At 64.2% G+C, this 113,878-nt stretch carries 108 protein-coding genes (1 of these 108 only partly in view); 55 read left to right on the top strand and 53 right to left on the bottom strand.

Annotated elements, in window-relative coordinates; genetic code table 11:
* From BHE75_RS18720 to BHE75_RS18700, 5 genes are all read right to left on the bottom strand, one after another.
* Positions 1-1,921: the 5' portion of a heavy metal translocating P-type ATPase gene (locus BHE75_RS18720; RefSeq protein WP_217494743.1), read on the bottom strand. Its footprint begins 449 nt before the window's first position; the window shows 1,921 of its 2,370 coding nt (coding positions 1-1,921); it begins with the start codon at positions 1,919-1,921; its stop codon lies beyond the left edge, outside the window.
* Between the two features lie 78 nt (positions 1,922-1,999).
* The gene (locus BHE75_RS18715; RefSeq protein WP_084653545.1) at positions 2,000-2,650 is read right to left on the bottom strand and encodes a methyltransferase family protein; all 651 of its coding nucleotides are present in this window, start codon (positions 2,648-2,650) and stop codon (positions 2,000-2,002) included.
* An 11-nt stretch (positions 2,651-2,661) separates the two neighbouring features.
* Positions 2,662-2,910 carry a DUF2933 domain-containing protein gene (locus BHE75_RS18710; RefSeq protein ID WP_070934784.1) on the bottom strand — a complete coding sequence of 83 codons (249 nt, stop codon included), beginning with the start codon at positions 2,908-2,910 and terminating at the stop codon, positions 2,662-2,664.
* On the bottom strand, positions 2,897-3,883 hold the full coding sequence (locus BHE75_RS18705) for a CopD family protein (protein ID WP_084653348.1): 987 nt from the start codon (positions 3,881-3,883) through the stop codon (positions 2,897-2,899). Before BHE75_RS18705 ends, BHE75_RS18710 begins: the two co-directional genes overlap by 14 nt.
* A 5-nt stretch (positions 3,884-3,888) precedes the next feature.
* Complete coding sequence (locus BHE75_RS18700) at positions 3,889-4,293, bottom strand: copper resistance protein CopC (RefSeq protein WP_070936121.1); 405 nt, start codon at positions 4,291-4,293, stop codon at positions 3,889-3,891.
* Between the two features lie 129 nt (positions 4,294-4,422).
* On the opposite strand from BHE75_RS18700, the gene BHE75_RS18695 reads away from it, so the two are divergent.
* From BHE75_RS18695 to BHE75_RS18675, 5 genes are read left to right on the top strand one after another with little or no spacing between them, the layout of a single operon-like run.
* A complete protein-coding gene (locus BHE75_RS18695) occupies positions 4,423-4,701 on the top strand; it encodes a hypothetical protein (protein ID WP_070934783.1) in 279 nt (92 codons plus the stop codon).
* A complete protein-coding gene (locus BHE75_RS18690) occupies positions 4,698-5,138 on the top strand; it encodes a periplasmic heavy metal sensor (RefSeq protein ID WP_070934782.1) in 441 nt (146 codons plus the stop codon). The genes BHE75_RS18695 and BHE75_RS18690 overlap by 4 nt, the downstream gene beginning before the upstream one ends.
* Positions 5,135-5,698, top strand: a complete 564-nt coding sequence (locus BHE75_RS18685) for an RNA polymerase sigma factor (RefSeq protein ID WP_070934781.1) — start codon at positions 5,135-5,137, stop codon at positions 5,696-5,698. The genes BHE75_RS18690 and BHE75_RS18685 overlap by 4 nt, the downstream gene beginning before the upstream one ends.
* A 52-nt stretch (positions 5,699-5,750) precedes the next feature.
* Positions 5,751-7,574 carry a copper resistance system multicopper oxidase gene (locus BHE75_RS18680; protein WP_070934780.1) on the top strand — a complete coding sequence of 608 codons (1,824 nt, stop codon included), beginning with the start codon at positions 5,751-5,753 and terminating at the stop codon, positions 7,572-7,574.
* Complete coding sequence (locus BHE75_RS18675) at positions 7,571-8,563, top strand: copper resistance protein B (RefSeq protein ID WP_070934779.1); 993 nt, start codon at positions 7,571-7,573, stop codon at positions 8,561-8,563. Before BHE75_RS18680 ends, BHE75_RS18675 begins: the two co-directional genes overlap by 4 nt.
* Positions 8,564-8,565: 2 nt before the next feature.
* Here BHE75_RS18675 and BHE75_RS18670 read toward each other — a convergent pair whose 3' ends face one another.
* Positions 8,566-9,162, bottom strand: a complete 597-nt coding sequence (locus BHE75_RS18670) for an HdeD family acid-resistance protein (protein ID WP_084653343.1) — start codon at positions 9,160-9,162, stop codon at positions 8,566-8,568.
* A 572-nt stretch (positions 9,163-9,734) separates the two neighbouring features.
* Entirely contained in the window at positions 9,735-10,385 is a 651-nt protein-coding gene (locus tag BHE75_RS18665; protein ID WP_070936118.1) for a BON domain-containing protein, read from the bottom strand.
* Positions 10,386-10,912: 527 nt separating this feature from the next.
* On the opposite strand from BHE75_RS18665, the gene BHE75_RS18660 reads away from it, so the two are divergent.
* The 6 genes from BHE75_RS18660 (at position 10,913) to BHE75_RS18640 (ending at position 16,502) form a co-directional block, all read left to right on the top strand.
* Positions 10,913-11,950: a zinc-dependent alcohol dehydrogenase family protein gene (locus BHE75_RS18660; RefSeq protein ID WP_070934778.1), complete on the top strand. Its 1,038-nt coding sequence runs from the start codon at positions 10,913-10,915 to the stop codon at positions 11,948-11,950.
* Positions 11,947-13,071, top strand: coding sequence for a VIT1/CCC1 transporter family protein (locus BHE75_RS18655; protein WP_191225224.1), 1,125 nt, complete (start codon positions 11,947-11,949; stop codon positions 13,069-13,071). Before BHE75_RS18660 ends, BHE75_RS18655 begins: the two co-directional genes overlap by 4 nt.
* Positions 13,072-13,353: 282 nt before the next feature.
* Positions 13,354-13,974: an ATP-binding protein gene (locus BHE75_RS18650; protein ID WP_191225223.1), complete on the top strand. Its 621-nt coding sequence runs from the start codon at positions 13,354-13,356 to the stop codon at positions 13,972-13,974.
* Positions 13,946-14,596, top strand: coding sequence for a BON domain-containing protein (locus tag BHE75_RS18645; RefSeq protein ID WP_070934776.1), 651 nt, complete (start codon positions 13,946-13,948; stop codon positions 14,594-14,596). The genes BHE75_RS18650 and BHE75_RS18645 overlap by 29 nt, the downstream gene beginning before the upstream one ends.
* 14 nt (positions 14,597-14,610) lie before the next feature.
* A complete protein-coding gene (locus tag BHE75_RS24770; RefSeq protein WP_217494742.1) occupies positions 14,611-14,889 on the top strand; it encodes a hypothetical protein in 279 nt (92 codons plus the stop codon).
* 11 nt (positions 14,890-14,900) lie between these two features.
* Positions 14,901-16,502, top strand: coding sequence for an MBL fold metallo-hydrolase (locus BHE75_RS18640; RefSeq protein ID WP_070934775.1), 1,602 nt, complete (start codon positions 14,901-14,903; stop codon positions 16,500-16,502).
* Positions 16,503-16,532: 30 nt separating this feature from the next.
* On the opposite strand, the gene BHE75_RS18635 is transcribed toward BHE75_RS18640, so the two are convergent.
* From BHE75_RS18635 to BHE75_RS18625, 3 genes are all read right to left on the bottom strand, one after another.
* Positions 16,533-18,047: an acetyl-CoA hydrolase/transferase family protein gene (locus BHE75_RS18635; RefSeq protein WP_254684505.1), complete on the bottom strand. Its 1,515-nt coding sequence runs from the start codon at positions 18,045-18,047 to the stop codon at positions 16,533-16,535.
* A gap of 193 nt (positions 18,048-18,240) precedes the next feature.
* On the bottom strand, positions 18,241-20,772 hold the full coding sequence (gene mgtA / locus BHE75_RS18630; RefSeq protein WP_070936114.1) for a magnesium-translocating P-type ATPase: 2,532 nt from the start codon (positions 20,770-20,772) through the stop codon (positions 18,241-18,243).
* Positions 20,769-21,416 (bottom strand): Bax inhibitor-1/YccA family protein, encoded by a 648-nt coding sequence (locus tag BHE75_RS18625; protein WP_254684504.1) that lies wholly within the window; start codon positions 21,414-21,416, stop codon positions 20,769-20,771. The genes mgtA and BHE75_RS18625 overlap by 4 nt, the downstream gene beginning before the upstream one ends.
* A 218-nt stretch (positions 21,417-21,634) precedes the next feature.
* On the opposite strand from BHE75_RS18625, the gene BHE75_RS18620 reads away from it, so the two are divergent.
* From BHE75_RS18620 to BHE75_RS18610, 3 genes are all read left to right on the top strand, one after another.
* Entirely contained in the window at positions 21,635-23,446 is a 1,812-nt protein-coding gene (locus tag BHE75_RS18620) for a PHA/PHB synthase family protein (protein WP_084653337.1), read from the top strand.
* A complete protein-coding gene (locus BHE75_RS18615; RefSeq protein ID WP_084653335.1) occupies positions 23,430-24,485 on the top strand; it encodes a lysylphosphatidylglycerol synthase transmembrane domain-containing protein in 1,056 nt (351 codons plus the stop codon). The genes BHE75_RS18620 and BHE75_RS18615 overlap by 17 nt, the downstream gene beginning before the upstream one ends.
* A 132-nt stretch (positions 24,486-24,617) precedes the next feature.
* A complete protein-coding gene (locus BHE75_RS18610; protein ID WP_084653333.1) occupies positions 24,618-25,172 on the top strand; it encodes a murein L,D-transpeptidase catalytic domain family protein in 555 nt (184 codons plus the stop codon).
* 137 nt (positions 25,173-25,309) lie between these two features.
* Here BHE75_RS18610 and BHE75_RS18605 read toward each other — a convergent pair whose 3' ends face one another.
* The 7 genes from BHE75_RS18605 to BHE75_RS18575 form a co-directional block, all read right to left on the bottom strand.
* Positions 25,310-26,554 carry a TolC family protein gene (locus BHE75_RS18605; protein ID WP_070934770.1) on the bottom strand — a complete coding sequence of 415 codons (1,245 nt, stop codon included), beginning with the start codon at positions 26,552-26,554 and terminating at the stop codon, positions 25,310-25,312.
* Positions 26,551-26,850 (bottom strand): DUF3240 family protein, encoded by a 300-nt coding sequence (locus BHE75_RS18600; protein WP_070934769.1) that lies wholly within the window; start codon positions 26,848-26,850, stop codon positions 26,551-26,553. The genes BHE75_RS18605 and BHE75_RS18600 overlap by 4 nt, the downstream gene beginning before the upstream one ends.
* Positions 26,843-29,914 (bottom strand): efflux RND transporter permease subunit, encoded by a 3,072-nt coding sequence (locus BHE75_RS18595; RefSeq protein WP_070934768.1) that lies wholly within the window; start codon positions 29,912-29,914, stop codon positions 26,843-26,845. The genes BHE75_RS18600 and BHE75_RS18595 overlap by 8 nt, the downstream gene beginning before the upstream one ends.
* A gap of 7 nt (positions 29,915-29,921) precedes the next feature.
* Complete coding sequence (locus tag BHE75_RS18590) at positions 29,922-31,046, bottom strand: efflux RND transporter periplasmic adaptor subunit (protein ID WP_070934767.1); 1,125 nt, start codon at positions 31,044-31,046, stop codon at positions 29,922-29,924.
* Between the two features lie 50 nt (positions 31,047-31,096).
* Positions 31,097-32,113 carry a sensor histidine kinase gene (locus BHE75_RS18585; RefSeq protein WP_070934766.1) on the bottom strand — a complete coding sequence of 339 codons (1,017 nt, stop codon included), beginning with the start codon at positions 32,111-32,113 and terminating at the stop codon, positions 31,097-31,099.
* Positions 32,110-32,787, bottom strand: a complete 678-nt coding sequence (locus tag BHE75_RS18580) for a response regulator transcription factor (protein WP_070934765.1) — start codon at positions 32,785-32,787, stop codon at positions 32,110-32,112. The genes BHE75_RS18585 and BHE75_RS18580 overlap by 4 nt, the downstream gene beginning before the upstream one ends.
* A 119-nt stretch (positions 32,788-32,906) precedes the next feature.
* Positions 32,907-33,638, bottom strand: coding sequence for a cytochrome b/b6 domain-containing protein (locus tag BHE75_RS18575; protein ID WP_070936110.1), 732 nt, complete (start codon positions 33,636-33,638; stop codon positions 32,907-32,909).
* 457 nt (positions 33,639-34,095) lie between these two features.
* On the opposite strand from BHE75_RS18575, the gene BHE75_RS18570 reads away from it, so the two are divergent.
* Positions 34,096-34,857, top strand: a complete 762-nt coding sequence (locus BHE75_RS18570; protein WP_070934764.1) for an NRDE family protein — start codon at positions 34,096-34,098, stop codon at positions 34,855-34,857.
* Positions 34,858-35,015: 158 nt separating this feature from the next.
* On the opposite strand, the gene BHE75_RS18565 is transcribed toward BHE75_RS18570, so the two are convergent.
* On the bottom strand, positions 35,016-35,198 hold the full coding sequence (locus BHE75_RS18565) for a hypothetical protein (RefSeq protein ID WP_048576639.1): 183 nt from the start codon (positions 35,196-35,198) through the stop codon (positions 35,016-35,018).
* 361 nt (positions 35,199-35,559) lie between these two features.
* Between BHE75_RS18565 and BHE75_RS18560 the strand changes: the two genes are divergently transcribed.
* From BHE75_RS18560 to BHE75_RS18540, 5 genes are all read left to right on the top strand, one after another.
* Entirely contained in the window at positions 35,560-35,931 is a 372-nt protein-coding gene (locus BHE75_RS18560) for a hypothetical protein (protein ID WP_070934763.1), read from the top strand.
* A 183-nt stretch (positions 35,932-36,114) separates the two neighbouring features.
* Complete coding sequence (locus BHE75_RS18555; protein ID WP_070936108.1) at positions 36,115-37,749, top strand: NAD(P)-binding protein; 1,635 nt, start codon at positions 36,115-36,117, stop codon at positions 37,747-37,749.
* Positions 37,680-41,396 (top strand): pyruvate:ferredoxin (flavodoxin) oxidoreductase, encoded by a 3,717-nt coding sequence (gene nifJ / locus BHE75_RS18550; RefSeq protein ID WP_254684562.1) that lies wholly within the window; start codon positions 37,680-37,682, stop codon positions 41,394-41,396. The genes BHE75_RS18555 and nifJ overlap by 70 nt, the downstream gene beginning before the upstream one ends.
* A gap of 151 nt (positions 41,397-41,547) precedes the next feature.
* Entirely contained in the window at positions 41,548-42,552 is a 1,005-nt protein-coding gene (locus BHE75_RS18545; protein WP_070936103.1) for a dihydroorotate dehydrogenase-like protein, read from the top strand.
* A 143-nt stretch (positions 42,553-42,695) separates the two neighbouring features.
* Positions 42,696-43,853: an MFS transporter gene (locus tag BHE75_RS18540; RefSeq protein WP_084653329.1), complete on the top strand. Its 1,158-nt coding sequence runs from the start codon at positions 42,696-42,698 to the stop codon at positions 43,851-43,853.
* Positions 43,854-43,856: 3 nt separating this feature from the next.
* Here the strand turns inward: BHE75_RS18540 and BHE75_RS18535 are convergent, their stop codons facing one another.
* Positions 43,857-46,154 carry an FAD-dependent oxidoreductase gene (locus BHE75_RS18535; protein ID WP_070936101.1) on the bottom strand — a complete coding sequence of 766 codons (2,298 nt, stop codon included), beginning with the start codon at positions 46,152-46,154 and terminating at the stop codon, positions 43,857-43,859.
* A 644-nt stretch (positions 46,155-46,798) separates the two neighbouring features.
* Here BHE75_RS18535 and BHE75_RS23545 point away from each other — a divergent pair.
* Positions 46,799-47,392, top strand: a complete 594-nt coding sequence (locus tag BHE75_RS23545; protein WP_084653325.1) for a sigma-70 family RNA polymerase sigma factor — start codon at positions 46,799-46,801, stop codon at positions 47,390-47,392.
* Between the two features lie 307 nt (positions 47,393-47,699).
* On the opposite strand, the gene BHE75_RS18525 is transcribed toward BHE75_RS23545, so the two are convergent.
* From BHE75_RS18525 to BHE75_RS18500, 6 genes are all read right to left on the bottom strand, one after another.
* Positions 47,700-47,933 carry a hypothetical protein gene (locus BHE75_RS18525; protein ID WP_070934760.1) on the bottom strand — a complete coding sequence of 78 codons (234 nt, stop codon included), beginning with the start codon at positions 47,931-47,933 and terminating at the stop codon, positions 47,700-47,702.
* 21 nt (positions 47,934-47,954) lie between these two features.
* Positions 47,955-48,350: a hypothetical protein gene (locus BHE75_RS18520; RefSeq protein WP_070934759.1), complete on the bottom strand. Its 396-nt coding sequence runs from the start codon at positions 48,348-48,350 to the stop codon at positions 47,955-47,957.
* Positions 48,351-48,665: 315 nt separating this feature from the next.
* Positions 48,666-49,280 (bottom strand): DUF2059 domain-containing protein, encoded by a 615-nt coding sequence (locus tag BHE75_RS18515; RefSeq protein ID WP_070934758.1) that lies wholly within the window; start codon positions 49,278-49,280, stop codon positions 48,666-48,668.
* Positions 49,281-49,349: 69 nt separating this feature from the next.
* Positions 49,350-49,916 carry a glycine zipper 2TM domain-containing protein gene (locus BHE75_RS18510; RefSeq protein WP_084653323.1) on the bottom strand — a complete coding sequence of 189 codons (567 nt, stop codon included), beginning with the start codon at positions 49,914-49,916 and terminating at the stop codon, positions 49,350-49,352.
* 421 nt (positions 49,917-50,337) lie between these two features.
* Complete coding sequence (locus tag BHE75_RS18505) at positions 50,338-50,793, bottom strand: VOC family protein (RefSeq protein WP_084653321.1); 456 nt, start codon at positions 50,791-50,793, stop codon at positions 50,338-50,340.
* A gap of 234 nt (positions 50,794-51,027) precedes the next feature.
* Positions 51,028-51,930 (bottom strand): LysR family transcriptional regulator, encoded by a 903-nt coding sequence (locus BHE75_RS18500; RefSeq protein ID WP_070934757.1) that lies wholly within the window; start codon positions 51,928-51,930, stop codon positions 51,028-51,030.
* Between the two features lie 96 nt (positions 51,931-52,026).
* On the opposite strand from BHE75_RS18500, the gene BHE75_RS18495 reads away from it, so the two are divergent.
* The 4 genes from BHE75_RS18495 (at position 52,027) to BHE75_RS18485 (ending at position 54,118) form a co-directional block, all read left to right on the top strand.
* On the top strand, positions 52,027-52,836 hold the full coding sequence (locus BHE75_RS18495) for an SDR family oxidoreductase (RefSeq protein ID WP_254684503.1): 810 nt from the start codon (positions 52,027-52,029) through the stop codon (positions 52,834-52,836).
* Between the two features lie 205 nt (positions 52,837-53,041).
* Positions 53,042-53,524: a hypothetical protein gene (locus tag BHE75_RS25380; protein WP_254684502.1), complete on the top strand. Its 483-nt coding sequence runs from the start codon at positions 53,042-53,044 to the stop codon at positions 53,522-53,524.
* 79 nt (positions 53,525-53,603) lie between these two features.
* Positions 53,604-53,843, top strand: coding sequence for a type II toxin-antitoxin system ParD family antitoxin (locus BHE75_RS18490; protein ID WP_070934756.1), 240 nt, complete (start codon positions 53,604-53,606; stop codon positions 53,841-53,843).
* Positions 53,840-54,118 carry a type II toxin-antitoxin system RelE/ParE family toxin gene (locus BHE75_RS18485; RefSeq protein ID WP_084653319.1) on the top strand — a complete coding sequence of 93 codons (279 nt, stop codon included), beginning with the start codon at positions 53,840-53,842 and terminating at the stop codon, positions 54,116-54,118. The genes BHE75_RS18490 and BHE75_RS18485 overlap by 4 nt, the downstream gene beginning before the upstream one ends.
* Before the next feature lie 216 nt (positions 54,119-54,334).
* Here BHE75_RS18485 and adhP read toward each other — a convergent pair whose 3' ends face one another.
* The 9 genes from adhP to BHE75_RS18440 all read right to left on the bottom strand — a co-directional run bounded on the left by adhP (position 54,335) and on the right by BHE75_RS18440 (position 64,575).
* A complete protein-coding gene (gene adhP, locus BHE75_RS18480; RefSeq protein WP_070934755.1) occupies positions 54,335-55,411 on the bottom strand; it encodes an alcohol dehydrogenase AdhP in 1,077 nt (358 codons plus the stop codon).
* A gap of 38 nt (positions 55,412-55,449) precedes the next feature.
* Positions 55,450-56,841: an NAD-dependent succinate-semialdehyde dehydrogenase gene (locus BHE75_RS18475; RefSeq protein WP_070934754.1), complete on the bottom strand. Its 1,392-nt coding sequence runs from the start codon at positions 56,839-56,841 to the stop codon at positions 55,450-55,452.
* 359 nt (positions 56,842-57,200) lie between these two features.
* Complete coding sequence (locus tag BHE75_RS18470) at positions 57,201-59,480, bottom strand: NADP-dependent malic enzyme (RefSeq protein WP_070934753.1); 2,280 nt, start codon at positions 59,478-59,480, stop codon at positions 57,201-57,203.
* A gap of 292 nt (positions 59,481-59,772) precedes the next feature.
* Positions 59,773-60,348, bottom strand: a complete 576-nt coding sequence (locus tag BHE75_RS18465) for an NUDIX domain-containing protein (protein WP_254684501.1) — start codon at positions 60,346-60,348, stop codon at positions 59,773-59,775.
* Positions 60,290-60,709 carry a secondary thiamine-phosphate synthase enzyme YjbQ gene (locus BHE75_RS18460; protein ID WP_043151056.1) on the bottom strand — a complete coding sequence of 140 codons (420 nt, stop codon included), beginning with the start codon at positions 60,707-60,709 and terminating at the stop codon, positions 60,290-60,292. Before BHE75_RS18460 ends, BHE75_RS18465 begins: the two co-directional genes overlap by 59 nt.
* A gap of 713 nt (positions 60,710-61,422) precedes the next feature.
* Positions 61,423-61,779, bottom strand: a complete 357-nt coding sequence (locus BHE75_RS18455) for a carboxymuconolactone decarboxylase family protein (protein ID WP_070934751.1) — start codon at positions 61,777-61,779, stop codon at positions 61,423-61,425.
* A 17-nt stretch (positions 61,780-61,796) separates the two neighbouring features.
* Complete coding sequence (locus BHE75_RS18450; RefSeq protein ID WP_070934750.1) at positions 61,797-63,068, bottom strand: TolC family protein; 1,272 nt, start codon at positions 63,066-63,068, stop codon at positions 61,797-61,799.
* On the bottom strand, positions 63,065-63,268 hold the full coding sequence (locus BHE75_RS18445) for a YgaP family membrane protein (RefSeq protein WP_070934749.1): 204 nt from the start codon (positions 63,266-63,268) through the stop codon (positions 63,065-63,067). Before BHE75_RS18445 ends, BHE75_RS18450 begins: the two co-directional genes overlap by 4 nt.
* A 26-nt stretch (positions 63,269-63,294) precedes the next feature.
* On the bottom strand, positions 63,295-64,575 hold the full coding sequence (locus BHE75_RS18440) for an NAD(P)/FAD-dependent oxidoreductase (protein ID WP_070934748.1): 1,281 nt from the start codon (positions 64,573-64,575) through the stop codon (positions 63,295-63,297).
* 87 nt (positions 64,576-64,662) lie between these two features.
* On the opposite strand from BHE75_RS18440, the gene BHE75_RS18435 reads away from it, so the two are divergent.
* The 6 genes from BHE75_RS18435 to BHE75_RS18410 all read left to right on the top strand — a co-directional run bounded on the left by BHE75_RS18435 (position 64,663) and on the right by BHE75_RS18410 (position 71,790).
* On the top strand, positions 64,663-65,004 hold the full coding sequence (locus tag BHE75_RS18435; RefSeq protein WP_070934747.1) for a rhodanese-like domain-containing protein: 342 nt from the start codon (positions 64,663-64,665) through the stop codon (positions 65,002-65,004).
* A 26-nt stretch (positions 65,005-65,030) separates the two neighbouring features.
* Positions 65,031-66,053, top strand: a complete 1,023-nt coding sequence (locus BHE75_RS18430; protein ID WP_070936094.1) for an efflux RND transporter periplasmic adaptor subunit — start codon at positions 65,031-65,033, stop codon at positions 66,051-66,053.
* A complete protein-coding gene (locus BHE75_RS18425; RefSeq protein ID WP_070934746.1) occupies positions 66,050-69,268 on the top strand; it encodes an efflux RND transporter permease subunit in 3,219 nt (1,072 codons plus the stop codon). The genes BHE75_RS18430 and BHE75_RS18425 overlap by 4 nt, the downstream gene beginning before the upstream one ends.
* Positions 69,265-69,588, top strand: a complete 324-nt coding sequence (locus tag BHE75_RS18420) for an ArsR/SmtB family transcription factor (RefSeq protein ID WP_043151046.1) — start codon at positions 69,265-69,267, stop codon at positions 69,586-69,588. The genes BHE75_RS18425 and BHE75_RS18420 overlap by 4 nt, the downstream gene beginning before the upstream one ends.
* 350 nt (positions 69,589-69,938) lie before the next feature.
* Positions 69,939-71,432, top strand: coding sequence for a catalase (locus BHE75_RS18415; protein ID WP_070934745.1), 1,494 nt, complete (start codon positions 69,939-69,941; stop codon positions 71,430-71,432).
* A 40-nt stretch (positions 71,433-71,472) separates the two neighbouring features.
* The gene (locus BHE75_RS18410) at positions 71,473-71,790 is read left to right on the top strand and encodes a hypothetical protein (RefSeq protein ID WP_217494740.1); all 318 of its coding nucleotides are present in this window, start codon (positions 71,473-71,475) and stop codon (positions 71,788-71,790) included.
* A 307-nt stretch (positions 71,791-72,097) separates the two neighbouring features.
* On the opposite strand, the gene BHE75_RS18405 is transcribed toward BHE75_RS18410, so the two are convergent.
* The 4 genes from BHE75_RS18405 to BHE75_RS18390 are packed head-to-tail and all read right to left on the bottom strand — an operon-like array spanning position 72,098 to position 75,486.
* Entirely contained in the window at positions 72,098-72,571 is a 474-nt protein-coding gene (locus BHE75_RS18405) for a Dps family protein (protein ID WP_070934743.1), read from the bottom strand.
* A 52-nt stretch (positions 72,572-72,623) separates the two neighbouring features.
* Positions 72,624-72,734, bottom strand: coding sequence for a cytochrome bd-I oxidase subunit CydX (cydX, locus tag BHE75_RS18400; protein ID WP_043151041.1), 111 nt, complete (start codon positions 72,732-72,734; stop codon positions 72,624-72,626).
* A gap of 17 nt (positions 72,735-72,751) precedes the next feature.
* On the bottom strand, positions 72,752-73,900 hold the full coding sequence (gene cydB, locus BHE75_RS18395; protein ID WP_070934742.1) for a cytochrome d ubiquinol oxidase subunit II: 1,149 nt from the start codon (positions 73,898-73,900) through the stop codon (positions 72,752-72,754).
* A gap of 11 nt (positions 73,901-73,911) precedes the next feature.
* Complete coding sequence (locus BHE75_RS18390; RefSeq protein WP_139181855.1) at positions 73,912-75,486, bottom strand: cytochrome ubiquinol oxidase subunit I; 1,575 nt, start codon at positions 75,484-75,486, stop codon at positions 73,912-73,914.
* Positions 75,487-75,604: 118 nt separating this feature from the next.
* On the opposite strand from BHE75_RS18390, the gene cydD reads away from it, so the two are divergent.
* On the top strand, positions 75,605-77,176 hold the full coding sequence (gene cydD, locus BHE75_RS18385; protein WP_070934740.1) for a thiol reductant ABC exporter subunit CydD: 1,572 nt from the start codon (positions 75,605-75,607) through the stop codon (positions 77,174-77,176).
* A complete protein-coding gene (locus BHE75_RS18380) occupies positions 77,173-78,765 on the top strand; it encodes an ATP-binding cassette domain-containing protein (protein WP_070934739.1) in 1,593 nt (530 codons plus the stop codon). Before cydD ends, BHE75_RS18380 begins: the two co-directional genes overlap by 4 nt.
* On the opposite strand, the gene BHE75_RS18375 is transcribed toward BHE75_RS18380, so the two are convergent.
* Together BHE75_RS18375 and BHE75_RS18370 are read right to left on the bottom strand one after the other, a co-directional pair.
* Positions 78,762-79,133: an ArsR/SmtB family transcription factor gene (locus tag BHE75_RS18375; RefSeq protein WP_254684500.1), complete on the bottom strand. Its 372-nt coding sequence runs from the start codon at positions 79,131-79,133 to the stop codon at positions 78,762-78,764. The two genes, BHE75_RS18380 and BHE75_RS18375, sit on opposite strands and share 4 nt — an antisense overlap.
* Positions 79,130-79,792 (bottom strand): peroxiredoxin, encoded by a 663-nt coding sequence (locus BHE75_RS18370; protein ID WP_070934738.1) that lies wholly within the window; start codon positions 79,790-79,792, stop codon positions 79,130-79,132. The genes BHE75_RS18375 and BHE75_RS18370 overlap by 4 nt, the downstream gene beginning before the upstream one ends.
* 90 nt (positions 79,793-79,882) lie before the next feature.
* Between BHE75_RS18370 and trxC the strand changes: the two genes are divergently transcribed.
* On the top strand, positions 79,883-80,338 hold the full coding sequence (gene trxC, locus BHE75_RS18365; RefSeq protein ID WP_070934737.1) for a thioredoxin TrxC: 456 nt from the start codon (positions 79,883-79,885) through the stop codon (positions 80,336-80,338).
* A gap of 362 nt (positions 80,339-80,700) precedes the next feature.
* On the opposite strand, the gene BHE75_RS18360 is transcribed toward trxC, so the two are convergent.
* From BHE75_RS18360 to BHE75_RS18345, 4 genes are read right to left on the bottom strand one after another with little or no spacing between them, the layout of a single operon-like run.
* Entirely contained in the window at positions 80,701-81,624 is a 924-nt protein-coding gene (locus tag BHE75_RS18360) for an alpha/beta hydrolase family protein (RefSeq protein WP_070934736.1), read from the bottom strand.
* Between the two features lie 10 nt (positions 81,625-81,634).
* Complete coding sequence (locus BHE75_RS18355) at positions 81,635-82,444, bottom strand: sterol desaturase family protein (protein WP_070934735.1); 810 nt, start codon at positions 82,442-82,444, stop codon at positions 81,635-81,637.
* Between the two features lies 1 nt (position 82,445).
* Positions 82,446-82,883 (bottom strand): EF-hand domain-containing protein, encoded by a 438-nt coding sequence (locus tag BHE75_RS18350; protein ID WP_070934734.1) that lies wholly within the window; start codon positions 82,881-82,883, stop codon positions 82,446-82,448.
* A gap of 56 nt (positions 82,884-82,939) precedes the next feature.
* Positions 82,940-83,350, bottom strand: a complete 411-nt coding sequence (locus tag BHE75_RS18345) for a hypothetical protein (RefSeq protein ID WP_043151028.1) — start codon at positions 83,348-83,350, stop codon at positions 82,940-82,942.
* 158 nt (positions 83,351-83,508) lie between these two features.
* Here BHE75_RS18345 and BHE75_RS18340 point away from each other — a divergent pair, with 158 nt between their 5' ends.
* Together BHE75_RS18340 and BHE75_RS18335 are read left to right on the top strand one after the other, a co-directional pair.
* Positions 83,509-84,225, top strand: coding sequence for a response regulator (locus BHE75_RS18340; protein ID WP_070934733.1), 717 nt, complete (start codon positions 83,509-83,511; stop codon positions 84,223-84,225).
* A 4-nt stretch (positions 84,226-84,229) separates the two neighbouring features.
* Positions 84,230-85,621, top strand: a complete 1,392-nt coding sequence (locus BHE75_RS18335) for an ATP-binding protein (protein WP_070934732.1) — start codon at positions 84,230-84,232, stop codon at positions 85,619-85,621.
* A 285-nt stretch (positions 85,622-85,906) separates the two neighbouring features.
* Here BHE75_RS18335 and BHE75_RS18330 read toward each other — a convergent pair whose 3' ends face one another.
* Positions 85,907-86,632, bottom strand: a complete 726-nt coding sequence (locus BHE75_RS18330; protein ID WP_070934731.1) for a DUF6629 family protein — start codon at positions 86,630-86,632, stop codon at positions 85,907-85,909.
* Between the two features lie 260 nt (positions 86,633-86,892).
* Positions 86,893-89,310, bottom strand: coding sequence for a phosphoenolpyruvate synthase (gene ppsA, locus BHE75_RS18325; protein ID WP_070934730.1), 2,418 nt, complete (start codon positions 89,308-89,310; stop codon positions 86,893-86,895).
* A 142-nt stretch (positions 89,311-89,452) separates the two neighbouring features.
* On the opposite strand from ppsA, the gene BHE75_RS18320 reads away from it, so the two are divergent.
* The 4 genes from BHE75_RS18320 to BHE75_RS23540 all read left to right on the top strand — a co-directional run bounded on the left by BHE75_RS18320 (position 89,453) and on the right by BHE75_RS23540 (position 92,208).
* Entirely contained in the window at positions 89,453-90,460 is a 1,008-nt protein-coding gene (locus tag BHE75_RS18320; protein ID WP_070934729.1) for a 2-hydroxyacid dehydrogenase, read from the top strand.
* Positions 90,461-90,578: 118 nt separating this feature from the next.
* On the top strand, positions 90,579-90,911 hold the full coding sequence (locus BHE75_RS18315; protein ID WP_070934728.1) for a hypothetical protein: 333 nt from the start codon (positions 90,579-90,581) through the stop codon (positions 90,909-90,911).
* Positions 90,912-91,060: 149 nt separating this feature from the next.
* Entirely contained in the window at positions 91,061-91,975 is a 915-nt protein-coding gene (locus tag BHE75_RS18310) for a class I fructose-bisphosphate aldolase (RefSeq protein ID WP_070934727.1), read from the top strand.
* Complete coding sequence (locus BHE75_RS23540) at positions 91,975-92,208, top strand: hypothetical protein (RefSeq protein WP_084653315.1); 234 nt, start codon at positions 91,975-91,977, stop codon at positions 92,206-92,208. Before BHE75_RS18310 ends, BHE75_RS23540 begins: the two co-directional genes overlap by 1 nt.
* Positions 92,209-92,363: 155 nt before the next feature.
* Here BHE75_RS23540 and BHE75_RS18305 read toward each other — a convergent pair whose 3' ends face one another.
* Positions 92,364-92,780 (bottom strand): CBS domain-containing protein, encoded by a 417-nt coding sequence (locus tag BHE75_RS18305; protein WP_084653313.1) that lies wholly within the window; start codon positions 92,778-92,780, stop codon positions 92,364-92,366.
* A gap of 61 nt (positions 92,781-92,841) precedes the next feature.
* Positions 92,842-93,840: a 1-phosphofructokinase family hexose kinase gene (locus BHE75_RS18300; RefSeq protein WP_084653311.1), complete on the bottom strand. Its 999-nt coding sequence runs from the start codon at positions 93,838-93,840 to the stop codon at positions 92,842-92,844.
* A 206-nt stretch (positions 93,841-94,046) separates the two neighbouring features.
* Between BHE75_RS18300 and BHE75_RS18295 the strand changes: the two genes are divergently transcribed.
* The 3 genes from BHE75_RS18295 (at position 94,047) to BHE75_RS18285 (ending at position 97,352) form a co-directional block, all read left to right on the top strand.
* Positions 94,047-95,189 (top strand): L,D-transpeptidase family protein, encoded by a 1,143-nt coding sequence (locus tag BHE75_RS18295; RefSeq protein ID WP_084653309.1) that lies wholly within the window; start codon positions 94,047-94,049, stop codon positions 95,187-95,189.
* Positions 95,190-95,311: 122 nt separating this feature from the next.
* Positions 95,312-96,769, top strand: a complete 1,458-nt coding sequence (locus BHE75_RS18290) for a CYTH and CHAD domain-containing protein (RefSeq protein ID WP_070934724.1) — start codon at positions 95,312-95,314, stop codon at positions 96,767-96,769.
* Between the two features lie 130 nt (positions 96,770-96,899).
* On the top strand, positions 96,900-97,352 hold the full coding sequence (locus tag BHE75_RS18285; RefSeq protein WP_048577527.1) for a potassium channel family protein: 453 nt from the start codon (positions 96,900-96,902) through the stop codon (positions 97,350-97,352).
* Positions 97,353-97,602: 250 nt separating this feature from the next.
* Here the strand turns inward: BHE75_RS18285 and BHE75_RS24190 are convergent, their stop codons facing one another.
* The 3 genes from BHE75_RS24190 to BHE75_RS18265 all read right to left on the bottom strand — a co-directional run bounded on the left by BHE75_RS24190 (position 97,603) and on the right by BHE75_RS18265 (position 99,121).
* Positions 97,603-97,785 carry a hypothetical protein gene (locus BHE75_RS24190; protein ID WP_048577525.1) on the bottom strand — a complete coding sequence of 61 codons (183 nt, stop codon included), beginning with the start codon at positions 97,783-97,785 and terminating at the stop codon, positions 97,603-97,605.
* A gap of 162 nt (positions 97,786-97,947) precedes the next feature.
* Positions 97,948-98,730, bottom strand: coding sequence for a Crp/Fnr family transcriptional regulator (locus BHE75_RS18270; RefSeq protein WP_139181770.1), 783 nt, complete (start codon positions 98,728-98,730; stop codon positions 97,948-97,950).
* Positions 98,663-99,121 carry a response regulator gene (locus BHE75_RS18265; RefSeq protein ID WP_070934721.1) on the bottom strand — a complete coding sequence of 153 codons (459 nt, stop codon included), beginning with the start codon at positions 99,119-99,121 and terminating at the stop codon, positions 98,663-98,665. The genes BHE75_RS18270 and BHE75_RS18265 overlap by 68 nt, the downstream gene beginning before the upstream one ends.
* 512 nt (positions 99,122-99,633) lie before the next feature.
* Here BHE75_RS18265 and BHE75_RS25250 point away from each other — a divergent pair.
* Positions 99,634-102,426: a cation-translocating P-type ATPase gene (locus tag BHE75_RS25250; protein WP_070934720.1), complete on the top strand. Its 2,793-nt coding sequence runs from the start codon at positions 99,634-99,636 to the stop codon at positions 102,424-102,426.
* Here the strand turns inward: BHE75_RS25250 and BHE75_RS18255 are convergent.
* Both BHE75_RS18255 and BHE75_RS18250 read right to left on the bottom strand, forming a co-directional pair.
* A complete protein-coding gene (locus BHE75_RS18255) occupies positions 102,375-102,875 on the bottom strand; it encodes a hypothetical protein (RefSeq protein WP_139181769.1) in 501 nt (166 codons plus the stop codon). The two genes, BHE75_RS25250 and BHE75_RS18255, sit on opposite strands and share 52 nt — an antisense overlap.
* Entirely contained in the window at positions 102,853-103,233 is a 381-nt protein-coding gene (locus BHE75_RS18250; RefSeq protein WP_084653305.1) for a DUF5132 domain-containing protein, read from the bottom strand. Before BHE75_RS18250 ends, BHE75_RS18255 begins: the two co-directional genes overlap by 23 nt.
* Positions 103,234-103,718: 485 nt before the next feature.
* Between BHE75_RS18250 and BHE75_RS18245 the strand changes: the two genes are divergently transcribed.
* From BHE75_RS18245 to BHE75_RS18195, 11 genes are all read left to right on the top strand, one after another.
* Positions 103,719-104,297 (top strand): hypothetical protein, encoded by a 579-nt coding sequence (locus tag BHE75_RS18245; RefSeq protein ID WP_254684499.1) that lies wholly within the window; start codon positions 103,719-103,721, stop codon positions 104,295-104,297.
* A 246-nt stretch (positions 104,298-104,543) separates the two neighbouring features.
* The gene (locus BHE75_RS18240) at positions 104,544-104,876 is read left to right on the top strand and encodes an ArsR/SmtB family transcription factor (protein WP_070934717.1); all 333 of its coding nucleotides are present in this window, start codon (positions 104,544-104,546) and stop codon (positions 104,874-104,876) included.
* 11 nt (positions 104,877-104,887) lie between these two features.
* Positions 104,888-105,415 (top strand): arsenate reductase ArsC, encoded by a 528-nt coding sequence (locus BHE75_RS18235; RefSeq protein WP_043152291.1) that lies wholly within the window; start codon positions 104,888-104,890, stop codon positions 105,413-105,415.
* Positions 105,415-105,846: an arsenate reductase (glutaredoxin) gene (gene arsC, locus BHE75_RS18230; RefSeq protein WP_070934716.1), complete on the top strand. Its 432-nt coding sequence runs from the start codon at positions 105,415-105,417 to the stop codon at positions 105,844-105,846. Before BHE75_RS18235 ends, arsC begins: the two co-directional genes overlap by 1 nt.
* On the top strand, positions 105,843-106,916 hold the full coding sequence (gene arsB / locus BHE75_RS18225; protein WP_070934715.1) for an ACR3 family arsenite efflux transporter: 1,074 nt from the start codon (positions 105,843-105,845) through the stop codon (positions 106,914-106,916). Before arsC ends, arsB begins: the two co-directional genes overlap by 4 nt.
* Positions 106,916-107,656: an arsenical resistance protein ArsH gene (arsH, locus tag BHE75_RS18220; RefSeq protein WP_070934714.1), complete on the top strand. Its 741-nt coding sequence runs from the start codon at positions 106,916-106,918 to the stop codon at positions 107,654-107,656. Before arsB ends, arsH begins: the two co-directional genes overlap by 1 nt.
* A 577-nt stretch (positions 107,657-108,233) precedes the next feature.
* Complete coding sequence (gene clpB / locus BHE75_RS18215) at positions 108,234-110,813, top strand: ATP-dependent chaperone ClpB (RefSeq protein ID WP_070934713.1); 2,580 nt, start codon at positions 108,234-108,236, stop codon at positions 110,811-110,813.
* A gap of 93 nt (positions 110,814-110,906) precedes the next feature.
* The gene (locus BHE75_RS18210) at positions 110,907-111,473 is read left to right on the top strand and encodes an HdeD family acid-resistance protein (RefSeq protein WP_070934712.1); all 567 of its coding nucleotides are present in this window, start codon (positions 110,907-110,909) and stop codon (positions 111,471-111,473) included.
* 97 nt (positions 111,474-111,570) lie between these two features.
* On the top strand, positions 111,571-112,470 hold the full coding sequence (locus BHE75_RS18205; protein WP_070934711.1) for a DnaJ C-terminal domain-containing protein: 900 nt from the start codon (positions 111,571-111,573) through the stop codon (positions 112,468-112,470).
* Positions 112,467-112,808 carry a chaperone modulator CbpM gene (locus BHE75_RS18200; RefSeq protein ID WP_070934710.1) on the top strand — a complete coding sequence of 114 codons (342 nt, stop codon included), beginning with the start codon at positions 112,467-112,469 and terminating at the stop codon, positions 112,806-112,808. Before BHE75_RS18205 ends, BHE75_RS18200 begins: the two co-directional genes overlap by 4 nt.
* 151 nt (positions 112,809-112,959) lie before the next feature.
* Positions 112,960-113,544, top strand: coding sequence for an RNA polymerase sigma factor (locus tag BHE75_RS18195; RefSeq protein WP_070934709.1), 585 nt, complete (start codon positions 112,960-112,962; stop codon positions 113,542-113,544).
* Positions 113,545-113,878: the final 334 nt, after the last annotated feature.

Below are 113,878 nucleotides of genomic sequence, written 5' to 3'. Positions count from 1 at the left end.
CGACGGCAAGAGCGGTGGTTCGATTGTCCCCGGTCATCATGACGATACGGATGCCGTCAGCCTTTAGCTCGCGGACGGCTTGAGCCGAAGTTTCCTTGATAGGATCGGCTATGCCAAGAAGTCCGGCAAGCTTGCCATCGACGCTGGCAAAGATCGCCGTCGCGCCCTCGGCGCGCATCGCCTCGGCCGCTTCGTTGAGCGCAGCCGTATCGATCTTCTGCTCCCCCATGAACCGCAGGCCACCAAGCAGGATATGCTTGCCCGACACTGTGCCGGTCACGCCGCGCCCGACAGGCGAGTCGAAATCGCTCGCCTGTTCGAGCGCCAGCTTGCGGTCCTGCGCGGCGCGCAGAATGGCGTCAGCCAGCGGATGTTCGCTGCCCCGTTCGAGACTGGCCGCAAGGCGCAGGATCTCGTTCTCGTCCCATCCGCTGACGGTGCGGATACCTGTCACAGCGGGTCGACCTTCGGTCAGCGTTCCGGTCTTGTCGACCACCAGCGTGTCGATCTTCTCGAACCGTTCCAGCGCCTCGGCATTCTTGATGAGTACGCCAGCCTGTGCGCCGCGCCCGACGCCAACCATGATCGACATCGGCGTGGCGAGACCAAGGGCACAGGGACAGGCGATGATTAGCACCGAAACGGCGGCAACAAGGGCATAAGTCAGGCGCGGGTCGGGACCGAACACCGCCCATGCGGCGGCCGCGATCAGCGCGACCGCGATCACTACGGGCACGAACCAGCCAGAGACCTGATCGGCCATGCGTTGGATCGGCGCACGGCTGCGCTGCGCCTCGGCCACCATCTGGACGATCCGCGAAAGCAGCGTCTCGCTCCCGACCTTCTCGGCGACCATGACGAAGCTGCCCGTCTTGTTGAGCGAGCCGGCGATGACCTTGGCGCCCGCTTCCTTGGTCACCGGCATGGATTCGCCGGTCACCAGTGATTCATCGATCGATACTCGTCCTTCGGCGATGACGCCGTCCACCGGCACCTTCTCGCCGGGCCGAACCCGTAGATGATCGCCGACAACCACGAGGTCGAGCGTGACTTCCTCGTCTTGTCCGCCGGCGGTAACCCTGCGGGCGGTCTTAGGCGCCAGATCAAGCAGCGCCTTGATTGCGCCGGAGGTGCGCTCACGCGCGCGCAATTCCAACACTTGGCCGAGCAGGACCAGGACAGTGATGACGGCGGCCGCCTCGAAATAGACCGGCACCGTGCCCATCGAATCCCGGAAGGCGGGCGGAAACAGCGATGGCGCGAAATGGGCAACGAGGCTGTAGACATAGGCGACGCCTACCCCCATGGCGACCAGCGTGAACATGTTGAGATGGCGAGATTTGAGCGAGGACCAGCCGCGCGTGAAGAACGGCCAGCCCGCCCACAGCACGACCGGCGTTGCGAGGAAAAACTGGATCCAGTTCGATGTCTGCTTGCCCACGAACATCATAAGGCCGGTCAGATGCCCGCCCATCTCCAGAGCAAAGACCGGAATGGTCAAGATAAGCGCCACCCAGAAACGGCGCGTCATGTCGGCGAGCTCGGGGTTGGGGGCGCTGTCGGCCGATACCATTGCCGGCTCGAGGGTCATGCCGCAGATCGGGCAGGAGCCTGGTCCGATCTGCCGCACCTCGGGATGCATCGGGCAAGTGTAGATGACACCGTTTGCGACCGCACGGGCCGGTGGCACGTCTTTCTTGTCCAGATACTGGCCCGGGTTTGCGACGAACGTCGACAGGCATCCTGCACCACAGAAGTGGTAGCCTTGACCCGCATGGGTCGCATGATGCTCGGTCGCTGCCGGATCGACCTTCATACCGCACACCGGATCAACGGCAGTGGCCGTACCGCTCACTTTCTTCGTGTCGCCGCCACAGCAGCCCGCACCATGATGATGCGCCTCGTGATCAGTCGATGTCATATCGATTCTCCTTCAACGCAGCGTCATGTGGGATCTGACATCATGTCAGGGTCAAGCCCTCATTTGCCGGAACGCGGTTCATCTGGGGCTTGGGGTTCGCCATTTCGGAAAGAAGCCGCCGGTGCGCGCCATATATTGGCGATAGGCATCGCCAAATTCTGCGATCGCAACCTTCTCTTCATGGTGGGCAAGGCGGACGTACATGACGACGAGAACCGGATACATGGCCAGCGTCAGCAGCGTCGGCCATTGCAACAGGAACCCGGTCAGAATGAGGATGAAGCCGACATATTGCGGGTGCCGGAGCCGTGCATAAATGCCGGTGATCGCCATTGCGTGGTGTTGCTGCGCCGCATGGAGCACGGCCCAGCCGACCGAGATCATCCAGAAACCACCGCCGATCAGGACAAAACTGGCGATGTGGAATGGACCGAAATGCGGGTTGAGCCGCCATCCGAACATCATCTCGAGCAGATGGCCAGCATCATGCGAGAACCAGTTGACGCTGGGATAATGCGACTGGAACCAGCCCGCGAACAGGTAGATGGTGAGCGGGAAGCCGTACATTTCGGCGAAGAGCGCGACGAGAAAGGCGCTGAACGCGCTGAAACTGCGCCAGTCCCTTGCCGATTGCGGTTTGAAGAAACTCAGAGCGAACAGAATGAACACCATCGAGTTGACGAAGGCGAGGCCCCAGAGGCCGAAGCCCTGCATTTGATGCGCGCCCATGGTGCCCTCCATCATTGCACACCGGCGTCGCCGGTCCCCTGTGATTTGCTTGAAGGAGTCCCGCCGCCATGTTTGTGACCATGGTGCATGAAGAGGTGCATGACCGGGCAGGACAAGAAGAGCAGGAATGGCAGCGCGTTCAGCACATGCGCGGTATGCTCGGTGAAGAGATAATAGCCCGCGACGATGGCGAACCCGACGAAGATGAGTTTGGCGCGGCCCGACATCTTGCCGCCGTAATGGGCCTCATGATCCGACATGGGGTGTTCCTTCGGGAAGAGGGGAGGCTTGGTGGCACGCATTGCCGTGCGAAGGGGCGCTGAAGCCGGTCACCAGCCTGGCTCCAGGATTCCGAGCCACGCAACCTGTCCAAGGATCAGGACTGCGGCGGCGAACTCCACAGCGATGGTAGCCCCGATCCGCCCCAGCGCCGTTCTCGAGGCCGGAAGCACGCTCGATCGCAGGAACAAGCCGAAACCGGTGGAGCGCAGCCAGAGCCAGCATGAGGCTGAACAGCGCAAGCTTGCCGCCCATCAGAACCATATAGGTCGAGCCGAAGGGAGGGCTAAAAGGTTGTGCGCCCAGGACGGTCAAACCGTTGACCATGCCGGTCGCGATCAGCAGCGCGACGACAATCGACCCCACGATGCCGAAACCGTTGAGGGATCGCTGCGCGACCGCCAAGTCAAAGAGCGAGGCCGTTGGGCGACCCACAATGAAGAGAAGGCAGGCAATGGCGCCAATCCATGCGCCTGCGGCCATAAGATGCGCGATGTCGGAAACGAGATGTGGCCATGCCAATGCGCCTTCGGTGGCGACACCCTGCCCGTTCAAGACCAGCGATGCGAGGGCGATACCGCTGAGCGCCGCCACGCCTGCCATCGTGTCTGTTCGACGCGCCGGTGCGAGCAGGGCAAGGCACAAGGCCAGCATGGTTGCGGCAAGCCGCAGCGCGAAGGCCCAGCCAACCGGAGTGTTCAGCAGGATCGAACGGGCAAGTTCGAGGTCGAGGCCGTCGATCGACGTGCCCGACATGCTGGCCAGCAACAGGGCAAAGCCGACGATGTTCAGGCCTGCGGCACATAGGCTGAGCGGAACCAGCCATGCTCGGAACGGGATCAGGCCCCGTTGCGGCGCACGCAGGGCGTAGAGGCCGAATAGCGGGACGCCGAACAGGAGCCCCTCGATCGCAAAGAGGCGGAAGCGGACAGCAATGATCGGCCCCTCGGACATGGCCTTCAGCTGACCGTGAAGGCGAACTGGTTTTCGACCCGGTGGGTGTCTGCGGCTACCGCATGCCAGGTCACGACATAGCTACCGCGCGGCAATGCACTCGCGAAAGTCGCGATGAGGGTCTTGCCATCCGAGGAGAGTGTCGTTTTCACTGCCGGCACAGACGTCATGGCCATGTGCGCCATATGATCCGAGTGCGACATGCCAGCCATGCCGGCAAGCGTGATCTCAAGACCGGTCAACTGGGGCAATAGCCGTTCGGTGAAGCGCAGCATGACATGCCGGGTCGACGCGACGGATGCCTGGGCGGCAGGAATCGACGCAACCAGCCTCGGGTGCGCCAGCGCGGGCATGGTCGTCGTCATTGCGGTGGCAGCGAGGGCAGTGGCGATGATTTTGATGGCCTTCATGAAGCGCTCCTCGGATATCCCGCTGTCCATACGCAGGCCGAGCGCTCACCCCTCGGATCGTGCGGCTATTAATTTGAGGGGTCGGAGTATTCCTTGCGTATGACGAAGCGCGCAGTTCGGAGAAACAGAATGACAGATATAGAAAACGCGCTCGCGCGCCTGCGAGCGTTGCCGGTGGATCCCCGGCTCAACGCGATCGATGCAGCGGTGCTCGATGGCTTGAATCAGCAATTGGCTGGCGATCGCTCGTCCGGGCGGCTGTTCGTCACGGCCGCCGCCGTCGCGCTTGTGACCGGCATCCTGGGATCGAGCTTTCCGGGTGAACCCGCAACTGCGGCAACCACCGCCTTTCCGTTCGGCGCTCCAGCAGCGCTCGCACCGTCAACATTGCTGGCGGGCGTGCAATGACCGATCGGTCCCGCTTCCTGTTCGTTATATTGATCGCATTCGGCGCGGCATTGGCGGGCGTCTTTGTCGGCCGCAGCTATATCGTGGCGCCGCCCCCGGTCGAAAGCGAGCTCCATCAACTGCTCCACGAGCAGCTCGATCTTGATCCCACTCAGGAAACCAGGATCGAGGCAATCGAAGCCCGGTTCGCCATCCAGAAACAGGCGCTCGAACTGGAATTGCGCGCCGACAATGCCCGTCTTGCCCAGGCCATCCAGACCGAACATGGCTACGGCCCGCAGGTCAGCGCTGCCATCGACCGCTCACACAAGGCGATGGGTGAACTGCAGAAGGTGACGCTCGAGCATATCTTCGCGATGCGTGGCGTGCTCCGGCCCGAGCAGGCCACGCGTTTTGACGACGCAGTGGTCAAGGCGCTGACCGTCGAGGCAAAATGAGCCTCGATCTCGCCGAATGTTCGGACGGCGAACTGGCGGCGCTGGCGATCGGGGGGCGGCAAAGCGCTTATACCGAATTGATGCGCCGGCATCGCGAAGCCATTTTCCGCTTCGCCCGCGCGCACACCGCCGATGACGATGCGGCGCTCGATATCACACAGCAGACCTTTATCGCCGGCTTTGCGGCGCTGAAGCGCTACGATCGGTCGCGACCGATGAAGCATTGGCTGACCCGCATTGCGCTCAACAAATGCCGGGATTGGGGACGGCGCCGGAAGGTGCGTGCGCTCTTCGCCTTTGCTGCGCCCTTGGAAGGCGCGCCCGATCCGGTTGACCCGTCCGCCGACGTCGAGCGCGAAGCCAGTGACCGCCAGGAACTGGCCGAAGTGATGCACGCAATGGTCAAACTGCCCGCCAAGCTCAAGGAGGTGCTGGTGCTGCGCGCCGTTGAGGGTGCATCGCAAGCAGAAGCTGCCGCGATCCTGGGCATCACCGAGAAAGCCGTCGAAACGCGGCTTCATCGCGCGCGGAACAAATTGCAGGAAGTTTTGAGGGCCTGAAGCGCGATTTGCGTATTGGCGCACAACAGATCCCGACACAGGCAACCCTTCCATGACGACCTCTCCCGCCTCGCTCCCGGCCCTTGATCGCCGCGCGCTTTTGCGCGGCGCGGGCCTTGCCGGTGCCGGACTTGGGCTGGCCGCGTGGATGCCCGCCTGGGCGCAGCCGGTATCGCGCGGCATCGCCAAACCCTTGCCCGAGCTTTCGGGCGACAGCATCTCCTTGCGGGTCGCGCACGAGACGGTGAAGGTCGACGGCCGGCAGGCACATGTGATCGCCATGAACGGCACCGTTCCTGCCCCATTGCTGCGCCTGCGCGAAGGGCAGACCGTTCGAATCACCGTCGATAACGGGCTGGATGAGGAGACGTCGCTGCACTGGCATGGCCTGCTGGTGCCCTTCCAGATGGACGGCGTCCCGGGCCTGAGCTTCCCCGGCATCCCCGCGCGCTCATCCTTCACCTATGAGTTTCCGATTCAGCAGTCCGGCACCTACTGGTATCACAGCCATTCGGGTTTGCAGGAAGCGATGGGGCACTACGGCCCGATCGTGATCGACCCCAGGGGCGCCGATCCAATCGCCTGTGATCGCGAACATGTCGTGATGTTCTCCGACCACAGCTTCGTGCATCCGCACACGCTGTTCACCAAGCTCAAGCAGGAGCCGGGCTACTATAACCGACAGAAGCAGACGCTGGTGGGGCTGCTCGGAGGAAAGGACCAGAAGCACGCCGATCGCCTGGAATGGGCGCGGATGCGGATGGACCCGACCGACATCCTCGATGTGACGGGTGCGGCCTATACCTATGTCGTCAACGGCTATGGTCCGCAGGACAATTGGACCGCGCTGTTCAAGCCAGGCGAGCGGGTGAGGCTGCGGCTGATCAACGCCGCCGCCATGACGATCTTCAATGTTCGCATCCCGGGCCTGACGCTGACAGTGGTCGCCGCCGACGGGCAACCGATCCGCCCGGTCGCCGTCGATGAGCTGCAGATGACGATCGCGGAGACTTATGACGTCATCGTCACGCCGACCAAGGATCGCGCCTACACCATCGTCGGCGAGGCGATCGACCGTTCAGGCATGGCCCGCGCCACACTCGCGCCACGCGAGGGCATGGCCGGCGGAGTCCCGCCGCTGCGCCAGCGGTCGCTCCTGACGATGGCGGACATGGGCATGGGCGCAATGGACGCACCCGGCGGCCACGCGGGACACGACATGGCAGGCATGGATATGCCGGGGGTGGACATGCCCGCTATGGATCATGACGCAGGCGCCGCCGCACCGACGGAGCACGGTTCCGCTGGCGGTTCGGGGCATTCGATGAAGATGCGCGATGGCGCCAATGCACCGCAGGTCGTGCTGGGGCCGGGCGTGCAGACGATAGCGCCGATGCCGATGGATCGCACCGGCGAGCCCGGAGTCGGCCTTGAGAAGGTTGGCCACAAGGTCCTGGTCTATCGCGACCTCGTCGCACTCGACCGCAATCCCGACGTGCGCGGTGCGGCCCGCGAGATCGAACTGCACCTTACGGGCAATATGGAACGCTATATGTGGTCCCTCGACGGCCAGACGCTGTCGGAAGCGCGAACGCCGATCCCGGTCCGTACCGGCGAGCGGGTGCGCATGACGCTCATCAACGACACGATGATGAACCACCCGATCCACCTGCACGGCCACTTCTTCGAGCTGGTGACGGGGCAGGGTGATCATTCACCCCGCAAGCACACTGTCAACGTGCCGCCAGGCGGCAAGGTCAGCTTCGACGTGACCGGTATCTATGGCGACTGGGCTTTCCATTGCCACATGTTCCTTCACATGCATGCGGGAATGATCCGCGTCGTGCAAGTCCGCGATGCGGGAGATCCCGCGTGAACGCGTTCAGGTTCCTGGGGCTCTCGCCGTTCCTGTTCGCAGCGTCGGTATCGGCCCAGACGATGGATCATTCAGGCCATCAGGGCCAAGATATGTCCGGCATGGCGATGCCGACACAGTCCGATCCGCACCCTGGGCATGCAATGCCTACTCCGATTGAGCCTCCGAACGGCCAGGACATGCCCAACATGGCTATGCCTGCCGCCGTACCAGCCGAACCGGCCGGCCCAGCGGGCACAGACCTCGAACCTGGCAACCTGCCGCCACCGCCGGTGGCGACTGACCGCCCAGCCGATCGCTATTTCGATCCACGCGCGATGGCCGCCGCCCAAGCCAACCTGCTCGGCGAACATGGGGGGATGACCTTCCACAAGGTCCTGTTCAATATCGCGGAATATCAGGCGCGCGAGGCTCGCGATGGCTATCGCTGGGACGCCAGCGCCTGGTTTGGCGGCGACATCGACCGGCTGGCGCTCAAGTCGGAGGGGGAGGGCAGTTTCGGCGAGGCGATCGACCATGGCGAAGTTCAGGCGCTATGGTCGCATGCGATCGATCCCTATTGGAATGTCCAGGGCGGCATCCGGCAGGATGTCGGCAGGGGGCCGGACCGCACCTATGCCAGTATCGGGATAGAGGGTCTCGCGCCCTACTGGTTCGATCTGGGGGCTTCAGCGTTTGTGTCCACCAGGGGTGACCTGCTCGCGCGAGTCGAGGGCGACATCGACCAGCGCATCACCCAGCGGCTGATTCTCCAGCCCCGCGTCGAAGCCAATTTCGCCGCACAGGATATTCCCGAAAACGGCATCGGCGCCGGCCTCTCGACTCTCGAGCTCGGATTACGGCTTCGCTACGAGGTCGCCAGGGAATTCGCGCCCTATATCGGCGTTTCCTGGGACCGCAGTTTCGGTGACACTAAGCGGATGGCGCGCGCGGCGGGCGAACAAGCGTCATCAACGAGCCTCGTGGCTGGGATTAGGTTCTGGTTCTAGCCCTACCGCCAGCCCGAAGCGCGCGGTCCGAACGTGGCGCTACGTAGGGACAGACCGATCAGCAAGAGGGCGACCCCCTGGAACAGCAGGTCGATCGACAGAATCAGTCCGAGTACCCAGATCGAATTGACCGGCCAGCCGAGTGCTATCACCAGCGCGGCCGCAATGCTCGCGACGGCCGAGACGGTCATCCATCCCCATCCGGACGGCGTGCGCGTTGTCAGTGCTATGAAGAGGCGCAGCGCGCCGGAGAGCCCGAGCGAGACGGCGAGGAACAGGGTGAGCAGGGTGGCCGCGAACAGGGGATCGAGGAACATCGCGACGGCGGCCGCAAGATAAAGCAGGCCGCTCAGGAGCCAGAATGCGAACCGCGCCCATTTTTTGACGCCGAAGGCATGTATGATCTGGAACGCGCCGGCGGCGAGCATGACGGCGCCGACGTAAAAAGTCGCTGCAACGGTCGTGATGAACAGATTCGCGGAGGCGATGGCTCCCAGCAGGATAAGTGCGATGCCGAGCACCGTGAACCAGCACCATGCGCCGCGTTGCTCCAGCGAAGCCGGACTGTCGCCGAAGCGCGATCCTTGCGTGTTGATCATGATGTTCGTCTCCTCTGGGTGTGCGGTCCAACGCCCAACGACTGCTTGCTAGGCTCCGGCAATGTCCAGCACACTCCGTTTATCTACGGATTGGCGCCCCGAGGGTCAGTTCGGCGCATCATCCAGACAATGTCGGCGCGAATGCCGACGCCGTCGCAGGAGTTGCCAGATGTCGCCGCCGATGTGGAAATCCCGACCCATGGCTTGTGACCATATGTAGCCAGCCAGAGTCTACCTTGGCGGCGGCGCGATCGTGTTCCTTGCGACGGCGGTTTTCCTGATCCGTGATGCGAATGTCCGGGACTCGATATCACCATTTTCGAGTAGCTTCACCGCCTGGTGGCAGGGGTCGCCCGGGCGATGAGCTGCTGCATGGCGACCGGATGCTCGAAAGCAAATCTGTGCACCTACGACCTGTTATCCGAGATTTTGACGCTCGACGAAAGCCGGACGGTCACCTCGAAAATATTCGAGGGCGCGGCCGTCTTGATGCCGTGAACGGCGATGCACGCCATATCGACCAGCGCATCTCGCAACGATATCGTCGCCTGTCAGAGTCCAATACCGCGCATTCACGCGATGATGATGTCGTTCCGCACATCGGTCACGCCCGGTGCGGCCCATGCCGTCGCCGCGGCGACTTGCCTGTCATGCGGCGAGTGAACCGTTCCGGCGAGCACGACATTCCCCTCCTGCGCGCTGACCGTGATGGTCTTCGGGTCGAAGAACCAGGAGCGATGGAGTGCGTGCATGATCTCGTCGCTGATATTCGAGACATCGACCTTGCGCTTGATCGTGATCTGGTCGGACATGCCGATCACGCCGAGCAGCCGCCGGATATCCTGTTCGGCGCTGTCCCTCTGATAGTGCCAGTCGACCTCGCCGGTCAGGGTGATCCACCCTTTTTCAACCTGTACCTTGATGGCGTCGCGTGGAACGGACACATCCCAGGCGAGTCGATCGATCGCGGCAGCCGCGATGTCATCGTCGTCACGCTGGTCATCGAAAGGGAGCCGGATCTCGATCTCCTCGGCCACTGCCTTGACGCCCTTCACCCTGCGGGCCGCAGCCTCGGCTGCCTGCTTTTCCGCGAAACTCTCGACATGGCCCGTGAGCGTCACGACGCCAGCGTTCGCAGTGACACCGATATGGGCGGCGGTCACGCTCGGTTCCCAGTTCAGCTCGGCGAGCACAGACTGTTGAAGATGACTATCCTGGGACATGATATTCTCCAAAGCGATCGACAAAGGGAAACTGCGCGTCTTGATCGACGACCTTCCTTACGGGTGTCATGTGACAGACAGGCGCAAACTACCTTCGCTGCGACGGAATTTGACTCCTGTCGAAGCAACTCGTCGCGCACCGGCCTTCTAAACCGGGCTTGCAGGGCCGGCATTCCGGAGTTTTACTGGCGGGTCGTCCACGCATAAGCATCTGGGATCGGCTTTCGCATCGCCGAGATCCATCGCGCCCGTTTTGATGCGCAAGCACGGCGTTACGAGTCTCTCGGTGTTCCTGGACGTCGCGTTCCAGTATGCGACATGCCGGTGTGAGAGAATCATCTCTAGCCAGCCTCACGGGAAAGCCGAAACCCGTCGGAGGTCACGAGACATCGACAGGATTCGCCCCCTCCGTTGATTTACGGATAGGTTCGGCGCGAGTCCGGGTTCAAATCGCTGGTCTTGATCATCGGCCCTGGAGGGATGCGCCCAAGGCGCACGCCGACATTTCACCTTAGAGAGGTTTGTTCATGAAAGCGCTCGTTTATCAGGGTCCCGGCGCCAAGGCGCTCGAAGACCGGCCCAAGCCCGAAATCCGTGACGCCGGCGACGCGGTCGTCCGCATCACGCGGACGACGATCTGCGGGACGGACCTGCATATCCTGAAGGGCGACGTCGCGACCTGCGCGCCGGGCCGCATCCTCGGTCATGAAGGCGTGGGCGTGGTCGAGGCGATCGGCGCGGGCGTCACCGTCTTCAAGCCGGGCGACCGCGTGCTCATCTCGTGCGTCACCGCCTGCGGCCGGTGCGACTATTGCCGTCGCGGCATGTATTCGCATTGCACGACGGGAGGCTGGATCCTCGGCAACACAATCGACGGCACCCAGGCCGAATATGTCCGCATCCCCCATGCCGACACCAGCCTCTACCCGGTCCCCGAGGGCGCCGACGAGGAGGCTCTGGTGATGCTGAGCGACATCTTGCCAACCGGCTTCGAATGCGGCGTGCTCAACGGCAAGGTCGCGCCCGGGAGCAGCGTCGCCATCGTCGGCGCGGGTCCGATCGGGCTTGCGACATTGCTGACCGCCCAATTCTATTCGCCCGCCCAGATCATCATGATCGACCTCGACGACAACCGGCTCGAGGTCGCCCGCCGTTTCGGCGCGACGCACACCGTCAACAGCGCCGACGGCAAGGCGGCAGATGCGGTGAAGGGGCTAACCGAAGGGCGCGGCGTCGACGCCGCGATCGAGGCGGTCGGCATCCCCGCCACCTTCTTGCTGTGCCAGGATATCGTCGCGCCGGGCGGCGTGATCGCCAATATCGGCGTCCACGGCTCCAAGGTCGATCTCCATCTGGAGCGGCTCTGGTCGCACAACATCTCGATCACGACGCGGCTGGTCGACACCGCGACGACGCCGATGCTGCTCAAGACGGTCCAATCGAAGAAAATCGATCCCAAGCTGCTGATCACGCATCGTTTCGCGCTGGCGGACATTCTTGATGCCTATGACACCTTCGGCCGCGCCGCGGCGACCCAGGCGCTGAAAGTGATCATAGAAGCTTGACGACCGGGACCGATCCTGACCCTCTGCCGCGCTATCGCTCCAATCTCCAGGGCGAGGTCGACGGCGCGGCGGTCTATGCGGCTTTGGCCGAGAGCGAGGCCGACCCGAAACTGGCCGAGGTGTTCCACCGGCTCGCCGCGGTCGAGCAGGCCCATGGCGAGTTCTGGCGCAAGCGGATCGAAGCGGGCGGCGGCCATTTCTCGCCCACCCCTTCTGCAAGTGCGCGCGTGCTCGCCTGGCTCGCCCAGCGGTTCGGGCCAGCCTTCGTCCTGCCCGCGCTCGCGGCCAGCGAGGAGCGCGGCAGCACAGCCTATGACGCACAGCCCGAGGCGAAGGCCGCCGGGCTTCCCGCCGATGAGCGATCGCATGCCGTGCTGATGCGGGCCGCCGCCGGCAAAGGAGGTCTTTCAGGACCGACGATCGCGCTCCTCGAGGGACGCCACCGCGGCGGTGGCAACACATTGCGCGCCGCCGTGCTCGGAGCCAATGACGGCCTCGTCTCCAATTTCAGCCTGGTGATGGGTGTGGCCGGCGCCGCCGCGGCGGACAATACGCTGTTGCTCACGGGGCTTGCCGGTCTTGTCGCGGGCGCCTGCTCGATGGCGATGGGCGAATGGCTGTCGGTCACAAGCTCGCGCGAACTCTACCAGAGCCAGATCGCGACCGAAGCCGAAGAGTTGCGCGAGGTTCCCGAGGAAGAGGAGGAGGAGCTTGTCCTGATCTATCAGGCCAAAGGCATCGCCGAACCACAGGCGCGCGCGCTGGCGGAGCGGCTGCTGGGCAATGAAGGAACCGCGCTCGACACGCTGGCGCGCGAGGAGCTCGGGATCGATCCGGATCAGCTCGGCGGGTCCGCCTGGACGGCCGCGACATGGTCGTTCCTGCTCTTTGCGACCGGCGCGATCATCCCGGTCGCGCCGTTCCTGCTGCTCTCGGGGCGACCGGCGCTGATCGCCAGCCTGGCCGCCAGCGGCCTTGCCCTCGCGCTGATCGGCGCCGGCACGAGCCTTTTCACCGGCCGTTCCGCGCTGTTCTCGGCGGCGCGCCAACTCGTCATCGGGATTGCCGCTGCCGCAGTCACCTATGGTGCCGGGGCAATCGTCGGCGTGTCGCTCGGCTGACGGCCACGATGAAGCCGTCGCCAAGAGCCCGCGGCGTGAAACATCAATATGGAAGGACGCGAGCATGGGGGATCGACCCCTAAGTAACATTCCCGATTCTCCGGGCGCTTCCTGAGAGGGACAAGAATTGCGTCAACGGAGGGCGCCATGCACAGTGTCTCACTTCACCGGGATCCGGATATATCCACGCGTGAGACTATTCACGATCTGCGCAACCTCTTCGGCGTCGTGGCCTCCGCGCGGCACATGCTGGACGACAGGCCGACGGGCGATCGGCGGACATTGCTGCTCGACGCGATCGAGGACGCCGCGTTGCGCGGGGGACGACTTACCAGCGCGATGCTCGGGCAAGGCCGATCGGGAGGCGCCGCGACGCGCTTCGACCTCAACGAGCATCTCGCCGGCCTCGGATCGCTGATGCGCGCGCGCGCCGGTCGGCACGTCGAAATCCGGTTCGAACCGGCCGCCGGCCCGCTTCCGGTGAAGCTCGATCCCGCCGATCTGGACGCCGTGATCCTGGAGCTGGTCTCCAACGCCTGCGCGGCGTTCGTGAAGCCGGGCGTCATCCGGATCCAGACCAGGCGGCTCGGAGGCCGTGTCCGGCTCATCGTCGCCGATAATGGCCGCGGCGTGAGCGCCGCCGAACTCCACGCGGCGCTGCATGGATTCGAACAGTCCTCCGTAAACGGCTCCGGCCTCGTCCGCGTCCGGCATTTCGTCGAGACCGCCCATGGCCGCCTGCGTTTTCGAAGCCGCGAGAACCGCGGCTCCATCGCTTCCCTGAACTTACCGCTGGTCCTCAAGGTCGCCGGCGCTGAGACCGCCGCGACGGCCCCCACCCGGTGGAATAGAAAGACCCGCAAGGAGATCGGACATGAAAAGCGACAGTCAATTACAGCATGACGTCCTCGATGAGCTGGAATGGGAGCCGAGCATCGACCAGGCCGATATCGGCGTGGCCGTGACCGACGGGGTCGTCACCCTTTCCGGATTCGTCAAATGCTATCCGCAGAAGATGGCGGCGGAGAAGGCAACCCGGCGCGTGGCGGGCGTCAAGGCGCTCGCCGAGGAGATCAAGGTGCGCTTCGCCTCCGATCCGAAGACCGCCGATCATGAAATCGCCAGGCGCATCCTCGACATGTTCTCCTGGAACGTCTCGATCCCCGACGACAAGATTGCGGTGAAGGTCGAGCATGGCTGGGTGACGCTCAGCGGCACGGTCGACTGGTACTATCAGAGCGACGAGGCCCGGAAGGTTGCCGGCAAGGTCAACGGCGTCGTCGGCGTCAGCAACCTGATCGAACTGCACAAGCTGCCGACCTCCGGCGACGTCAAGGACCGGATCGTGGCGGCGATCAAGCGCAACGCCGATCTCGATGCGGCTTCGGTCACCGTGTTCACCGATGGCGGCAAGGTCACGCTGGGCGGCAAGGTCAGGGCGTGGAACGAGCGGCAGATCGCCGAGAGCGCCGCATGGGCCGCTCCCGGCGTGACCAGGGTCGAGGATAATATCGTCGTCGTCTGACCTTCGTCTGGCGAATGGCGGAGCGGCTGCCGGCGATTTCCGGCGGCCGCATCCGCGCCATCTCTTCTGAATTTGAAGCTTCGTCGATCGCGCCGCCATCCGCGCCGATAGGCTGCTCAGCCAACGTCCGGATGAATGCCACCCAGAATATCGTCCCAAATACTGATTGCGTGGCGGCAAGTCCTGCTTGGGTTGCCTTCGCTTGCAATACGTCGGACACTCTCGGGCGAAACAATGACATGGGCAGTTCGAGTGGGAAAAACGACTTTTCCTCAGCCGATCCGGGACAATGATCTGATACTTCATGACTGACGACCTCACACTCGCCTTCCACGGAGCAGCCCGTACTGTCACTGGCTCCTGCATGGAATTCTGCCGTGACGGGAAACGGTTGCTCGTCGATTGCGGGCTCTTCCAGGGCTCCCGTACGCTGGAAGCGCTCAACCGGAGTGCCTTCCCGTTCGACGCGGAGGAGGTCGACGCGGTCATCCTGACCCACGCCCATATCGATCATAGCGGACTATTGCCCAGGCTCGTGGCCGAAGGCTTCACGGGCGAGATCTGGTGCACGGCGCCAACGGCGGATCTGCTCGAGTTCATGCTGGCCGACGCCGGGCGCATCCAGGAGAGCGACGCAACCCGACGCAATCGACGCAAGGATCGTGCGGACCAGCCGGAGATCCTACCGATCTACACCGAGCAGGACGCAGTCGCCGCGTGGCGGCAGGCCCGGTCCGTTGACCTCGAGACATGGTTTGAGCCTGTCCCTGGGTTCAGGGCGCGCCTTTGGAACGCCGGGCACATCCTGGGCTCGGCGTCGGTTGAGCTCGATGTCGGTGGGACGCATGTCCTGTGTTCCGGTGACCTTGGTCCCGAGCATAAGGCGTTTCAACGCGATCCCGAGGGTCCCTCGGGATTCGATCATGTCATCTGCGAATCCACCTACGGCGACCGCAAGCGCGACCATCTCGCCATCGGCGAGCGCCGAAGCTTGCTGGAAGCCGAGATCAAGGAGGCGCTGGCCCGCGGTGGCAATCTCATCATTCCGGTGTTCGCGCTCGAGCGCACGCAGGAACTGCTGCTGGATATCGCCGCGCTGATCGACGCCAACCGCATTCCATCCACCCCCGTCTTCGTCGATTCCCCTTTGGCCAATCGCGCGACCAGCGTGTTCGCCAAATATGCCGGGTCGCTCGAGGACATGGAGGGCGAGAATGTCTTTGGTCACGCGGCTTTTCATTTCGTCGATGATGTCGCGGAATCGATCCGGCTGAACAGCTTGTCGGGCGCCATTATCATGGCGGCATCGGGCATGTGTGAAGGCGGCCGCATCCGGCACCATCTCAAGCACAATCTCTTCCGACGCGAATCCACGCTACTGTTCGTCGGCTTCCAGGCGGAGGGTTCGCTGGGCCGGATCATTCTTGACGGCGCCGAGCGTGTGCGCATTTCGGGTGAGGACATCGTCGTGCGCGCCCAGATTCGGCACATCGATACCTATTCGGCGCACGCCGATCAGGACGATCTGCTGGCGTGGATGGAGGCGCGGCGTCCTCTTGGGGGCAGTCTTTTCCTCTCGCATGGGGAAGCGACGGCGATCGAGACGTTGCGTCGCATCACCCAGGCCCGCGAATTGAGCGCTTCCATCATCGTGCCGGAGATGGGCGAAGTGTTCCGGCTGCCCGTCGGCACGCCCGCAGCCCGGATCAAGACCGGAGACCCGGAGCTTCAGCAGGCCGTGGGTCGCGACTGGCAGAACAGCTACGCTGATTTCGCCGCCGGCCTGAAACGCGAACTGGCGGAAATACAGGATGCCAGGATCCGTCAGCAGGCGCTCGACGATATGCGGGCGATCCTGGAGAGCTACAAGAAGGTCCGGGACAAGCGCGCCGCCCGGCGGCACTGAGAGACGATGATACCAGGGCCTCGCGCTGGCTCAGGCCATCATCGTGCCTGTCTCCACGAAGCGCTGGTGCCATGACAGGGCTTCGGCCAACAGGGACGGCGAGTGCTTGCCGTAAGATGACCGCAAGGCCCGCTCGAAATAGTCCGACAGCGCCGGCCGGTAGAGCGGATGTGCGCATTTCTCGATGATCAGTCGCGCGCGCTGCTTGGGCGAGAGACCGCGCAGGTCGGCCAGGCCCTGCTCGGTCACGAGTATCTGGACGTCCTGGTTGATGTGGTCGACATGGCTCACCTGCGGCACGATGGCGGAAATCGCCCCGCCCTTGGCGAGCGAGGGCGTCATGAAGATCGACACATAGGCGTTGCGCGCGAAATCGCCCGATCCGCCGATGCCGTTCTGGATGCGCGAGCCCATGACATGGGTGGAATTGACGTTCCCGTAGATATCGGCTTCGATCAGCCCGTTCATCGCAATGCAGCCCAGCCGCCGGATCAGCTCGGGATGATTGCTGATCTCCTGCGGACGCAGCACCATCTTGTCCCGAAAACGCTCCATGTCGGCATTGAGACCCGCGGCCGCCTCGGGGCTGAGCGAGAAGGCCGTCGCGGATGCCATCCGCAGCTTGCCGGCGGCAAGCAGGTCGAGCATCCCGTCCTGGATGACCTCGGTATAGGCGGTCATGTCCTCGAAGGGGCTGTCGACAAGGCCGGTTAGCACGGCGTTGGCGATGTTGCCCACGCCCGACTGGATCGGCAGCAGGGACGCGGGCAATCGGCCTCGCGCGACCTCATGGCGGAAGAACTCCAGCAGGTGACCGGCTATGGTCCTGGCGTCCTCGTCGGGCGCCTTGAACGGCAGATTGCGGTCGGGCGCGTCCGTTTCGACGATGGCGATGATCTTTGCTGGATCGCACCGGAATCCGGTCTCGCCGATCCTGTCGTCCGGCCGCACGAGCGGGATCGGCACGCGGTGCGGGGGCAGGGCGGTGCCGTAATAGATGTCGTGCATGCCCTCCAGGGCGGGGTTCTGCCAGCTGTTCACCTCGAGGATGACCTGGCTTGCCCTGTCCAGCCACGTCTTGTTGTTGCCGACCGAGGAGGACGGGATCAGCGAGCCGTCCGGCCGGATGCCGCTGATCTCTACCAATGCCGTGTCCAGCGGACCCAGGAAGCCCTGCCATGCCATCGGCGCGACCTGGCTCAGATGCATGTCGAAATATTCCATCTCGCCGCGGTTGATCTTGTCGCGGGCAATGGGGTCGGAGTTGTAGGGCAGGCGGAATTCGATGCCGTCTGCCTTGGCCAGCGCCCCGTCGAGTTCCGGACCTGTCGATGCACCGGTCCAGACGCGGAGCGAGAAGGGGTTGCCTGCCGCGTGCTTGGCCTCAATTCGCTCGGCAAGGGCGAGCGGGACCGCCTTGGGATAGCCCGAGCCAGTAAAGCCGCTCATGCCCACCGTGGTGCCGGGTGCGATCAACCGGGCCGCATCCTGCGCGCTCATCAGCTTCGACCGCAGCGCTTCGTAACCAATACGTCGTTCCTTCACCGTCCCGAATCTCCGATCGTGTTCAAACTGCCTGCAAGCATTCATGATACCGGGCCTGTGCGCCAGCGCCGTGCGTCCGCATGGGGCGCGTACGGCCCCGGCCTATCGCTCCGCCGCGATGCCAATTGCCGGCATTTCAAACCATCCCGATAAGATCGAGGGACGCGGTCATGCAGCCACGGCGGCCTCGTCATCAACGCGCCGACCCCGCCGGCCGCAATGCGAACCGCTTGAGGAACTCCGCGCTTGCCAGATAACCGACCACCAGCAGCGCGATGGCGCCGAATATGGTTGCACCCGGTATCGCGAAGCCGAGCAGATCGGCTGAGGGCAGCAGCGGCAGCAGCAGCGCCGCCGCCAGGCCGGCCAGGGCTGTGACGGTCAGCACGATGTGCGGCCGGCTCGACCAGGCCGGGCGGGATGTGCGGATCACGAACACCACGAGGATCTGCGTCAGCATCGATTCCATGAACCAGGCCGTGCGAAACTCCGGGATGCCGACGTGGAAGACGCCGAGCAGAAGCGCGAAGGTGGCGAAGTCGAAGAGCGATGAAAGCGGCCCCATGATCGCGGTGAAGCGTACCAGCCCCCTTATGTCCCATCCCTGTGGGCGCGCCAGATCGCCGCTATCCGCGGTGTCGAACGGGATGCCGATCTCGGAAAGGTCGTAGAGAAGGTTGTTCAGCAGCACCTGCACCGGCGTGAGCGGCAGGAACGGCAGGAACAGCGACGCGATCGCCATGGTCAGCATGTTGCCGAAGTTGGAGCTCGTTCCCATCCGGACATATTTCATGATGTTGGCATAGGTTCGCCGTCCCTCGGCGACGCCATCGGCGAGCACGCAGAGATCGGGCGCGAGCAGGATCATGTCGGCCGCCTCGCGCGCCACGTCGGTGGCGCCGTCGACAGACAGGCCGACGTCGGCGGCGCGGATCGCCGGCGCGTCGTTGATGCCGTCGCCGATGAAGCCCACCGTGTGGCCCCGCGCACGGAGCGCCCGCACGATCCGCGTCTTCTGATCGGGCGTGACCCGCGCGAACAGATCGACCTGTTCCACTCGCGCCGCGAGCGCTTGGTCGTTGAGCTTCGCGATCTCGTCACCGGTCAATATGCCTTCGACCGGCAAAGCCAGCGCTGCAACAAGATGCTGGATCACTGGCGCGGCGTCGCCGGAAATCACCTTGATGCGAATGCCCGCTGCTTCGAGCCGGGCGACTGCGGATGTGGCGCTCGGCTTGGGCGGATCGACGAACACGCAATAGCCTGCGAAAACGAGCTCGTCCTCGCCCCGTGCGTCGATTCGGTCCTGCCCGGCAGCCGGCTTCCATGCGATCGCGAGCAATCGCAGTCCCTGCGCTGCGCGATCCTCGCGCAGCGCGCACAGGCGGGCGCGTAGCGCATCATCGAGCGGCACGAACTCTCCCGATCGGTCCTGCGCTCTTGTGCACAAGGCGAGCAGCGTCTCGGGCGCGCCTTTGACGATCTCGATCCGCTCGCTTCCCTGCTCGGCCAGCACCGCGACGCGCCGCCGCTCGAAATCGAACGGCCGTTCGTCCAGCTTGCGCCAGCCCTCGAGCGAGCGGCCGGTCATGTGGAGCAGCAGCGCCTGGTCGAGCGGACTTTTCAGGCCGGTCTCGAAGCGGGCGTTGACCGCCGCCAGCTCCGCCACCCGCTCGTCATCGTCGCCGTCGATGCCTGGTTGGCCGACGAGCGTGATCCGCGCCTCGGTGAGCGTGCCGGTCTTGTCGGTGCACAATATGTCCATCTGGCCGAGGTCGTGGATCGCGGACAGCCGCTTCACCACGACTTTGGCTTTCGCCATCCGCTGAGCGCCGCGCCCGAGCGCGACGGTCATGATCATCGGCAAAAGCTCGGGCGTCAGGCCCACCGCGAGCGCCATCGCGAACAGGAACGACTGCAGCGGCGGGCGCCCGAGCGCGAGATGGGCGAGCAGCACGAACAGCACGAGGAAGATCGTGAGCCTGACGATCAGCACGCCGAGCTTGTGGATGCCATGCTCGAAAGCAGTCGTCGGCTGCTTGCCGGCGAGCGAACGCGCGATCGCGCCGAAGCGCGTGCGCGGCCCCGTCTGGACGACGAGCAGCGTCGCCGTGCCGCCGATGAGCGAAGTCCCTTGGAACAGGGCATTGTGTGCTTCGGCCGGCGTTTCGGCGGCCGTGGCGGGCTCGACCTGCTTCTCGACCGGATAGGGCTCGCCCGTCAGCAGCGCCTCGTTCACCTGCGCGCCGTTCGCCGCCAGGACGATGCCGTCGGCGGGAACGAGATCGCCCGCCGCGAGCATGACGATATCGCCGGCCACCAGTTCGCGCACGGGCAACTCGATCGGCTTGCCGTCGCGCAGCACGGTCGCATGGAGCGCGATCGCCCGCCTCAGCGCTTCCGCCGTCGCTTCGGCTCTATGCTCCTGGACGAGATCGAGGGTGGTCGACAGCACGACGACGATGAAAATGATCGCAAAGCTCGCCAGGTCGCCGGTGGCTCCGGCAATGCCGGCGGCTACGAGCAGGATGGCGATCAGCGGATTGCCGAGGCGGCGAAGAAGGTCGAGCAGGAAGTGCCGCCGCTTCGCCGCGGAGACCTCGTTCGGCCCGTCACGATCGAGGCGTGCGGCAGCCTCATCCGACGGCAGCCCGTCGCGGGTCGCAGCGAGCGTGTGGAGAGAATCGTCGGGCGTGGCTTGCCAGAATGCGTGCGGCTCGGTCACCACCGCTCCCGTCCGGTGAACCGCAGCAACGACAGGAACAGGTTCAGGAAATCGAGGTAGAGCGTCAGCGCGCCCAGCACCGCAGCGCCATTGCGTCCATCCGCGGCGCCCTCCTCATATTGACGCTTCAGCCGCTGGGCATCGAATGCGGTGAGCCCCGCGAACAGCAGGATGCCGACGCCCGAGGTGAGCAGATCGAGAGTGCCTGAGCGCATGAACAGATTAAGCAGCATCGTCACGATGAGCCCGACGAGCGCGATCGTGAAGAAGGCGCTCAGGCCGGACAGGTCGCGTCGGGTGGATGTGCCCATCAGGGCGAGCACGGCAAACCCGGCAGCCGCGGAAACGAAGGTGTAGCCGACGCTGCCGCTGCTGTAGGTGAGCAGCACGCTGCCAAGCGACAGGCCGACGAGCGCGGCGTAGAGGATGAAGATCGCCCTGGCCGTCGAGGCAGGCAGCCGGTCGATCCCGGCGCCGAGCAGGATCACGAGCCCCAGGGGCGCCAGCGTCACGATCCATCCGACCGTGGTGAGCCCGCCAGCTGTGAACAGGGCGCCGGCGAGTGATCGGCTGTAGGCGACCAGAAGGGCGAACGCTGCCGATATGATCACGCCGCCGGCCATGTGGAGATAGACCGCGCTCATATAGGCGCCAAGCCCACGATACCCGCCGTTCGCATTGCCGGATGCCGGCCACTCAAATTCATTGCTTCGATGGAGCATGCGACGGTCCTCGCCTTGGGTAAATGCTACATTTCTACCCTGTGCCGGCACATCGCTGCGACCAATCCGCAAAGCTACGTAAGCTGACGGGCGGCCCGGGTCCGTAGGCTTACCTAATTCGTGACGCTGCCGAAGTCCCTATGAGCCAAGTGACAGGCAACGAGGAGCAGGCAGTGGTTTCGCTATCGACGCCCGACGGAACGGCAACAAAATGTGCTGGTGGTCCATATGACGGCTGGGCCGAACTGTTCCTTCGCCCCACGAGAGCGGCCGTTGCAACCCTTACAGGCGGGCTGGCGCCGTCGTCGCTCGGTGAGGCCTTCGCAGACTGGGCGACGCATCTCGCCTTATTTCCAGGCAGCCAAATGCATATTGTTGCCGAGACCGTCCGCGAATTTATGTCGCTCGCCGGTGGTGAGTGGCGGACTGCCGCGTCCGCAGGCGCACCCGAGCCCCAAGCCGGCCCTCCAACGCGGGATCACCGCTTCGACGATCCTTCCTGGGAGGCATGGCCTTTCAATCTGATACGTCAGTCCTTCTTGCAGAGCGAGCGGTGGTGGGATGATGCAGCGTGCAATATCCTCGGGGTTACAGCGCAGCATCGGGCAATCATGCGCTTTTCGATCCACCGGATACTCGACATGCTGGCGCCCTCGAACTTTGTCGCCACCAATCCGGTCCTCCAGCACCGCATCATCGAAACCCAGGGCAAATGCCTGGTCGATGGTGTGGCAACCCTGATCGAGGACTGGCTCCGCTCGCTTGCGGGAGAGCGGCCGGCCGGCGCCGAATGCTATCGTCCTGGCGCCGACGTGGCGATCACGCCGGGCAAGGTAGTTTATCGGAACGATCTGATCGAGCTCATCCAATATGCGCCGATAACGCAGGCCGTCCGTCCGGAACCGTTGCTGATCGTTCCGGCATGGATCCTCAAATATTATGTTCTCGACCTGTCGCTTGAGAATTCGCTGGTGCGCTGGCTCGTGGGGCAGGGGCATACGGTGTTCATGATTTCGTGGCGCAATGTCGGCGAAGGCGGTCGCGCGCTCGACCTGGAGGATTATCGTCGGCTGGGTATCATGGCGTCGCTTGACGCGATCACCGCGATCACCGGCGGGAACAGAGTTCACGGTACGGGTTACTGTCTCGGGGGAACCTTGCTCGCGATCGCGGCGGCGGCGATGGCGCGCGATGGCGATGATCGTCTTGCGTCGATGACGCTGTTCGCCGCGCAAGCCGATTTCAGCGAACCGGGCGAGGTCGGCCTGTTCATCGACGCGGCGCATCTCGATTTTCTCGAGACGATGGCTCGCGCACGGGGTTATCTCGACAGCGCGCAAATGAGCGGCGCTTTCCAGGCGCTGCGCTCGAACGAACTTGTCTGGCCCTATTTTGTCCGCGACTATCTCATGGGCGCACGCGGCCCAATGAGCGACCTGCAAGCCTGGCACAGCGACGCCACGCGCCTGCCATTTGCAGCGCATAGCCAGTATCTTCACTCCCTGGCTCTTGGTAACGATTTGGCCGCGGGACGGTACCAGGTCGACGGTCGACCGATCCCCCTCGAAAATATCCATGTGCCGGTTTTCGCGGTCGGCGCCGAAAGCGACTATGTCGCGCCCTGGCGCTCCGTCTACAAGATCCATCGGCTTATCGACGCGGAGGTGACATTCCTGCTCACCACCGGCGGCCATGACGACGGAATTGTATCCGAACCCGGCCATCCGGATCGATCCTATCGGTTGCTCGCACGGCCGGCAGACGCGGACGGCATCGATCCTGAAACCTGGCTGGCCCGGACATCGTCAGAAGCTGGTTCGTGGTGGCCGGCATGGGCCGCCTGGCTCGATCTGCATTCAAGCCCTCCAGGCGTACCGCCGCCGCTCGGCGGTTCCGGCGTGAACGCTGGAACGCTCGGGAACGCGCCGGGCAGCTATGTCCTCGAAAGCTGACGAGGCGACCGCCACAAAGCCGTCGGGCGCATGGCGGTCCTGGTTTCTCGGCATCATCCTTGTGGCGGCGCTGGTCGGAGCGGTGCTGCATTTCGGCGAGATCGAGAATTTCGGCCGGCTGGTCGCTCGCGCCAATCTCTTCTGGTTGGCTCTTGCCGTCCTGTTCCAGCTTTCGACCTATGCCAGCGTGGCGGCTGGCTGGGCGGCGGTGCTGCGCAGCGCCGGCGCCTCGCGGCCGCTTTCCTGGTTGATGCGCATCGCGCTCACCAAATTGTTCGCGGACCAGGCGGTGCCAAGCGCGGGAATGGGGGGCAATGTCCTCCTCGTCGACCAACTCGTGCGGTTGCGCGTGCCGCGCGGGACGGCCGTGGCGGCGCTGCTTGTCTCGATGACAGGATATTACGCCGCCTTCGCCTTCTTCGCGGTCGCCATGCTGGTCCTGTTATGGCTCCACGACAAGGCGACGCCGCTGATGGCCGGTATGGTCACCACATTTCTGCTGGTGGCGCTCGCCATTCCGTCGCTCGCGCTCTGGCTCAGACATCGCGGCAGCCAGCCCTTGTCGCCCCGGCTCGAACGGGTGGGCGTGGTCCGTAACCTGTTGGAGATCGTCGGTCAGGCCCCGGCCCATCTGATCGGTGATCGCCCGCTTTTGCTTCGCGTCACGGGCTTCAACGCATTGGTCTTCCTTGCCGACGCCGCGACGCTCTGGGCCTGTCTTGACGCGCTGGGAGGACCCGCCGGTTTCGGAACTGCGTTCATTGCGCTGATCATGGCGTCGATCGTCGTGACGCTGGGCCCGATCCCGCTGGGTCTCGGCAGCTTCGAGGCGACGTCGACCGCAACGCTCGGTCTCCTGGGTGTGCCGATCGAGAATGCCTTTGCCGCCACCATGCTGCTGAGGATCCTGACATTGTGGCTGCCGCTGCTGCCCGGCCTGGCCATGATGCGCTCGGTGCTCAGGCGGCGTCCGCATCGGTCTCGGCGATCGTTTCGAACCAGCCCGCGCGGGAATCTTCCCGATTCTCGTAAGGTTTAGTACTTATCTGTGAAGTGGCGCATATCATGCTTATCATGGTCTTGATCAGCAAACAGATAGTGGTTCAAGACAAGCGTGACATTCATTTCCAGGCGCCACCTGCTTCTGGGTGGCGGTGCCGTCGCTTTGGGCATGTTACAACAGACGAACGGGCTTGCCGCCCCGCCAGGACCAACTCTTCCGCGCCCGGCCTTGCTTCAAGGCGCATTGAGTGCGCTGGACCGCCACCGCGCGACGATAAAGCATCGCGACGTGATCGGTATCGTGGATTTCAGCCAGGCGTCGCGCATTCCCCGGTTCCACATCGTCGATGTGATGAGCGGGCGAAGCCAAAGTCTGCTGGTCGCGCACGGGCGCGGATCCGATCCGGATCATAGCGGCTGGGTCGAGCGCTTCTCGAATTCACCGGGCTCGGCGGCGTCTTCAGCGGGCGCTTATCTGGTCGGCAGCGGCTATTCAGGCAAGCATGGTCGCTCGCAGCGCCTGATCGGCCTTGACCCTGAGAACAGCAACGCCGAGGCGCGCGCCATCGTCGTCCATGCGGCGTCGTACGTATCGGATGACATCGTTCGCGCCACCGGCAAGCTCGGGCGAAGCCTGGGGTGCTTTGCTGTTGCGCAGGCCGATATAACCCAAGTTCTCGGCCGGCTCGGCCCAGGCCGAATGATCTACGCGGCCAAGATCTAGTCAAGCGACCCAAGGCGTTCGCGGTACGTCGCCGTCGGTGAGGCCCGGAATTAGCTTCCCTGCACATTTCATCTCTCAAGTGCCGTCAAGAAGCTGAACCAGAGGGCCTGGCTTCGCGCCCGTGCACAAAGCCGTTCTCAATCATGGTCGCCATCGGGCACCCAGATGCTATGGGAATCGATCCGCAATTTCAGCAGCGCCCGCGAAGCTTCCGATCGCGCATCGATCTCGGATCGGCGGGCGTCGTTCGCCTGGCGGCGGGCATAGAGCAGGTCGACCAGATCGATCTGGCCCAGTTGATAGCCACGCTCCGTCCGCCCGGCGGCGTCGGATGCGCTCTGCGCCGATGCCCGCGCGCTTCGCCACGCTTCCAGCCGGGTGCGCGCATTCGACAGGTCGGCGTCGGCGATGGCCGCGACCGATCGCTGGATATTGGCGAGTTCAAGACGGGCGGCGTTCGCCTCGGCTGAAGCCTGATCGGCGGCCGCCCGGCGGTAGCCGCCGCCCAGCGGGATAGACGCCACCACCCCCGCGCCCCGCTCCATACCGCTACGCTCGCTGAACAGGCGGACACCGAAAGAGGGATCGGCGATCCGATCCGCTCGAACCCGTCGCGCAACGACGGCTAACCGCTGCGCCTCGCGATCGGCGGCGCGGATCTCGTGACTGCGCTCGATCACCAGCGTCCGCATGATTTCGAGTTTCTGTGGCGGCAGTTCGGGCAAGGCGAGTTCGGTCGGCTCGGGAGGAAGCGGTGTCTCTGGAAAAGTCGCGACCAGGATCACGCGCGCCTGCTCGCGTGCAGAGAGCGATGCAGCGGCCTGGGCTTGAGCCTGCGCCAGCGCAGCGGAAGCCTGGTCAAGATCGAGCGCCGAGGCATCTCGTAGCTGGACGCGGCGACGCAAGGCGGTCAGGGCCGCTTCCAGCGAGCGCACCGTGTCGAGGTCGTTGCGATAATGGCTGCCGGCGGTCAGCCAGTCATACCAGAGTCCGGACAGGACCAACGCCGCCTGATGGCGGGCATCCTCCATCTGGTTCTCCGCAACTTCGACGCCCAGCGCGCCGGATTCGCGGTCGAGCGCCAACTTGCCGGGAAGGCGGAACGGGCGGGATAGGGTCGCGTCGAACTCGTCATAGCCGCCTTCGCGGTCGACGCTGCGGCGAATATAACTGCCCGCGATCGTCGCTTCATGGGTGCCCTTGCGCAACATATCCCCGCGCGCGCGGGCGGCTTCGACCCGGGCGGCAGCGGCCATGACGGTCGGATGGTTATCGAGCGCTTCGTTGACCTTCTCGACCGGCGGGAGGTCTGTGCGCTGGGCATGGAGCATGCCGGGCGCCAGCAGCGAGAGCATGGCGAGGACGAGAATGGACGGCCTCATGCGAGCCTGCCCCGCGCCACGACCGCAACGGCGCGCCAGCGAACCGGCAGGTCGCGCCTGGATTCGGCCACGGCTCGAACCAGTTCGGTCATCGCGTCGTCCGCTACGATCAGCTCGATCGCACTTCGGTCAAGATTGCCCGTCACGCGCTCGGCGGTGCGTGCGTCGCTGAAATCGCGGCCGCGCACCGCGACATTTTGGATGTGGATCGGCGCCTGTGACGCGGCGCGGATCGCCGCCACGACGGTTTCGACATCGCGGGACGCGCAATGGAAGGTCAGGAGCAGGTCAGGCATTTTCGGTTCCCCCGGCGCCTTCGCCGAAGCGCTCGAACAGGATGGGCAGGAGGACCAGCGTCAGCAGCGTCGAGGTGATGAGGCCGCCGATGACGACGATCGCGAGCGGGCGCTGGATTTCCGAGCCTGGGCCGCTGGCGAACAGCAGCGGGACAAGGCCGAAGGCGGTGATGCTCGCCGTCATCAGCACCGGGCGCAACCTGCGCTCCGCGCCAAGCCGGACGGATTCTGTCATGCTGCGCCCTTCGGTGCGAAGCTGGCGGAAATAGGCGACCAGCACGAGACCGTTGAGTACCGCTATCCCCAGCAGCGCGATGAACCCGACCGAGGCCGGCACCGAGAGATATTCCCGCGACGCCCAGAGCGAGACGATGCCGCCCACCATCGCGAACGGGATGTTGAGCAGGATGAGGATCGAGGCGCGCAGCGACCGGAGCGTCGCCAGCAGCACGAAGAAGATCAGCAGCAGCGCCACGGGAATGACCAGCATCAGCCGGGTCGAGGCGCGCTGCTGGTTCTCGAACTGCCCGCCCCAGACGATGCGGTATCCGGCCGGAAGCTTGACCTTTACCGCCACCGCCGCCCTGGCTTCGTCGACATAACCCACCAGGTCGCGGCCCGAGACGAACGCCTGCACCAGCGCGAAGCGTGAGCCGTTCTCATGGTCGAGCTTCACCGGCCCCTGGGTCCGCTCGACCCGCGCCATGTCGCTGACGCGGGCGAGAATGCCCCCGGGCGTGCGCAATTGCAGGTCGGCGAAGCGCGTTGGGTCCGAGCGCAGGCTTTCGTCGCCGCGGATGATGATCGGAATGCGCTTCTGGCCTTCCGCGACAATGCCCGCGTGGATGCCCTCGACCTGGGCGCGCAGCGCATCCTGTATCCGGTCCACCGGCATGCCGAAGCGCCCGGCCGCCGCGCGATCGATGTCGAGCTGCAGATAATCGACACTGTCATTGGCGACGGTCAGCACTTCCGACGCCCCGCTTATGCCGGAAAGGGTGCGCTGGACCTGACCGGCGAGGTCAGCGAGCGTCGCGAGATCCGGCCCGAAGATCTTGACCGCGAGATCGCCGCGCGCGCCGGTCAGCATCTCGGACACGCGCATCTCGATCGGCTGGGTGAAGCTGGGCTGGATGCCGGGCAGGCCTTCCATAGCCTTGCGCATCTCGCCGACCACGAAGTCCTTGTCGCCGCGCCATTCCGACTGTGGTTTCAAGCGCACGAAGCTGTCGGTCTCGTTCGGCCCCATCGGATCGAGGCCGATCTCGTCGGCGCCGACGCGGGCGATCACGTCGCCGACCTCGGGCACCGTCAGCAACGCGCGCTGCGCCGCCATGTCGCCCTTGACCGATTGGTCGAGGCTGATCGACGGGAGCTTGGTGAGCTGCACGATCACCGAGCCCTCGTCCATGGTCGGCATGAAGGTCTTGCCGACCGCGCCATAAGCGATACCGGCGATCACCAGCCCCGCCGCCGCCAGACCATAGACCAGTCGCTTGCGGGCGAATGCCGCGTCCAGCAGCGTGCGGTAACGCGGCGAGATCCGGCGCATGATCCAGGGATCGCCGTGGTGGCCGCTCTTCAGGCCGAAGGAGGACAGCACCGGAACCAATGTCAGCGCCAGCAGCAGCGAGCCCGCCAGCGCGAAGACGATGGTCAGCGCGACGGGTGCGAACAGCTTGCCCTCCAATCCCTGGAGCGCGAGCAAGGGCAGGAAGACGAGCGCGATGATGACGATGCCCGCCGACACAGGAACGACCACCTCGTTGGTCGCCTGGAAGACATGATTGAGGCGCGGATGGTCGTCATCGTGAGCCCGACCGAGCCGCTCGACGATATTCTCGACCACGACCACCGCGCCGTCGACCAGCATGCCGATGGCGATGGCGAGGCCGCCCAGGCTCATCAGGTTCGCCGACAACCCCATGCCGCGCATGAACAGGAAGGTGATGAGGGCCGCCATCGGCAGGGTCGCGGCGACGATCGCCGCCGCCCGCCAGTCGCCCAGGAACAGGATGAGCAGCACGACCACGAGGATCGTCGCCTCAAGCAGGGCTTCCTCGACCGTGCCGACGGCGCGTTCGATCAGATCGGAACGGTCGTAGAAGACGTCGACATGCGTGCCGGCGGGCAGCGTTTTTTCGACCTCGGCGAGCCTGGCGCGCACGCCGTCGACCACTTGCCGCGCATCGGCGCCACGCAAGGCGATTACCAGCCCCTCGACCGCCTCGGCCTCGCCGTTCTTGCTGACGGCGCCGTAACGGGTGAGGCTGCCGATCCCGATCGTCGCGACATCGCCCAGCCGGACGATGCGGCCGTCGCGGCTGGCGATCACCAGCGATTGGAGATCCTCCGCCGTGCGGATTGCGCCGACCGCGCGGACGATCAGCGATTCCTCTCCGCTTGTCAGGCGGCCGGCGCCGTCGTTGCGGTTGCCGCTTTCGATCGCAGTGCTGATGTCTGCGGTCGACAGTCCCGTGCCGGCCAACGCCACCGGATCGGGCCTGACCTCGAACGTCCGCACGAAACCGCCCAAAGCGTTCACGTCAGCCACGCCGGGCACCGTCCTGAGCGCGGGCCGGATCGTCCAGTCGAGCAGTTCGCGTTTCTGCTGGAGTGAGAGCGGCCCTTCGATCGTGAACATGTAGACGTCGGACAGCGGCGTCGAGATCGGGGCGAGGCCGCCACTCACCGACGCCGGAAGATCGGCCATCACGCCCGACAGGCGCTCGGCAACCTGCTGGCGGGCCCAGTAGATGTCGGCGCCGTCGGTGAAGTCGATGGTGATGTCGGCGATCGCATATTTGGCGGTGGAGCGCAGGATCGCCTGGTTGGGGATGCCCAGCATCTCCATCTCGATCGGCGTGATGACGCGGCTCTCCACCTCCTCGGGCGTCATCCCTGGCGCCTTCAGGATCATCTTGACCTGCGTCTGAGCGATATTGGGATAGGCATCGACCGGCAGGTTCACGAAGGCCCATGCACCGAGGCCCGCAACCGTCAAGGCGAGAGCCAGCACGAGCACGCGATAGGATAGAGCCGCGGCGACCAGTGAGCGCAGCATTGGCCGGTTACCGCGACAAGGCGAGCGCTTTGAGCGCGCTCGTGCCGGCGATGACGACTTGCTCGCCGGTCTTCACGCCAGACAGCAGGATGGCCTGGCTTCCATTCGCCCCGCCGCTCTTCACGTCGCGCACCGCAAAGCCGCCCTTGGTGGCGACGAAGACGACAGTCCTGCCGTTCATCGTTGCGACGGCGGCAGCAGGCACGCTGACCGCGCCCGCGGGAGTCGGGCCGGAAATCAGCAGATTGGTCGCGCGCCCCGCCACGATGCCTGGACCGGCGGCGATCTCGGCCTTCACGCTGGCCGAGCGTGTTGCAGGATCGATGGTCGACCCCACCGCCGTGACGCGGCCCTGTATGTCCGGATCGATCCGCACCAACATGCCCGGATGGACCAGCCCAACCAGCCGCTCGGGCAGCTGGCCAAGCACTTCGTAGCGGTTCGCTGCGTCGATCACATAAGGCGCACTCGTCCCGTCCACGGAATTTCCGGTCTGGATCCTGGCCGTGGTGATGCGGCCGGCGATCGGCGCCGTCAGCGTGTAGCTGCCGCTTGCACCATGGCCGTTGACCATGTGCAGGATACGCGCCTTCTCCGAAACATCGGCGCTCGTTTCCACGGCGATCGCACTGGCCTCGTCGGCACGGGCGCCGGCAATGATGCCCTCACGACTGAGTTGCGAGAGACGAGCGGCATTCGATCGAGCGACCCCCAGCCGTGCGTTCGCGCGCGTCAGGTCCGCGCCCATCATCAGCACCTCGCGGCTCGAAATCACCGCAAGTGGCTGTCCGCGCCGCACCGTGTCGCCTTCGACGACCAGGGTGCGCATTACCACGCCCGGGAAGGTCGCGGCCACAGCCACGCGCGCATTGGCGGGCGGCTGGATCAGGGCGGGCACGATCGCGAACGGCGCTTCGCTCGCCGCAACGGCGGGTGCAAGGCGGATACCGAGTTGCGCCGCCGGCCTGGCCTCGACGCGTAGATGGCCCGGCGCCGCGCTCGCAGAGTCCACAGGGGGGCTGGACTGAGCGGCGGGCGGCGCCGTGCCGGCACGGGTGGTCAACCACCACAGTCCGGCAAGCGTCAGCGCGATTACGGCGACGCCGGCAAGGATGAAGCTGCGGTTCAACATGGCTTTCGCCTAGCGGACGAAGCTGACGACTCCCTGACGGGAGCGGAACGTCAGGCGCCGGGAAAGCGCAGCGACAACTCGCGCCTGTCCGAATCGGTCGCGAGCATCCCGCCGTGCGCCGCCATGATCCGGTCGACGATCGCGAGGCCCAGCCCCGCGCCGTCCTTGCTCGCATGGTCGGCGCGGCTGTGGCGCCGCACAAGATCGCGCAGGCGATCGGGCGAAAGGCCCGGCCCATCGTCTCGAACACCGATCGCCGCTCCGGGACCGACGCTGACATGGACAGCCCCGCCGGCGGGCGTCACGCGCACAGCATTCTCGATGAGATTGCGCAGGGCCGCCGCGATCGCCTCGCGCCGTCCACGCACGGTATGCGATTGCTCTCCAGTTTCGAGGGCGATGGTCTTGCCCGTCGCGATGATCCCCGGGGCCATGAAACTGACGACGTCGGTCGCCACATCCGTCAGCGAAACGGCTTCCGGCGCCAGTTGGGCCGCCGTGGCGGCGTCGATCTGGGCGAGCAGCATGAGTTGGTCGATCAGCCGGCGCATGGCCGCGACATCGCCCTTGAGACGGCCTGCCTCGGCGTGATCGAGCCGGTCGAGTTCAAGCGACAGCACGGCGAGCGGCGTGCGCAGTTCGTGCGCGACGTCGGCGGCGAAGGCCTCCTGACGCACTGCCGCATCGTCGAGCCGGGTGAGCAGATCGTTGACCGCATCGGTGAACGGCAACGCCTCGGAGGGCATTCGCGAGGTATCGATCCGGAAGCCGCGCTCATGCCCGCGTGCCGCCTCGATCTCCGCCGCCGCCTCTGCCAGCGGGGTGAAGGCCTGTCTGATGACCCGGAGACCGACGAACGCGACCGGCGCCATCAGGATAACCACCGGCAGGGCGACATGATCCAGCATCTCGTTGAGCGCGCGGGACGTCGCTTCGCCTGCGGCAAGGTCTGCGAACGACAGCCGATAGAAGAAGGCGACGGCCGCGAGCAGCAGGACCGTGCCGACCAGCCCGACCAAGCCTAGGCCACGCACCAGCCGTCGGGAAACGGACCGCCGATAGGTCATGCGCCATTGTCCCGCAACATATAGCCCACGCCCCGGATGGTATGGAGGTTTCCACCCGCGCCGGCATCTTCGAGCTTGCGCCGCAGCCGCGATATCGCCGCTTCCACCGCATTGGGCGTGACGGGTTCGTTGAAATTATAGAGCGCGTCCTCGATGGCCTCCCGGCGAACGACCGCGCCCGCGCGCCGCATCAGCAGTTCCAGCAGGTCGGCCTCGCGGCGGGACAGGTCAATCTCCCTGCCGTCATGGCGCGCCGTCCGCCCAGCGGTGTCGAACAGTAGCGGCCCGACTTGCAGCACGGTCTGGGTGCGCGGGCCAGGGCGGCGAAGCAATGCGCGAAGGCGTGCGGCCAGTTCGTCGATCTCCACGGGCTTGACGACATAATCGTCGGCGCCGGCGTCAAGTCCCGTTACGCGGTCCTCCAGCGCGCCGCGCGCGGTCTGGACGATCGCGGGCGGGACCTGCCGATATCGCCGCCGCGCGGCCAGCCAGTCGATCCCGTCACCGTCGGGCAGGCCCAGGTCGAGGACGATGGCGTCATAGGCCGCGCCGTCCATCGCGCTGTCCGCGCTCGCCAGACAGCTGGCGACGTCGCACGAAAAGCCCCGGCGCTGGAGGCCGTCTGCGACCAGCTTCGCCAGCCGGTCATTGTCTTCGACTACAAGGACACGCATAAAAATGGACCTCTCCAATATAGCCCGTTCCAGGGCTTCTGCCCCTGTTCTTTGCGTATATTGGCACGAGCGACATGGAGGTTGCGGCAGTCCGGGTCAAACCGCGCCGGGAGCTACGCTCAATCCCCGTCAGGATTTTCGCCGTGCCCGGCGGCTGTGTACTCGCCGCCCTGGCCTTCTCCCGCCTCGCCATGCGCCTGCGGGCTGAAGGCGGCGGGATCGAACCGCGTGATGCCGAACACCGCCGCGATGACGACCACGCCGCCCAGCACGACCGCCATGAAACCCGGGACCCGCGCATCCCGCGCGCCCGGGTAGAGTGCGGTGCGCTTGCGACCCGTGACCATCGCTCTGGCGAGGTTGTCGCGAGTGACCAGCGACATCATGAGAACGGCGGCGACATGGATGCCGACCAGCGCCAGCATGCCGTAGGCGAGCGCTTCGTGGATGTCCTCATCCGCCTTGCCAGTATCGACCTGGATGCCGGTCCACAGGACTGCGCCGACCGCCGCGAACAGGGCAAGCACAGCAAGCGCGCCAAGCGGATTATGCCCGACCGTGCGCTCCGGATGGCCGGTCACGAGGCCACGGATATGCGCCACGATACCCGAAGGCCGGATGAAATTCACGAACCGCGCATGCTCGCCTCCGACAAATCCCCAGATCAGACGAAACGCAAGGAGCACGGCCGCGACCCAGCCGGCCGCCATGTGCCAGGCGGCGATCGGACTGTCACCTTCCGAAGATAGGAAGGCCGCTGTTATCGCAGCGACGAGCAGCCAGTGAAACAGCCTGAGCGGCGCGTCCCAGACCTTAAATGTATTGCCACCAGCGGGGTTTGCCACGAGCATCGACATCTCCTTTGCCCAATCGCATAGGGTCGCTTACTGACGACAGCCTGACGGCCGCGACAATGATCCCTTAGTGGGCGTCCGCTGCACGTGCGCGAAGACACTCGCGGCGGCTGAAGCTATCAGCGATGGTGCTGAGCGGCCGTTCTGACGGTCCCTGAGCACGATACGCTTCGTTTGGGCAAGCAATGACGCGTTGCCCGGCGAGCAGATCTATTCGCCGCACATCGGCGCGCGCATTGTGGGCGGCACACGCGTGGCAGCCCTGCGAAACGGCTATGGCGACAAACGGGAGGAAACAGAAGATGATAGGTGTTGCCGGGCCTGATCAGGTTGTCGGCCGAAACGGCGAGCGGCAACTTAAAGTCCCGAGACCGCCCGCTCTTGCGTGTCGGAAACGGAACGCCATCTCGTTGGACAGCGTTTCGATTGATCCGGCAGCCGTCGGCGAGCGGATATGTGCGTCTTAGCATTGGCGTGGTGCGCGCACCCGAATTGGCGCCTCGTCGTTGCCGGCAACCGTGACGAGTTTCACGCGCGCCCTGCAGAACCGTTACGACGATGGGACGAGCCCGATCATGTGCTTGCGGGCAGGGATCTGCTATCGGGCGGCACATGGCTCGGCGCCTCGGAGCAGGGACGGTTTGCCGTGGTCACGAACCTGCGAGGCTTCGGGCCGTCGGAGCCAGGCCGACTGTCCCGCGGCCTTCTATTGAAGGATCTGTTGGCGGGGGAGGGGCGATATGCCGAACCAGCCGACGCGGACCTCGTGGATTTCAATCCGTTCAACCTCATCGTGGTCCAGCCCGGCCAGGCCGAGTTCTGGTCCAACAGGCCCGGTCCCACGCGGCACATCCTGCCGCCGCAGGTCTATGGTCTGTCCAACGGCGCGCTGGACGAGCCCTGGCCCAAGACCATTCGCCTCAAGGCAGCCCTTCGCGACTGGATTGGCGCTGGCGCCCAGCACCCCGAGAGTCTTCTCGACGGACTAGCGGAAGAGACCCTTCCGGAGCCGCCCGGTCGGCCGGTCGGCCCATCTGACGTGGTGCAGGAGCCACCTCTTTCGCCGATCTTCATCCGCGATCCGGTCTACGGGACGCGGTGCAGCACCGTCGTCGCGATTGATGGTGTCGGGCGCGGCATCATCTTCGAGCGTCGTTTCGGCGGGAATGGAGACAGGGAGGGTGAAACGGCCATCCCGTTCTCGTGGCCACGTTGAGGCTCTGACGTGTGCCGCGCCTAGATGGAGGATCGCATCAGCCCCGGAGGCTCGCGCAGGACATTCGCGGACATGCTCCAACCATCGCCGGTCCAGCGGCCGCGCCCCCAGTCGCCCCACACGCCGCACCTCGCGGGAGGTGAAGCTTTCGATAGGATTCAGACTACGGGGACCGCCGGTATCACTCGAATGTCTCCCGGCTCGCTCCGCCGGGCCGCGACAGCCTTCGCCTTTTCGACTGCCAGCAGTCCGCGAAGAGTCGTCGCTTTGCAGGCGTCAGTTTCGCTCGCGAGCAGATTCTCGAACCGCTCGATATTGGTCTGGTTAACAAATTCCTTCATGGCCGCTGTTCCTTCGGAACGCTGCCCGGACCTGTCCGAGTCGTCTGACAGATCATAGCATGGCCCGACCCAATGGGCGCTCACATATGCCGAGAGTTCGCATTTCGGACTCCATTTCCGCGCACTTTGACAACCACATCGGTGCAAAATCCCAACGGGCGTTGCTTTGTGCGGAGATTTGCTCTCGCGCGTTCGGCGTTCACGCAGGCAGCCGATAGTGTTACCGCCGCGCCTCCCGCAGCCTGTGCCCCTGTCGGCAAACTTCCCAAGCCGGTCTACGTAGCATTCCCAATGCATGTCGATCCTGCGTTTCGCCACAACGCATGCTTCCCCTTGAATTCGCACCGCAGGAGAAGACCCGATGACCTATCCACTCGATCAACTGACCGCGACTTCCGAGGCCAATGTCCGCCTCGCGACAAGCCTGGCCGAGACAGCCCGCCAGGCCGGAGAAGATTGGATGGATCTTGCGGGGAAGGCGTTCACGCATGTCGGCAAGCCGGCTGAGACCAATGGCAAGGCCGGATTTTTGCCTTTTTCGCTGATCGCTCCGGGCAATCTCGGCGAAGGCGTTCTTGCCTCCGTGAATGAGAGCCGGGAGCGGACGACGCGGACGCTCGCCAGCGCGTGGGAAGCCTGGCAGCGCTCCATCGCTGATGCCTGGAATCCCGCGAAGCTGCTCGCCGGCGCGGCCAGGAACGCGGCGTCGGCCAAGCCCCAGCCTGCCGCCTGACGGCGTGGCTCCCGCCGGTCGTCAGGCAGCAGATTCACGCTCACATGATGCGATGTGCACCATGTGTCTGCCCAGCTGTCCGGCGGCCGGTATCGTGTCATCGTCCAATGAGCGTCTTCTCGGGCAAAGGAGCCACCGCGCGAAGCTGATGGCTCGGCCGATATGCCCGGCAGGATCGCGATGATGAGCAGAACGCCGGATTTCACACCCCGCATCGATCTGGTTGCCCAGCCGGGCACTGGTCCAGTGCGCGTGCGCCGTCCGCTCTATTTCGATCTCCTGCCGCCCTGTAATCATGCGTGCCCCGCGGGCGAGGACATCCAGGCCTGGCTCGCCCATGCCCGGGTGGGTCGCTACCGTGAGGCCTGGCTGACGCTGGTGCACGACAATCCCTTGCCGGCCATTCACGGGCGGGTCTGCTATCACCCGTGCGAAGCCAGCTGTAATCGCGAGGAAATCGACAGCGCTGTCTCGATTCACGCGGTCGAGCGCTTCCTCGGCGACGAGGCGGCCCGCGAAGGCTGGCGTCTGCCTGTCGAGGCAACTCCCTCGGGCAAGCGCGTGCTGATCGTCGGGGCGGGACCGAGCGGTCTTTCCGCCGCCTATCATCTGGCGCGGCTGGGTCACACGGTGGAAATCCGGGATGCTGGCCCGTTGCCGGGCGGGATGATGCATTTCGGCATCCCGGCCTACCGGCTACCGCGCGAGGAGCTGATGCGCGAGGTGCAGCGGATCGAGGCGATGGGCGTCAGCATCGTCCTTAATCACAAGGTCGAGGATCTCCTCGCGGAGAAGGATGCCGGCGGCTTCGATGCCGCGTTCGTCGCGATTGGAGCGCATGCCTCCAGGCATATCGACATTCCCGCGCGCGACGCCGCGCATGTCCTCGACGCGGTCAGCCTGCTGCGCGGGGTCGGGGCCGGCGAACACCCGAAACTGGGGCGGCGAGTGGCCATCTATGGCGGCGGCAACACGGCGATGGATGCCGCCCGGACCGCCACGCGCCTGGGCGCCGACGAAGCCCTGATCATCTATCATCGCGACCAGGCGCATATGGCGGCCCACGCCTTCGAGGTCGAGGAGGCACTCGAGGAGGGCGTAAGAATCCGGTGGCTGACCAGCATCAGGGACATTGCCGGCCCAAGCTTGACGGTGGAAGTCATGGAATTGGATGCTGACGGCCGTCCACGCGGCACGGGCGAAATCGAGACCCTTGCGGCCGATACGCTCGTGCTGGCGCTGGGACAGCAGGCCGAAAGCGGCTTCCTCGCGAAGATCCCCGATATCAAGGTCGCGGCGGACGGCACCGTCGTCGTCGCCCCGAACATGATGACCGGCCATCCCGGCATTTTCGCGGGCGGCGACATGGTGCCGAGCGAGCGCACCGTCACCGCCGCCGTCGGGCACGGCAAGAAGGCGGCGCGCGCCATCGACGGCTGGCTGCGCGGCGAGGACGCACGGCCCGCACAGCCGCGCCCCGTCATCGGCTTCGAGATGCTGCATCTGCCGATCTACAGCGACGCCGAGCAGCGCGCGCAGGCCGTATTGCCGGCCGCGACGCGGTCCGCCGGATTTGAGGAGGTGGTGGCCGGGCTGGGCGAAGCGGACGCCCGCTACGAAGCGCAGCGTTGCCTGTCCTGTGGCAACTGTTTCGAATGCGACCAATGCTATGCGGCCTGCCCCGAGCAGGCGATCGAGAAACTTGGTCCCGGGCTGCGCTACCAGTTTCTCTACGATCGCTGCACCGGATGCGGCGTCTGTTACGAGGCCTGCCCCTGCCATGCGATCGAGATGATCCCCGAAACGGCAGCGAGCTGAAGGACGGCATGATGCAGCCCGACATGCCCCGCTCCGAGATCATGGATGGCAACACCGCGGTTGCCCATGTCGCCTACCGGATCAACGAGGTGTGCGCGATCTACCCGATCACGCCTTCCTCGACGATGGCCGAACTGGCCGATGAATGGTCCGCCGGGGGCCTGACCAACATCTGGGGCAACGTCCCCATCGTGCAGGAAATGCAGAGCGAGGGCGGCGCCGCCGGTGCCGTCCATGGAGCGCTGCAGTCCGGTGCGCTCACGACGACCTTCACGGCATCGCAGGGGCTGCTGCTGATGCTGCCCAACATGTTCAAGATCGCCGGCGAGCTGACCTCGACCGTGTTCCATGTCGCCGCACGGGCGATCGCGACCCAGGCCCTTTCGATCTTCGGCGATCATTCCGATGTCATGGCAGTCCGCACGACCGGCTTTGCGCTGCTGTCGTCCGCCTCGGTGCAGGAAGCCCATGACGCAGCGCTGATCGCGCAGGCGGCGACGCTCGAGGCCCGCATTCCGTTCCTGCATTTCTTCGACGGCTTTCGAACCTCGCACGAGCTCAACAAGATCAGCCTGCTCTCCGATGTTCTGATCCGGGCTATGATCGACCAGGATCTGGTTCGCGCGCACCGGGCCCGGGCGCTGACACCCGAGCATCCCGTCGTGCGCGGCACGGCGCATAATCCGGACACCTTCTTCCAGGCGCGCGAGACGGTGAACCCCTATTACGCCCGCCTGCCCGCGATCGTGCAGGCGACGATGGACCGCTTCGCCGCGCTGACCGGCCGGGCCTACCATCTGTTCGAATATATCGGGCCGAGCGACGCGGATCGCGTGATCGTGCTGATGGGCTCGGGTGTGGCGACCGCATGCGAGACGGCGGCGTCCCTTGAAGCTCGGGGAGAGTCCGTCGGTGTGTTGCAGGTGCGGCTATACCGCCCGTTCGCGACCGAGCAGTTCCTGCGGGCCCTGCCCGAGACCTGCTGTGCGATTGCGGTGATCGAGCAGACCAAGGAACTGGGCGCATCGGGCGAGCCGCTCTACCAGGACGTCGTCGCGACGCTGGCTCAGGCGGTGGCAAGCGGTACGCGCGCGGCCATGCCGCGGGTGATCGGCGGACGCTATGGTCTGGGATCGAAGAACTTCAGCCCGGCGCAAGCGAAGGCGGTGTTCGACGAACTGAAAAGCGCCAACCCCAAGCACGGCTTCACCGTCGGCATCGAGGACGACGTCGCGCAGACCAGTCTTCCGGTCGATCAGGATTTCTCGCTCGAGCGCGAGGATGTCGTGCGGGCCCTGTTCTTCGGGCTCGGCGCCGATGGCACGGTCGGCGCCAACAAGGACAGCGTCAAGATCCTCGCCGAGGATGCCAACAGCTATGCTCAGGGCTATTTCGTCTATGACTCGCACAAGTCGGGCGCGCAGACGATCTCGCACCTGCGGTTCGGAAAGCATCCGATCGGATCGAGCTATCTGATCGAATCGGCCAACTTCATAGCCTGTCACCAGTCCGGCCTTCTCGACCGCCTCGATGTGCTGCGGCTGGCGGTCGATGGCGGGACATTCCTGCTCAACACGCCGCATGGGCAGGAGGCCGTCTGGCATCATCTGCCGCGCTCGCTCCAACACCAGATCGTGGACAAGAAGCTGCGCTTCTTCGTGATCGACGCCTCCCGGGTCGCGCGCGAGGCGGGCCTGGACGAGCGGATCAACACCGTGCTGCAGACCTGCTTCTTCGCCATTTCGGGCGTGCTGCCGCGCGGCGAGGCGATCGGGCGGATCAAGCACGCGATCGAGGCGAGCTACGGGATCAAGGGCGCGGGCGTGGTGCGCGCGAATTTCGCGGCAGTCGACCATGCGCTGGCCAATCTGTTCGAGGTGGCGGTGCCGTCCACCGTGACGAGCCTGTTCGAACGACCGCCAACGGTACCGTCGCGCGCGCCGGCGTTCGTCCAGGAAGTGACTGCCAGCATGATGCGTGGTCGCGGCGACGATCTCCGGGTGAGCCAGCTGCCGGTCGATGGGACCTATCCTTCGGGAACCGCGGCGTTCGAGAAGCGGAACGTCTCGGAGAGCGTCGCGCTCTGGGATCCGGACGTCTGCATCCAGTGCGGCCAATGTGGTTTTGCCTGCCCGCATAGCGTCATCCGTTCGAAATATTTCACGCAGGATGCCTGCGACGGCGCGCCGGAAGGGTTCAAGCACGCGCCGGTCAACTCCCGCGGGAACCCGGAGGTGCGCTTCGCGCTGGAGGTCTATCTGGAGGACTGCACCGGTTGCGGCATCTGTGTCGAGGTCTGTCCCGCGCACAGTTCGCGCGAACCGGGCAGGAAGGCGATCAACCTCGCCGACAAGGCGCCGATCCTTGAGACGGGGAAGGCCAGCATCGCCTTCTTCGAAACGCTGCCGGTCAACGATCGCGCGCGCGTCGATTTCGCCAATGTGCGCGGCGTGCAGTTCCTTGAGCCGCTGTTCGAATTCCCGGGCGCCTGCGCCGGCTGCGGCGAGACCCCCTATCTCAAACTCCTGTCGCAGCTGTTTGGCGATCGGTTGCAGATCGCCAACGCGACCGGCTGCTCGTCGATCTACGGCGGCAATCTTCCCGTCACGCCCTGGACGAAGGATGCCTCCGGCCGCGGCCCCGCCTGGTCGAACTCCCTCTTCGAGGACAATGCCGAGTTCGGATTGGGCTTTCGCCTTGCGGCGGACAAGCATCTCGATCTGGCACGGACGCTGTTAAGCGATCTGGCGACGATGCTGGGCGGGGATGTCACTCGCGCAATCCTCGACGCGCCACAGGATCGCGAGTCTGACCTGCGCGCCCAGCGCGCCCGTGTCGATGCCCTGAAGCAAAAGCTCGCCGCGCTGGATGACGAGCGTGCCCGTGATCTTCTTTCGGTCGTCGACCATCTCGTTAGGCGCAGCATCTGGATCGTCGGCGGTGACGGCTGGGCTTACGACATCGGCTATGGCGGCCTTGACCACGTCCTGGCGAGCGGACGCGACGTCAATATTCTCGTGCTCGACACCGAAGTCTACTCCAACACCGGCGGCCAGGCCTCCAAGGCAACCCCGCTCGGCGCCGTCGCCAAATTCGCGTCGGCGGGCAAGCGCGCGGCGCGCAAGGATCTCGCCCTGCAGGCGATCGCCTATGGCGACGTCTATGTCGCCCAGGTCGCGATGGGCGCGAACCCCCAGCACACATTGCTCGCGATGCGGGAAGCCGAGGCTTATCCGGGCCCGTCGCTGATCATCGCCTACAGCCATTGCATCGCGCACGGCTTCGATCTGCGCCATGGCATGAAGCAGCAGGATCTGGCGACCGCCAGCGGCTACTGGCCACTGTTCCGTTTCAACCCGGCGATGCGCGCGATCGGTGAAAGGCCGTTCCTGCTCGATTCACCGCGGCCGACGATAGCGTTCAAGGACTATGCCTATAACGAGTTGCGCTATCGCGCGCTCGCCCAGAGCGATCCGGCCGTAGCCGCGGCGCTGCTCGCCCAGGCACAGCAGGTCGCCGACGAAAAATATCGCCAATACGAGGCGCTTGCGAGCCGCGGTGGCGATGGCTTCCATCCCGAAACACGCGAAGCCAGGCGACCGGCTGTCGCGCCAGCCAGGCGCGACCATTCGGGCGAGGCGGGATGACGCGGCCCGTCGCCTGCAACCGTTCGTTCGCGCGCACGCGTCTCGCGCGCGCCAAGGGGCAACATCGCTCTGGCGTGGCCGCATGGGGCCGGTCGTGGAACGGTTCGTGCCGGGCAGGCTCGCATCTCGCGCCTTTGACCGGGAGCGGCGCATGGACCTGACCACCCACTATATGGGATTGCGCCTGAACAACCCGCTGATCGCCTCGGCAGCGCCGCAGAACGGGGAAATCAAGACGCTGCGGGCGCTGGAGGACCATGGCGCGGGTGCCGTGGTGCTTCCCTCGATCTTCGAGGAGGAGATCGACGCCGAGCGCCACGCGCTCGAGCGGCAGGGCCAACTTGCAGCGACCGGTTCGGCCGAGGCCCAGAGCTATTTCCCGCTCTATGGCGGGTACGGCTTTGGACCAGAGCGCTATCTCGATATCGTCCGACGCGCGAAGCAGGCCGTCGCAATACCGGTGATCGCCAGCCTGAACTGCGTGTCCGGCGAAGTCTGGGCCGAATACGCCCGCGATCTTGAACAGGCCGGAGCCGATGCGATCGAACTCAATATCTACTTTATCGCGGCCGACCCGACAGCGGACGGCCGCGCGGTCGAGCAGCGCTATATCGACACCCTGAAAGCCGTGAAGGCTGTCGTCGCCATTCCCGTCGCGGTCAAGCTCAGCCCCTATTTCAGCGGCATGGCGGCGATGGCGCACGCCCTCGCCGGCGAGGGCGCGGACGCTCTGGTGCTGTTCAACCGCTTCTACCAGCCCGACATCGATCTTGTTACGCTTGAACTGAAACTGGACCTCGAGCTCAGCACGCCGGCGGAGATGCGGTTGCCGCTGCTGTGGATCGCGGTGCTAGACGGGCGGGTAGGGGCCTCGCTTGGCGCAAGCACCGGCGTCGAGGCGCCGGGCGATGTGCTGAAATATCTGCTGGCGGGCGCCGATACCGTGATGACGACCTCGGCGCTGCTGCGGCATGGCATCCCGCACATGAAGACATTGATCGAGGGACTGACCACGCTGCTTGCCGCGCGAGGTGTCGCCTCGCTGGCCGATGTGCGCGGCAGAATGAGCCAGCGGCACCTCACGGATCCAGCGGCGTTCGAGCGCGCCAACTATATCCACATCCTTCATGGTCACCCGGTCCGCCGCGATGGTTGAAACGCGCACCGGAATGAGCGCGGGACGCCTCGTGGCCCAGGCGGCGCGATCACTCCCAACCGGTTTTGCCGGCGTCCCTCCCCATCGTGGCTGAATCGCCTCCCGCCCGCGCCCTGTCACGCGCGATGCCGTCGGGTGTCTGGATGCTGGGTTTCGTCAGCATGTTCATGGATATTTCTTCGGAGATGATCCACGCGTTGCTGCCGGTCTTTCTTGTGACCACGCTTGGTGCGTCCGCGCTGACCCTCGGCTTGATCGAGGGCATCGCGGAAGCCATCGCCAATGTGACCAAGCTTTTTTCAGGCGGGCTGTCGGACTGGCTCGGCCGGCGCAAGCTGCTGACGACGGTGGGTTACGGTCTCGCCGCCCTGACCAAGCCCGTTTTCCCGCTCGCCGCGACGATCGGCTGGGTGGTCGCGGCGCGCTTTATCGACCGGATCGGCAAGGGCGTGCGCGACGCGCCCCGCGACGCCCTCATCGCCGACATTGCACCGCCTGACCTGCGCGGCGCGAGCTTTGGCCTGCGCCAGTCGCTCGACACGGTGGGCGCCGTCGTCGGCCCGCTTGCCGCAATCGCGCTCATGGCGCTCAGCTCCGACAATATCCGCCTGGTATTCTGGATCGCCGTAGTCCCGGCTCTCGTCTCGCTCGGGATCATGATCTTCGGCGTGAGCGAGCCGCCGCAGCACCATACCGAGGGGAAGGAGAGACTGCGGCTGTCGGATGCCGGACTCCTGCCGGTCGCCTTCTGGATGGCGACGGGCATCGCGATCATCTTCACCTTCGCACGGTTTTCCGAGGCCTTTCTCATCCTGCGCGCCCAGCATACGGGCCTGCCGCTTGCCTTTGTCCCGAGCGTGATGGTGGTGATGAACATCGTCTACGCCGGCTCGGCCTATCCGGCTGGCATGCTGTCCGACCGCATCGGCCGGACAGGTCTTCTCGCTATAGGCATCGCCTGCCTGATTGGCGCCGATCTCATTCTCGCCTTCGGCACGACGGTCGCCAGCGTCATGCTGGGCGTGCTGTTCTGGGGCCTGCACATGGGGCTGACCCAGGGGCTCTTCGCCAGCCTCGTGGCCGATACGGCGCCTGCGCGGTTGCGCGGGACGGGCTTCGGCATCTTCAGCTTTGCTCAGGGGATCGCCATGCTGGTCGCGAGCGTCGTCGCGGGTGGCCTCTGGGACGGATGCGGGCCGAAACTAACATTTACCGCCGGCTCCTGTTTCGCTGCGATCGCGCTGATCACACTCCTCCTGTGGCGCTGGCGGATCGGCAAGAACGCGGTGGGGTCCATGTAGCCATCATGGCCGTGCGGGATCCGCGGAAGGCGCGCGCGCCTGGCCGAGTATTCCTTTTGCGACCGCATAGCCTTCGGACCGGCTGGCCTCGATCGCCACATCCGAAAAATCATAGTCGCCCGAGGAATGCTCGTCCGATTGGCCGGTCCGCACGAACCGGGTGATCCTCGTCGGCGCGCCGTCCCCCATGAGCTGGATATAATCGGGCAGATGCTTGACCCGGGCCGCGCTGGCAGGATCGACATAGCTGAGAACATGGTCAATGAGCCTGCGATAGCTGTCGACCGTCTCCCGGTAGTGCAGATCGCTCCGCACCCGCTCGGAATAAACGATCTCATCGCGCCGGGCCAGAACCTCGATCATGTTGGAGGGAAGCGCCCGCTGTCCCGAATAAAGGTCGACGATGAAGACCCGCTTGCCGTCCGGGCCGCAGCGGTCGACGACGAGATCGAGCGGCGAGTTGCTGATAATGCCGCCATCCCAATAGGCCTTGCCGTCGATCACCGTCCACGGGAAGCCTGGCGGTAAGCTGCCGCTCGCCACGATATGGTCCGGCGTGAGGTCATCGACATAGCTGTCGAAGACCTCGAGTTCTGCGGTCGCCACGTTGACGGCGCTGATCAGCAGGCGCACCGGGCTCGTCTTGAGCGCGGCGAAGTCGACATGTTTCGCGATCAGCTGGCGCATGGGCGTCGTGTCATAATAGCTTGTCCAGGCCACGGGCCATTCCAGCGGGGTGAACGGCGGCAGCCACCTTGCCCTGAAGAAATTCGGCACGCCGCACGTCAGGATCTGGGCCGCGGCCACCGTCTGCCGGAAAATAGCGGGCGAGAGCGTCGGGGTCAGCACGGCCAGTTCGTTCCAGAAGGCTTCCAGGGCCTGCGTCGCCTGCCGGGGATTGCTGGCAATGACGGCGCCATTGAACGCGCCGATCGAAACACCTGCGACTATGTCCGGGAAAAGCTGCTCTTCCTCCAAGGCCTTCACGACCCCGCATTCGAACGCGCCCAGCGCGCCGCCGCCCTGCAGGATCAGCGCGGTCTGCGTCGGGATCTGTTCGAGCGCGAAGTCGGCCTCCCGCAGGCGCTCCTTCACCGAGCCAAGGTTGACCCGATAACGGATGAGCCCTTCGGCAACACGTGTCTCGTCGGCGGGTCGTCCGGTCGAGAACAGCGCGCGCGGCACATCGCCCTTGAGATAGAACATCGCGAATGAGCCGTCGTCCAGCGAGCCCCGGGTAATCCATTCGTCGGCTTCCTCGGTCGCGCCCAGCACGTTGAAGCCGATGTCGCCGACCTCGCAGAAGAAATAGGAGACTTCGTCATATCTCAGGCGTCGGCCCAGCATGTTTCGCGCGGCGAGGCGCGCCTGCTTTATGGCATTGTCCCAATGCTCGATATGGCGCCGGCGCGCGAAGACCGGATCGTAGAAGCTCGTGACGTCTCCTGCCGCGAAGACATTGGGCACGCTCGCGCGCAGCAGCGCGTCGATGGCGACATAGCCGTCTTCCAGCGCGATCCCGCTGCCTTCCAAAAAGCCGCTGGCGGGCGAAACGCCGATACTGACCACGACCAGATCACACGCTATCCGTCGACCGGCGCTCGTTTCGATTTCCGCGACCGTCGTGCTCCCGTGGAACGCGACCGCGGTGTCGTTCAGCAGCACCGTAGCGCCCTGGCTCTGCGCACGGCGTTCGAAATGGGCCGAAAGGTCCGACGCCTCAAGATGGGGAAGGAACACGCTTCCGCGCTCGAGGACGGTGACGTCGAGCCCGCGAGCCACCAGCGACATGGCAATCTCCATACCGAGAAAGCTGGCGCCGATGACGACCGCGCGCTTTGCCGTCCCGGCGGCTTCGCGGATAACATCGGTGTCGGCCTTGGTCCGTAGCGTGTGAACGCCCGCGAGCGCCTCTCCCGGAACACCGAGAGACTTCGGCGTCGCTCCCGTGGCGATCAGAAGCTTGCCATAGGCGATTCTTTCACCTGCCGCGGTCCGCACGATCTGGCTGACGGTGTCCACGCCGACCACCGGGCTGTTGAGCCGCAGTTCGATATCACGCTCGTCGTAGAAACCTTTCGGATGGACGAAGATCCGTTCCTCGTCTTCACGTTCGGGCAGCAACTGCTTGGACAAAGGCGGGCGATGATAGGGTGGCAAATCTTCCGCCGACAGCAGAAGAACAGAGCCGCTCGCACCCTCGGCGCGCAGCGTCTCGGCTGCGATCGCGCTCGCGACGCCACCGCCGACGATGAGAAAGTCAATGTGTCGGGGTACGCTGCCGGCGGTGTTGTCGGCCATCGCGGTCTCTGTCTTCACAGCTGCTCCCAGTTTCGAGTCGGTTCATGTGCGGACATCGCCGGCCGGTTCTTTGCGGCAGCCCAGGAGCGTAAGAAGGAGATCGAAGGTCTGCGGGCAATGCGCAAAAGTCCTTAGATTTCCGGCGAGGGGCGGTTGGAAGCGTTGGGGGAACGGATGGTCATGCGTGAATCATTGTCATCTGCGGCAACCACCAAGGGCCGAGCCGCCGTCGCGGTTTCGTAAACTTACGTATGCCCGCACCATCATGCCCGGGCTAACTTCTTGTTCGAAATCGCGGATCACCTGCCCTGTGCCGGTGCCCACCTTCAACAATAGCCCGGATATAGTGTCTTGGTGGATGATGTCAGGATGGAAATATGGCTTGGGCTGCGAGGTTATTGCTGATCATACCCGCGCTAATCGCGGGCTGGTTCGTGTCGAAAGAAGATCCCCGTTTCTGGGTCGTGGCCATGGCCATAGCCCTCGTGTTCCTGGCGTTGACCTGCCTCGTCGCCTTTTATGTGCCGCCAGTGCGCCTGTGGCCGCGTCGTCGTGGACGGTGAGGTCGTCAATCGGCCGTCGATAACCAATGTCGTCGGCACAACCGATGATGTCGCAAGCAGCTCCAAAGGTAGAGCGAATCCATGACCCCAGGCGAATTCGACTGTGCGACACGGGCGTCATTACTGGCGCTGAACCGCTATGCGCGACGGCTCACCAATGGCGCCGACGGAGCCGAGGATCTGGTGCAGGAGACATTGTCGCGAGCATGGAAAGCGCGCGAGCGCTTCGAAACCGGAAGCAACTTCAAGGCATGGACCTTCACGATCCTGCGCAACCTCTTCCTTTCACATGTGCGGCGCGAGCGTCGGAAGGTCGATTGGAACGATCTCGCGATGCATAGCTTGCTGGTTTCGCCACCAGATCAGGAGACTGGCCTTCTGCGCGAGGAGTTCGGCCAGGCTCTGGCAGCGCTCTCCGAATCCAATCGGCAGGCGCTGCTTGCCGTGGTCGAGGACCAACTCGCCTATGAGGTGGCTGCAGAACAATGCGGCGTATCACTGGCGGTTCTGAAAAGCCGGGTTCACAGGGCGCGGACTGCCATGCTCGCCTATCTTGGCGGGACGCATCGATCCCAACTCCAGAAATCTCCACGCCCCTATATTCATCGCGGCTTTGTCAGCCCTACCGATGCGAGGCGATTGCCGGACAAGATATCGTTCTGCCGGGCAGCTTGAGCATGCGGGCGCCTAGTCACCAGGCCGCCTTCGCGATGGATGTAAAAGTGCGCGGCGACGGGCCTGGTTATCCGTTCAAGCCCTGAATCGCCCTTCGCAAATCGGGTCGACGCTGGCGTAACCGGGCGGCAGACGGCATTATCCGGGACGTCTATCGCGGCACGTGTTTTTCTCTCGCTCGCTGCCTCCATCTCCGCGCAGTGCCGGGCGAGGGCATGCTGATAGAGCTTCTCCTCAATCCGTGATCTCGTCACGGCCTCCTCATAATTGCGCTGAATGGTATCCGCGCGCTGTTTCGCCGCAGCGATCAGCGCCGCACCCTATCGGTTGAGCTGCGCACCTGACGGCGTTCAATCTTCTCCGCGTCGGTCACGCCATCGGCCGAAACACTCGGGTCGATCTCCACTGTCCGGATGGCAGCGTTCGCTCCGGCAGGTTCCTTCGGAAAAGCCATCCCGGGCGTCTGGGCGACAACGTCAGCGCCGCTGGTCCCTGCGACCAGCATGGCCGCGAAGAGTCGAGCGGGTTTCTTCTCAGGCATCGCCAACTGATCTTGTCTGACCTATATCAGCTTGGTCCGTAAGGGCAACGGGCCAGGACATAAGACCATCGAAGCGGATGGGAGCAGCGACTCACTCGTCGCCCCATTGAGCCAGGCCCGCCGCCAGTCCTCGCAGGCCGTCCTGCTCCGCTCCATCGTCTCCAGCCGCCATTCCTCCACATCGGCGACGATATCATCCCATTGACCGCCGCGAACATCCGTCTGACTTTCGGCATTGGGCTGGAAAAGCCGCTGCATCACCGCATCCGATTCCGTGGAACATTCGATGCTAATCTTTTCGCTGATCTGGACGAAGCGTTCCCAGGCAGCACGCGCGATATCCGCCAGGACAAGGCCAAGCTGGAAGTTCAGCTGGCCAACACGGACGAACTCATCGACTGGCGAGGCCATCTCCATCTCCCGCTCGATCTCAACATCGATACGATCTCGCCCAGCCGCGGACGGCAGGCGAACCCCTGGATCCCGAATCGTGCCTGGCGCATTTCCACCGCCGCGTCACTGACCATCCGAGGGTCTGCACAAACTGTGCGATCCGGATCTTCATCATCGCTTCTGATCGATCCTTGGCTAGCAAGCTTTACACATTCAGGTCTCTACGTGCTTTTCCGCAGGGCTCGGTCTCTTCAGGGTGGTTCGGACCCGATTCGGCACGCCACCATTCGACATCCGGCCGGTTTCGCGAGACGCTCCCAACGGGATCGCCGAACATTCTCACGATGTCGGACGGGCAGTGGATGCCGCCGGCTCCTTCTTGCACCCACCCACGCGGGCGCAGAATCGTCTTTGCGCATCGACGATGATCTCGGGAGTGACATCGCTCACCGCCTTCTCAAGCGCCGGAACCATGAGCGTGCGGCCCTTTTCGAGCCAGGCGCGACCGGCGCTGCTCTCATAGAAGGCGTTAATTCCCGTCAACTCTTCCACCGAGAAGGCCGCCGCGCAACTCTCGCGAAGCCTTGAGAGGACAGGGGCCTTCGCGGCCGCCATCGCCTCTCCCAGCGAGTCGCGATAGGCGGAGATTGTATCCGTGTCGTCGGGGAAGGCGGCGGACAGCGTCCGGAAGGAGTCTTCGACTGCTTCGCGGATGTTGGTGTCCATGACCTGATCGAGGCCGGACAGCGCAATCGAGCGGGTGCACAATGCCCGGCGCTGTGAAATGTCGTTCTCCGCAGCAGCGGCCCGGGCCGGAGCAACCGCCGAAGTGACGGAAGCAGCGAGTATCAGCGCGGAGCCAAGCCAAAAGCGGCAATAGGCGGAACATCCGGAACGAGCGCGAGTGTTGTGGGTCACGATGATGTCCTCGAACTTGCCATTCTGGACCGGCATCAGGTTTGCGAGATAGTCGATGCGGCTTGTCCACGGTCACGACTTCATGGCTTCCCGTGGACCGAGCGTTTATCGGCAGCGGATGTCATTTTGCTCGATCGATCGGCCGGCAAGTGCGCCCAGCGCGCCACCGATGAGCGTACCGGCGCCACGATGGCGACCGCCGTCGATGATGTTGCCGAGAATACCGCCGCTCGCGGCTCCGATGATGAGACCGGTCGTCCCGTCGCTCCGCTTGCAGTAATAGCGTCCATCGGATCCACGATAGACCTCGTCCCGGTCGGACAGGCGACGCTCCTCATAACGGGGATCGTCCCGGTAGTGACGGGAGGCGTCATACTCCGTCACATAGGGATCGCTGCCGCGCTGGACGGTCGTGTCGGAATGGTCGGCGCGCACGACGGCTTCGTAGCGGTCCCGTTCCGCCTCGTAGCGGGCGACCTCCGCGCGATAGCGTTCCTGAGCGTCCGTCCATCGCCGTTGGTCGACAGCGCTTTGTCCGAGCGCAGGTCCGCAAACCAGGGGGAGCGCGGTGAGTGCAAGCGCACAGAATGTGATTTTCCATCCGCGCGTCCTTGAACCGCTTCCCGGACAATTGATTATTCCGGCGTCGGATCGGGTGATGCTCTCGTTCATGAGAGGAACCGGGGACATGACATTCTCCTCGTTCGGGCAAGATCTTCACCGAACGGTTACAGGGCACCATGCCGCCCCAGTATACGCAACATTACCGAACGAGCATGACTCGGCAGGTTTGACCGAAGCGGAAGCCAGCCAGTCGTCGCGCCACAGAACGCGCCAGCCCAACAGCGTCGCACGAAGTTTGCCGGCAGAGATTGGACCATTGTGGCCTATGGCGATGTCGTCGGCCCGGCCTTGGCGCGCAGCCCGCATCGTCGTAACCAATCGATCAGCTTTCGTGACGATGCATGGGGTCACAGCACGAAAGTGAAGTTTGCGTCGCTAAGACCGAACGGATGCCGAACGGCCAAAAAATTGGCAATTGTATCGATTGCAAACGCGGTCGCGAAGTCCGCTCAGGGAATCGGCGGTTCCGTTAACGCCGACGTTTGAGCATATCGTTGATCTCAATCCAGTAACCATCGGGGTCCTGGATGAATATCTGTTTGATGCCATCCGGCCGGACCTGAGGCTCGTGTCCGCCATTCATATTGCTCCAGACAATATGATGAGCGTCGAGCCGCTTTATCATCTCGTCCATATCGTCGCAGGACAATGCGATATGATCCCAGCGACTGTGGTCGGATGGCGCGGTGCGATTGCCGACCAGATGGAGCATCACGCCGTTGCCCAATGCGAGCCAGCGTGCGCCGGCGAAAGGAGCAGGCTGTTCCTTGAGGCCGAACAACTCCTCGTAGAAATCAACGCTACGCTGGAGATCGGACACCTGGATCGCCACATGGTCGAGCGTGGCTTGCGTCACAACGGACTGCGAAGAGGCGGGGGCAACCCACAGCCAGAGCAGAATTCCGGTGGCAATCGCTCGTGACATGGTAATTCACCCTAGGACACTCGGCGTCCTTCATAACACAGGACGATAATGCCGCCAGGGGGACGGCAGCCATCGACCAAAGGCGTATTTGCAAGCAGAACAATCGCCAAAAATTGGCGAAATACGGTCGAGCAGCATTGAGCTGCGGGATCGTAAAAGTGGCCGGTCCCAGTTTGGCGAGGTCTGGTCGATTTGTCCTAGTGGCTTTCCGGTGAGATAGACGAAATGTGACAATCAGCGCAGCACCTCGTGCGCCAGCAGGTCAGCGAGCCAGTCCACGAAGACCTGCAATCGCCGCGACAGATGCTGTCTGTGGGGATAGAGCAGAGTCATCGGCATGGATTCCGCGCGATGATCCGGCATCACCTCAACCATCTCGCCGGCAACGAGGTGCGCCTTTACGTCATAGGCTGGGATCTGGATGAGACCCAGGCCTGCCAGGCAGCAGGCGATATAGGCTTCGGCGCTGTTGACGGTCACGGATCCGGACATGGCCTTGGTCCTCATCGTGCCGTCTTCGATCCATTCCCAGTTCTCGACCCGGCCGCTCGATGGCGACGCATAGCGGACCGCCCGATGGGCATGGAGGTCCGTCGGCGCCATCGGAACGCCATAGCGCGCGATATAATCCGGACTGGCGACGTTGATCAGCGGTAGTTCACCGATCGAACGGGCGATCATGCCGGAGTCGGCCAGCGGTCCTACGCGCAACACACAGTCGATGCTGTCCTCGACCAGATTGACCGCGCGATCGGTGACGCCGAGGCCGATCTCGATATCGGGATAGCGCGCGAAGAAATCGGGCAGGGCGGGTGCGATGATGAGCCGCCCGATCCGTCCCGGCACATCGATCCGTAGCATACCGCTGGGACCGGCCGAGGTTTGGCGGAACAGGCCTTCGGTCTCTTCGACATCGGCGATCAGTCGCAGGCAGCGGTCGTAGAAGGCGACGCCATCCTGCGTCGGCGTGACCCGGCGGGTCGTGCGATGCAGCAGGCGCGCACCTACGCGCACCTCCAGATCCTGGATCGCGGCCGATACCGAGGATCGCGGCATCCCCAGCATGTCAGCCGCGCGCGTGAAACTCGCGCATTCGACGACGCGGATGAATGTCCTGAAAAGGTCGATACGATCCACTCTTGCCGCCCATTGTTCGCCTATCCTGACATATCATGTCAGAATGATCGGCTTTATGGCAACAATCGAGAGTGTAGGTTCGTCTCCAACGGGGTCGTGGACGACTCCGGCAACCAAGCAGGAGACACGCGCATGGCCGATCACAGTATCAAGGGTAAGACCGTTCTCATCGCCGGCGGCGCGAAGAATCTGGGTGGGCTGCTTGCCGCCGACCTCGCGCTGCACGGGGCGAAGGCTGTCGCAATTCACTATAACAGTGCGTCGACTGCTCCCGATGCCGAGCAGACTGTCGCTGCGATCAAGTTGGCTGGGGCAAAGGCCGTCGCCTTCCAGGCCGACCTCACCACAGCGGGCGCGGTCGAGAAACTGTTCGCCGACACCATCGCCGCCATCGGCAACCCCGACATCGCGATCAACACGGTCGGCAAGGTGCTCAAGAAGCCGTTCGTCGAGATCAGCGAGGCAGAATATGACGAGATGACGGCGGTCAATTCCAAGTCCGCCTTCTTCTTCCTGAAGGAAGCGGGGCGCCATGTGAATGACAATGGCAAGATCGTCACTCTGGTGACGTCGCTGCTGGGCGCCTTCACGCCCTTCTACGCCGCCTATGCTGGCACCAAGGCGCCGGTCGAACATTTTACGCGCGCCGCATCGAAGGAGTTCGGCGAACGCGGCATCTCGGTGACGGCGATCGGGCCGGGGCCGATGGATACGCCGTTCTTCTACCCAGCCGAAGGTGCGGACGCCCAAGCCTATCACAAGACCGCCGCTGCGCTCTCCGCTTTCACCAAGACCGGGCTTACCGACATTGATGACATCGTGCCTTTCATCCGCTTTCTCGTCTCGGACGGCTGGTGGATGACCGGGCAGACCATCCTCGTCAACGGCGGCTACACAACCAAATAATCGGCGAGGCGGCCGGAGCCGGCACCCGGCCGCCTCCGTTTCTCAACGCATGTTTCGATGGAGCCGACGTCGCATCGCCGCTCCGGGAGTCTCGCCAGGACCAACCCGTCCAGCCTCCATTCAACGCCCAGAAGGGGCATTTCCTGAGCGACGCGACAAGAGCCATGACGGGCGGATCGACCAGTTCGACCGCATGGAGCGCATGATGGTCGATAACAAGGATACGCTTTGCGCCGCACTCCATCAGGATTTCGGCACGCCGCCTTTCAAGCATCTCTTCGAGATCACCATGCCGAGCGGGGTGATCAAATACTGTCGCGAGAATCTGAAGCCGCTGATAGCGCCGCAGGCCACGCCGATCCCGCCTAGGCTGGAAGCGACCGGAAACAGGGGGCGTTATCTACAAGGTTCCCTAAGGCGTGACGCTGGTGATCGGCCCATTCAACGCGCCGATCCTGCTGCTGCTCGATGGGGCGATCACAGCACTCCCCGCCAGAAACCCCTTGATCCCCAAGCCCGCCAATACGACACGCGCAACGGCGGCGCTGTTTGCCAAGCCGATCCCGCGATATGTCGACCGGAGGACGTCGCCGTCGTCACCACCGCGCGCCAGGAGATCGGCGATCTCCTAGCATCGCCTTTCGACTCATCTTCTTCACCGTTTCCTCGGCGGTCGGCAAGACAATGATGCGCGCGCCAGCCGAGAGCTTGATGCCCGTCATCCGCGGGTAGAACCCGACCATCGTCGATGCGATCGCGAATCTTCGGTGAGCTTGATCGGGAGGTCGCCCAATGCCAGCGAAGTGCTGCGCGACGGCCTTCGACTGGGCGAGGAGCGCGAGGAACGCAAGGCCGCGAAACTCGAAGCGTTCCGCGACGCGGCTCGCAAAGGGTTCGATGCAATCGATGGCGGCGAATATCACGATTTCGACTCTGCGGATGAACTAGACCGCTATCTCGTGGATCTGAGCGAAGCTGCAATCAAAAGTGACGCCGCTCCCGCATGATTTCCGCGCCGTGGCGGATTCGTCTCGGCCGGATTGCCGAACAGGACATCCGGCAGATCTTCCTTTGGACGCACGACCGCTTCGGCGTCGAACAGGCGCGGCGCTACCGTGGGCTCATCCTGGGCGTCATTCGCGCGTTGACGGACGGTCCCGACGTTCTGGGAAGTCGTGAAGTTCCCGAAGTCCTTCCCGGCGCCAAAATCCTGCATATCGCTCGCGGCGGCCAGCGTGGTCGTCACCTGCTGCTCTACAAGGTTGAAAGCGAAAACTGGTGATTGGCCGCATTCTGCACGATGCAATGGATTTTGAGCGCCATGTGCCTGATGACGACGATTGGACCTGAACCGCCGCATCCGCGCCACCGGCCGCTTCAACAAAGATCAACGACTGAATACACTGTTCGGCGGTCATGTCGGGCCGTCGCGCGAGCATCGCGGCTGGATCTCCCAATGCGCCTTGAGCATCACTCGATCGCGCCATTGCGCCAGAAGTCACTGATGGGCCAGCTCCGATACGCCAAGGGGCTTCGAAGCAACTGGCGCATTCTCGAAATCGAGCACGATCCGCCCTTCGATCTCGCCATGGTGCATGCGGGCAAACACGTCGTTGATATTCTCAAGCGTGTCGGTCGTCACCGTCGCCTGAACCTTGCCGTCAGCTGCGAAATCCAGCGACTCCTGAAGGTCGAGCCGCGTGCCGACGATGGATCCCCGCACGGTGATGCCGTTCAGGACGGTGTCGAAGATCGACAGCGGGAAATCACCCGGCGGCAGGCCGTTGAGCGAAACCGTGCCGCCGCGGCGGACCATCCCCATCGCCTGCTGGAATGCCGTGGGTGAGACCGCGGTAACGAGTACGCCCTGGGCGCCGCCGATCTCCTTCTTGATGAAAGCGGCGGGATCCTCGTTGAGCGCGTTCACGGTCAGTGCGGCGCCGAGCTTTTCGGCCAGTTTCAGCTTCCCGTCGTCGATATCGACGGCAACGACGTTCAGGCCCATCGCCCTGGCATATTGCACGGCCATATGGCCAAGCCCGCCGATACCGGAGATCGCGACCCAGTCGCCAGGCTTCGTGTCCGTGACCTTCAGGCCCTTGTAGACCGTGACGCCCGCGCACAGGATGGGCGATATCTCGACGAACCCGACATTGTCGGGCAGATGGCCGACATAGTTGGGATCGGCGAGCACATATTCCGCGAAGCTGCCATTGACCGAATAGCCGGTGTTCTGTTGCTCCTCGCACAGCGTCTCCCAGCCACCCAGACAATGCACGCAGTGCCCGCAAGCGGTGTACAGCCACGGCACGCCGACGCGATCACCCTCCTTCACATGCGTGACGCCACCACCGACCGCGACGACATGGCCGACGCCTTCATGGCCGGGAATGAACGGCGGGCTGGGCTTGACCGGCCAGTCGCCTTCCGCCGCGTGGAGGTCGGTATGGNAGACCCCGGTTGCGGCGATCTTGACGAGGATCTGGCCTGGGCCTGGCATCGGCACGCTGACTTCCTCGATGACGAGCGGCTTGCCGAACTGGCGGACGACCGCCGCCTTCATGGTCTTCTGCATGATACAACTCCAGGGATAGTCGGGCAGGATCGCCGCCGTCAGAACGGTGCGTCGATGTCGACGACGTCGATGAGCTTGTGGTTGACGAACTCCTTGATGCCGAGCCCGAGCAACTCGCGGCCATACCCGGACCGGCGAACGCCGCCGAAGGGGAGGTCTGCCTTGACCATCGTGGGATGGTTCACGAACACCATGCCGGTCGAGATCTTCTTCGCGACCTCCGCGCCGTGCCTGGTGTCGGACGTGAACACCGATCCGCCCAGCCCGAACGGTGAATCGTTGGCGATGCGGATCGCATCCTCCTCGTCCTTCGCGCGGAACAGCATCGATACAGGCCCGAAGAACTCCCAGTAACGGGCCGGGTTGTCCTCACCCACGCCGGTCAGGATTGTCGGCTGCACGAATGCACCCTGGTTGGGAACGCTCGGCCCAACCTCAACCGCCGTCGCGCCATGCTCGACGGCCTTGCGGATCATGTCCTTCAGGTCGTCGGCGGCCTTTTGTGATGAGAGCGGCGCCAGGCTGGTTGCCGGCTCGAAGGGATCGCCCGCGCGGAGGTCAGCCACGCCCGCGGTGTAGCGTTCGAGGAACCTATCATAAACCTCGTCGACGATGATCATCCGCTTGGACGACACGCAAACCTGTCCGCCATTCCAATGGCGACCGAACACGGCCCATTTGGCGGTCTTTGCCAAGTCGGCATCAGCCAGCACCACGAACGCATCGGCACCGCCAAGCTCCATGGTGGATTTCTTGAGCGCCTTGCCCGCCTGAGCGGCGACGACCGCGCCGGCCGCCTCGGAGCCCGTCAGGGCGACACCCTGGACACGCGGGTCACTGATGATGAGGTCGACCTGGTCGTGGGTGGCATACAGGTTGGTGAACGCGCCCTCCGGCAAGCCGGCTTTCAGCATCAGATCTTCAAATGCAGCAGCGCTCTGGGGAACATTGGCGGCGTGCTTGAGCAACATCGTGTTGCCGGCCGAAAGCTGCGGCGCGATGATCCGGGCGATCTGGTAATAGGGAAAGTTCCACGGTTCAATGGCGAGCAGGACGCCCAACGGCTCGCGGATGAGCATGGCTTCCCCTTCGGCCGGATCGGCCACCGGCAGCGCCTGCGGCGCGAGGAGGGTTTCGGCCTTGTCGGCATAATATTCGAAGATCGCCGCCGAGAGCTCGACCTCGGCTTCCGCCTCGGACACAAGCTTGCCCATCTCGAGGGTGAGCAACCGCGCGTAGGAAGCACTGTCCCTGCGAAGGATGTCGGCGGCGCTCTGCATGATCCGCGCCCGCTCGGCAAAGGAGGTTTCCTTCCACGCCTGGAATAGGCGGTGGGCGTTTTCGATCGCTTGGCGCACTTCGGCGTCGGTCGCATCGGGAAAGCTCTTCAGAACCTCTCCGGTATAAGGATTTGTGGTTTCGTAGGCCATTGGCGTTTTCCTTTGCCGCAGGATCCCGCTGCCATCGCAGCCCCGCGGCCAGTTTGAGATCCGATCCGTTGCCGCGCGCCGTTGCGGCGCGATGCTTCGTGGGACGTTGGACCTGTGCGGCATGTGCCTTCCGCTCGTCCAACCGCGCCTCAGACAGTTATGCCTCGGCAACCGCTGACCATATCGGGGTTGTTACGTAGGAGCTGACAAACCGCACTCCATGTCGGCTAGACCACGCGCGTCTCGCGCGTAAGTGTCGCCAAACCCAGCGATTGTGCGTAGCTGCTTCTTCAGCTTCGATCACCCGCCATGGCAGGAAGGCGGACTGACCCGCCATGTCTAACCCCGACCTCCGAACCTCAGCCCCTGCCTTGCAGTGCGGCGGCTTCTGCGACGGAAATCGCTGTGAGATTGACGATCGCGCGAGCCGTCACGGTGGGAACAAGAACCTGGACGGGCTTCGACATCCCGAGCAGGATCGGGCCCACGGTCAGCGCCTCCGACGAGGCCGCCAGGAGGGTGACGGCGATATTCGCTGCATCGAGCGATGGCATGATCAACAGGTTGGCCGATCCCTTGAGCCGGCTGCTGGTCACGAACCGGTTCCGCAGTGCTTCGCTCAGCGCGGCATCTGCGTGCATCTCGCCGTCGATCTCCAGATCGGGCGTATCCTTGCGGATCAGCGCCAGTGCCTGCCGCATCTTGCGGGCGCTTGGCGAGGCCGAAGCTCCGAAATTGGAATGCGAGAGGAGCGCCGCCCTTATCGGTTCCCCGAATCTGCGTACCGCATCTGCCGCAAGCCGGGTCATCTCCGCCACCTGCTCGGCGGTCGGATCGACATTCATATGCGTATCGCAGAAGAACAGCGTCCCATTCTTCAGGATGAGGCCGGTTATCGCATAGGCGCGGCTCACGCCCGGCTGGCGTGGGATGATCGGCAGCACCCAACCCATCTGCTGCCACCAGTCGGCGGTGCCGCCACACAGCGCGGCATCCACCTCTCCCGCCTCCAACAGCATCGCGGCCGCGACCGCCGGGCGCCGTTTGACCGCGTGTGCCGCAGCCGCCGGATTGAGCCCCCTCCGGTCTACGAGCCGTTGATAGCGCTCGACCAGCGGCGCGAACAGCGCATCGTCGGTCTCGGGATCAAGCACCGTCACATCACCACCGATGTCCAGCCTTAGCCCCAATAGCCGGATACGCGCCGCGATCGAGTCGCGCCGGCCGATGAGCACCGGCTCGGCCAGGCGTTCGTCGACGATCGTCTGCACCGCGCGCAGCACGCGCTCGTCCTCGCCTTCAGCATAGGCGACCCGCTTGCCCTTGTCGCGCGCCTGATTGAAGACGCCGCGCATCAACTGGCCCGAACGATAGACGAGCTTCTCCAGCTCGGTCTGATATGCGTCGAAATTCACGATAGGGCGGCGGGCGACGCCGCTTTCCATGGCCGCGCGGGCGACGGCGGGCGCGATCTTCAGGATCAGCCGGGGATCGAAGGGCTTTGGAATGATGTGCTCCGGGCCGAACAGGAGCGCCGCATCGCCATAGGCCTGCGCCACCTGTTCGGTCGCTTCGGCGCGCGCCAGACTTGCCAGCGCCTCCGCCGCGGCGAGTTTCATCGCCTCGTTGATCTCGGTGGCGCCGACGTCGAGGGCGCCGCGGAAGATGAAGGGGAAGCACAGGACGTTGTTGACCTGGTTAGGATAGTCCGACCGGCCGGTCGCGACGATGGCGTCGGGACGCGCGGCTGCGACGAGTTCGGGGAGGATTTCAGGATCGGGGTTCGCAAGCGCCAGGATCAGCGGCTTTTCGGCAAATAGGGGCAACCATTCCGGCTTGAGCACGCGCGGCGCGGACAAGCCGAGGAAGACGTCCGCACCCTTCAGCACCTCCGGCAAGGTCCGCGCATTGGTGACGCGCGCATAGCGGGCCATGTTCGCGGCCATGCCCGGCCGGCCCGCGTCGATCACGCCTTCGATGTCCGTCATCGTGACGTTTTCGATCTTCAGGCCCATGGCCACCAGCAGGTCAACGCAGGCGAGCGCCGCGGCGCCAGCGCCGGAGGTCACGAGGCGTACGTCCTCAAGCCGCTTGCCCTGCAGGGTGAGACCATTGCGGATCGCAGCGGCGCATACGATCGCGGTGCCGTGCTGGTCGTCGTGAAAGACGGGTATGTTCATGCGTTCGCGCAGTGCCGCCTCGATCACGAAGCATTCCGGCGCCTTGATGTCTTCCAGGTTGATGCCGCCGAAGGTGGGCTCCAGCGCCGCTACGACCTCGATGAAGCGATCCGGATCGAGCGCATCGACTTCGATGTCAAAGACATCGATCCCGGCGAACTTCTTGAAGAGAACGGCTTTGCCTTCCATCACCGGCTTGCTGGCCAACGGTCCGATATTGCCCAATCCCAGCACGGCTGTTCCATTGGAGATCACAGCGACCAGATTGCCCCGGGCCGTCAGATCGCGCGCGGTCTCGGGATCGGTGACGATGGCTTCGCACGCTGCGGCGACGCCCGGCGAGTAGGCCAGCGCCAGATCGCGCTGGTTCGACATACGCTTGGTCGATTCGACGCTCAGCTTTCCCGGCTTGGGGAAGCGATGATAATCGAGCGCTGCCCGGCGGAAGTCATCGTCCATAATTCTCGTGCTCCCGTCGATTTTTGGGCAGGCAGTATGCCGCGCCGACGCGCGGGCATCGATGTCAAGTGGCTGGAATCCCTCTATAGATCATTCCGGATCGGATACCATCGTCTCCCCCCGCTTCCCGCCTCAATGCAGTCCCTCCCACGCGAGCGCGCGGCCGCCATCTCCAGTTTCTCTTGCTGGCGTATCATCCATACGAGTGACAGCTTATCGGTAGAGTTACTGAGCCACGGGAACGGTTCTCGTTCGATTTCCCGATGTCGCCGGCTCTTCCTGCCGGTGCTGGTCATTGTTCCAGCGGCGAGCTCGAATCATCGTCGATCCGCAGATAATCAGCGAACCAATCGAGTAGCGGACGCTGGCTTGTGAGAATATTGGGAAGCGCGCTGGAGAGAGAGAACCAGCGCGCTTCATCGATCTCCGGGAACGACTGCATCTTGCCGGATCGCGGCGGCCATTCCATTTCGAATAGATTGCTCTCCACAGCGTCGATATCGACCTGCTGCTCAAGAGCGAATGCCTCGACAAGCTTGCCTCCCGCCTGCCTCAGCTGTCCAAGCCGATGGAACTCGCCGGTAAGGCGGATGCCGAGCTCCTCCTCGACCTCGCGCCGGGCCGCAGCGGATGCGTCCTCGCCCGGCTCGATCAGGCCCTTGGGAATCTGCCATGATCCAGCGTCCTTGTTACGCCAGAAAGGCCCACCTGGATGGACAAGCAGGACATCAACCTCCGCACCGCGGCGCCTGTACAGCAGAACTCCCGCGCTCATCGGCGCCATGACGCTGCCTGTCGGACGACCGCGCTCATGCGCCGAGCAGATGCGCCGCGACGGTGCGGCGATGCGGCCGTCGCCGGTGCTCAAACAGATAGATGCCCTGCCATGTGCCGAGCGCCAGGCGCCCATCGATCAGCGGGATGGAAAGCTGCACTTGCGTCAACGCAGTCCGCAGGTGCGCCGGCATGTCGTCCAGACCTTCATCGTCATGCGCATATACTGACGGGTCTTCCGGTGCGATCCGCGCGAAATAGGCCTCGAGATCGGCGCGTACCTCGGGCGCCGCATTTTCCTGGATCAGTAGCGATGCCGAGGTGTGGCGGCAGAACAGGGTGAGCAGCCCCTGCCGAAATCCCGCTTCAGCGACCCAGTCGGTTACGTGCCGTGTGATCTCGACGAGCCCCTGCCGCCGCGTCGAGAATTCGAGAATGGTCGCGACCTGCTTCACGGGCCAACATTGGCGCCGCAGCCGTGCGTGCGCACCTCTTAATGCGGCTGGAGGGAAAATTCGACAGACCGGCGGTGCTTGCTCGTCTTCCCCAGCCACGCACGGGACGATCCACCCTGCGCGTCGGTTAGGTGGGCGGCGATCGATAGGTTCAGCAACAGGTGGTCGATCCGAGCCCGCCGCGTTCGCGCATTGGTGTTCCCAAAACAGTCCGTAAGCTGTGAGACGTCTCGCCAGGGTGGATCATGCGCGAGCATTGATCCGGGCTTGCTCCAGCAGGTCAAAGTGGCCGCACCTGTCGCAGGCACAAACACGGCATGGTCCTGGGTTCCGGCTTGCAGACATATCGGCGGGTTGGCGTGGCGTTGAAGTCGCCAGCGGGAATGACCCGGAAGCCGGGGCTGGGCATGCCCCGATGGAGCAAGCTCGGCCTGATATAGTGGATGCTGAGGCAGGATCGCGGGGAAGCCCGCGCCGAAGCCTGTGGATCGATAGGTCTGGCATGAACCGATCGGTCGCGGATCGAATTGGATCGAAGAACAGGTGCTGTTGGTCCAGCTCGATAAGGCGACTGGCGCGCGCCCCCGTTGATGCATTGCTCCGAAGAATCGACCGAAGGCGCAGCTTCGTTCGCAGTATGATCTCCAAGCGGCCAGATGGCGGCAGCTGACCTCCAAAGCGTAAGGAGGGACGGGAAGGTCGTCCGATGGGCACTATGAGCCCGTCGCCTTATCCGCGAACTGGTCGAAGGCCTCCACCGCTTGCGCCGCGTACATCAGGCTCGGACCTGCACCCATGTAGAGCGCCATGCCCATCACCTCCATGATCTCCTGGCGCGTGGCGCCATTCTTGACGGCCGCCTGCGAGTGAAAGGCGACGCATCCGTCGCAGCGGATCGCAACCGAGATGGCGAGCGCGATCAATTCCTTGGTCTTGGTGTCGAGAGCACCCGCTTCGGTCGCGGCGCGCGCCATCGCCGAGAAGGCCTTCATTACCTCTGGAGTGCCCAGGCGCACTTCCTTGATCGCTCCGGTCAATTCCGAGGCCATGGCTGGCCAGTCCTTGTGCATTTTCTTTCCTCCAGGCTTCAAAGGCGTCCGAGCAGCGCTGCAACCCGATAGGCTGCGACGATTCGGTCGGTGCGAGCGCGGGTGGCCCCCGCTTCGGCGGCAATCGCTTCGCGCTCGGCGTCGAGCAGATCGAGTTGCGGCTTCATACCCACCCGCACCTCGTGACGGACGCTCTCGAGCGCCTGCGCGGCCGAGGCCGCCTGATCGGTCGCTGCCTGCTCGACGAGCTGCGCCGTCCGTACTTCCTGGAAGGCCGATATGACCTCTTCCTCGACCTGCATGCTGGCGGCGCGCATCCGCGCGTCGGCGGCGCGGACTTCGCTGCTCGCTTCGGCAACCTTGCCCGACATCCGACCGCCGCTGAAAAATTCCCAGCGAGCCCGGACACCCACGGTCGCGCTGTCCGCGCGATAATCGGGGAAAAACTGGTCGCGCACCGTTCCGGCTTCGGCAAAGGCGCCGACGGTCGGCAGTCGCTCGGCGCGCGCGCCCCGCGCTGCCGCCTGCGCCGCGCGCAAGCCGGCCTGGGCCTGGACGAGCAGCGGGTTGCTGCGCATCGCTTCCTCCATGGCTTCGTCGAGCGTCCCCGGCAGTGGCGGATTGGCCGGCAAGGGCTGCAAATCTATGGGCTCAAGTCCCGTCAGATTGGTGAAATGGGCATGCGCCGAGACCTGCATGCCCTGCGCCCGAGCGAGCCCCGCACGGGCTTCGGCCAGGCGCGCGCTGGCCTGCGCGACATCGGTGCTCGGACTCTCCCCTGCCCGGTAGCGCAGCCGTGCCTGGCGCTCGATCTCGGTGGTTTCGATGAGCAGTCGTTCGTAGAGTGTCAGCATGCGCGCCGCTGTCAGCACGTCGCCATAAGCCTGTGTCACCGCCATGGCGAGCTGGGCACGCGCGCCGCTTTGCCCGGCCTCCGCGCCCGCAATACCTGCGCGCGCCCGATCGATGCCCGAACCGACCCGCCCACCGGTGAAGAGCGGCTGCTCGACCGTCACCTGCGCCGCGCGCGGGGTTACATTGGCGGCGCCCAGCCCGAAAAAGTTCTGCGGATCAAGGCGCCCATAGCCGATCGTCCCGACAAGCGTTGCAGTTGGAAGCTGTCCCGACCGCGCCTGCGCAAGCCGGGCCTTGGCCGCGTCGGTATCCGCATCCGCGACCACGATCTCGGGCGCATGGCGCATCGCCGCCGCAATCGCTGCCTCAAGCGTTGTGGCGTTGGCCGCCGTGTTCGCCAGCAGTGAAGCGGCAAACCCGAGCATCAGGCGAGCGACCCGACGGGATCGGTTCATTTGAAGGCGGTCCCCGGTCGGACGCCCATCGCCTTGAAGACGGTCGCGGCGGGGCAGAAACCAGTGAAGCCAGCCTGGATCATGTTGAGGCCGGCAAAAGCGGTCAGCGCGATCCACCAGGGATGAACCAGATAGGCCAGAACGATGCCCAGAAGGACGACACAGCCAGCAAATATGATGACGGCGCGATCGAGAGTCATTGTCGGATTCCCTTCCTGAAGTGAGATCACATCCGTAGCTTGCGGATGCCCATGACGTGGAGCGCCAACTTCTCGTAAAAGGGCTCGCTCTCGCCCTTGCGCACCTTGCGCAGGAAATATTTCTCGAAGCCGATCTTGGCGAGATGGACCCATTTGCCGCTCGCCGCCCAGTTGACGTTGCGTGGCGGGATCTGCGGCTGCGCGACGAAGGCGACGCCGCCATCGCCGAAATCGGCGAGGCAGACAGCGTTCCAGGTCGCTTCCGCAGTGGGTTCCTTGCCGTCCAGGATCATATCGAGGTTCGCGGCGATGGCGGTCCCCATGCTTTCGATCATGAAGCCGGTCTTGGGCACACCGACCGGCACCGGCGTCGGGCCGGTCGCCGGAATGGCGACGCAGACGCCCAGCGCGAAGATTTCCGGAAAGGCCGGGTTGCGCTGATGCTTGTCGACCAGGATGAACCCGCGCGGATTGGTGAGCCCGGCGATGTCGCGAACGGCCGGAACGCCACGGAACGCGGGGAGCATCATCGAGAAAGCGAACGGCAGATCGTGGGTCCTGGCGACCGCGCCGCCCTCGGCGATCTCCTCGAGGTGCATCATGCCGGCCTCGACCTTCGCGACGCGCGCATTGGTGATCCATTTGATGTGCCGCTCGCGCAATACGCTTTCGAGCAGGGACTTGGTGTCGCCGACGCCATCGAGGCCGAGATGGCCGATATAGGGCTCGGCGGTCACGAAGGTCATCGGCACCTTGTCGCGGATCTTGCGGCGGCGCAGTTCAGTGTCGAGGATCAGGGCGAACTCATAAGCCGGACCGTAGCAGGACGCGCCCTGCGCCGCGCCAACCACGATCGGTCCCGGATTTTCGACGAAGCGGTCGAACGCCTCTGCCGCAGCGGACGCATGCGCGGTCTGGCAGATTGAAACGGTATGACCTCCGTGCGGCCCCAGCCCTTCGATTTCATCGAACGCTAAATCAGGCCCCGTAGAAATTACAAGATAATCGTAATTGATGGACGTGCCGTCGTTGAGCTCCAACCGCTTTTCCGAAGCATGGAGACGCTTCGCGCCGACCCCCGTGAAGCCGATCTTCTTCTTCGCGAAGATGGGCGGAAGGTGTACCTGAATCGCCTCGGGCTCGCGCCAACGCACCGCGACCCAGGGGTTGGAAGGCACGAAGGAGTAGGTTTCCGAGTCGGAGACCATCATCACTTCGGCGCGCGCCTTTGCTGCCGCGTTGATTTCATAGGCGGCGATAGTGCCACCCAGCCCGGCGCCCAGCACCACGATCTTCGGCTTGTCCATGACTTCCTCTCGCACCTCTCAAGAACTGGCTTGACGGAATATAATGATTACACGATATATGCAATAAGCAAATTGAAGGAGAGTCTCATGTTTGGTTTGGGAAAGTCAAAATCGCATCGTGAGTTGCAGCCCCTGGAGCTCAAGAGCATGCTCGCGGACGGTTCCGCGCTGCTCATCGATGTGCGGGAGCCGGACGAATTCGCGGCGGGCCACATCGCTGGCGCAGTGAACATCCCTTTGTCGATCTTTTCACCGCGTAATGTTCCGGATGCAGCCGGACGAACGGTCGTGCTTCAATGCGCGGGTGGCAAACGCTCCGGCATGGCGCTGGACCGTTGCGCGCAGGCGCAGGCGGCGATCGACACGCATCTGGGCGGCGGCATCGGCGCATGGAAAAACGCCGGTCTGCCGATCGTCAGCGGCAAATAAGCGCGAAGGGGTCGGGGATGCGCAGGATGACAAAATGGGTCTGGCTTGCGAGCGCATCGCTCGCCCTGGCTTCCTGCGGCGGCAAGGAAGAGGCCGAACGGGCCTCCGCGACGCTCCCCGCCGGTGAATCGCTGAAGCTCGCGGCAAGCGACATCGCCGACATGAAGGCAGTCGGCGCCGAGATCACCACGCGCGATTCCGCAGAGGCGCTCGCCCGGATACCGGGCACGCTTGTCAGTCTTTCGGTCCGCGAAGGCGATATGGTCGAAAAAGGCCAGCGCATCGGCATGATCGTCGATGCCCGCCTGGGCTATGAGACTAGCGCTTATGGCGCGCAGATCGCCGCCGCGCAGGCCGAGGCGGTGCGCGCGCGCGGCGACCTCGCCCGCGTCCAGGATCTCTACAACAACAAGGTTTATGCCAAGGCGCGCCTTGACCAGGCGGTCGCCCTATCGCGCGCCGCTGACGCCCAGGTCGCAGCCGCACGCGCGCAGCAAGGCGCAAGCGCCAGCGTCGCCGGGCAAGGCGCGATCCTTGCACCGGCCACCGGCCGGGTGCTGCGTGCCGACATCCCGGCCGGATCGGTCGTCGCGCCGGGCATGTCGGTGGCGACGATCACCGCCGGTCCGCCGCTGCTGCGGCTCGAGCTGCCGGAATCGCTTGCCGGGCAGGTGCGCAACGGCGCGCAAATCCTGGTGGCTGAAGGCGATCTGCCCGAGGGGTCGCGTCAGGGCCGAGTGACGCAGGTTTATCCCGCTGTCACCGGGGGTCGGGTACGGGTCGATGCGACCGTGCCCGGCCTTTCGACGCAGCTCGTGGGACGCCGCGTCGGCGTATCGATCGAAGTGGGCCGCCGCCGTGCCCTGGTCGTGCCGCGCCGCTTCGTCTCGACCCGCTACGGTATCGACCAGGTCGATGTCGTGACGGCCGACCGCCGGGTGAGCGCCGTGCCCGTGCAGGTTGCGCCCACCGCCGACCCCGACCGGATCGAGATACTGAGCGGCGCCGCGGCTGGGGACACGCTCTTCCTGGCGGGCGCGCGCAAATGAACCTCGGCATCTCCGGTCGCCTGACCCGCGCCACCATCATGTCGCCGCTGACGCCGCTATTTCTGATGGCGGCGATCGCGGTCGGGCTGCTCGCCATCTTCTCGATTCCCCGCGAGGAGGAGCCGCAGATCAGCGTGCCGATGGTCGACATCCAGGTGATGGCGCCTGGCCTCGCCGCTGCCGACGCCGTCGAACTGGTCGGCATCCCGCTCGAGACCATCGTCAAGAGCGTAGATGGCGTTGAGCATGTCTATACCCAGGCCGAAGATGACGGCGTCATGGTGACGGCGCGCTTCCTGGTAGGATCGGACCCAGAGGACGCCGCGACCCGCATCGACGAGAAGCTGCGCGCCAATTGGGATCGAATCCCGGTGGGCATTCCCGACCCCAAGGTCACGGTGCGCGGGATCAACGACGTCCCCGCGATCGTCCTGACCCTCTCGCCCAAGCCCGCCGCTGCGGGTCAATGGAGCGATCAGGCGCTCTACGATCTCGCCACCAAGCTGCGCACCGAAATCGCGAAGGTCGATAATGTCGGCCTGACCTTCCTGACCGGCGGTCGCCCGGACGAGATCCGGATCGCGCCGGATCCGGCCAGGCTCAACCAATATGGCGTGCCGCTTGGCGGCATCATCGAAGCGGCCGGCCAGGCCAATCGCAGTTTTCCAGCCGGCAGCATTCGCGAGGGCGGCAAGGCGGTTTCCGTCACCGCCGGCCGCACTTTGTCCTCCGCGCAGGAAGTGGGTATGCTCACCGTCCGCTCGGCGCGCGGCGCGCCGGTCTATCTGCGCGACGTTGCCGCCGTCACCCAGGGACCACGCGAGGACCAGTCCCGCGCCTGGCGCTGGGCGCGAATGGGCAACCAATGGTCGAGCGCGCCTGCTGTCAGCATCGCCATCGCCAAGCGGTCGGGCGCCAATGCGGTTGTCGTCTCTGACGCCGTGCTGTCCAGGATCGAAAGCCTCAAGGGCAAGCTCATCCCCGCCGGGGTCGATGTCGCGGTCACGCGCAACTATGGGGCGACGGCGGACGAGAAAGCCAATGAGCTGCTGTTCCATCTGGCGCTCGCGACCGTCTCCATCGTCGTCCTGATCGGCTTTGCCATCGGCTGGCGCGAGGCTGGCGTGACCGCTGTCGTCATCCCCACGACGATCCTGCTCACCATGTTCGCCTCGAACCTCATGGGCTACACGATCAACCGCGTCAGCCTGTTCGCGCTGATCTTCTCAATCGGCATCCTGGTCGACGATGCCATCGTCATGATCGAGAATATCGCCCGCCATTGGGCGATGCCGGACGATCGAACCCGGACGCAGGCTGCGATCGAGGCTGTGGCCGAGGTTGGCAATCCGACCGTGGTGGCAACCCTCACCGTGGTCGCCGCCTTGCTGCCGATGCTGTTCGTCTCCGGCCTCATGGGCCCCTACATGGCGCCGATCCCGGTCAACGCCTCGGCGGCGATGGTCTTTTCCTTTTTTGTTGCGGTCGTGATCGCGCCCTGGCTGATGATCCGCTTCGCCCGCAAGGCGCTGGCGGACGGAACGGCACATGTCGGCCATGCGCATGACGATAGCGGCGGAAAGCTCGGTAGGCTCTATGCCCGCGTTGCCCACCGCGTGATCGACAGCCGTGCCTCGGCGCGCAATTTCCTGATCGCGGTCGGCATCGCCACGCTGATCGCCTGCTCGATGTTCTATTTCAAGGCCGTCACCGTGAAGCTGCTGCCCTTCGACAACAAGTCGGAATTGCAGGTGGTGGTCGACATGCCCGAAGGTACGAGCCTTGAGGCGACCGGCCGCACACTTGAGGATGTGGCGACCGTGGCGCGTCGTCTTCCCGAGGCGACTGCGATGGAAGCCTATGTCGGAACCTCCGCGCCGTTCAACTTCAACGGCTTGGTCCGCCACTATTTCCTGCGCAACAGGCCGGAGATGGGCGATGTGATGGTCGCCTTGTTGCCCAAGGGCGAGCGCGACCGGTCAAGCCACCAGATCGCCCTTGTTCTGCGCCAGAAGCTCAAGGCGCTGAAACTGCCCGACGGGGCGTCGGTCAAGGTTGTCGAGACGCCGCCAGGGCCGCCCGTGCTCGCGACCCTGCTGGCTGAGATCTATGGCCCCGATGCACAGACCCGGCAGCGCACCGCGACCGAACTGGAAAGGATCTTCCGCTCTGTCCCCTATGTCGTCGATGTGGATAACAGCTTCGGCCAGCCTCGGCCCAAATTGCGCCTGATCCCGCAGCGCGACCGCATCGATTATTATGGGCTCTCCGAGCGCCAGGTCGCCGATAGCATCGGCGCCCTGATGGGCAGCCAGACGATCGGCTATGCGCCGCGCGGACAAGGCCGCACGCCTTTGCCGATCACCATCGCCCTGCCGCAGTCGACACGGGCATGGTCGCAGACGCTGGCCAGCACGCCGGTCGCGGCAGCACCCAACGGTGCGCTGATCGAGCTGGGCACGGTCGTGGACGCGCGCAACGAACAGGGCAGCCGCGCGATCTTCCGGCGCGATGGCCGCTTCGCCGACATGGTCACGGCCGAGCTCGCCGGCGAATATGAGGCGCCGATTTACGGCATGCTCGCTGTCAACAAGGCGGTCGACGCCTATGACTGGGCGGCTAAGGGCCTCGCCAAACCGATCATACGCCTCAACGGCCAGCCCGAGGATGAATCCGTGACTTCGCTGCTGTGGGACGGCGAGTGGGAAATCACCTGGGTCACTTTCCGTGACATGGGGGCAGCGTTCATGGTTGCGCTGCTCGGCATCTACATCCTGATCGTGGCGCAGTTCCGCAATTTCAAGCTGCCCCTGGTGATCCTGACGCCGGTCCCGCTGACATTGGTCGGCATCGTCATCGGGCATATGCTGTTCGCGGCGCCCTTCACCGCTACGTCGATGATCGGCTTCATCGCGCTCGCCGGCATCATCGTGCGCAACTCGATCCTGCTGGTCGATTTCATCCGCCACACCGCGACACCCGGCAAGCCGCTGCGCGACGTGCTGATCGAGGCGGGCGCGATCCGGTTCAAGCCGATCGTGCTGACGGCCGGGGCGGCGATGATCGGCGCGGCCGTGATCCTCACCGACCCAATCTTCCAGGGTCTTGCAATCTCGTTGCTTTTCGGCCTTGCTTCATCGACCCTGCTCACCGTTCTCGTCATCCCGGCGATCTATGTCGTGCTGCGGGATGATGGGAAAAGCGCGACACGATGATGGCCTGGAGTGCTGCCGCCGAAATGCTCTGCGAGCGTGCGACGGAAGTCGCCGACCTGCTCAAGCTGGTGGCCAATGAGCAAAGGCTGCTGCTGCTGTGCCGCCTGCGCGAGGGCGAAGCTTCGGTGGGCGAACTGGTGGGATTGTGCGACCTGTCCCAATCCAGCGTTTCCCAGCATCTCAGCAAGATGCGTGAGGGCGGCCTGGTGCAAACCCGCCGTGAAGCGACCACGATCTACTATAGCATGGCAAACCCCCATGTGGATGCGCTGATGGAATTCCTGTGCAGCCGTTTCGGGCGAACGGAAGAGCATATATGAGAAATGGATAGGCGGCCGCCGTGGTGTTCCTGAAAGTGCTACCCATGGAATCCGGCACCGACCTGTCCCGCGCCGTCGCGATGCAATTGGAACCGAGCTATTGCATGCTATCGATGTCGTCATGCACGAAGTGACTCGCCCAACGTCATGATCATACAGAATTCACGCGAGCATCAGCACATGTCCGTGTAGCACTATCCTGCTCCACTCGACGTAGCGAAACGCGCCTATTTCTAGACGAGTTCTGGCTGCCAGTGACCGCCGCTTCTTCAGCATAAGGGCCTCTACGGATATCAGCAAAGGAGGATAGCGCCGAGACAGGAAACACCGATTTCTGCTGGAGAAGTGCAATGACCGACCGGAAAGATGAACGCGGGTCCACGATGAGCACTGGCGCCCCGGCGCTGAGCGATCGCAACTCGCTGACGGTTGGTCCGGACGGCCCGATCCTGCTTCAGGACGTTCATTTTCTCGAGCAAATGGCGCACTTCAACCGCGAAAAGGTCCCCGAACGGCAACCGCATGCCAAAGGTTCGGGCGCTTTCGGCATATTCCAAACGACCAAGGACGTTTCCGCCTATACCAAGGCTGCCCTGTTCCAGCCGGGCACGACTACTGACATGCTCGCGCGCTTTTCTACCGTTGCCGGCGAGGCCGGCAGTCCCGACACCTGGCGCGACGTGCGTGGCTTCTCGCTTAAATTCTACACCGACGAAGGCAATTACGATCTGGTCGGCAACAACACGCCGATATTCTTCATTCGCGATGCAATGAAATTTCCGCACTTCATCCGCAGTCAGAAGCGTTTGCCGGATTCGGGTCTGCGAGACAATCATATGCAGTGGGACTTCTGGACCAGTAATCCGGAATCCGCCCATCAGGTGACCTATCTCATGGGCGAACGCGGTCTGCCCCGCACCTGGCGCAACATGAACGGCTACGGCTCCCACACTTATATGTGGATCAACGCCGCAGGCGAGAGATTCTGGGTGAAATATCACTTTCACACCAATCAGGGCATGGCCTTCTTTACCAATGCCGAAGCCGCGACGATGGCGGGCGCCGATGCGGATTTCCATCGCCGCGACCTGTTTGAAGCTATCGCGCGCGGCGAGCATCCCAGTTGGTCGCTCTCGGTCCAGGTCATGCCCTATGCAGATGCCAGCGCCTACCGGATCAACCCGTTCGATCTGACCAAGACCTGGTCGCATGCGGATTATCCGCTAATCCCGGTGGGCACGATGACGCTCAATCGCAATCCGGAGAATTTCTTCGCCCAGATCGAGCAGGCGGCGTTCTCACCAGGAAACACGGTGCCGGGCATCGGCCTGTCGCCCGACAAGATGCTGCTCGGCCGGGCGTTCGCCTACAACGACGCGCAGCGTAACCGCATCGGCACCAACTTTCACCAGCTGCCGGTCAACCGGCCGAAGGTAGCGGTTAACACCTACATGTTCGACGGCCACATGGCCTATCATCACAGCGGTAGCGCTCCGGTGTACGCGCCCAACAGCGGGGGCAGAAGCTGGGCGGACGAAACAGGGCCCGTCGTGGACGGCTGGGAGGCCGATGGCCCCATGGTTCGCAGCGCCTATACGCTGCGCGCCGAGGACGATGACTTCACGCAACCCGGGATCATGGTTCGCGACGTGTTCAATGACGGGCAGCGGACGAAGCTGGTCGATCAGGTCGCAGGCAGTCTGCTCGGCGGCGTTCGCTCGCCGGTTCTCGAGCGGGCGTTCGAATATTGGAAGAGCATAGATGCCGATGTCGGCCGCCGGATCGAGGAAACTGTCCGCGGCGGCGGTGCGCCGAAGCCAGCGGAAGGCATGGGCGAAGGCTGATCGCAGCTATCAGCGCAACACCGGGCAGGGAGGCAATATCATGGTGAGCACGACAGGACCCGCGTCTGTGGATATGGCCCAGGCGCTCCTTGATCCGGGATCGATCTTTGCGGACCCCGAAGAACTTCTCTTGCATGAGGGTCTTTCTCGGGAAGAGAAGATCGAACTGCTCAAGCGGTGGGAATATGACGCGAGCGAAAATAGCGTCGCCCTGGAAGAAGGGATGCCCGGTGACGAGAGTGACCTGTTGCGGCGTATTCTGCTGGCGCTCGATCATCTCATGGCCGGCATCGACGTGGAGCATGTCGGTCCGACCAAGCAACATGGCTTCGCCAGTTCGGTCATCACATCCACATAGAAGTGGGGGCAATCCTCGAAAGCCGTTCGCGGGCATCGCGGAGCGCAATGTCGAGCGCTGCAGGACACGCCGCGCTCACATGTAGCCCGAACCTGCGTTGCTCACCCTGCGCCGTCGTCGCGGTCGCTCACCGCTAGTTCCTTTTCCGAGACCTGCCATATTCGCCCCGGAATTTCTCCGTGACGAGATCAAATGAAGCATGTCGATCAGCCGATGGGACGGAGCCCGTCGGAATTTGGATCGCGGCGGCCAGCTTGCTGCTGACTCTGGGATAGGCAGATGCAGGATCTGTTACGAGACCCTACCCTCAATCTTCGAGCAGGGCGCGCAACATCCAGGCCGCCTGCTCATGCACGCCGATCCGCTGGGTCAGGAGGTCGCCCGTCGGTTCGTCGCTGGCAGCCTCGACGACAGGATAGAGGCTCCGCGCGGTTCGCGCCGTCGCTTCATGGCCTTGCGCCAGGATGGCAACCATCTCGAGCGCCTTGGGGGGCGTCGCCGGAGCGTCGGGAAGCGAACTCAGCTTGGCATATTGGCCGTAGGAGCCCGGGGCGGGATGACCCAGTGACCGGATGCGCTCGGCGATCGGGTCCACCGCGTTCCACAATTCGGTATATTGCGCCATGAACATCGCGTGCAGGCTGTTGAACATCGGCCCAGTGACGTTCCAGTGGAAATTATGCGTGGTCAGGTACAGCGTATAGGTGTCCGCGAGCAGGTGGCTGAGGCCGTCGCTGATCGCTGCACGATCCGTATCACTGATGCCGATGTTGAGGCTCATGACTATCTTCCGATGTTCGCTGGAAATGCTGTTCGTGTTTCTTGCTCGCGCGTTACGCCGTCATGTCTTCGTCGGGGTCGGTATGAAATTCATGCCAGAGCCCGTTCAGGACGCCGAAGGCGACGGCCAGGCCGAGACCCAATATCCAGCTGAAATACCACATGGTCCATGTCCTTCAGATCAATAGAAGTCCGGGTTGGTGCCAACGTCCTTGAGCGTGATCCGCCCGAACAGTATCTTGTAGACCCAAGCGGTGTAGAGCAGCACGATCGGCAGGAAGACCAGCGTCACCAGCAGCATGATGAACAGGGTCACATGGCTGGAGGACGCGTTCCAGACGGTCAGGCTGGAGGCCGGGTCGATCGAGCTGGGCAGGATGAAGGGGAACATCGACAAGCCGACCGTCGCGATGATGCCAAGCGTGCCGAGCGACGAGCCGCCGAAAGCCAGGACTTCGCGGCCGGTCCGGATTCCAGCCAGGGCAATCAGCGGCCCGGCAAATCCGAACACCGGCGCCACCAGCATCCAGGGATGAAGCGCATAATTGCTCATCCATGCGCCGGGCGCGGCAATCATCGCCATCAAATGCGGATTGGACGGCCCCATCGGATCGACTGCGCCTGTCACGCGGAACCCCATGCCACCGCGTGCCACCATCAGGCCGCCGATGGCGAAGAGCAGGACGGAAAGAATAGCCGCGATCTGCCCGAAACGCTTTGCGCGATCGTGCACCGCACCCCGTTCGATCTTGATGGCGAGCCAGCTTGCGCCGTGAAGGACCAACATCGCGACCGACAGGAGGCCGGCCAGCAGTGAGAAGGGATGGAACAGGCCGAGCAGGCTGCCTTCATAGAAGGATCGCAGGTCGCCATCCAGACGGAAGGGAATGCCGGTCAGCACATTGCCGACGGCCACACCGAAGACCAAAGCCGGCACGGACCCGCCGACGAACAGCGCCCAGTCCCACCGGCTGCGCCATGCTGCGTCGGGCTTCTTGGAGCGATATTTGAAGCCGACGGGACGCAGGATCAGCGCGGCGAGCACCAGGAACATGGCGAGGTAGAAGCCGGAGAAGCTCACCGCATAGACGAACGGCCAAGCCGCGAAGATCGCGCCGCCGCCCAGGATGAACCAGACCTGGTTGCCCTCCCAGGTCGCGCCGATGGAATTGATGACCATGCGCCGCTCGGCGTCGGTCTTCGCGACGAAAGGCAGCAAGGCGGCGACACCGAGATCGAACCCGTCGGTCAGCGCGAACCCGATGAGCAATATGCCCATCAGGCCCCACCAGATCAGGCGAAGCGTCTCATAGTCAATGGGAGGTGCCATGATCGCTCTCCTTATTCGGCGGGCAGCGGCGTGTAGCCGTGCCCCGCTACAGCAGCATCCGACGGCTCATCGATGTGTTCCAGCGGCCCCTTGCGAATCGCCGCCAGCATCAGCCGGACCTCGATCACCGCCAGCGTGCCATAGAGCAATGTGAAGCCGATGATCGTCGTCCAGAGCTGGGCGACCGTGAGGCTGGAGGCGCCCAGGAACGTCGGCAGCACGCCCTCGATCGCCCAGGGCTGTCGCCCGATCTCGGCGAGCACCCAGCCGAACTCCGCGGCGAGCCAGGGGAGCGGGATGATCCAGACGGCGGCGCGCAGGAACCAGCGCGCATCGAAACGGCGGACGGTCGAGAAGTAGAAGGCCAACAGGAAAAAGCCGATGAAGAAGAAGCCAAGGCCCGCCATCACCCGGAACACCCAGAACATGACCGGCACGTTGGGGACCGTGGACCATGCAGCCTGGACGATCTGGTCAGGCGTGGCAGTCCGTGGATCAGCAACGAAGCGCTTGAGCAGCATGGCATAGCCCAGATCGAGCTTGTGCCGCTCGAACTGCTCGCGCGCCGCCATGTCGGTGCGATTGACCTTCAGCTTCTCCACCGCGTCATAAGCCTGGACACCATTTTCGATCCGAACCTGCGCCTTGGCGACAAGTTCGGTGATGCCCGCGACCTCGCCGGTCAGGCTGCGCGTCGAGATCAGGCCCAGCACATAGGGGATCTTGATCTCATAGCGTGTCTCTCGTCCTTCGAGACTGGGGATGCCGAAGACGGCGATGCCGGCAGGCGCGGGCTCGGTGTGCCACATGGCCTCAAGCGACGCCAATTTCATTTTCTGGTTGTCCGTAAGGGCATAGCCGGATTCATCGCCCAGCACGACGACCGAGAGCGAAGAAGCAAGCCCGAACGCAGCGGCGACGGTGAAGGAGCGCCTAGCGACCGCCACCCATTTGCCCTTGAGCAGATACCAGGACGAGACGCCGAGGATGAAGACCGAGGCGGTAACATAACCAGCGCTCACGGTATGGACGAACTTGGCCTGGGCGACGGGATTGAACAGTACCGCCATGAAGTCGGTCACTTCCATCCGCATCGTGTCCGAGTTGAAGCGCGAGCCGACAGGATGCTGCATCCAGCCATTGGCAACCAGAATCCACAGCGCCGACAGGTTCGATCCGAGCGCGACCATGAAGGTGGTGAAGAGATGCTGGCGCTTCGACAACTTGTCCCAGCCAAAGAACATGAGGCCCACGAACGTTGCTTCAAGGAAGAAAGCCATCAAGCCTTCGATCGCAAGCGGCGCGCCGAAGATGTCCCCGACATAATGCGAGAAATAGGACCAGTTGGTGCCGAACTCGAATTCCATGGTGAGGCCCGTGGCGACGCCGAGCACGAAGTTGATCCCGAACAGCTTGGCCCAGAAACGCGTGACCGTCCGCCAGATTGGCCGGCCGGTCATCACATAGATGCTCTCCATGATCACCAGCATGAAGGACAAGCCGAGCGTCAGCGGCACGAACAGGAAATGATAGAGCGCGGTCAGCGCAAACTGCAGGCGCGAAAGCTCGATTACTGCCATATCCACCATTGGCGGAACTCCTGTGCGGTCGGTTGCGGCATCCTGCCCATCGAGTCAGTCGCGATATTGATTAGTCATTAGGCGTAATTATGTATATGAACAAGCACCCTTTGGTGCGAAACTGATGCGGATGAGGCGCGCTTCCCTGTTATGGCTGGTGGACGGAGTGTTGGCCGTCTGTGTGGCCGCAGCAGTCGCTATCGCCATTTCGACGCGGGCCGGGAATCGTGAACAATACGTAGTCGCGCTCCTCCTGCTCGCTGCCGCTGCCGCAACGCGCGCAGCTCTCCAGACAACGGCCTTCTCTCAGGGGCATCGGAACGCGGCTCGTGCAAAGCGCGCATGGCGATCACCCGCATTCGGCGCGGTGCTGCGCGCTGCTGCCGGCTCGCGACGGATGCTCGGGGAGCAGGTCGCCGATGCGATCGACCGGATAGAGGACATTGACGGCTATCATGCGCGCTTCATACCGTTGCGTTTTGCAGCGATGGCGACGCCCTTGCTGATCGCGGCATCTGCAGCGCTGGCGAGTTGGATTGCAGCGGCGATACTCCTGGCGACGCTGATCCCCTTTGCCCTGGGCATGGCGCTGGCGGGATCCGTGGCGAGCCGGGCTGCCGCTCGGCAGCTCGACGTCCTGGCGCGGCTCTCGGGACTGTTTATCGATCGTATCAGGGCGCTCCCCTTGATCCTTGGCTTTGACGCGCAGGATCGGGTCACGCGCCAGCTTGACGGGGCGACACAGGAGGTCGCCCGGCGTACCGTCGCGGTTCTGCGCATCGCCTTTCTCTCCGGGGCGATCATCGAGTTCTTCGCCGCGCTGTCCGTTGCAATGGTCGCGGTCTATTGCGGTTTCAACCTGCTCGGGCTGCTGCCCTTTCCCGTGCCCGAGACGCTCGACCTGAGCCGCGCCCTCTATGTCCTCATCCTTGCGCCTGAATTCTATCTGCCGATGCGCCGCCTGGCCGCAGCCTATCACGACAAGCAGGTCGGTGAAGCGGCGCTCGAGCGTCTGGCCGCCCTGACTCCGGCGCCGGTGGTCGCCACGTCGCCGGTCCATATGCTGGCGGCTCCGCCCGCCATCCGGTTCGAGTCAGTCGTTATCGATTATGGCGAACGAAGAGTGGGACCGATCTCGATGCACATCGCCGCCGGCTGCGTGACGGCGCTCTCGGGTACGACCGGAACGGGCAAGTCGAGCCTGCTCCACGCGCTGTTGGGGCTGGCGCCGGTGGTCGCGGGCGATATCCTTCTCGACGGACGCCCACTCTCGCCGGAGGCGCTGCGCGGGGAGGTCAGCTGGGCCGGTCAGGCGACGGCGCTCGTGCCGGGAAGCCTGGCCGACAATATCCGCCTGGCGCGTCCCCATGCGAGCGACGCGGAGGTCGAGGATGTCGCGCGGCGCGCGGGACTGACCGAGGTCGTGCAGACCCGAGGGGCGGGCCTTGCAACCCTCATCGACCCACGCGGATCGGGCCTCTCGGGCGGCGAGCGCCGGCGCGTCGGTATCGCGCGGGCGCTGCTCCGCGACGCCCCGCTGTGGCTCCTCGATGAACCCACCGCCGATCTCGACGAAGGCTCCGCGATGGAACTGGCCCGGCACATAGTCGAGGCGGGCAGGGGGCGCACGGTTTTCCTCGTCACCCATAGCGCCGCGATCGCTGCATTGGCCGATCATCGCGTGGTGCTCTCATGAATCGCGAACTGGCGGCGCTGCTGGCCGATGTGTCCCAGCCACAGCGGCGCGCGAGCGGCGTCGCGCTGTGGTGCGCGGCGGCTGCCGCGATGGCGGGGATCTCGCTGCTTGGACTCGCGGGCTGGTTCATCACCGCCGCGGCCCTTGCTGGGGCGGCGGGAATAGCCGCGATCCAGGCGTTCAACTATCTGATCCCCGGCGCCGCGATCCGCCTGCTCGCGATCGTACGGACCGTCACGCGCTACGGCGAAAGACTCTATGGGCACAAGGCTGCACTGTTCGCTCTTGCTGCCCTCCGGGCCCGACTGTTCGGGCGCCTGATCAACGCGCCGTCGCCAGAACACACCCGCTCGGCGGGCGAGGCTGGCGCGTTGCTGCAGCAGGACGTTGACGCGCTCGAGGATCGATTCGTACGCGCGCCAGCCTATTTCGCCGGGATGTTCGGCGCAGCCACGGCGCTGGCGCTGGCGGTGCCCGCCGGACCGCGCGCCTTTCTTGCGTTGTTCGTCATCATGGCTGCGGGAGTCCTGGCCGCGCGATCGTTCGCCCGGCGTGTGCTGCCGCGCCGGGCGCTCGACATCCAGGAGCAGATCGCACGGCTCAAGCAGGAATTCGTCGAATATGCAGCGGCGTCGCCCGAGATCGCTGCCTATGGATTTGCTCCCTCGATCGAGGCGCTGCTGGCGCGGCAGGCCGCCCGGCTCGATGACGCCCGTGTCGGCTTCGCCCGGAATGAGGCGCTGCTCGGCGCGGGGGTGACCGCGCTGGGCGGCCTCGCCATTGCGACGATGATTGCCCTGTCGCGGGCAAGCCTTCCCCTCACCCTGCTTGCCGCCCTCGCGGCCGCAGGGGCGCTCGAAGCGCTCGGCGCCACGATCAGGTCCCTCGGCCGCGACGCCGTCGTCGCGGCAGGTCTGGAGCGGCTGGCGCAACTCGCCGCTATTCCTGGGCCCACGGCGGCGCCTGTCGCTTTGATCGGTGAGAGCATTGCGCTCGGCGACGATCCGCGCTCGGTCATGCTTGCAAAGGGTGACCGGCTCGCGATCACGGGCCGGTCCGGTGCGGGCAAGACCAGTCTGCTAGAGTGTCTCGCCGGCTGGCGCACCACATGTGGCCATAGCTTGCTGATCGATCAGCGGCCACTTGCCGAATGTCCGCCCGAAGCGCGACGGCGCCTGTTCGCGCTCTCGCCGCAGGATGGGGGAATGATCGCCGGCACCATTGCCGACAATTTGAGGCTGGCGCGGCCTGGCCTCGAAGACGAGGCCCTCTGGCACGCGCTCGGCATAGCCTGTCTGGCAGATGACGTTCGCGTCATGCCCGAGAGACTGTTGACCTGGATTGGCGATGGCGGCGCCCGCCTGTCGGGAGGACAGCGCAAACGGCTGTCCCTGGCGCGCGCACTGCTGGCCGGGCGACCCTGGCTGCTCCTCGACGAGCCGAGCGAGGGGCTTGATCCTGCCACGGAGGCGGTGCTCTGCGGCAACCTGGATTCCTGGCTGCGGGATACTGGAACCGGACTGGTCCTGGTCACCCACCGTTCCGCGATGCTGCCACTTGCGCATCGCTTCCTGGAGCTGCCCGATTAAAGGATCTTCGCGAACGTGGCCGCCGAACCGCGCGCGGGGATGGCCTTGATGGGTTCGGCTCCCGAGGTCTTCATCCCGGCCAGATCTGCCATGAAGGCGGCCGTGCCGGCCAGTGCCGTTGGCGCGAGGTCGTAATAGACCTGTTTTGCGGCGCGGCGCGTCCTGACGAGCTCCGCCTTGCGCAGGATCGCCAGCTGCTGTGAGAGACCGGGCTGGCCAATCCCGGTCAATGCTTCGAGTTCGCCCACCGATTGCTCACCCCGTATGCGCAACGCATCGATCAGCCTTAGCCGTGTTTCGTGGCCTAGGACGCGCATCACCTCGGCAACTGTCTCCAGCTCGATTTCCGACAAGGGTTTGGCCGTCACGTCGATGCGTCCTTCCGATCGGGACGAGACCTGTGAAACCAGAGCGGATCGGCTGCGCCGGCGAGAAGCGCGGCCTGATCGGCATGGGGCGGCAAAAGCACATCGTCGCCCGGACGCCAGCCTTCGGGCGTCACTACATTGTCGGCATCGACCCGCTGCAACGCGGCAAGCACGCGCAGCATCTCATCGACCGACCGACCGACCGTCGCGGGATAGCAGATCATCGCCCGGATGATGCCATCGGGATCGATGAAATAGGTCGAGCGCATCGTCGCTGCGTCGGGGGAACGGTCCGAGATCATGCCATAGGCCCGGCCGATGATCAGCGAGGGATCCTCGACGATCGGAAAGGCGACCGTCACGTCGAAAGCATCGCGAATCGCCCTGATCCAGCCCAGATGCGCGTAGAGGCTATCGACAGACACCGCGAGCAGCTTGCAACCGAGCGCCTGGAACCGCTCTGACGCCCGTGAGAGCGCGACGAACTCGCTCGTACACACCGGCGTGAAATCCGCCGGATGCGAGAACAGTATCAGCCAGCGACCCCGGAAATCCGACAGGCTGACCGTGCCCATCGTGCTGCGCGCCTGGAAATTGGGTGCCGGGTCTCCGATCTGCAGGATATCTGGCGTCTGGGCGGTGGCCGTCGCATCGTTCATTCACGTCTTCCGTTCCATAGCCATCTTGGCAATCGTGATCTCTTGATTACATAAGTCATGTAATCAACTAAATGGCCGGAGTAAAGCCGCATGACAGCAATCCAGTCCGATCCGGCCCTTGTGGTGTGTCCGCGATGCGTTTCGGTTAATCGGGTTCCGGTGCGAAGACTTGACCAACATCCGCAGTGCGGCCGCTGCAAGCAGCCGCTCTTTCGGGGTGAGCCGATCGTCGCGGACTCGCACGCGTTTGCGCGCCACGTCGAAGCCGGCTCATTGCCGGTGCTGGTTGATTTCTGGGCGCCCTGGTGCGGGCCTTGCCGCGCGATGGCGCCCGCCTTTGCCGCCGCTGCCCGGGAACTCGAGCCCGGCATGCGGTTGCTCAAGATTGATACCCAGGCAGAGGAGGCCGTTGCCGCGCGATTCGCCATCCGCTCCATTCCGACGATGATCCTCTTTGCCAATGGTCACGAAATCAAGCGCACGGCGGGTGCAATGGATCGTCAGTCCATCATTGCCTGGGCAGATCCTAATCGCCCATCTTCCTGAGCGGTGGAATTGGCGACCGAAGGGTAGCGTGCGGGAGGTTCAGCAAAAATTGCCTGAAAAGGTTGGCCTTTGGCAGGGTCACTCATGATACCCCGTCGAAGGCTTGGCGTGAAGATCGGACCGAAGCGGCACTCCTGTTCTGACAGCGTCAACCGATCCATAACAGCGGACTGGCATTGCGCTGTCTGGATCGGCCTGGCCGAGGGCGGACTCCGTCAGCTTCCCGGCTTCCCGGCTTGCCTAGTCCTCCCCGTAGAGGTCGCGCTGCACGCGGTCGATCTCGTCGGCATAGCGCTTGAGTCTCGGCGAAGCCGACCGCTTGAGCTTCATGGGTGCTCCAATCCCCGAAACTGGGTCGAGGTTCAGCGATGTTCAAGCCGATCGCCGGCGACCAAGCCCACGTCATCCGCGTCGAGCTGGCGCTTCGCCGCTTCATCGCCCAGCAAGGTCCAGCGCCAGAAGGCGATCGTCGCGTCGATGACCACCGCCTGGATATGGGCGTTAGGTGCGGGACGGCCATCACCCCGGCCGTTGAAGTCCATGTGGGTGGCGCCGTCGAGCACCAGCAGATATTTGCCGCCGGGCGGCATGGCGCGATACGGGCGCTCGCGGTCAGCGGGCCTGATCTGCGGGGTCAGTGGAACGCTGTCGTCCGTTCCGGTGATCGAGAAGAAGGGAATATACACGTCGGCGAACGCCGCTTCCGCCGAACCCCGGAACGGAGGCGAAGGACTGAAGGCGATCGCTGCCTTCACGCGAGTGTCCGTGAAGCCATCGCTGCCAGCCATCGGGAAATGCTGGCCTGCGACCGCCTGGGTGGTATGCGCGCCGAAACTGTGGCCCGACATGCCGATCCGCGAGAGGTCGAGGCGGCTGAGATCGCACGCACCCTCGCGCCCCTTGCGGCCGAGTTCGTCGATGACGAAGTGGACATCCGTAATGCGGGAAACGAGCTGTTGCGGCGACATCGCGCCACGCACCGCGCCGCCGCGCAGGATGCTCCGGTCGCTGCCGGGGTGCTGGAGGTTGACGACCGCAAATCCGGCGCTGGCCCAAGCCTGCGCCCAGAGCATGCCCGAATCCACCGAGCCGCCGAGGCCATGGCTGAACAGGATGACGGGCACCTTGCCCGACCCTTCCGGCATGCGGATGCGGACGGGCACCGTGCGGGTGCGGGCGCTATCCACCCAGCTGGCCTCGCACACGGGGCCGGGCGACGTTGTCGCCCAGGCGGCTGACGATGGGGTGAGGCTCAGTGCGGCTATCAGGATCAGAATGATTTTCATGAACTTTTCCTCAGGGCGCGCCGAACAGGGCGCGCGCTAGCTGGCGCGGTCCCCTGGCCACGGCGGCGTCCCGGGCGATGTAGCTCCACTCGCGCAGCGCCAGCCGGATCGGATTGGCCGTCGCCTCGCGGTGGGCCAGGCCGTAGCGGATCGGCTCATCGGGCCGTTCGATCGCCAGTGTCCCGAACAGACGGTCGAAGACGATCAGCACACCGCCATAGTTGCGGTCGATATAGGCAGAGTTCGACGCATGGTGCAGCCGGTGGTGGGCGGGCGTGTTGAAAATCCATTCCATCGGGCCGAGCCTGCCCACCGCTTCGGTGTGCAGGAAGAACTGGTAGCGCAGGTTGAGCGCGAGTAGCCCGAACACGAGCCGCGGATCGAACCCCGCGAACACCAGCGGGACATAGAAGATCCAGCCGGCCGAGAAGAGATTGGTCCAGCCGAGCCGTAGGGACGACAGCAAGGTCATCTGCGTGGCCGAATGATGAACCGAATGCGACGCCCACAGCCAGCGCACGCGGTGGCTGGCGCGGTGAAACCAGTAATAGGCGAATTCGACCGCGAGGAAGCCCGCCGCCCACGTTCGCCAGTCGTCGAGCGGCAAGCGGATTGGCGCGATCGTCCACGCCGCCGTGAATAGGCCGCCCAGCAGCAGCGCGTTGAGCGCGGCAAACGGGATGTTGCCGGCAACGATACCGAGCGTCGTGAGCGCCGTGCGGGCATCATAGCCATGCCCCTTGTGCATACGCCAGGCCACCTCGGCCAGCACCAGCGCCAGCATCATTGCCAACCAGACGGGCGAGCGCTCGGGGCTCATGTCAGTTCGCTCCGTCCCGCATCTGGGCCATGGCGGCGCGGGCTGCGGCGAGCTCTGCGCTGTCTATAGCGCCATCATTGTTGCTATCGGCACGCTCGAAGATGGGTGCCGGAGCCGATGCCATCTCGGCCCTGGTCAGCCGGCCGTCCCGATTGGCGTCGGCCTGCGCGATCATGGCCTCCAGGCGGTCCACCGCCTGCGGGCGGAATTTGGCGAGGCGTGCGAAATCGGCCTTGCTGATCGCGCCGTCATGGTTGCGGTCCATCGTGTCGAAACGAGCAGTGCGCGCAGCGGAGAATTCGGCGCGGGTGATGATGCCGTCATGATTGGCGTCGGCCTTGTCGAACGCCGCGGCGCCGTCGCCGCCCCCGAAGCGCTGGGCGCAGGCGGGCGTAGCGACGGCAGCGGCCGCGGCGAGCAGAATGAGAAATCGGGTCATCGGGAATTCCTTCGACGGGGTGGCCGCGCCCGGGGGAAGAGCGCGGCCGGGGGCAATCAATAGGGATCGCGATTGACCGTGCCCGACACCGAGGTGCTGGTGCCGTCGCGGCGGGTGCGGGTCGAAGCATAGCTCGCGGTGCCGTCGCCATTGTTGGTCGCGGTCGTGCTGCGGCCGAAGCTCGTGCCGTCGTTGAGCGTGGTCGTGCGGCCGCCATTATAGCTGCCGTCGCCCCAGTTGGCGCTGCGGTTGCTGTTGTAGCCGCGCCCATTGTTGGTCTGAAGGCTGCGGTTGATCGAGGTGCTGCCCGGCTGGCGCGAGACCGAGCGCTGCTTGACATAGCCGCGGCCGCCCGAGCCCTGGACGCTCACGACGCGACCGCGCTGGCGGGCTTCCGCAGACGTGGCGACGGTGGCGCTGGCGACCGCTGCCGTCGCGGCCGCGATCAGGAAGAGTTGCTTGTACATGGATACGCTCCTTGATTGTCCGACGGTCTGGCCGCCTTGAATCGGTATGGGCGCGTTGCGTAAGCCTGGTGCCGCACCACGGTAACGGACGGTGACGAATTGTAACGCACTGCCGCACGCTTATTCCCTCCTTCATCGCAAAGCGGCACAAACACTTCGTGGAGACAAGTTTCATTGCCGTCGTCGAGGACGACAACGAGATCCGGTCCTTGGTGACCGGGCTGCTTGTGCGCGAAGGTTTCGAGGCGATCGGGTGCCGCACCGCGGTGGAATTCGACCGGTTGATCGAGCGCCAGCGAGTCGATCTCGCGATCCTCGATATCATGCTGCCGGGCGAGGATGGCCTGTCGCTGTGCCGGCGACTGCGCGCCCGCGGGGATGTCCCGGTACTGATGGTCACCGCCAAGGGCGACGACGTCGATCGCATCGTCGGGCTCGAGATCGGCGCCGACGACTATCTGCCCAAGCCATTCAATCCGCGCGAGCTTGTGGCCCGCGTGCGGGCTATCCTGCGACGCACGCGGGAGGCGCATCGGGTCGCGCCGGTATTGCCGTCGGAACGCTACGCCTTTGGGGGTTGGGTGCTCGACGCGGGTTCGCGCGCGCTCACCGATCCCGACGGCAGCCTGATTGATCTGACCGGCGGCGAATATGACCTGCTACTGAGCCTCGTCACCCACGCGCAGCGCGTGCTCAACCGCGACCAGTTGCTCGACTGGACGCGCGGGCGCAGCGCCGGCCCTTATGACCGGGCGGTCGACGTCCAGCTCAGCCGCCTGCGCCGCAAGCTCGCCGGGCATCCGACCGGCGAGGCGCTGATCAAGACCGTGCGTGGCGGCGGCTATATCTTCACGCCCACGGTCGCCAGGGGCTGAGCCGATGACGATCGGGTCCAACCTCTCGCTGCGCATCACCGCGATCCTGCTCGGCGGCTTCGTGCTGCTCCAGATGCTGATCTGGGTGGTGATGGCGCTCCCCTCGCGCGGGGACGATCAGCGCCCCTATAATCTGCCGCTGCCGACCGAGGCGCGGACGATGGTCGACACGCTGGAGGCCGCACCGCCGGCCCGCCGCGCATCGCTCGTCACCATGTTCAATGGCTCGCTCTATACCGTGCAGATTCTGCGCGAGCCGCCGCCGGCGCCAGCCACGCAGCGCGAGGGGCTGGATCGTCTGCGCCTCGACTATGCAGCGGCGCTGCCCGGCCGTGATATCGGCCTTACCGGACGACGGCCGCTGCTTGGCCGCATGGCGGGGACACGCCCCTGGACCAGCCGTTTCTTCGCGCCGATCACGCTTACCGTGCCGATGCGCGGTGGCGATCTGCTTGTGGTCGACAGTCGGCCCTCGATGGTGGTGCGGGCCTATCTGCGCCAGCGCGCGTTCCTCGGCGCCGTCGGCGGACTGCTGGTGCTTGGCGTACTGGCGCTCGCGGTCCGCCAGACGACACGGCCGCTGGTCCGGCTATCGGCAGGCGTCCGCCGCTTTACGTCTGATCTCGACACGCCCGACCTCCCCGTCGCCGGATCGCGCGAGATGCGCGATCTCTCGGCCGCCTTCAACGAGATGAAGGCCAGGATCGGTGGGCTGATGGCGGAGCGCACGCGCATGCTGGCGGGAATCGCGCACGACATGCGTACCTATCTGACCCGGCTGCGGCTGCGCGCCGAGTTTATCGACGACAGCGAGCAGCGTGCGAAGGCCGCCGCCGATCTCGACGAAATGGCGGCGCTGCTCGACGACACGCTGCTGCTCGCGAAGCGGGATGGCCGAGCGACACCGCAGCCCCAACGCATCGATCTGGCGACAGAACTCGCCGCGATCGTTGCGCTGCGCGTCGACATGGGCGATGCCGTCACGCTCGGCGCCATACCTCCCGATCTCGCGATCGAAGCGACGCCGATCTCGCTTCGCCGCATGCTCGCCAATCTGATCGACAACGGCGTGCGCCATGGTGGCCATGTGTCGATCGAGGCAAGCGCAGATGATCAGACAGTCACGATTTCGGTCGCCGATGACGGACCCGGCGTTCCACCCGAGACGCTGCAGCGGCTGGGCGAGCCGTTCGGGCGGCTCGACCCTTCGCGCAACCGTGAGACCGGGGGCGCCGGGCTTGGCCTCGCAATCGTCCGCGCATTGGCCGATCGCGAAGGTGCCACCATCCGCTTTGCGAACCAGCCCAAAGGCGGCTTTGTCGCTACAGCGACTTTCCCACGAGACAACCCGAACATTTCGCGCTCCACCCGATCATCAAAAGTCCGGGCGGGGTGACGGGGCGGATGCCCCGCCGCCGCGCGGCATGCGCACACAACGCAACTTCAGCTAGAAATTCCCATGCATCGTGGGTCGTTCATGCGGATAATCTCGATCAAGTATTTCGCGCCTTGGCTGACGGCACGCACCGGCAATTTTTGACGGCTTGCTCCAGGCGCGGACGTCAGAGGTAGACGCTTCCCCTGAGCCGGTGTTCTCAACATTGCCCGGTTCCTCAGGGCGGCGATAAGGGCGAGGCCAGAGGGTCGATTGCAGAGCTCCCAATCAATCAGCCTCGGGTGTTCAATCCGCCCCCACAAGAGCTGACCTGCCCGGACGTAACCAGGCGAGAAGGAACGGCCTGAGGTTTGGCGAAGTGCCGTTGGGCGTCTCGATATCAATGTTCAGACGCCTGAATTGCCAATAGATCATCACGCTCATGATCGCGGCGTAAAAACACCAGACAGAAGCAAATGCGTATTCTTTGACGATCTCCGCGACCGTCAGCGCAATGACGTTCACCACGCCGTAGGCTTTGACGACGCGATGGGTGGACAGCAGCAGAGCGCCGCACGTCGCTATAATATACAGGCAGGATATCCAGAAATCGCCGGTCAGCGGATTGCGGTAGGCGATCGAGTTCTGCTCGACAAAGACCTGGCTCGGAAAGAATATCAACCCGTAAACATCCCACGCACATACGAGCGCGCCGACGGCGGTCAGGCCGAGAATGGCCTTTCTTTGCCAGCCGGGTGGCTCCATCAACACGACAGCGGCCGGCATCAGCAGGGGCAGTATCCCCTGCGCATAGAGCATGAACAGGAAGGCGACATGATCAAGCGCAAGCTTGCCGATATGCCCATCAAGGCCGAGCCAGACGAACCCTTCGGAGAATTGGTGAACCGCGAACAGCATCGGCACGGAAGCGAACAGGAGGGCGCGCGGCTCGCGGACATGCCGCAATGTCGCCACGCCGATCGATCCAATCACGGCGCTGGCGATAAAGCTGGAACTGGCTGAAAAGCACATGTGGTCATTCCCCGAAAAGGGGCGCGGACCCCTGACAAGCGCTTCCTGCGTCATTCGCAGCGTGAAAGGCCGCGGGCAGGATTTATCTATTCGGCTCCGCGATCGGGTCCCGGGCCCCATTCGGGCGGAGCGTCGCACCTGACAGACAACAGGGCGCTAATCTTGGCGAATAATGACTGCGACCGGCGCCATCGCATCTGGTTTATCAAGGATACGGACATAAATGGAGATAGCCACGCGGGCGCGGCGATTCATTTCGTTCACGCGGCCAGTACGGGAGCCGGCGTCGGCTCTGCATGAGGGGACTGCTCCGCCTGACTGATATGGGCCATCGTCCGAACGAAGCTGTCGGGATTGAGCGAGATCGAATCGATGCGCTCGTTCACCAGGAATGCCGCGAAATCGGGATAGTTGCTGGGTGCCTGGCCGCAGATGCCGATCTTGATGCCGGCGGCATGCGCCTTGCGGATCGCTTCGGAGACCATGCGCTTGACCGCCTCGTCGCGCTCGTCGAACAGCGCCGCGAGCAGATCGGAATCGCGATCGACGCCAAGCACGAGCTGGGTGAGGTCGTTCGATCCGATCGAGAAGCCGTCGAAACGGCTGGCGAACTCCTCCGCCAGGATCACGTTCGAAGGGATCTCGCACATCATGTAGACTTGCAGCCCGCTGTCGCCGCGGCGCAGGCCGTTCTCCGCCATCACCGCGAGCACCCGGTCCCCTTCGGCCGGCGTGCGGCAGAAGGGGACCATGATGATCACATTTGTGAAGCCGAGCGTCTCGCGCACGCGCTTGAGCGCCCGGCATTCGAGCGCGAAGCCCTCGCGATACCGCTCGTCATAATAGCGCGACGCTCCGCGAAATCCGAGCATCGGATTTTCCTCCTCCGGCTCGAACGCGCGCCCTCCCAGCAGGTGGGAATATTCGTTGGTCTTGAAATCGCTCAGACGTACGATTGTCGGATACGGATGATAGGGCGCCGCCAGCTTGGCGATCCCGCGCGACAGGATCTCCACGAAATAATCCGCCGGACTGGCATGGCCTCGAGTCAGGTCGCGGATCAGGCGGTTGTCCTCGGCGCTAACCCGCTCGGGATGAAGCAGGGCCATCGGATGCGCCTTGATCAGCGCGTTGATGATGAACTCCATGCGGGCAAGACCGACGCCCTTGGCCGGAAGGCGCCACCACTGGAAGGCGGCGGCCGGATTGGCGATATTGACCATCACGTCCGTCCGGGTTTTGGGGATGGCGCCCAGATCGATCTCTTCCCGGTCGAAGGCGAGAAGACCGTCATAGACGCTGCCGACGTCGCCCTCCGCGCAGCAGAGCGTGATGTTCTGCTCGTGACCGAGGACCGTCGTGGCGTTCCCGGTCCCCACGACCGCGGGGACGCCCAGTTCGCGGCTGACGATCGCGGCATGGCTGGTGGCGCCGCCATGGTCGGTGATGATCCCCGCCGCGCGCTTCATGATCGGCACCCAGTCGGGATCGGTCGTGCCGGTGACGAGGATCGCGCCGTCGCGAAACTGGCCGATGTCGGCGGCGTTGCGGATCACGCAGGCCTGCCCCGATGCGATGGCGCTGCCGATGGCGGCGCCGGTCACCAGCGGAGTGCCGCCCTTGGTCTTGAGCTGATAGCGCTGGAAGGACGAGCGGCTTAGCCCGGCCTGGACGGTCTCCGGACGTGCCTGGACCAGATAGAGCAGGCCGCTCTCGCCGTCCTTGGCCCATTCCATGTCCATCGGTCGGCCGTAATGGGCCTCGACGATGACGGCCCATCTACCAAGCTCGAGGATGTCGTCGTCATCGAGCACGAAGGCTTCGCGTTCGGCGGGGCTGGTCTCCACGATCCGGGTGCGCTTGCTGCCTCCTTCGGCATAGCGCATCTTCAGCGCCTTCTTGCCGAGACTTTTCTCGATGACGGGACGCGCGTTCGCCTGTTCGAGCAGCGGCTTGAAGACAAGATATTTGTCCGGGTCGACGCTGCCCTGCACGACCGTTTCGCCCAGGCCCCAGGCGGCGCTGATCACCGCCACGTTAGGGAAGCCGCTTTCGGTGTCGATCGAGAACATCACGCCCGATCCGGCAAGATCGGATCGCACCATCTGCTGGACGCCGATCGACAGTGCGACATCGAAATGGTCAAACCCCTTGGTCTGGCGGTAGCTGATCGCCCGGTCGGTGAAGAGCGATGCAAAACAGCGACGGCAAGCATCGAGCAGGGCGCGGTGGCCCCGCACGTTGAGGAAGGTCTCCTGCTGACCGGCGAAGCTGGCGTCCGGCAGATCCTCCGCCGTTGCGCTGCTGCGTACCGCCACGGCGAGATTGGAGGCGCCAGCCCTGTTCTTGAGTTCGTCATAGGCCGCCCGGACGGCATCGGCGAGGGCAGGGGGAACCTCGCTGTCAAGGAACAGAGACCGGATCGCATGGCCGGCTTCCTGGAGCGTCGCCTTGCCTTCCTCGTAGGTGGCAAGCTGCGCCCGGATCGCGGCTTCTATCCCGTTGGCCGCAATGAAGCTTCTATAAGCGCCGGCGCTCGTGGCGAAGCCATTGGGAACACGCACGCCCTTGCCCGAAAGCGTACGCACCATTTCACCGAGCGAGGCATTCTTGCCGCCTACCGACGCGATATCGCCGATTCCGATCTTGTCGAACCAAAGTATCGGGCTTTCGGTCATTGTCTGGTCCACCTCTGTAGAGATGGAGGACGATATGTTCGCCCATGGTGGCTTGTCTGTCGGGGATGATACGTAGTGGCTGCCGCTCTGAAATCCGGCATGATCCCGGGGCGGGTCCTTGCGTTAGTCAGGGAGTGAAGCGATGCGGGTGGCCGTTTTCAGCACCAAGCCCTATGACCGGCAGTTCCTCGAGGCCAGCAACGCTGCGGCCGGCTTTCCGCACGAGTTCGCTTTCCTGGAAGCGCGGCTCAGCGTCGAGACCGCGCCGCTTGCCGCCGGATCCGGCGCCGTCTGCGTCTTCGTGAATGATTGCCTTGATCGCCTGGTGCTGGAACGCCTCGCCGTGCTCGGTATTAAGCTCGTCGTGCTGCGCAGCGCGGGATTCAACAATGTCGATCTTCTCGCCGCAGATGCGCTGAAACTCCCGGTCGCAAGGGTTCCGGCCTATTCGCCCCAAGCGATCGCGGAACATACGCTCGCCCTCATCCTGTCCCTCGACCGCAAGATCCACAAGGCCTACGCTCGCGTGCGCGAAGGCAATTTCTCGCTCGAAGGACTGCTGGGGTTCGACCTGAACGGGCGGACGGTCGGCATCGTCGGAACCGGAAAAATCGGGGCAGCGGTAGCGCGCATTCTCCACGGTTTCGGTTGCCATATTCTCGCCTGTGACCCCACCGCGAACGCCGAAATTGTCGCCATGGGCGGCATTTATGTGGGGCTGGATGCGTTGCTGGCTGCATCCGACATCATCACGCTGCACTGTCCGCTCCTGCCGGAAACCCGGCATATCATCGATAGCCGCGCCGTCGCCCGGATGAAGCGCGGCGTCATGCTGATCAACACAAGCCGGGGCGGGGTCATCGATACGCAGGCGATGATCGATGGGTTGAAGACGGGGGCGATCGGCTATCTTGGGCTCGATGTCTACGAGGAGGAGGATGGGCTCTTCTTCGAGAACCTGTCGCAAGACGTGATCCAGGACGATGTCTTCGCGCGCCTTCTGACGTTCCCCAACGTTCTCGTCACCGGGCACCAGGGCTTCTTCACGGGCGAGGCCCTGACCGCGATTGCGGCGGCGACGATTGAGAACCTTTCCAGCTTCGAGGGGACAGGCGTCGCTGCGCACCAGATTGCGCCGGTTCGCAGCTGATATCGATCTGTCCCGCGACACTCGCCGAAGCCGTAACCTGCGCGATGTTCCGATCCGGTCATTTACGCATAGGCGCACGGCTGGCGAACGATCATCCTGCTGCCAACAACGGAGAAGCATGATGCGCACGATCCTGACAAGCATGGCGCTCCTCGCGCTCTGTGCCTGCGACGCGGCCGAAAAAAATGTAACAGAGCCGACGGAAGCGGCCGGAAATGTGACCAATTATGTCGCAGAGGTCGTGGCTCTACCCGAACGTCAGCGAAATGCGGTCTTCTTCCGCGCGATCCGGGACGCGGGTCTGCCGTGCCAGAGCGTGACCGGAGCCGAGCAGACCGCGGCTGGCGAGAAGGCGCCGATGTGGCGCGCTCAATGCGAGGACGGCGTCGCGCACCTCATCCAGGTCCTGCCGGACGGGACCGCCAACGTCGTCAGCCGCGCGACCCCGTAGGTGACCGCGCCGTACGCAGATCACGAGAGCGCCAGGACGGACGCCGGCGGCCGGCGCTGGAGGGTGCGGTGATCACAGCCAGTGTCACGGACACGCAAGACGGCGACGACCTCCCCGAGCCGGATATTCAGCGTGAACACCCTGTGCGGATGCATATTTCCGACACGGTCCACAACATTCTCGCGCACTACGAAGGAGAGTCGGCCGAGATCAAGATGAACCTAGCGCGCATTCTTATGCATGGCCGGGTTGGCGGCAGCGGCCGTCTGATCATCCTCCCCGTCGACCAGGGGATCGAGCACGGCCCAGCGCGAAGCTTTGCCGCCAATCCAGCCGCCTACGATCCCCACTACCATTTTCGGCTCGCGATCGATGCGGGCCTGTCTGCCTTCGCAGCACCGGCCGGCTTGCTCGCGGCCGGGGCTGACTCGTTCGCCGGACAGATTCCCACGATCCTCAAGCTGAACGCCGCCAACAGCCTCACGGTGATCAAGGATCAAGCGGTCGTCGCGACCGTGGACGACGCTGTGCGCCTCAACTGCGCGGCGGTAGGATTCACGCTCTACCCCGGTTCGGATGCCTTTATCGGCCAGGCCGAGGAGTTGCGCATCGTGGGCCAGGAGGCCCGCGCCGCCGGCCTTCCTTTGCTTGTCTGGTCCTATCCGCGTGGCGGGCTGATTTCCGAACAGGGCGAGACCGCGCTCGATATCATCGCCTATGCCGCGCACGTCGCTGTCGAGCTGGGCGCTCATATCGTGAAGGTGAAGCTGCCCAGCGAGCATATCGAACAGGACGCCGCCAGGCTGGCTTATGCCGACCGGCAATGGTCCGACCCGGTCGAGAGGATAAGGCACGTCGTCCAGGCCGCTTTCGCCGGGCGTCGCCTCGTGATCTTCTCGGGAGGCGCGGCCAAGGACGCAGAGTCGCTGTATCAGGACGCCCGCGCCATACGCGATGGTGGCGGCAGCGGCTCGATCATCGGCCGCAACAGCTTCCAGCGGCCCCGCTCCGAGGCTCTGGCGATGCTGAACGAGGTCGTACGAATCTATTCCGGCACAGGCTGATGGCGCTCGGCATTTCTGACCCCAATCCGGAGTTGCGGGCAAAGATCGAAATGAGGAGAAACAGCATGGCAACCCAACCAGAATTCCCGCCGCCAGATACCATTGAACCCCAGTCGCCACCGGAGGCCCCGCCTGGGCCCGGTCCGGCGGAAAATCCTTTTTCCGAGCCGCCGGAGATCATTCCAGACGTTCCCGACCAGGATTATCCGGGCCGAGAGAACGATCCGGCGTAAAGGCATTTCGCGCCGGGCGGTCGCCGGCCGTCCGCCGAAAGGCAACGGCATGATCTGCCGTTCAGTGTGTCAGCCCGAGGCCTGAGCACTGCGCCAAGAGGATTTGGGTTGGAGCGGATGCACGGGGCAGGAATTTGCGAGCTGGAGGGCTTTGCTTATGCGACCAAGGCATGCAGCACGTCGGCACGGCTGATCAGGCCGACAACCCGGCCGTCCGTTACCACGGGAAGCCGTTTGACAGCATGGCCTTCCATGAGCTCGATCGCTTCCTCCATGGATGCATCGGATCCGATCGTGATCGGGTCGCGCGACATAATCTCGCCAACGGTCCGGGCTTCGAGCGCGTTCACGCGCGCGTTGGCATCTGCGCCGAAGAGCGCGGTCAGCCGAGTCGGCTGCTCGTCACGCCGGAAGAAATCCCCCTCGGAGATAATGCCCTGGAGATGCCCGTCGCGATCGACCACGGGCAGGGCGCTGATGTGGTGGTTGGCCATGGTTCGTATCGCCTGTGCAAGCGAAGCATCATGCGTGATCGTCGCCGCTCCGAGGCTCATAACGTCGCTTGCTTTCATCTTCTCTCTCCGTCCGCTCGATCATTTGCCTGCCGTTGCAGCAAGGCAGGGCGTTTGTCCCTCACGCGCGATGTGGCTCCGCTATGCGCCTGCCAGGCGCTGCCGTATTGGTCGAAGCTTGCGCCGGCGTTTCGCCCGGATCGACAATGAGGTACAGCCGCTCCACCTCATCCCGATGGCAAAGATCGGTGCCAGGCGTCAGGACGGCGGCCGCACCTGCCGCGATTCCATATCGAAAGGCGTCGATCGGATTCCGGTCGCAAGTCAGCGCGAATGTCATTGCCGCCAGGAAGCTATCGCCGGCGCCGACGGCGCTCTTCGCTTCAACGGGCACCGCGGGCAGCCACAGGACGCCGGAACGCTGGGCGAGGAGGGCGCCTTCACGACCCATCGTCACAGCCACATATTTGGCCTGATCCTTGTTGACGATGTCCAAGGCAGCCGCCGCGATTTCGTGGCGGCCCGCCAATGGACGGCCGATAAGTTGCCGAAGCTCGCCCAGACTTGGCTTGACTAGCAATATGCCGCCAGCTGCGAGGCCCTGCTGAAGCGCAGCACCTGAACTGTCAAGAATGAGTTCGATCCCGCGAGTTCGCGTCTTCGCCTGCAGGCGGCTGTAGAAATCGTCGGGCACGCCCGGCGGCAGCGATCCGCTCGCGACCAAATAATCACATTCGATGCCGTCGAGATGGTCGAGGCATGCCTGCCATTCCTGCTCGGTGACGACGGGGCCGCGCGGCACGAACCGGAATTCCTTGCCTGTTTCCCGCTCATAGACCGCCGTGCTTATGCGGGTGTTGCCTTGGATCGGGATGCGGGAGCGAACCATCTGGTGAAGATCGAGAAGACTATCGAGCGTAGCGCCGGTGGCGCCGCCCGCGAGATAGTGCGCGCGCGCGGTGCCACCCAGCCGGGCAATGACACGCGCCACATTGATGCCGCCGCCGCCCGGGTCATAATGTTCCTGGCGGGCCCGGATCTTGTGAGTGTGAAAGACGCGGTCCGCCTCATAGGCCACATCTATGGCCGGGTTCATCGTAAGGGTCGCAATTCTCTTCATGTCCGGGAGGTTATCATCGCGAGCCTTGACGTCGGAATAAGTATATGTCCCGAGATGCTCCGCAGTTCGGCTCGCTTGACTGCCATGGCCACCGCGACGGCTCTGTCACCGCCATACCCTGTGCAGCTATCGAGTGGGCTTCGGTGCGGACACGGCTCCGTATTGTTCCCTATGTTGTCACGCCCCGGCTTTCGACAGGAAAAGCCATGAAGAAATTCCTGCTTCTCGCCTTTGCCTGCTTCCTGCCCGCGGCATCCGTCCCCAACCCGCCGCATTGGCACAAGGCGCAGGCCGAACGCCTCGTCGAATGGCTCGACGCAGCTGCCGACGACGGCCTCGCGCCCGTCAGCAAGGAAGCGCACGTGGTCCGCGCGGCGATTGCGGCCGGTGAAGAGGTGCGCCTTGATACGGTGGCGACGGCGGCAGCGATCCGGCTGTTGCAGGCTCACCGGACGGGTTGCTGCAATGCGTCCCTGCGCACCGGTTGGCGCATCGCGGGGGAGCCGCTTGGGGCCGAACCGGCTGCTGCGGTGGCGGCGTCGTTGGCGCGAGACGACCTCGACCGGCTGTTCGGCACGGCGCGCGCCTCGCATCCCTTTTATTATTCGCTTCGCGAAGCCTATTCGCACGAGCAGGATCCTGCGCGGCGCGCGACAATCGCCGCCAATCTCGATCGTTGGCGCTGGATGCCGCGCGTGCTCGGAGCCCGCTACCTGCTGGTTAACACCGCGGCCTTCGAAGCGACGCTGTGGGACGGCCAGAAGCAAATCGGCCGCTGGGCGGTAATCGTCGGCAAGACCGGCTCGCCGACACCGGTATTCGCCGCAACAGTGACAGGTGTGACGTTCAACCCCTGGTGGGAGATTCCGTCGAGCATCGTCGCGGAAAGCGTCGGCGCCCTGGTGCGCAACCGTCCTGCCGAGGCGGCGCGCAAGGGCTATGTCGTGCAGGGTGGCCGGTATCGACAGCGCCCGGGCGCAACCAATGCACTCGGGCGGATGAAACTCGTCATGCCCAATCCTTACAGCGTCTATCTTCACGACACACCGAGCAAGGGTCTGTTCGAGCAGGATGTACGCGCCTTCAGCCATGGCTGCGTCCGGGTCGGGGACGCGCTCGGCCTTGCCACGGCGCTTCTTGCGACCGAGCCGGGCTGGGACCGGGCGCGCACGGATGCCATGGTCGCGGCAGGGCGGACGGCTACCGTACCGATGGCTGCTCCGGTTCCCGTCTATGTCGCCTATTTCACGGCCGAACCGGACGGCGAAGGCGGGATCCGCTATTTTCCCGACGTTTACCATCGGGACCGCGGCATGCCGGTGCCGGGCGAGGAGAATTGTCCCCGATGACCTTTGCAAATTGCGGTACCCAGCGGGAACATCGACCACGCCCATCGGCCGAATCTGCGCGAGGCGGCTTGGCGTTCAGACGGCTCCTAGATGACATCACGAAACGGTGAGAGAAGGCATGCATGGCGGACGAAATCGAACTGAAGCTCGAACTGACGCCGGACGCCGCCGATGCGTTCGAAGCTTCCGCTTTGCTGCCGGCCAATCCTGAAAAGATCGAGCAAGGGTCGGTCTATTTCGACACTCCGGATCATGCTCTGGCGAAGAAGGGGTTTTCGCTTCGCATCCGCCGTTCGGGCAGGAAGCGCACGCAGACCGTGAAGGCGGATGGCGCCAGTGCCGCGGGCCTGTTCGTGCGCTCCGAATGGGAACGCGCCGTCAAGGACGACAAGCCAATCCTCGATGATACGACGCCGGTCCGGGCCATGATCGGCGGCGCGGTCGATAGCGTCGGTTCGGTCTTCGAGGTGCGGATCGCGCGGCGCACGTGGATACTGAGGCAGGAGGGCGCGACGATCGAAGTGGTTCTGGACCGCGGCGAGGCGGCGGCGGGGGACCGAACATCGCCGATCTGCGAGATCGAGCTGGAGTTGAAGGCCGGCGATCCGGCCGCATTGTTCACGCTTGCCCGGCGCATCGATGAGGTCGCGCCCGTCCGGCTCAGTGTACAGACCAAGGCCGAGCGGGGCTACCGGCTCACCGGACCGGTCACGACGATGGTCAAGGCCGAGCCGATAGCGCTAACCAGCGACATGACGGCGGCCCAGGCGTTCCAGCATATTGTCCAGAGCTGCGTGCGGCAGTTCCGGCTGAACGAGACGCTGCTGCTGACGGGCGGGGACACCGAGGCGCTGCATCAGGCGCGCGTGGCGTTGCGCCGCCTGCGATCAAGCTTCTCAATCTTCAAACCGCTGATCGGCGGAGACATGAAAGTGAAGCTGGGCGAGGAGCTGCGGTGGGTCGCTTCGAAGCTTGGCGACGCCCGCAACCTTGATGTGTTGCTCGAACGCGCCCGATCGGGTCCACTATACGATCGCATCGAGGCGGCGCGCCAAGCGGCCTATGGCGAGGTCGCGGATGCATTGGCGTCATCGCGCGCGCGGAAGCTGATGCTCGATCTTGCGGAGTGGACTGTGAACGGCGACTGGCTACATGTGTCCGCCACCGAGGCGGATCGCCATCAGCCGGCGCGAGAATTCGCGGTCGCCGCGCTCGGCCGCTTTCGCCGCAAAGTGAAGAAGGGGGGAGGTGATCTCGCTCATGCGGCCGATGCCGCCCGGCACCGGGTCCGCAAGAACGTCAAGAAATTGCGCTATGGCACCGAGTTCTTCGCCACCTTGTTCGAGCGCAAGCACGAGAGGCGGCGGTACGAGCGATTCCTCGTGGCGCTGGAAGAACTTCAGGACCAGCTCGGTCTGCTCAACGACCTGGCGACGGCGCCGCGCCTGCTGGAAACGCTAGGAATCGCTGACGATCACGATGCGTCAATGTTGTTGGTCAACGCCCGGAAGAAGGCGCTGTTGAAGGCTGCGGCGGTCGCGCATGACGCGCTGATCGACACGAAGCGGTTCTGGCGATGACCGATAGTTCCGGCTCTCATCGCTGGCGTAGAAACGGATGCCGGTGCAAGCCCGGCTTACGCCGACCAACGTGCCTCCATCGAATGGATTGTCGTGGGCGGGACGGGCCGTCCATGCCAATCCGACTGCCATGACATTGTCCACGCAACTGGGTATCGCAACAGCGGTCGTCGCCCTGACGGTGCTGGTGCACCTCGTGGGGCTTGGGGCCTTGCTTGCAATTCTGCGCCGACACCGTCACGCATCGAGCCGAATGCTGGCGGCGATGTTCAACACAGCGGCGATCCTTTTAGCGGCGTTCGGCCTCTTTGCGCTGCATTCGGTCGAGATCTGGATCTGGGCGGGCGTATACCGGTGGCTCAACGCTTTTCCTGATTTCGAGCAGGCGCTTTACTTCTCCACCTCGACCTATGTGACAATAGGCTACGGAGATCTGGTTCTTCCCCCGGGCAGTCGCATCCTGGGCGCGATCGAGGGCGCCAGCGGAATTATTCTGATCGGCTGGTCCACCGCCTTCTTCTTTTCCATCGTTGATCGTTTGAAGCTGCTTGAACGAGGGTTCGAGCATGATCGGGCAGAATAGCCTTGGACAGTCATTCGTGGTCGCGCCTGATCGAAAGGACGCAAAGTCGGCGCTCATCATCATCATGGCGCCAGCGGGCCGTCATCCTTCCCGCCCGATCCGCATCCAGAACGTCGCCCAGACTGGATCGCGACCGGTTCCGGAAAATCTTCATTGACGCCGAAATGGACCGCGTCGAAGCGATGAACATCGTCAGGCTCGGCGCTGCTATCTCCCAGACGTTGGGCATTGCGCGTTGCCCCTCTTGCAGTCACCCATCTTTCTCAAGCGACCGCAGCTTCTCTTCCTCATCGCGAAGGAGTTTGCGGATCTCATCATGCCTGTCGAGATGGGTGGCATTATGGAGAAGGGACTGGAAGCGCAGGATATTCTGGTTGTGCGCCCAGGATTGCTTCTCGAAGTCGCTCCGACCGTTCCCGCCCTCACGCGCCATTTGTAACGCTCCCGCTAGCGACCTGCCTACGGGTGAGCGGAGCGCCGCTGGCGGCTATCCTATCGACTCAGCGTGTCGGAGTGCACAGAGTGATGACCGTTCGCGCACGCGTCTGTTCGATGTCGAACATAGCATGAGCGTTTCCGAACCTTTCCCGAAAAATCAGCCGCTCGGCTGCGTTTCCGGACCGAACAATCGATTCATCTCTGCGGTGGTCTCGGCGTAGCATTCGCATGAGGTCTCCTCGAGACCCGCCCGGTCGACGATCGTAATGATCCCACGCACATAGTCGATGTATCCCGCCCTATGGAGCACCTTGGCGGTCAGCGAGACGCTGGAGCGGGTTGTTCCAAGCATCGTCGCGAGGAACTCGTGCGTGAGCGGAAAGCTGTCGGCAAGCGCGCTGTCATGGCTCGTCAGCAGCCAACGACAGCAGCGCTCCTCGAGCGTATGCAGTCGGTTACAAGCCGCAGTCTGTGCGAGCTGGCCAAAGGCGAAGCGCCAGTACCGCTCCATCATCCGCCTCAGATCGCGATCCCGCTCGAGCTCGCGCGAAAGGAAAGTTCGGCTGATCTTGAGCGCGCTGCCCGGCACCTGCACCATCGTCTCGGTGATCGCCACATCGACGCCGAACAGCGCATTGGAATCGGTGATGCCCTCGAGACCGATCGCGCCCACTTCGACGGAGCGGCCGTCGCGCATCACCTTGACCATCGAGATGATGCCCCGGTTTACGAAATAGAGATGCTGGATCAACCCATTAACATGATCGATGACGGCCCCCGACTCCGTCCGAATAAGCTCCATCTCGGGTGTCAGCCGTGCGAGCGTTGCCGGAGGCAGCGAGAGCAAAAGGCGGTTGGTGATTGGCTCCCTTTCACTGACCATCGTGACGCGCTCCGCCTGACTGACGGTGCGCATGCAAGAGACGGTCGATAGTGTCACCGACGGCTCCTTCGCGGAACGGCTTCTCGATCACCGCCCCAAAGCCGAGGCTGGCAGCTCGCTCCTGAAGGCCTGGGGCGGCGTAGGCGGTAATCAATATGGCGGGTCCATTCCAATCCCGCGAACGCAGGCGCGACAAAANCTCGAAGCCGTCGAGTTCGTCGAGCCGATAGTCTGCCACCAGGCAGGCAGCGCTTGTGCAAAACGGATCGTCGAGCAGCGTCTTTCCGGTCGCGTGCGCCCTGACGTCATAGCCCCGCGCCTGCAAGGCCAGCTGAAGCGATCGCCTGACCGCGGGATCGTCCTCTGCAAGCAGGATCTTCGGCTGTCCTGAATCCGAAACAGTGTTTCGGTATGTTATGTCGTTCCGTTCGGAGAGGAGATATTGCATCGCTCCCGATACCGGGCACTACTGCGCGGTGCGTTACGTAAAGCCCCGGATGGGGCGTCATCAGTCCCGCGCACCACTTCGGAGAGGCGCAAGACGCTCAGTTCGTGATGGCCCGCGACCACCTCGCTTGTGTCGGAATTTGTGCCGCGGTCACGTCCCCGGGGATGTGACCGCGGCGATCTGCTCACGCCACTCTGCCGCGCGGTGCCGGGGGCTGCGGACCAGTGAACTCTGGCTCGCAAAGCGACGACGTTGAGGGAACATACCAATCTGCTGCGGTCTCTCGATGATGTAACGCCTGCGGACATATGATTGGTCATGCTTCCCGGGCAGCGTCCGGAAGAATGAAAGGATCGCGAATACCAGTGGCGATTTCGATACATCATCACATTCCGGGTCGGACGCGATTGCGGTTTTCTCCATGGCCTGCCGATGACGCGTTACGGCGTTTCCGAAGCAGATTGGTGGCTCGCGGTTGCCGTGTAGGGGAGGGCAATGCCTTCTTGGGCAGCATGCTTGTCGAACATGATCCCGCGGTGACCATTGCCGCCATCGTCTCCTGGTTGGAGGAATCGACGCCGATCGAGGCGGCCGCCGAGCCAGATGACCGGCTTTCCCGCTCCGGTCCGCGGCGACCGAGGCTTTTGGACGAACCGCCATTGGAGAGTGACGCCATTTTCCGTTCGCGGGGCGAGGATATCCTCGAGCTGTTGCGTAGCGGGGCGGACGGTCTTTCTGCGAACGAGGCGCGCCGCCGGCTCGCCGTCTACGGGCCGAACCGGACTCCGCCGCCGCTCGGCCGCTCGCAGCGGGATATGGTCGCGGCGCAGTTCACGGGCTTGCCGGTGGCGCTGCTGTTCGGATCGGCGGTTCTTTCCTTCGCCACCGGTGGCCTGCTGGACGCCGCTTTGACGATCGGCGTCGTACTCGCCAACGCCGCCATCGGCTTCTCTTCGGAAAATGCCACGGAGCGCCTTATCCGCCGCCTGTCGCGGCCGACGGAGCATATGGCGGAGGTCCAGCGTGACGGCAATCGCCTTGAGGTGCTCGCCGCGACGATCGTGCCCGGCGATATCCTCGTCCTCGCGCCGGGCCAGTTCGTGCCCGCCGATGCCCGAATTCTCGAATGCCGGGATCTGACGGTGGATGAATCGACGCTGACGGGCGAGAGCCTGCCAGTTCGAAAGCACGCCAAGGTGCTGGACCAGGCGCCGGTCGCAGTCGCCGACCGGCACAATATCGTCCACGATGGAACGATCGTCAGCGGTGGAGACGGGCGCGCAGTCGTCTTTCGTACAGGCAGCGGCACGGAGGCCGCACGAACCCGCGCCTTGATCGATCTTGCGCGTCCGCCCCGACCCGTCATCGAGGAGGAGCTCTCGTCCCTCAGCGGCCGTCTCGCATTGCTCTGCGTCGGCGCATCGAGCGTTGTGTTCCTGGTCGGGCTACTGCGCGGCGAGCCACTGCTGGCCATGGCGCGAAGCGCGGTCGCGCTCGCCGTCGCTGCCATTCCCGAGGGTCTTCCGGCCATCGCGACCACGACACTTGCGCTGGGCGCAAGGGCGATGGAGCGCGAGCAGGCTTTTGTTCGGGCGCTGCCCGCGGTCGAGGCCCTGGGCACCATCGACACCATCTGCCTCGACAAGACCGGCACCCTGACCGAGAACAGGATGGCGGTCGTGGGGGTCGCCATCGGAGAAGAGGTTCGGCGGACTTCGGCGGACGGGCATAGCGATGGCCTAGCCCCAGACCTGCTGCGGGCCATCGCCGAAGCCTTGGCGCTGTGCAATGAGGCAAATCTGGCAATGCAGACGGGATCCTCCACCGAACTGGCGCTTCTTCGCTTTTGCAGTGACACCGGCATCGACCCCGATGCCGTCCAACAACAGTCGCCGATAGTGCGCCTGCAGAGCCGGGATCAGGCGCATCGATGGATGGCGACGGCGCATCGCCTCAACGGCGCGGATTATGTCGCGGTCAAGGGCGCGCCGGACGAATTGCTCGCGCTTGCCGCCCACGAACTGACGGAGGATGGGCTTCGGCCGCTCGACGAGGAACGGCGTCGCCGGATCCTTGCCACCAATGAGACGCTCGCCCGGGAAGGCTTGCGGGTGCTCGGCGTTGCAAGGAAGGAAGGTGATCTTCGCGACGGATTGCCGGACGACCTCGTCTGGCTGGGCCTCGTGGCGCTCGCTGACCCTGTCCGCGCGGAGGCGCAGGAAGCGGTCGAGATCTTTCACCGCGCCGGCATTCGAACGATCATTATCACCGGAGACCAGCCGGCCACCGCGCTTTCGGTCGCCGAAGCGGTCGCCGTGTCACGGACCGGCATCATCCCCGTCGTGGACGGCGCGAACCTTGCGGATCTCGACGATCAGGCGCTTGGCGCTTTGGCGCTCCGGACGTCGGTCTTCGCCCGTGTCAGCCCTGGTGACAAGCTGCGCATCGTCCGCGCGCTTCAGGGCGCGGGCCGGCGCGTGGCGATGATCGGGGATGGCGTCAACGACGGTCCCGCGCTCAGGGCTGCTGCGGTAGGCGTCGCCATGGGAAGGCAGGGAACCGATGTCGCGCGCGAGGTGGCGGACATCGTGATCGCCGACGATGATTTACGGGCGTTGGCACGGGCGATCGCCCGCGGGCGCGCGACCGATGACAGCATCGGCGCGGCCACCCGCTATTTCCTGTCGACGAACCTGTCGGAGGTGCTCCTCATGCTCGGCGAAACCCTGCATGGCCGGGGCGGGCTCGAAACGCCGATGGAGTTGTTCTGGCTCAATCTGGTGACGGACATCATGCCAGGTCTGGGGCTGGCGATGGCCGAGCCGCGCGGCGACGTGATGACACGCCCCCCGCGCGCTGCGGATGCGCCGCTGTTCGGCCACGACGAGCTTCGGGACCTCGGCTTCGACGGCGCGCACCTCGCTGCGTCGGCGTTGGCCGCCCATCTCATCCTGTTGGCGCGCAAGGGCGCCGGACCACAGGCACGCGCGGCGACCTTCATAACATTGTCGCTGGCGCAGTTTGCCCACGCCTGGGGGCTGCGTGACCGGACGCCCGGATCGGTCGCAGGTCGAGTGGTATCGGAGACACGGCTTGGCGGCGCATTGGCAGCGGCTTGCGGACTGCTTGCCGCGCCTTTCCTGATCCGACCACTGCGAACGCTGCTCGGGCTGGGTGTGCCCGGTCCGGGCGACCTGGCGCTCTCCGCCGGGCTGGCGGCGACCTCTTTCGGCGTCGGCGAACTGCGACGGACTCAGCGAATGAATGTTCGCAGTGGCCGGGCCATCGACAGGGTGGCGGCCTGACCGAGGAGGGTCAGCGCCGGTCCGGCAACCCTGCCTCTTGCGAGCTGGATCACGCCTCCGGCCACAAGCCCCGCGAAAGCCAGGCTCCACAGATCCGCACGGCCGTCCGTCAGGCGCGCTATCGCTCCGTCGACCGTGCCAAGCTTCTGTGCGGCGGCGCCCATCGGATCGATCGGCTGAAGATGCGTGATGGACGAAGCAATCTGGATGCCTTCTCTGGCGATCGACTCCCGCAACTCATCAAAATCGCCTCGGTGTCTGATAACGATGCTGCCGCTTGTCGGCCTGATCTCGGCGGAGTCTATGCCCGGAATCGCGGCCAATGCCGTAGCAAGCGACTCAAGCCGCGTGCTGTGGGGCAGGGGACGATCGAGCACGATCCGGACGCGTCCGGGCATACGGTGCTTGAGATGACCACGCGTCGTTTCAGCTTTTGGACTGCGATCCATCGACGGCGTCCTTCTCCTGGCTGGCTGCTCCTTGCGTGGCCGCGGTTGCGGAAGCGGCCTCTGGCGCCGGTGTTTGCTTCATCTCATGGGCGACCTCGGCGACCAGGTCCTCGACATCTTCAGCGAAACGCGCGGCCGCGCCGCGAACTGCTGCATAGCCGGCAAGACCGGCCCGCAGCGCCCGTTTGGCCGCAGGCCTCGTCGTTTCCCACGGGATCGACGCCACCAGGGTGCCACCCGCTCCGACCACCATTCCCCAGAAGAAGCTGCCGCGCATGATCGTTCCCGTATTTTCCTGCCGCCATGGCAAATCGAGCCGTGCCTTTCGCTCGGCTTGAGCCGACTCTGCACGAGCCATATGAAAATCTGTGGCTGATCCGAGCCTGCCTCATGCTCTTAACCGGACGAATTCGTATACATACGTAGGTCCCGGCGATCACCGTCCCTCATAGTCCTTCCACTGGATGCGAAGCGACAATCTTGTCGCAGCGGTCGTCCTTCAGCCAGAAGCCCAGGTGCCGTGCCGACGCGGAAGGTTCCTTGCCGCGGTGGAAGCGCTTGGGGACCGGCAGCAAGCCCAACGATCTGGTCAACCGTACCGCACATATAGGAGGAACTCGGAATAGCCGATGATCCCGATGCAGCAAAGCCGGTGGCCAGCCGCGGCAGGAAGGCGCTGCCGAGGGCAGCGTCCAACGCCACATGATGTCCTGCACGAAGTGGTTCTGGCAAGGACCGATGGACCGGTCCTCATCGTGGGCAGAAATCTCCCATCGCTTGGGACTTAGGGGAATTCCTTACAGAGGGACCTGCCTGACGCATCTAAAACCCTATATTTCGGATATGACGGTCTTGCCCACTTACTGCCCACGCAAGTCGACGGCAGCCGCCGGGGTTCCGCTCTGCGCCCTGCTGATCGCTTCGCTTCTGCTGGCCGGCTGCATTCCCCATAGCCCGCCGCCCAAGACCGGCGCAGCCGCGCCACCCGTCGCGCAGCCGGAAAGCAAGATAGACCAGACGGGCAGGAGGGCGGGCGAGATCGTGACCCAGCCGGTTCGCGACGTCGGTGTGGCCGCGACCAATATTCCGCCGGTGTTGGAAAGAGCGAGCGAGAACCCCTACAGCCTCGACGGCCTTAGAGCCTGCACCGAACTGGCCCGTGCGGTAACCGAACTGAGCGCGGTGCTTGGACCGGACTTCATTGTCGGTGCGAAACAGCAAGAGAACAGCGCCGGAAAATTTGCAGAGGCCGGCGGCCAGATGGTGGTGAACTCGCTCATTCCCTTCCGGGGACTGGTGCGGGAGGCGACCGGCGCGGCGCCGGCGCAGCGTCGCCTCAACACCGCGATCGATGCGGGTTTTGCGCGACGGGGCTTCCTGCGCGGCATCCACCAGGCAAGAGGCTGCCGTCCGCCGCTCTGAGGCGCCGGGAACGCGTCCTCAAGAGGCTGGACGTCGCGGCGACCGATCCTAAAGAAGGTCTCCTTCCCGACGGTTGCGGACGACCGTACCGTCGGGAAGGCCGCTGCTGAAGAGATTCGCGCCGCTTGAGCGACCCGAACGGCTCTCCCGGCTGGGCCGCGATCCGGCTGGGGATGTTGGAAAAGCATGTAAATCGCTGTGAATGTCGTCGTTGATCATTATCCATATATCCGTTAATGTAGATATATGGATAATGATTCGGCCATCGCCACTTTAGGCGCTCTCGCGCAGGGCACCCGCCTCGACGCCTTCCGGCTTCTGGTCCGGCATGAGCCCGACGGGCTCGCTGCCGGCGAGATCGCCAAGGCGCTGGGCGTTCCCCAGAACACCATGTCGGTTCACCTGGCCACGCTCTCACGAGCCGGATTGATCCGATCCGAGCGGCGCAGCCGGGTCATCAACTATCGCGCCGAGCTGGACCAGTTGAAGACGCTGACCCTGTTTCTCGTGAAGGATTGCTGTGGCGGCAACGCGGCGCTGTGCGCGCCATTGATCGCCGAACTCGCCCCCTGCTGCTGATGGAGTCTGCCATGTCCGACCGCATCTTCAACGTCCTCTTCCTGTGCACCGGCAACTCGGCCCGCTCGATTCTTGCGGAGAGCGCCCTCACCAAGCTGGGCGGCGGTCGCTTCCGTGCCTTTTCGGCCGGGAGCTACCCCAAGGGCGCGATCAACCCTGACGCGCTCGCTCTGCTCGAGCGGATTGAATATCCTACAGAAGGTCTCCGTTCGAAGAGCTGGGACGAGTTCGCCGTGCCTGGCGCGCCCGTGATGGATTTCGTGTTCACCGTCTGCGACGACGCGGCGGGCGAGGTCTGCCCGATCTGGCCGGGTCATCCTGTCACCGCCCATTGGGGGATCGAGGATCCAAGCCACGTCCAGGGTTCGCAGATCGAGCGGGAGCGCGCGTTCGTGACAGCGCTGCGCTATCTTGAGAACCGCATCAAGCTCTTCGCGGCGTTGCCCTTCGACAGGCTCGACGCCATGGCTTTGCGGGCCCGTGTCCGTGAGATCGGGCATGGCGAAGGCGCGAGCAGCCGTCGCGGGGACGCAGCCTGATGCCGGCCGATATCATAATCTACCACAATCCCGATTGCGGCACCTCCCGCAACACGCTGGCGATGATCCGCAATGCTGGAATCGAACCGCATGTGATCGACTATCTGAAGACTCCTCCGTCGCGGTCGATGCTTATGTGGCTGATCGAGCGCATGGGTATTACCACGCGCTCTTTGCTGCGCGAGAAGGGCACGCCTTTCGCTGAGTTGGGGCTCGATAACCCGTCGCTGAGTGATGGGCAGCTTGTCGATGCGATGATGGCGCATTCAATCTTGATCAACCGCCCGATCGTAGTGTCACCGCTCGGCGTCAAGCTCTGCCGCCCTTCCGAGGACGTGCTCGATCTGCTGCCGAGCGATCAGCGTGGCGCCTTCGCGAAGGAAGATGGCGAACGCATTGTCGATGACCGCGGCCAGCGGGTCGCATCATGAACGCCACCACTGCTGGAACGTTGGCGCCGGCCAGGTCGGCGATCAGCACATTCGAACGCTATCTCAGCGTCTGGGTAGCGCTTTGCATCATCGTCGGCATCGCACTCGGCTATGCACTGCCCGGCCTGTTCGGCGTGATTGCGTCGACCGAGGTTGCGCGGGTCAACCTCATCGTTGCGGTTCTGATCTGGCTGATGATCGTCCCGATGCTGCTCAAGATCGATCTTGGCGCGCTCGGTTCGGTCAGGCAGCATTGGAAGGGAGTCGGCATAACGCTGTTCATCAACTGGGCGGTAAAGCCCTTCTCGATGGCGCTGCTCGGCACCCTGTTCCTGGGCTGGCTGTTTCGGCCGCTGTTGCCGGAGGCTGAGATCAGCTCCTATATCGCCGGACTGATCCTGCTTGCCGCAGCGCCCTGCACGGCGATGGTGTTCGTCTGGTCCAATCTCTGCGATGGTGACCCGACCTACACGCTGAGCCAGGTCGCGCTCAACGACACCATCATGGTGTTCGCGTTCGCCCCGCTGGTCGGCCTTCTCCTCGGCGTCGCATCGATCACCGTACCCTGGGACACGCTGCTGATCTCGGTCCTACTCTACATCGTCGTGCCGGTGATCGTCGCGCAGGTCATTCGGGGTGCCGTGCTCTCGTCGGGCGGACAGCCCGCGCTTGACCGGCTGCTCAGCCGTCTTGGCCCAGTATCTTTGGTCGCGTTGCTGACGACTCTGGTGCTGCTGTTCGGATTCCAGGGGCAGGCGATCATAGCCCATCCGCTGGTGATCGCGCTGATCGCCGTGCCGATTCTCATCCAGGTCTATTTCAACGCAGGGCTCGCCTATTGGCTGAGCCGTCGGTTCGGCGTGGCATGGTGCGTTGCCGCCCCCGCCGCATTGATCGGCGCGTCCAACTTCTTCGAGCTGGCGGTCGCTGCCGCGATCAGTCTGTTCGGCCTCAACTCCGGCGCAGCGCTTGCTACCGTCGTCGGCGTGCTGGTCGAAGTTCCGGTCATGCTGTCCGTGGTCAGAATCGTGAAGGCGACACGCCCCTGGTATGAGCGTCGGGTAGCCTGATGTCGCGCCTTCGTTCCCTTGCCGACCCTGATGACCTGCCGGCGCTCGATCGGTCGCTCGTTAGACCTAGTCCCGCCGTCGGCCTCGGTTCGCTCGAACATCCGCCCCGCATCTTGCTGCTTTACGGATCCCTGCGGGAGCGATCATTCAGTCGACTCGCGGTCGAGGAGGCGGCGCGCCTGTTGATCCTGTTCGGCGCCGAGGTGCGGATCTTCGATCCGAGCGACCTGCCGCTGCCGGATCAGATCAGGGGGGACGACCATCCGGCGGTCCATGAACTTCGTCAGCACGCGCTCTGGTCCGAGGGCATGGTGTGGTGCAGTCCCGAGCGTCATGGCCAGATCACTGGCATCATGAAGGCGCAGATCGACCATCTGCCGCTGGAGTTTGGCGGTATGCGCCCGACCCAGGGAAGGACGCTCGCGGTGATGCAGGTCTCAGGCGGCTCGCAGTCTTTCAACGCGGTCAACACGCTGCGTCTGCTCGGCCGCTGGATGAGGATGTTCACGATCCCGAACCAATCGAGCATCGCAATGGCATTCAAGGAGTTCGATGAGGCAGGCCGCTTGAGACGCTCCAGCTACTACGACCGCATTGTCGACGTGATGGAAGAGTTGATCCGGTTCACCATTCTGATCCGAGGCCATGCCGAGCAGCTTGTCGATCGATATTCTGAGCGCAAGTCCGAGACCGCCAAGCGCGATGCCGCGAACGACCTGACGTCACGATCGATAGCGTGAGGCCCGCAATTGGGCCAGAACGCCGGGTCTGGCGCCTTATGGCTGTTCTATTCCCGCCAGCCGGACGCTGAATTTGCCCCCCGTCCCCCCGGGCGATGCTGCGAGTCGCCATAATCGGAACGACGATCAGATCGGGCCGGGCCGGGCCGGTTTCACCTGCGGCGCGTCCGCATCAATGGGAAAGGAGCGACATAGAAAGGAGGCACGGCCATGTCGCAGCCATTTCGCCAGAGGTGGGCAGCACAAGCGCTCTTCTCTCCAGCCATGTCCGGCGCAGCCGATCGGCAGATAGCCATGAACATCGCCGGTCCGGACTTGGCTGAATTCCGCGCCCATCGGAACATCCCGTATATTCCTGGGCTTCGGCTTGAAAGATAAGCGCCAAGAATTCTGAGCGAACGAGAGAGGGGGAACAGGCTATGCCAAGAAATCTCCGACTTTGCCGAACCAATCGATAGGGCCTTCATCGGCCGTGTTGGAATCGGTTCGATAACCCTTGGCCATCACGTGCGACGTCGAACCGACAATGGGGTGAGACGCGATCGGTACTCACGCCAAACGGAAAAACGAGGAATCAATGAATCTCGAAAAATTCACCGATCGCGCCAAGGGCTTCCTCCAGAGCGCGCAAACCGTCGCGATCCGCATGAGCCATCAGCGGATAAGCCCGGAACATCTTCTGAAAGCTTTGCTCGAGGATGAGCAGGGCATGGCAAGCGGCCTCATCCGCGCGGCAGGCGGCGATCCCGCCGTGGCGACGCGGCAGACCGACGCCGCGCTCGCCAAGGCGCCATCGGTTTCAGGCAGCGGCGCGCAATCGGCCCCGAGCCTCGATAATGATGCTGTGCGGGTGCTCGATCAGGCCGAGCAGGTCGCGCAGAAGGCGGGCGACAGCTATGTCACCGTCGAGCGGCTGCTTCTTGCGCTAGCGCTGGCCTCAAACACCGCGGCCGGCAAGTCCCTGGCCTCAGCGGGCTTGAAGGCAGAAGCGCTGAATGCGGCGATCAGCGCGCTGCGCAAGGGAAAGACCGCGGACACGGCCTCGGCCGAGGATCGCTACGACGCGCTCAAGAAGTTCGCACGCGACCTCACCGAAGCGGCCCGCGAAGGCAAGCTCGATCCGGTCATCGGCCGCGATGAGGAGATCCGTCGCACCATCCAGATCCTTGCCAGGCGCACGAAGAACAATCCCGTCCTCATCGGCGAACCCGGCGTCGGCAAGACCGCGATCGCCGAAGGGCTCGCCCTGCGCATCGCCAATGGCGACGTGCCCGATACGCTCAAGGACCGCGCGCTGATGGCGCTCGACATGGGCAGCCTGATCGCCGGGGCCAAATATCGCGGCGAGTTCGAGGAGCGGCTGAAGGGTGTGCTCGATGAGGTGAAGGCCGCCGAGGGCCATATCGTCCTGTTCATCGACGAGATGCATACGCTAATCGGCGCCGGCAAGGGCGAAGGCGCGATGGACGCATCCAACCTGCTCAAGCCCGCGCTCGCGCGCGGCGAACTCCATTGCATCGGCGCGACCACGCTCGATGAATATCGCAAGCATGTCGAGAAGGATCCAGCCCTCCAGCGGCGCTTCCAGCCCGTCTTCGTCGGTGAGCCCACGGTCGAAGATACCATCTCGATCCTGCGCGGCCTGAAGGAAAAATATGAGCTGCACCATGGCGTGCGCATCACCGATGGCGCGCTGGTCTCGGCGGCGACCTTGTCCCACCGCTACATCACCGACCGCTTCCTGCCGGACAAGGCGATCGACCTCATGGATGAGGCGGCCTCGCGCCTGCGTATGGAAGTCGAATCCAAGCCCGAGGAGATCGAGAATCTCGATCGGCGCATCATCCAGCTCAAGATCGAGCGGGAGGCGCTGAAAAAGGAGACCGACAAGGCGTCGAAGGACCGACTGGAGACGCTGGAGCAGGATCTCGCCAATCTCGAGCAGCAATCGGCTGAACTCACCTCGCGTTGGCAGGCCGAGAAGGAAAAGATCGCGGGTGAGAGCCGTGTCAAGGAACAGCTCGACGCTGCACGCATCGAGCTCGACCAGGCGCAGCGCTCGGGCGACCTCGCCAAGGCAGGCGAACTGCAATACGGCACCATTCCCACGCTCGAAAAGCAGCTGGCCGACGCGGCGGGCGCAGCCGAAGGCGCGATGCTACGCGAGGAGGTGACAGCGGAGGACATCGCCGGCGTCGTCGCGCGCTGGACCGGCATTCCGGTCGAGCGGATGATGACCGGCGAGCGCGAGAAGCTGCTCGCCATGGAAGAGACGATCGGCAAGCGCGTCATCGGCCAGGCCGATGCGGTCCGCGCCGTGTCGACCGCCGTGCGCCGCGCGCGTGCCGGTCTGCAGGACCCCAATCGGCCCCTGGGCTCATTCCTGTTCCTAGGGCCCACAGGCGTCGGCAAGACCGAGCTCACCAAGGCGCTCGCCGGCTTCCTGTTCGACGACGACAACGCGATGGTTCGCATCGATATGAGCGAGTTCATGGAGAAACACTCGGTCGCCAGGCTGATCGGCGCCCCTCCGGGCTACGTCGGCTATGAAGAGGGCGGCGTGCTGACCGAAGCGGTTCGCCGCCGCCCCTATCAAGTCGTCCTCTTCGACGAGGTCGAGAAGGCGCATGGCGACGTGTTCAACATTCTCCTGCAGGTGCTCGACGACGGGCGGCTGACCGACGGCCAGGGCCGCACGGTCGACTTCACCAACACCATCATCGTGCTGACCAGCAATCTGGGCAGCCAGTATATTGCGGGCCTCGCCGACGACGAATCGGTCGAGAAGGTCGAGGACCAGGTGATGGAAATCGTCCGCGGCCATTTCCGACCGGAATTCCTCAACCGCCTCGACGAGATCATTCTGTTCCACAGGCTCGGCGCCGACCATATGGCGCCCATCGTCGATATTCAGGTCGCCCGCGTCGGCAAGCTGCTCCAGGACCGCAAGATCACGCTCGACCTCACCGATGCGGCCCGCGCCTGGCTCGGCCGCGCCGGCTATGATCCGGTCTACGGCGCGCGGCCATTGAAACGCGCGGTGCAACGCTTTCTCCAGGATCCGCTCGCCGACTTGATCCTCCAGGGCGAGATCCGCGACGGATCGACCGTCCATATCGATGAGGGTGACGGAGCACTCGTGCTGAAGATAGGCTAAGAGTTACGATGGCCGCCTGGAATAGCGTGGGACTGAATTGGGCGACAGCAGCAGTTGACGAAGGATTGCCCGAACGAATTAGGGAGAAAGCTTATGAGCGCGCACGAAGCAAATAAGGGGGTCTGGGGTTCGCCGTTTCCGGCATCCACCGGTTGGGGATGGGTTCTGACCTATGGCGTGCTCCTGATCCTGGGCGGGATCCTGGCTTTCCTGAACCCGCTCGCGACGGGCTTTGCCGCCGGCGTGATCTTCGGAGCGATATTGCTTGCCTATGGCGTCATCGCGATAGTCGCTGGACTGTCAGCCTTTTCCACCCGATCGAAGGTGCTGGAGTTGCTCCTCGGCGTCGTGGCGGTACTCGCTGGCCTCTTCGTGCTGTTCGATCCATTCCAGGGTGCCGCATCGCTCGCTTGGGCGATCGGGCTGTGGCTGTTCGTCTCAGGAGTTTCCCAGCTTTTCTATGGACTGAAAGGTACGCATGACAAGGGATGGAGGCTGTTGCTCGGCGTCGTCGATATCGGGCTGGGTACCTATCTGGTGATCAGCGGCCCGCTGGCAGGGCTTGCCTTCGTGGCGGCGATCATCGGCTTCAGCTTTCTCTTCCGCGGTGTTTTCCTTATCTCACTTGCCTTTGGCCTGAGGCGGCTGAAGTCCGCGTGACGAGGGGATGCGGCCAGGAGATGGATATACCGAGGCTGACGGCGAATGCTGCGGAAGGGTTCGCGCCGATCCTCAGCGCGACCAGGAGGCGTAGCAGGTGAGCAATCCATATGAAGTTCTCGGCGTCGCCGCGTCCGCGAGCGGGGACGATATCCAGAAAGCGTATCGCAAGCTCGCGAAGAAGCTCCATCCGGACCTCAACCCTGGCGACAAGTCGGCCGAGGACAAGTTCAAGCAAGTCGCAGGCGCCTACGATCTGCTGAGCAACCCGGAGAAACGCAGGCGTTACGACACGGGCGAGATCGACGAGACCGGCGCAGAGCGGCCCCAACAGCAATATTATCGTGACTATGCCGGGTCGGACCCAGGCCATTATTCGAGTAACGCCGGCTTTGCGGATTTTGCCGCAGGCGACGATCCGTTCGCCGAACTCTTCCGTCGCAGCGCACAGGCGCGCGCCAATCGCCGCGGGCAGGACCTGCACTATCGCCTTTCGGTCAGCTTCGTGGAGTCGATCACCGGCGGTTCACAGCGGATAACCCTGCCAGCGGGCGGCACGCTCGACGTGACGATCCCGGCGGGCGTCGTTGATGGTCAATCGCTGCGCCTCAAGGGCAAGGGCGCACCTGGCGCCGGCAAGGGCGGCCCAGGAGACGCATATATCGAGATCGAGGTTCAATCCGACCCACGCTTCCTCCGCAATGGCGACGACATCACGATCGACGTTCCGATCTCGCTGAGGGAAGCCGTCCTCGGCGGCAAGATCCGCGTTCCCACGCCAACCGGTGATGTGACGATGACCGTGCCGGCCAATTCGAACAGTGGCAGCACGCTGCGCCTCAAAGGCAAGGGTGCCCCTCGGCTGGGCGGCGGTCGTGGCGATCAATTCGTGAAGCTCGGGATCGTGCTGCCCAAGCCGGCCGATCCGGAACTCATACAATTCGTTTCGACCTGGGAAGCCGGCAAGAATTTCAATCCTCGTGAGGCCTCGCGATGATAGACCTGGACGAATTTCTATCCCACTCGGGGATCGAACTCCGCTCGCTCGAGCAGTGGATCGATCGCGAATGGCTCCTTGGCGAGCGCAGATCCACGACCATCGTCCTGACCGACATGGACGCGGCCCGCGCGCGCCTCATACATGATCTGAAGCGAGACTTCGGCGTGAACGACGAAGGCGTCGACATCGTGCTCCACCTCGTGGATCAACTGCATGGCCTTCGCCAGGTGCTCGCACAGATGCGAACGGAAGCGCAGGCCGCGCGGCGCCGGGATATCCGGCGATCGCGAGGCCGCAAACCGGGTCCGATTCTCGCTCCGCGGCGCAGGTCGTAACCGGGCCATGAGTCCTGCTGAAAGGGCCTAGCTCCTCACAACATCTGCGCCACAGCTTCTATCCGCACCGAACTCGGTCAGCTGCGGTGAGAGCAAACAACGAGTTCACGTCGGAATTGGCGAACCGATCCCTGCTAAAGTCTGGAAGGCAATGATTGACGACTCGGAACCACTCCAGCCTGCGCAGGCGAGCGAATTCGACGCTTCGTTCCAAGCGACCAACCAGAGCCCGGTTGAGCAACTTCTTGCCCTTCTTGAGATTGAATATGAGGCGCTGCAGATGCGCCTCTCGGCGCATCTGCGTTCCTCCGAGGCTGCAGCTGAGGCGCTCCACGACGTCTATGTCAAGCTGAGGGCAGATCCGAGCATCGTGGAGGTACGAAATCCAAGATCCTATCTTTACCGGATGGCGATCAATCTGGCCCATAACCAGCGCCGCAAGAACAACCGGATTTGCCCTGCGGACGAGGCTGCGATCACCGAGTTGCCCGACACTGCCCCGGATCCGGAACGCAGAGCGATCGCGGCCGACGAAATGAGTAGGGCCTTGGACGCACTCGACGCCTTGCCTGCGAAGCGCCGTGAGATCTTTCTTGCGAAATGGCGGGATGAAAAGTCGCAGATCGAGATCGCCCACGAGTTTGGTTTGCACAAGCGATCGGTTCAGAAGGAACTGGCCAAAGCGGAACAATATCTCCGAAAGGCCATTCGCCGTTCCGGCTGGCGCTTGCCCTAGTCGCTCGGCATTGCCGGGTTTGGCCGCACTCGCCCAAAGGCAGAAACACAGACTGCAAAAAATAGGGCGCCTTTCGTGTCGGCGAGGTGTAACCGTGTTCTGAAGGCCGCCTTGCGGGAAGCTGCTCCGCAGTGCTGATAGCCGCTTTTTGCGAGGAGCGGTGATGAGCGAGGATATCGAAGCGTCGGGGGCGAGTGCTCTTACGACCGGTCATATGAGTGATCGTATGAGCAGTCGGATCGCGGTGGTCGGCGGGCGTCGCCGTTGGTCGGTGGAACAGAAGCTGTCCATTCTGCGCGAGGCGTTTGGCCCCGACGGCTCGGTCGGGGCGACG

This window comes from Edaphosphingomonas haloaromaticamans, from assembly GCF_001853345.1.
GTDB lineage: Bacteria > Pseudomonadota > Alphaproteobacteria > Sphingomonadales > Sphingomonadaceae > Sphingomonas_E > Sphingomonas_E fennica.
This window is presented reverse-complemented; position numbering and strand designations above follow the sequence as displayed.

Bases quoted from the DNA above. Each gene is read 5' to 3' on its own strand.
- BHE75_RS18680 (WP_070934780.1), top strand. From the start codon at position 5,751: ATGACGACCTCTCCCGCCTCGCTCCCGGCCCTTGATCGCCGCGCGCTT.
- BHE75_RS25250 (WP_070934720.1), top strand. From the start codon at position 99,634: ATGCTTGTCGAACATGATCCCGCGGTGACCATTGCCGCCATCGTCTCC.
- BHE75_RS18695 (WP_070934783.1), top strand. From the start codon at position 4,423: ATGACAGATATAGAAAACGCGCTCGCGCGCCTGCGAGCGTTGCCGGTG.
- BHE75_RS18605 (WP_070934770.1), bottom strand. From the start codon at position 26,554: ATGAGGCCGTCCATTCTCGTCCTCGCCATGCTCTCGCTGCTGGCGCCC.
- BHE75_RS18515 (WP_070934758.1), bottom strand. From the start codon at position 49,280: ATGCCGGTCCAGAATGGCAAGTTCGAGGACATCATCGTGACCCACAAC.
- BHE75_RS18430 (WP_070936094.1), top strand. From the start codon at position 65,031: ATGACAAAATGGGTCTGGCTTGCGAGCGCATCGCTCGCCCTGGCTTCC.
- arsB (WP_070934715.1), top strand. From the start codon at position 105,843: ATGAACGCCACCACTGCTGGAACGTTGGCGCCGGCCAGGTCGGCGATC.
- BHE75_RS18240 (WP_070934717.1), top strand. From the start codon at position 104,544: ATGGATAATGATTCGGCCATCGCCACTTTAGGCGCTCTCGCGCAGGGC.
- BHE75_RS23540 (WP_084653315.1), top strand. From the start codon at position 91,975: ATGGCGCTCGGCATTTCTGACCCCAATCCGGAGTTGCGGGCAAAGATC.
- BHE75_RS18715 (WP_084653545.1), bottom strand. From the start codon at position 2,650: ATGGGCGCGCATCAAATGCAGGGCTTCGGCCTCTGGGGCCTCGCCTTC.
- BHE75_RS18415 (WP_070934745.1), top strand. From the start codon at position 69,939: ATGACCGACCGGAAAGATGAACGCGGGTCCACGATGAGCACTGGCGCC.
- BHE75_RS18300 (WP_084653311.1), bottom strand. From the start codon at position 93,840: ATGAAGAGAATTGCGACCCTTACGATGAACCCGGCCATAGATGTGGCC.
- BHE75_RS18330 (WP_070934731.1), bottom strand. From the start codon at position 86,632: ATGTGCTTTTCAGCCAGTTCCAGCTTTATCGCCAGCGCCGTGATTGGA.
- BHE75_RS18565 (WP_048576639.1), bottom strand. From the start codon at position 35,198: ATGAAGGAATTTGTTAACCAGACCAATATCGAGCGGTTCGAGAATCTG.
- BHE75_RS18640 (WP_070934775.1), top strand. From the start codon at position 14,901: ATGACTGACGACCTCACACTCGCCTTCCACGGAGCAGCCCGTACTGTC.
- BHE75_RS18710 (WP_070934784.1), bottom strand. From the start codon at position 2,910: ATGTCGGATCATGAGGCCCATTACGGCGGCAAGATGTCGGGCCGCGCC.
- BHE75_RS24190 (WP_048577525.1), bottom strand. From the start codon at position 97,785: ATGGCGCGTGAGGGCGGGAACGGTCGGAGCGACTTCGAGAAGCAATCC.
- BHE75_RS18455 (WP_070934751.1), bottom strand. From the start codon at position 61,779: ATGCACAAGGACTGGCCAGCCATGGCCTCGGAATTGACCGGAGCGATC.
- BHE75_RS18290 (WP_070934724.1), top strand. From the start codon at position 95,312: ATGGCGGACGAAATCGAACTGAAGCTCGAACTGACGCCGGACGCCGCC.
- BHE75_RS18250 (WP_084653305.1), bottom strand. From the start codon at position 103,233: ATGGCTCGTGCAGAGTCGGCTCAAGCCGAGCGAAAGGCACGGCTCGAT.
- arsC (WP_070934716.1), top strand. From the start codon at position 105,415: ATGCCGGCCGATATCATAATCTACCACAATCCCGATTGCGGCACCTCC.
- BHE75_RS18410 (WP_217494740.1), top strand. From the start codon at position 71,473: ATGGTGAGCACGACAGGACCCGCGTCTGTGGATATGGCCCAGGCGCTC.
- BHE75_RS18545 (WP_070936103.1), top strand. From the start codon at position 41,548: ATGGACCTGACCACCCACTATATGGGATTGCGCCTGAACAACCCGCTG.
- BHE75_RS18620 (WP_084653337.1), top strand. From the start codon at position 21,635: ATGAGCCAAGTGACAGGCAACGAGGAGCAGGCAGTGGTTTCGCTATCG.
- BHE75_RS18295 (WP_084653309.1), top strand. From the start codon at position 94,047: ATGAAGAAATTCCTGCTTCTCGCCTTTGCCTGCTTCCTGCCCGCGGCA.
- BHE75_RS18670 (WP_084653343.1), bottom strand. From the start codon at position 9,162: ATGATCAACACGCAAGGATCGCGCTTCGGCGACAGTCCGGCTTCGCTG.
- BHE75_RS18520 (WP_070934759.1), bottom strand. From the start codon at position 48,350: ATGGAGATGGCCTCGCCAGTCGATGAGTTCGTCCGTGTTGGCCAGCTG.
- BHE75_RS18435 (WP_070934747.1), top strand. From the start codon at position 64,663: ATGTTTGGTTTGGGAAAGTCAAAATCGCATCGTGAGTTGCAGCCCCTG.
- BHE75_RS18440 (WP_070934748.1), bottom strand. From the start codon at position 64,575: ATGGACAAGCCGAAGATCGTGGTGCTGGGCGCCGGGCTGGGTGGCACT.
- BHE75_RS18600 (WP_070934769.1), bottom strand. From the start codon at position 26,850: ATGCCTGACCTGCTCCTGACCTTCCATTGCGCGTCCCGCGATGTCGAA.
- BHE75_RS18310 (WP_070934727.1), top strand. From the start codon at position 91,061: ATGCATATTTCCGACACGGTCCACAACATTCTCGCGCACTACGAAGGA.
- cydD (WP_070934740.1), top strand. From the start codon at position 75,605: ATGCGGATGAGGCGCGCTTCCCTGTTATGGCTGGTGGACGGAGTGTTG.
- trxC (WP_070934737.1), top strand. From the start codon at position 79,883: ATGACAGCAATCCAGTCCGATCCGGCCCTTGTGGTGTGTCCGCGATGC.
- BHE75_RS18445 (WP_070934749.1), bottom strand. From the start codon at position 63,268: ATGACTCTCGATCGCGCCGTCATCATATTTGCTGGCTGTGTCGTCCTT.
- BHE75_RS18660 (WP_070934778.1), top strand. From the start codon at position 10,913: ATGAAAGCGCTCGTTTATCAGGGTCCCGGCGCCAAGGCGCTCGAAGAC.
- BHE75_RS18555 (WP_070936108.1), top strand. From the start codon at position 36,115: ATGAGCAGAACGCCGGATTTCACACCCCGCATCGATCTGGTTGCCCAG.
- BHE75_RS18355 (WP_070934735.1), bottom strand. From the start codon at position 82,444: ATGAGCCCCGAGCGCTCGCCCGTCTGGTTGGCAATGATGCTGGCGCTG.
- BHE75_RS18235 (WP_043152291.1), top strand. From the start codon at position 104,888: ATGTCCGACCGCATCTTCAACGTCCTCTTCCTGTGCACCGGCAACTCG.
- BHE75_RS18255 (WP_139181769.1), bottom strand. From the start codon at position 102,875: ATGGATCGCAGTCCAAAAGCTGAAACGACGCGTGGTCATCTCAAGCAC.
- BHE75_RS18350 (WP_070934734.1), bottom strand. From the start codon at position 82,883: ATGACCCGATTTCTCATTCTGCTCGCCGCGGCCGCTGCCGTCGCTACG.
- BHE75_RS18560 (WP_070934763.1), top strand. From the start codon at position 35,560: ATGACCTATCCACTCGATCAACTGACCGCGACTTCCGAGGCCAATGTC.
- arsH (WP_070934714.1), top strand. From the start codon at position 106,916: ATGTCGCGCCTTCGTTCCCTTGCCGACCCTGATGACCTGCCGGCGCTC.
- BHE75_RS18665 (WP_070936118.1), bottom strand. From the start codon at position 10,385: ATGTCCCAGGATAGTCATCTTCAACAGTCTGTGCTCGCCGAGCTGAAC.
- BHE75_RS18705 (WP_084653348.1), bottom strand. From the start codon at position 3,883: ATGTCCGAGGGGCCGATCATTGCTGTCCGCTTCCGCCTCTTTGCGATC.
- BHE75_RS18450 (WP_070934750.1), bottom strand. From the start codon at position 63,068: ATGAACCGATCCCGTCGGGTCGCTCGCCTGATGCTCGGGTTTGCCGCT.
- BHE75_RS18535 (WP_070936101.1), bottom strand. From the start codon at position 46,154: ATGGCCGACAACACCGCCGGCAGCGTACCCCGACACATTGACTTTCTC.
- cydX (WP_043151041.1), bottom strand. From the start codon at position 72,734: ATGTGGTATTTCAGCTGGATATTGGGTCTCGGCCTGGCCGTCGCCTTC.
- BHE75_RS18615 (WP_084653335.1), top strand. From the start codon at position 23,430: ATGTCCTCGAAAGCTGACGAGGCGACCGCCACAAAGCCGTCGGGCGCA.
- BHE75_RS18315 (WP_070934728.1), top strand. From the start codon at position 90,579: ATGATGCGCACGATCCTGACAAGCATGGCGCTCCTCGCGCTCTGTGCC.
- BHE75_RS18700 (WP_070936121.1), bottom strand. From the start codon at position 4,293: ATGAAGGCCATCAAAATCATCGCCACTGCCCTCGCTGCCACCGCAATG.
- BHE75_RS18580 (WP_070934765.1), bottom strand. From the start codon at position 32,787: ATGCGTGTCCTTGTAGTCGAAGACAATGACCGGCTGGCGAAGCTGGTC.
- BHE75_RS18485 (WP_084653319.1), top strand. From the start codon at position 53,840: ATGATTTCCGCGCCGTGGCGGATTCGTCTCGGCCGGATTGCCGAACAG.
- BHE75_RS18380 (WP_070934739.1), top strand. From the start codon at position 77,173: ATGAATCGCGAACTGGCGGCGCTGCTGGCCGATGTGTCCCAGCCACAG.
- BHE75_RS18645 (WP_070934776.1), top strand. From the start codon at position 13,946: ATGAAAAGCGACAGTCAATTACAGCATGACGTCCTCGATGAGCTGGAA.
- BHE75_RS18470 (WP_070934753.1), bottom strand. From the start codon at position 59,480: ATGGACGATGACTTCCGCCGGGCAGCGCTCGATTATCATCGCTTCCCC.
- BHE75_RS18245 (WP_254684499.1), top strand. From the start codon at position 103,719: ATGACGGTCTTGCCCACTTACTGCCCACGCAAGTCGACGGCAGCCGCC.
- BHE75_RS18585 (WP_070934766.1), bottom strand. From the start codon at position 32,113: ATGACCTATCGGCGGTCCGTTTCCCGACGGCTGGTGCGTGGCCTAGGC.
- BHE75_RS18590 (WP_070934767.1), bottom strand. From the start codon at position 31,046: ATGTTGAACCGCAGCTTCATCCTTGCCGGCGTCGCCGTAATCGCGCTG.
- BHE75_RS18210 (WP_070934712.1), top strand. From the start codon at position 110,907: ATGAGCGCGCACGAAGCAAATAAGGGGGTCTGGGGTTCGCCGTTTCCG.
- BHE75_RS18320 (WP_070934729.1), top strand. From the start codon at position 89,453: ATGCGGGTGGCCGTTTTCAGCACCAAGCCCTATGACCGGCAGTTCCTC.
- BHE75_RS18195 (WP_070934709.1), top strand. From the start codon at position 112,960: ATGATTGACGACTCGGAACCACTCCAGCCTGCGCAGGCGAGCGAATTC.
- BHE75_RS18575 (WP_070936110.1), bottom strand. From the start codon at position 33,638: ATGCTCGTGGCAAACCCCGCTGGTGGCAATACATTTAAGGTCTGGGAC.
- BHE75_RS23545 (WP_084653325.1), top strand. From the start codon at position 46,799: ATGACCCCAGGCGAATTCGACTGTGCGACACGGGCGTCATTACTGGCG.
- BHE75_RS25380 (WP_254684502.1), top strand. From the start codon at position 53,042: ATGGTCGATAACAAGGATACGCTTTGCGCCGCACTCCATCAGGATTTC.
- BHE75_RS18360 (WP_070934736.1), bottom strand. From the start codon at position 81,624: ATGAAAATCATTCTGATCCTGATAGCCGCACTGAGCCTCACCCCATCG.
- BHE75_RS18420 (WP_043151046.1), top strand. From the start codon at position 69,265: ATGATGGCCTGGAGTGCTGCCGCCGAAATGCTCTGCGAGCGTGCGACG.
- BHE75_RS18425 (WP_070934746.1), top strand. From the start codon at position 66,050: ATGAACCTCGGCATCTCCGGTCGCCTGACCCGCGCCACCATCATGTCG.
- BHE75_RS24770 (WP_217494742.1), top strand. From the start codon at position 14,611: ATGGCGGAGCGGCTGCCGGCGATTTCCGGCGGCCGCATCCGCGCCATC.
- BHE75_RS18335 (WP_070934732.1), top strand. From the start codon at position 84,230: ATGACGATCGGGTCCAACCTCTCGCTGCGCATCACCGCGATCCTGCTC.
- BHE75_RS18625 (WP_254684504.1), bottom strand. From the start codon at position 21,416: ATGAGCGCGGTCTATCTCCACATGGCCGGCGGCGTGATCATATCGGCA.
- BHE75_RS18690 (WP_070934782.1), top strand. From the start codon at position 4,698: ATGACCGATCGGTCCCGCTTCCTGTTCGTTATATTGATCGCATTCGGC.
- BHE75_RS18510 (WP_084653323.1), bottom strand. From the start codon at position 49,916: ATGAACGAGAGCATCACCCGATCCGACGCCGGAATAATCAATTGTCCG.
- BHE75_RS18285 (WP_048577527.1), top strand. From the start codon at position 96,900: ATGACATTGTCCACGCAACTGGGTATCGCAACAGCGGTCGTCGCCCTG.
- cydB (WP_070934742.1), bottom strand. From the start codon at position 73,900: ATGGCACCTCCCATTGACTATGAGACGCTTCGCCTGATCTGGTGGGGC.
- BHE75_RS18370 (WP_070934738.1), bottom strand. From the start codon at position 79,792: ATGAACGATGCGACGGCCACCGCCCAGACGCCAGATATCCTGCAGATC.
- BHE75_RS18305 (WP_084653313.1), bottom strand. From the start codon at position 92,780: ATGAAAGCAAGCGACGTTATGAGCCTCGGAGCGGCGACGATCACGCAT.
- BHE75_RS18570 (WP_070934764.1), top strand. From the start codon at position 34,096: ATGTGCGTCTTAGCATTGGCGTGGTGCGCGCACCCGAATTGGCGCCTC.
- BHE75_RS18405 (WP_070934743.1), bottom strand. From the start codon at position 72,571: ATGAGCCTCAACATCGGCATCAGTGATACGGATCGTGCAGCGATCAGC.
- BHE75_RS18685 (WP_070934781.1), top strand. From the start codon at position 5,135: ATGAGCCTCGATCTCGCCGAATGTTCGGACGGCGAACTGGCGGCGCTG.
- BHE75_RS18345 (WP_043151028.1), bottom strand. From the start codon at position 83,350: ATGTACAAGCAACTCTTCCTGATCGCGGCCGCGACGGCAGCGGTCGCC.
- ppsA (WP_070934730.1), bottom strand. From the start codon at position 89,310: ATGACCGAAAGCCCGATACTTTGGTTCGACAAGATCGGAATCGGCGAT.
- BHE75_RS18595 (WP_070934768.1), bottom strand. From the start codon at position 29,914: ATGCTGCGCTCACTGGTCGCCGCGGCTCTATCCTATCGCGTGCTCGTG.
- BHE75_RS18200 (WP_070934710.1), top strand. From the start codon at position 112,467: ATGATAGACCTGGACGAATTTCTATCCCACTCGGGGATCGAACTCCGC.
- BHE75_RS18505 (WP_084653321.1), bottom strand. From the start codon at position 50,793: ATGTCACGAGCGATTGCCACCGGAATTCTGCTCTGGCTGTGGGTTGCC.
- nifJ (WP_254684562.1), top strand. From the start codon at position 37,680: ATGCGGCGTCTGTTACGAGGCCTGCCCCTGCCATGCGATCGAGATGAT.
- BHE75_RS18610 (WP_084653333.1), top strand. From the start codon at position 24,618: ATGTTACAACAGACGAACGGGCTTGCCGCCCCGCCAGGACCAACTCTT.
- BHE75_RS18540 (WP_084653329.1), top strand. From the start codon at position 42,696: ATGCTGGGTTTCGTCAGCATGTTCATGGATATTTCTTCGGAGATGATC.
- BHE75_RS18475 (WP_070934754.1), bottom strand. From the start codon at position 56,841: ATGGCCTACGAAACCACAAATCCTTATACCGGAGAGGTTCTGAAGAGC.
- BHE75_RS18525 (WP_070934760.1), bottom strand. From the start codon at position 47,933: ATGCCTGAGAAGAAACCCGCTCGACTCTTCGCGGCCATGCTGGTCGCA.
- clpB (WP_070934713.1), top strand. From the start codon at position 108,234: ATGAATCTCGAAAAATTCACCGATCGCGCCAAGGGCTTCCTCCAGAGC.